89 protein-coding genes, 1 pseudogene and 1 CRISPR repeat array (1 of these 91 running past the window's edge) are annotated in these 115343 nt (G+C 37.6%); of the genes and pseudogenes, 43 read left to right on the forward strand and 47 right to left on the reverse strand.

Annotated elements, in window-relative coordinates; all coding sequences use genetic code 11:
* Positions 1-25 precede the first annotated feature (25 nt).
* Positions 26-788: a CRISPR direct-repeat array (repeat unit 36 nt; unit sequence GTTTTAGAGGTTTATAGAATTACACTACTCTCAAAC).
* 64 nt (positions 789-852) lie between these two features.
* The 8 genes from csn2 to AAA071_RS07785 form a co-directional block, all read right to left on the reverse strand.
* The gene (csn2, locus tag AAA071_RS07750) at positions 853-1527 is read right to left on the reverse strand and encodes a type II-A CRISPR-associated protein Csn2 (protein WP_302132279.1); all 675 of its coding nucleotides are present in this window, start codon (positions 1525-1527) and stop codon (positions 853-855) included.
* The gene (gene cas2, locus AAA071_RS07755; protein WP_349234108.1) at positions 1524-1844 is read right to left on the reverse strand and encodes a CRISPR-associated endonuclease Cas2; all 321 of its coding nucleotides are present in this window, start codon (positions 1842-1844) and stop codon (positions 1524-1526) included. Before cas2 ends, csn2 begins: the two co-directional genes overlap by 4 nt.
* A complete protein-coding gene (cas1, locus tag AAA071_RS07760) occupies positions 1834-2709 on the reverse strand; it encodes a type II CRISPR-associated endonuclease Cas1 (RefSeq protein WP_302132283.1) in 876 nt (291 codons plus the stop codon). Before cas1 ends, cas2 begins: the two co-directional genes overlap by 11 nt.
* A gap of 28 nt (positions 2710-2737) precedes the next feature.
* On the reverse strand, positions 2738-6934 hold the full coding sequence (gene cas9, locus AAA071_RS07765) for a type II CRISPR RNA-guided endonuclease Cas9 (protein WP_302132284.1): 4197 nt from the start codon (positions 6932-6934) through the stop codon (positions 2738-2740).
* 419 nt (positions 6935-7353) lie between these two features.
* Entirely contained in the window at positions 7354-7929 is a 576-nt protein-coding gene (locus AAA071_RS07770) for a hypothetical protein (protein ID WP_004694483.1), read from the reverse strand.
* Positions 7930-7964: 35 nt separating this feature from the next.
* Positions 7965-9185 (reverse strand): hypothetical protein, encoded by a 1221-nt coding sequence (locus AAA071_RS07775; protein ID WP_205112610.1) that lies wholly within the window; start codon positions 9183-9185, stop codon positions 7965-7967.
* Positions 9186-10281: 1096 nt separating this feature from the next.
* A complete protein-coding gene (locus AAA071_RS07780; protein WP_004698206.1) occupies positions 10282-10851 on the reverse strand; it encodes a hypothetical protein in 570 nt (189 codons plus the stop codon).
* Positions 10852-10859: 8 nt separating this feature from the next.
* Positions 10860-11432: a hypothetical protein gene (locus AAA071_RS07785; protein ID WP_287506651.1), complete on the reverse strand. Its 573-nt coding sequence runs from the start codon at positions 11430-11432 to the stop codon at positions 10860-10862.
* Between the two features lie 271 nt (positions 11433-11703).
* Here AAA071_RS07785 and AAA071_RS07790 point away from each other — a divergent pair, with 271 nt between their 5' ends.
* Entirely contained in the window at positions 11704-13122 is a 1419-nt protein-coding gene (locus AAA071_RS07790) for a sodium:solute symporter family protein (protein ID WP_349234109.1), read from the forward strand.
* A gap of 343 nt (positions 13123-13465) precedes the next feature.
* On the opposite strand, the gene AAA071_RS07795 is transcribed toward AAA071_RS07790, so the two are convergent.
* Positions 13466-15859, reverse strand: a complete 2394-nt coding sequence (locus AAA071_RS07795) for a hypothetical protein (protein WP_349234110.1) — start codon at positions 15857-15859, stop codon at positions 13466-13468.
* Between the two features lie 436 nt (positions 15860-16295).
* Here AAA071_RS07795 and AAA071_RS07800 point away from each other — a divergent pair, with 436 nt between their 5' ends.
* Both AAA071_RS07800 and AAA071_RS07805 read left to right on the forward strand, forming a co-directional pair.
* On the forward strand, positions 16296-17600 hold the full coding sequence (locus AAA071_RS07800) for a cytosine permease (protein ID WP_349234111.1): 1305 nt from the start codon (positions 16296-16298) through the stop codon (positions 17598-17600).
* Positions 17601-17605: 5 nt separating this feature from the next.
* The gene (locus AAA071_RS07805; protein WP_349234112.1) at positions 17606-17770 is read left to right on the forward strand and encodes a hypothetical protein; all 165 of its coding nucleotides are present in this window, start codon (positions 17606-17608) and stop codon (positions 17768-17770) included.
* 77 nt (positions 17771-17847) lie between these two features.
* Here the strand turns inward: AAA071_RS07805 and dcm are convergent, their stop codons facing one another.
* The 16 genes from dcm to sfsA form a co-directional block, all read right to left on the reverse strand.
* A complete protein-coding gene (gene dcm / locus AAA071_RS07810; protein ID WP_349234113.1) occupies positions 17848-19077 on the reverse strand; it encodes a DNA (cytosine-5-)-methyltransferase in 1230 nt (409 codons plus the stop codon).
* Positions 19078-19104: 27 nt separating this feature from the next.
* Positions 19105-21159, reverse strand: a complete 2055-nt coding sequence (locus AAA071_RS07815) for an AIPR family protein (protein WP_349234114.1) — start codon at positions 21157-21159, stop codon at positions 19105-19107.
* A 12-nt stretch (positions 21160-21171) separates the two neighbouring features.
* Complete coding sequence (locus tag AAA071_RS07820; protein WP_349234115.1) at positions 21172-22083, reverse strand: PD-(D/E)XK motif protein; 912 nt, start codon at positions 22081-22083, stop codon at positions 21172-21174.
* Entirely contained in the window at positions 22073-24835 is a 2763-nt protein-coding gene (locus AAA071_RS07825) for a Z1 domain-containing protein (protein WP_349234116.1), read from the reverse strand. Before AAA071_RS07825 ends, AAA071_RS07820 begins: the two co-directional genes overlap by 11 nt.
* 27 nt (positions 24836-24862) lie before the next feature.
* Complete coding sequence (locus tag AAA071_RS07830) at positions 24863-26293, reverse strand: ATP-binding protein (protein ID WP_349234117.1); 1431 nt, start codon at positions 26291-26293, stop codon at positions 24863-24865.
* Between the two features lie 386 nt (positions 26294-26679).
* Positions 26680-27288: a hypothetical protein gene (locus tag AAA071_RS07835; protein WP_287507899.1), complete on the reverse strand. Its 609-nt coding sequence runs from the start codon at positions 27286-27288 to the stop codon at positions 26680-26682.
* Between the two features lie 319 nt (positions 27289-27607).
* Complete coding sequence (locus AAA071_RS07840) at positions 27608-28474, reverse strand: sigma-70 family RNA polymerase sigma factor (RefSeq protein WP_349234118.1); 867 nt, start codon at positions 28472-28474, stop codon at positions 27608-27610.
* Positions 28475-28767: 293 nt separating this feature from the next.
* Positions 28768-29832, reverse strand: coding sequence for an ATP-binding protein (locus tag AAA071_RS07845; protein WP_008601927.1), 1065 nt, complete (start codon positions 29830-29832; stop codon positions 28768-28770).
* A 443-nt stretch (positions 29833-30275) separates the two neighbouring features.
* Complete coding sequence (locus tag AAA071_RS07850; RefSeq protein WP_349234119.1) at positions 30276-31424, reverse strand: glycoside hydrolase family 3 N-terminal domain-containing protein; 1149 nt, start codon at positions 31422-31424, stop codon at positions 30276-30278.
* Positions 31425-31816: 392 nt separating this feature from the next.
* On the reverse strand, positions 31817-33247 hold the full coding sequence (locus tag AAA071_RS07855; RefSeq protein WP_038125620.1) for a [FeFe] hydrogenase, group A: 1431 nt from the start codon (positions 33245-33247) through the stop codon (positions 31817-31819).
* 437 nt (positions 33248-33684) lie between these two features.
* Positions 33685-34059, reverse strand: a complete 375-nt coding sequence (locus tag AAA071_RS07860) for a surface-adhesin E family protein (RefSeq protein WP_004694437.1) — start codon at positions 34057-34059, stop codon at positions 33685-33687.
* A gap of 168 nt (positions 34060-34227) precedes the next feature.
* Positions 34228-35271: a Fic family protein gene (locus AAA071_RS07865; protein ID WP_302132333.1), complete on the reverse strand. Its 1044-nt coding sequence runs from the start codon at positions 35269-35271 to the stop codon at positions 34228-34230.
* A 402-nt stretch (positions 35272-35673) separates the two neighbouring features.
* On the reverse strand, positions 35674-36045 hold the full coding sequence (locus AAA071_RS07870) for a hypothetical protein (protein ID WP_004698032.1): 372 nt from the start codon (positions 36043-36045) through the stop codon (positions 35674-35676).
* Between the two features lie 78 nt (positions 36046-36123).
* The gene (gene gyrA / locus AAA071_RS07875) at positions 36124-38592 is read right to left on the reverse strand and encodes a DNA gyrase subunit A (protein WP_288581464.1); all 2469 of its coding nucleotides are present in this window, start codon (positions 38590-38592) and stop codon (positions 36124-36126) included.
* A 153-nt stretch (positions 38593-38745) separates the two neighbouring features.
* Positions 38746-39552, reverse strand: a complete 807-nt coding sequence (locus tag AAA071_RS07880) for a hypothetical protein (protein WP_302132338.1) — start codon at positions 39550-39552, stop codon at positions 38746-38748.
* A 222-nt stretch (positions 39553-39774) separates the two neighbouring features.
* Positions 39775-41037 carry a DNA/RNA nuclease SfsA gene (sfsA, locus tag AAA071_RS07885; protein ID WP_302132340.1) on the reverse strand — a complete coding sequence of 421 codons (1263 nt, stop codon included), beginning with the start codon at positions 41035-41037 and terminating at the stop codon, positions 39775-39777.
* 392 nt (positions 41038-41429) lie between these two features.
* Here sfsA and AAA071_RS07890 point away from each other — a divergent pair, with 392 nt between their 5' ends.
* The 3 genes from AAA071_RS07890 to AAA071_RS07900 all read left to right on the forward strand — a co-directional run bounded on the left by AAA071_RS07890 (position 41430) and on the right by AAA071_RS07900 (position 43686).
* Positions 41430-42386, forward strand: coding sequence for a DUF1858 domain-containing protein (locus AAA071_RS07890; protein ID WP_302132341.1), 957 nt, complete (start codon positions 41430-41432; stop codon positions 42384-42386).
* Between the two features lies 1 nt (position 42387).
* Positions 42388-43053: a hypothetical protein gene (locus AAA071_RS07895; RefSeq protein WP_008714572.1), complete on the forward strand. Its 666-nt coding sequence runs from the start codon at positions 42388-42390 to the stop codon at positions 43051-43053.
* A 345-nt stretch (positions 43054-43398) separates the two neighbouring features.
* Complete coding sequence (locus AAA071_RS07900; RefSeq protein ID WP_004694414.1) at positions 43399-43686, forward strand: cupin domain-containing protein; 288 nt, start codon at positions 43399-43401, stop codon at positions 43684-43686.
* A 163-nt stretch (positions 43687-43849) separates the two neighbouring features.
* On the opposite strand, the gene AAA071_RS07905 is transcribed toward AAA071_RS07900, so the two are convergent.
* From AAA071_RS07905 to AAA071_RS07950, 10 genes are all read right to left on the reverse strand, one after another.
* Entirely contained in the window at positions 43850-44371 is a 522-nt protein-coding gene (locus AAA071_RS07905; protein ID WP_278618361.1) for a nitroreductase family protein, read from the reverse strand.
* A 108-nt stretch (positions 44372-44479) separates the two neighbouring features.
* Positions 44480-44938, reverse strand: coding sequence for an OmpH family outer membrane protein (locus AAA071_RS07910; protein ID WP_004698051.1), 459 nt, complete (start codon positions 44936-44938; stop codon positions 44480-44482).
* A gap of 280 nt (positions 44939-45218) precedes the next feature.
* Positions 45219-45596 (reverse strand): GerW family sporulation protein, encoded by a 378-nt coding sequence (locus AAA071_RS07915; protein WP_004698027.1) that lies wholly within the window; start codon positions 45594-45596, stop codon positions 45219-45221.
* 77 nt (positions 45597-45673) lie between these two features.
* Complete coding sequence (locus AAA071_RS07920; RefSeq protein WP_278618412.1) at positions 45674-46816, reverse strand: hypothetical protein; 1143 nt, start codon at positions 46814-46816, stop codon at positions 45674-45676.
* 29 nt (positions 46817-46845) lie between these two features.
* The gene (locus tag AAA071_RS07925) at positions 46846-47424 is read right to left on the reverse strand and encodes a cob(I)yrinic acid a,c-diamide adenosyltransferase (RefSeq protein WP_004694402.1); all 579 of its coding nucleotides are present in this window, start codon (positions 47422-47424) and stop codon (positions 46846-46848) included.
* 172 nt (positions 47425-47596) lie between these two features.
* Entirely contained in the window at positions 47597-48553 is a 957-nt protein-coding gene (locus tag AAA071_RS07930; RefSeq protein ID WP_278618363.1) for a M23 family metallopeptidase, read from the reverse strand.
* Positions 48554-48562: 9 nt separating this feature from the next.
* The gene (locus tag AAA071_RS07935) at positions 48563-49084 is read right to left on the reverse strand and encodes a DUF4446 family protein (RefSeq protein ID WP_278606764.1); all 522 of its coding nucleotides are present in this window, start codon (positions 49082-49084) and stop codon (positions 48563-48565) included.
* A 216-nt stretch (positions 49085-49300) separates the two neighbouring features.
* On the reverse strand, positions 49301-50566 hold the full coding sequence (gene hydF, locus AAA071_RS07940; RefSeq protein WP_195213403.1) for a [FeFe] hydrogenase H-cluster maturation GTPase HydF: 1266 nt from the start codon (positions 50564-50566) through the stop codon (positions 49301-49303).
* Positions 50567-50903: 337 nt separating this feature from the next.
* Complete coding sequence (locus tag AAA071_RS07945; protein WP_278618364.1) at positions 50904-51833, reverse strand: ParB/RepB/Spo0J family partition protein; 930 nt, start codon at positions 51831-51833, stop codon at positions 50904-50906.
* 179 nt (positions 51834-52012) lie between these two features.
* The gene (locus tag AAA071_RS07950) at positions 52013-52783 is read right to left on the reverse strand and encodes a ParA family protein (protein WP_004698040.1); all 771 of its coding nucleotides are present in this window, start codon (positions 52781-52783) and stop codon (positions 52013-52015) included.
* A gap of 921 nt (positions 52784-53704) precedes the next feature.
* Between AAA071_RS07950 and AAA071_RS07955 the strand changes: the two genes are divergently transcribed.
* Genes AAA071_RS07955 through AAA071_RS07965 form a run of 3 tightly spaced genes read left to right on the forward strand, consistent with a single transcriptional unit; the run spans position 53705 to position 57834 of the window.
* Positions 53705-54472, forward strand: a complete 768-nt coding sequence (locus tag AAA071_RS07955; protein ID WP_349234120.1) for a methionine synthase — start codon at positions 53705-53707, stop codon at positions 54470-54472.
* Positions 54473-54519: 47 nt separating this feature from the next.
* A complete protein-coding gene (locus AAA071_RS07960; RefSeq protein ID WP_278473099.1) occupies positions 54520-56955 on the forward strand; it encodes a homocysteine S-methyltransferase family protein in 2436 nt (811 codons plus the stop codon).
* A 21-nt stretch (positions 56956-56976) separates the two neighbouring features.
* Positions 56977-57834: a methylenetetrahydrofolate reductase gene (locus AAA071_RS07965; protein ID WP_105087301.1), complete on the forward strand. Its 858-nt coding sequence runs from the start codon at positions 56977-56979 to the stop codon at positions 57832-57834.
* A 297-nt stretch (positions 57835-58131) separates the two neighbouring features.
* Here AAA071_RS07965 and rsmG read toward each other — a convergent pair whose 3' ends face one another.
* The 8 genes from rsmG to rpmH all read right to left on the reverse strand — a co-directional run bounded on the left by rsmG (position 58132) and on the right by rpmH (position 64989).
* Complete coding sequence (rsmG, locus tag AAA071_RS07970) at positions 58132-58884, reverse strand: 16S rRNA (guanine(527)-N(7))-methyltransferase RsmG (RefSeq protein WP_349234121.1); 753 nt, start codon at positions 58882-58884, stop codon at positions 58132-58134.
* Between the two features lie 123 nt (positions 58885-59007).
* The gene (gene mnmG / locus AAA071_RS07975; protein ID WP_349234122.1) at positions 59008-60879 is read right to left on the reverse strand and encodes a tRNA uridine-5-carboxymethylaminomethyl(34) synthesis enzyme MnmG; all 1872 of its coding nucleotides are present in this window, start codon (positions 60877-60879) and stop codon (positions 59008-59010) included.
* Between the two features lie 50 nt (positions 60880-60929).
* Positions 60930-62315, reverse strand: a complete 1386-nt coding sequence (gene mnmE / locus AAA071_RS07980) for a tRNA uridine-5-carboxymethylaminomethyl(34) synthesis GTPase MnmE (protein ID WP_316581371.1) — start codon at positions 62313-62315, stop codon at positions 60930-60932.
* A gap of 189 nt (positions 62316-62504) precedes the next feature.
* Positions 62505-63302 carry an RNA-binding cell elongation regulator Jag/EloR gene (gene jag, locus AAA071_RS07985; protein ID WP_155085729.1) on the reverse strand — a complete coding sequence of 266 codons (798 nt, stop codon included), beginning with the start codon at positions 63300-63302 and terminating at the stop codon, positions 62505-62507.
* Positions 63303-63311: 9 nt separating this feature from the next.
* Complete coding sequence (locus AAA071_RS07990) at positions 63312-63977, reverse strand: YidC/Oxa1 family membrane protein insertase (protein WP_004692948.1); 666 nt, start codon at positions 63975-63977, stop codon at positions 63312-63314.
* A gap of 168 nt (positions 63978-64145) precedes the next feature.
* Complete coding sequence (yidD, locus tag AAA071_RS07995; RefSeq protein WP_012865047.1) at positions 64146-64367, reverse strand: membrane protein insertion efficiency factor YidD; 222 nt, start codon at positions 64365-64367, stop codon at positions 64146-64148.
* A 48-nt stretch (positions 64368-64415) separates the two neighbouring features.
* Complete coding sequence (rnpA, locus tag AAA071_RS08000) at positions 64416-64775, reverse strand: ribonuclease P protein component (RefSeq protein WP_316581405.1); 360 nt, start codon at positions 64773-64775, stop codon at positions 64416-64418.
* 79 nt (positions 64776-64854) lie between these two features.
* A complete protein-coding gene (gene rpmH, locus AAA071_RS08005) occupies positions 64855-64989 on the reverse strand; it encodes a 50S ribosomal protein L34 (protein ID WP_004692946.1) in 135 nt (44 codons plus the stop codon).
* A 1201-nt stretch (positions 64990-66190) separates the two neighbouring features.
* On the opposite strand from rpmH, the gene dnaA reads away from it, so the two are divergent.
* From dnaA to AAA071_RS08050, 9 genes are all read left to right on the forward strand, one after another.
* Positions 66191-67765, forward strand: coding sequence for a chromosomal replication initiator protein DnaA (gene dnaA, locus AAA071_RS08010; RefSeq protein WP_120055215.1), 1575 nt, complete (start codon positions 66191-66193; stop codon positions 67763-67765).
* 326 nt (positions 67766-68091) lie between these two features.
* Positions 68092-69204 carry a DNA polymerase III subunit beta gene (dnaN, locus tag AAA071_RS08015; RefSeq protein WP_120055217.1) on the forward strand — a complete coding sequence of 371 codons (1113 nt, stop codon included), beginning with the start codon at positions 68092-68094 and terminating at the stop codon, positions 69202-69204.
* Between the two features lie 24 nt (positions 69205-69228).
* On the forward strand, positions 69229-69462 hold the full coding sequence (locus AAA071_RS08020; protein ID WP_004692943.1) for an RNA-binding S4 domain-containing protein: 234 nt from the start codon (positions 69229-69231) through the stop codon (positions 69460-69462).
* A 3-nt stretch (positions 69463-69465) separates the two neighbouring features.
* On the forward strand, positions 69466-70566 hold the full coding sequence (gene recF / locus AAA071_RS08025) for a DNA replication/repair protein RecF (RefSeq protein WP_302132361.1): 1101 nt from the start codon (positions 69466-69468) through the stop codon (positions 70564-70566).
* On the forward strand, positions 70553-71455 hold the full coding sequence (locus tag AAA071_RS08030; protein WP_302132363.1) for a DciA family protein: 903 nt from the start codon (positions 70553-70555) through the stop codon (positions 71453-71455). Before recF ends, AAA071_RS08030 begins: the two co-directional genes overlap by 14 nt.
* Positions 71456-71467: 12 nt before the next feature.
* On the forward strand, positions 71468-71716 hold the full coding sequence (locus tag AAA071_RS08035) for a hypothetical protein (RefSeq protein ID WP_058948347.1): 249 nt from the start codon (positions 71468-71470) through the stop codon (positions 71714-71716).
* 77 nt (positions 71717-71793) lie between these two features.
* The gene (gyrB, locus tag AAA071_RS08040) at positions 71794-73695 is read left to right on the forward strand and encodes a DNA topoisomerase (ATP-hydrolyzing) subunit B (RefSeq protein WP_287507929.1); all 1902 of its coding nucleotides are present in this window, start codon (positions 71794-71796) and stop codon (positions 73693-73695) included.
* Between the two features lie 10 nt (positions 73696-73705).
* Positions 73706-75187, forward strand: a complete 1482-nt coding sequence (locus AAA071_RS08045) for an amino acid permease (RefSeq protein ID WP_004692938.1) — start codon at positions 73706-73708, stop codon at positions 75185-75187.
* Positions 75188-75418: 231 nt separating this feature from the next.
* Positions 75419-75736, forward strand: coding sequence for a YbjQ family protein (locus AAA071_RS08050; protein ID WP_004692937.1), 318 nt, complete (start codon positions 75419-75421; stop codon positions 75734-75736).
* A 237-nt stretch (positions 75737-75973) separates the two neighbouring features.
* Here AAA071_RS08050 and AAA071_RS08055 read toward each other — a convergent pair whose 3' ends face one another.
* The 3 genes from AAA071_RS08055 to AAA071_RS08065 form a co-directional block, all read right to left on the reverse strand.
* Positions 75974-79036: an efflux RND transporter permease subunit gene (locus AAA071_RS08055; protein WP_302132367.1), complete on the reverse strand. Its 3063-nt coding sequence runs from the start codon at positions 79034-79036 to the stop codon at positions 75974-75976.
* Complete coding sequence (locus AAA071_RS08060) at positions 79033-80097, reverse strand: efflux RND transporter periplasmic adaptor subunit (RefSeq protein WP_021148810.1); 1065 nt, start codon at positions 80095-80097, stop codon at positions 79033-79035. Before AAA071_RS08060 ends, AAA071_RS08055 begins: the two co-directional genes overlap by 4 nt.
* Before the next feature lie 437 nt (positions 80098-80534).
* Entirely contained in the window at positions 80535-81890 is a 1356-nt protein-coding gene (locus AAA071_RS08065) for a hemolysin family protein (RefSeq protein ID WP_302132369.1), read from the reverse strand.
* A 254-nt stretch (positions 81891-82144) separates the two neighbouring features.
* Here AAA071_RS08065 and AAA071_RS08070 point away from each other — a divergent pair, with 254 nt between their 5' ends.
* The 23 genes from AAA071_RS08070 to AAA071_RS08180 all read left to right on the forward strand — a co-directional run bounded on the left by AAA071_RS08070 (position 82145) and on the right by AAA071_RS08180 (position 109962).
* The gene (locus AAA071_RS08070; protein WP_302132371.1) at positions 82145-82744 is read left to right on the forward strand and encodes a class I SAM-dependent methyltransferase; all 600 of its coding nucleotides are present in this window, start codon (positions 82145-82147) and stop codon (positions 82742-82744) included.
* 348 nt (positions 82745-83092) lie between these two features.
* Positions 83093-84271 carry a transcriptional regulator gene (locus AAA071_RS08075; RefSeq protein WP_302132373.1) on the forward strand — a complete coding sequence of 393 codons (1179 nt, stop codon included), beginning with the start codon at positions 83093-83095 and terminating at the stop codon, positions 84269-84271.
* 361 nt (positions 84272-84632) lie between these two features.
* Positions 84633-86666, forward strand: coding sequence for an LTA synthase family protein (locus tag AAA071_RS08080; protein ID WP_302132375.1), 2034 nt, complete (start codon positions 84633-84635; stop codon positions 86664-86666).
* A 99-nt stretch (positions 86667-86765) separates the two neighbouring features.
* Positions 86766-87734 (forward strand): glycosyltransferase family 2 protein, encoded by a 969-nt coding sequence (locus AAA071_RS08085; protein WP_278457895.1) that lies wholly within the window; start codon positions 86766-86768, stop codon positions 87732-87734.
* 15 nt (positions 87735-87749) lie between these two features.
* On the forward strand, positions 87750-88508 hold the full coding sequence (locus tag AAA071_RS08090) for a glycosyltransferase family 2 protein (RefSeq protein WP_302132378.1): 759 nt from the start codon (positions 87750-87752) through the stop codon (positions 88506-88508).
* A gap of 13 nt (positions 88509-88521) precedes the next feature.
* The gene (locus AAA071_RS08095; protein WP_302132379.1) at positions 88522-89460 is read left to right on the forward strand and encodes a VirK/YbjX family protein; all 939 of its coding nucleotides are present in this window, start codon (positions 88522-88524) and stop codon (positions 89458-89460) included.
* Positions 89461-89469: 9 nt separating this feature from the next.
* The gene (locus AAA071_RS08100) at positions 89470-90690 is read left to right on the forward strand and encodes a glycosyltransferase (protein WP_302132381.1); all 1221 of its coding nucleotides are present in this window, start codon (positions 89470-89472) and stop codon (positions 90688-90690) included.
* 46 nt (positions 90691-90736) lie between these two features.
* Positions 90737-91915, forward strand: coding sequence for an O-antigen ligase family protein (locus AAA071_RS08105; RefSeq protein ID WP_302132383.1), 1179 nt, complete (start codon positions 90737-90739; stop codon positions 91913-91915).
* A gap of 250 nt (positions 91916-92165) precedes the next feature.
* Positions 92166-93605 carry an undecaprenyl-phosphate galactose phosphotransferase WbaP gene (gene wbaP, locus AAA071_RS08110; protein ID WP_316057879.1) on the forward strand — a complete coding sequence of 480 codons (1440 nt, stop codon included), beginning with the start codon at positions 92166-92168 and terminating at the stop codon, positions 93603-93605.
* Positions 93606-93637: 32 nt separating this feature from the next.
* Positions 93638-94585: an acyltransferase family protein gene (locus tag AAA071_RS08115; protein ID WP_287510038.1), complete on the forward strand. Its 948-nt coding sequence runs from the start codon at positions 93638-93640 to the stop codon at positions 94583-94585.
* A gap of 10 nt (positions 94586-94595) precedes the next feature.
* Positions 94596-95702 (forward strand): UDP-galactopyranose mutase, encoded by a 1107-nt coding sequence (gene glf, locus AAA071_RS08120; protein WP_302132388.1) that lies wholly within the window; start codon positions 94596-94598, stop codon positions 95700-95702.
* Between the two features lie 237 nt (positions 95703-95939).
* On the forward strand, positions 95940-97550 hold the full coding sequence (locus tag AAA071_RS08125) for an O-antigen ligase family protein (RefSeq protein ID WP_302132390.1): 1611 nt from the start codon (positions 95940-95942) through the stop codon (positions 97548-97550).
* The gene (locus AAA071_RS08130; protein WP_349234123.1) at positions 97531-98301 is read left to right on the forward strand and encodes a DUF4422 domain-containing protein; all 771 of its coding nucleotides are present in this window, start codon (positions 97531-97533) and stop codon (positions 98299-98301) included. The genes AAA071_RS08125 and AAA071_RS08130 overlap by 20 nt, the downstream gene beginning before the upstream one ends.
* Before the next feature lie 10 nt (positions 98302-98311).
* Positions 98312-99403, forward strand: coding sequence for a glycosyltransferase (locus AAA071_RS08135; protein ID WP_302132393.1), 1092 nt, complete (start codon positions 98312-98314; stop codon positions 99401-99403).
* Positions 99400-100401: a polysaccharide deacetylase family protein gene (locus AAA071_RS08140; protein ID WP_302132395.1), complete on the forward strand. Its 1002-nt coding sequence runs from the start codon at positions 99400-99402 to the stop codon at positions 100399-100401. Before AAA071_RS08135 ends, AAA071_RS08140 begins: the two co-directional genes overlap by 4 nt.
* Positions 100402-100413: 12 nt before the next feature.
* Complete coding sequence (locus AAA071_RS08145) at positions 100414-101208, forward strand: LicD family protein (RefSeq protein ID WP_012863640.1); 795 nt, start codon at positions 100414-100416, stop codon at positions 101206-101208.
* Positions 101209-101224: 16 nt separating this feature from the next.
* Positions 101225-101944: an IspD/TarI family cytidylyltransferase gene (locus AAA071_RS08150; protein WP_302132397.1), complete on the forward strand. Its 720-nt coding sequence runs from the start codon at positions 101225-101227 to the stop codon at positions 101942-101944.
* A 69-nt stretch (positions 101945-102013) separates the two neighbouring features.
* Positions 102014-103462, forward strand: coding sequence for a lipopolysaccharide biosynthesis protein (locus AAA071_RS08155; RefSeq protein WP_349234124.1), 1449 nt, complete (start codon positions 102014-102016; stop codon positions 103460-103462).
* Between the two features lie 13 nt (positions 103463-103475).
* Positions 103476-104396 (forward strand): NAD-dependent epimerase/dehydratase family protein, encoded by a 921-nt coding sequence (locus AAA071_RS08160; RefSeq protein ID WP_349234125.1) that lies wholly within the window; start codon positions 103476-103478, stop codon positions 104394-104396.
* Between the two features lie 5 nt (positions 104397-104401).
* On the forward strand, positions 104402-105457 hold the full coding sequence (locus AAA071_RS08165; RefSeq protein ID WP_302132403.1) for an NAD-dependent epimerase/dehydratase family protein: 1056 nt from the start codon (positions 104402-104404) through the stop codon (positions 105455-105457).
* A gap of 234 nt (positions 105458-105691) precedes the next feature.
* Positions 105692-106768 carry an acyltransferase gene (locus tag AAA071_RS08170; RefSeq protein WP_349234126.1) on the forward strand — a complete coding sequence of 359 codons (1077 nt, stop codon included), beginning with the start codon at positions 105692-105694 and terminating at the stop codon, positions 106766-106768.
* 66 nt (positions 106769-106834) lie between these two features.
* Positions 106835-107161: a hypothetical protein gene (locus AAA071_RS08175; protein ID WP_004698031.1), complete on the forward strand. Its 327-nt coding sequence runs from the start codon at positions 106835-106837 to the stop codon at positions 107159-107161.
* 431 nt (positions 107162-107592) lie between these two features.
* A complete protein-coding gene (locus AAA071_RS08180) occupies positions 107593-109962 on the forward strand; it encodes an autotransporter domain-containing protein (RefSeq protein ID WP_349234127.1) in 2370 nt (789 codons plus the stop codon).
* Between the two features lie 628 nt (positions 109963-110590).
* On the opposite strand, the gene AAA071_RS08185 is transcribed toward AAA071_RS08180, so the two are convergent.
* Positions 110591-112000, reverse strand: a complete 1410-nt coding sequence (locus tag AAA071_RS08185) for a YadA-like family protein (RefSeq protein ID WP_349234128.1) — start codon at positions 111998-112000, stop codon at positions 110591-110593.
* A gap of 421 nt (positions 112001-112421) precedes the next feature.
* Between AAA071_RS08185 and AAA071_RS08190 the strand changes: the two genes are divergently transcribed.
* Both AAA071_RS08190 and AAA071_RS08195 read left to right on the forward strand, forming a co-directional pair.
* A complete protein-coding gene (locus tag AAA071_RS08190; protein ID WP_349234129.1) occupies positions 112422-113465 on the forward strand; it encodes an inverse autotransporter beta domain-containing protein in 1044 nt (347 codons plus the stop codon).
* A 264-nt stretch (positions 113466-113729) separates the two neighbouring features.
* A pseudogene (locus AAA071_RS08195) lies at positions 113730-115343 on the forward strand (S-layer homology domain-containing protein); it runs 812 nt beyond the window's last position.

Genomic DNA, 115343 nt, shown 5'->3' on the forward strand with positions numbered 1-115343 from the left:
TTATTTCCTGCAGGAAGTTTTGAAGGTTTTAGAGGTTTATAGAATTACACTACTCTCAAACAACCTAAAGAAGGTAGCAAATTACCATCTTGTTTTAGAGGTTTATAGAATTACACTACTCTCAAACTGGTATGCCGTTTCCATCTTTATCTATCCAGTTTTAGAGGTTTATAGAATTACACTACTCTCAAACTGGATAATCGAACTGAAGATACAATGCTATGTTTTAGAGGTTTATAGAATTACACTACTCTCAAACATGTATCGTGCATCTGAAAGCATATCGTGAGTTTTAGAGGTTTATAGAATTACACTACTCTCAAACGAAGCATTACAGTCAGCTGCAGTCGTATGTGTTTTAGAGGTTTATAGAATTACACTACTCTCAAACACAGAAGCTACGGCAGCCTTACCGGTGTATGTTTTAGAGGTTTATAGAATTACACTACTCTCAAACCGTATAGACATCTGCAGTGATATTATCCTTGGTTTTAGAGGTTTATAGAATTACACTACTCTCAAACCATTCCACGCTAGTCCCTCAACAATTCCAGGTTTTAGAGGTTTATAGAATTACACTACTCTCAAACAGGAACGTAGCAAAGTTCAAGAAGAGTTATGTTTTAGAGGTTTATAGAATTACACTACTCTCAAACATATGTCAAGGTTTACCACAGTTACAAAAAGTTTTAGAGGTTTATAGAATTACACTACTCTCAAACAACCCCATTAATTAAATCCCAGTCAAACTTGTTTTAGAGGTTTATAGAATTACACTACTCTCAAACCCCAAATTAAATTTGAGGCTCAAGAGTAACTCGGGCTACCACCAGGTGTAATTCTGTATAATCCTTAAATAACACAAAAATCATTATCTAAAATATACCCATTAATAAGGCTTTTATCAAGATTTTCTTTATCAAAAGATCCTGTCGTTAAACAAACTAATCGCAATTGTCTACTCAACATGTTGAGATAAAATGCATTAATCTCATCATCATTTAAAACTAAATCTAGATTTACCATAATATATACCATGGGAGATAATAATGTATCAACCACTTCTATGTAGGACATGAAATCCATAATATCCCCTGTACGATTAAACTTAAAGTTAAAGCTACCTAGCTTAATAAGTTCAGCAGTACTAATTTCAAGTTTATGTTGGATTGATAAAGGATATCCAAATTCTAAAGAATAATAAAAAGCATGAAGACGATTTACAATATCTGCCACCTCTTCTGTCATCAACAAGGCTTCTTTAGATAATTGATTTTGTAATTTGGTTAATAAGGCTTTACTATTTATATCTACATATAATGGATTAAGTATTATATGTCCATATTTATCTAAATTGAACGCCTTATTATTATCATTTAAAATCCAGGGGCCTTCCCCTCCATCGCATTGTATATCAAGCTCTGTGACCATACGTCGAAATACTTTACAATTCTCAAATGATATAACCGTTACCTTATCACTAGATACTTCAAAGTCTAACGTAGAATCTTGATACATCAATTTCATATCATAAGCACCCTCTCCGTTGAGTCTATAACCTCACTTTGCTTATCTCCTACTACAATCTCCATTCTTGAAAACTGTTTTTCTGTAACAGTTAACATAAACAAGCTACCACTAGGTGGCTTATTTTTACGTACATGGTCCATTATAATGTTGGCACTAGTTGTATTAAGAACTAATTTTGAGTACACAGATTCTTGTAACATGAGGAATCCTGATACAATTAAATACTTTCTAAAATTCCTATATTCTTTTCTATCTTCCGAAGTCAACGTCGGTAGATCAAACATCACTAATATTCTCATAAATCTATAGCTCATATTCTATAAACCTAATCTCTGAAGCATCTTGATTTCGCAATGCATCAAATACACTTTTACAGTAAATGCGAATAGCAGCACTAAATGTCTGAATAGTATCATTAATTTTTACATCTTCAGATAGTAATTCTATAAGTGACAATTTAACATCTCGATTGAATTCTGTAGGTATCGACTTGATAACAACCGCATCAACAAGGCCTCTCAACGGTTCCATCAAATCAGAACCTAAATTATACGGATTAAATTGATTACAGTGATTAAGACCTAGCTGAGTAATATAACCTAACGATAAAATCTCTCGATTTACCGCAGAAAGCAATATCGCATATCCATAATTCAGTGCTGCATTAATAGCATTATCCTGTTCGCGAGAAAATGATTTTCCAAACAAAGCATTAAAATATACTTTTGCAGCATGCCCCTCACGTTGAGTTTCATCATTTAGAGTCAACTCATCAAGATATTGGTATAGTAAATCTGCTTCAACTAACTCCTGATGCTGTAATAGCTCTGCTTGATTCATAATCTTACGTCGTACAATTTCTGTCCATATAGAAGCTTGCAACTCTTTAGACCATTCAGCCTGTTCACGACATCGTTTACTACTATTGTGACTACCATGTAACGGAAGAACCTCACTGGCTGGATTCCGTTTCTCATCACAAAACACAATAGCCACTTTTTTCTTAATCAACTCGTTTAGTAGTACGGCGGTGAGACTCACCGCCGTAGATTCAACAATCAGCATATATATTTCATCAATATATACCTTAGTCGTCTCAAAGTCTTTGCGAATAATCATGTAATTCATTTTAAAATCTAACTTAGAACGACTACTTATGACTACCGTACGCCAACTCATAATAACCCCTAATACTAACACATTCGTTTTAAACTATAGTTACTTCATTAGAATATAATCCTGTAATGGATTCATTGATAACTTTAAATTCATCTTGATTACTTATTTTACTCCCCACAGTTGATCTAGATGCTGTTATTCCTAAAGGCTTAACTTCAAAAGTAGTTTTTTGATTTGTTAATAAGTTTAAAAGCTCTATCAAATGAATACTCTGTTCTTCTAAAGACATTTTTTTAAATAAACCATATCCCTTTTCTGATAATTCAGCTGCTTTATTCCCTTTCATCTTTTGATATATAGGCATTTTAAGTTTACTTACCAAGTAATCAAAGAACTCTATATTTTTCTCTTCTACGATTCTAACCTCTATCGTATGCTTATTATCAAGCACTCTTGTTGATACAACATTTGCCTTCAAATCCTTATTATCTTTTCTCATATTATTAAACTTCTCAAGCACTTTGAGGTATGGAATCCATTCATCTGAAACAATGACTTGAATCGCATTATCAATACAGAAGTTACTATTAGTTTTCCCACCCAAATAATAATAGAATCCATTAACCTTAACTAATTGATTAATGCACAGTTTTCCATAAATGATAGAAATGTCTTTTGCTTGTGGAGTAATAGATGCTACATAGTTAATTAAATCTTGATCAGTTGTATTTCGATTTGTTAAATAGATTGGCAATGGCACGATTTCCTTAATCACTTCGCCTTTTTTACCTGTATATTGAACAATAATAGAATAGGCATTCTTAATTTTTGTCATGCCACCATACTTAGAAACATCTGCAAACACACTAGACTTGGTTTTCATCCCTATATAAGCACCATCTTTAGCTTTCCCTGCAACAATAGCTTTATATATAGTTACATCAGCTAATGCACCAGTTTGTTCTAATAAACGTTTCGTCACTCGAACATCGTTGCTGTCCATCATTTTCTTAACAGTATCCATGCTTGTTTTTACAGCCCAAGCTTTTCCATCTTTAGCATTTGTGCAATTTACATCATAATTGAACATCTTCGCTAAATTATATGTACGATTAGCTCCATTCTTTTTAAAGAATGCACGGAAGTTACGAGTAAATCTTTCATGATATACATTACCAACAACAATATTTAAATAAGCATCTTTAGCATGATGGTGATGATTCAATGAGCGAACTTTGATAAAGTTATTATCATGACGGAAGTCTGTTACATTTTCAGCCTTTACAAAGACTACATCAACACCTGGGTAAAGACGACGCAGTAATGTTGTGGCAGCCTTAACAGATTGATTAGTTTCTACTAGTTGACGAGCAATAAAGCCACTTAAATCATCAGCTGTAAGTGGTGTAATGCGAGTAAGGCGCTCATATTTCCGTTCACTAATAAGACCTTGTTGCTTTAAGAATATCCAGAATGCCTTTTGTGCCTTTTGAATTTCTTTACTAATTGGATATGTATCTGATTTCTGAGCATTTGCAGTTCGTTTACATAACACTAAGTTATCAAAACTATCATCCTTGGTAAGGCTACGAGGATAAATATGATCAATATCATAGTTATCTGTATTTAACTGACTTAAATCTATAACTTCACCGGTATAAGCACAACGCCCCATTTGAGTATAATATAGATACAACTTTTTACTTCTTAACGCCGCATCATCATATTTAGCTAGTCCTGATTTTAGCCCTCCAAACTCTTCGTTCGTAAGTCCACTTAATAATGCATCATCTTTTTTTATCGCTGCATATAAATCTGATAATCGTTTTTGGCGAGAATCTTTTTTCTTTTTCTCCGCTTTATTTGACCGTGTTACTTCTACAAAGATACGAGCCGGTAAAGTTTTTTTAATATGTACAATTTCATCAACGATGCGCAATGCTTGCCATACCGCACGTTTAACAGCAGGTGAAAGCGCTAAATCATCGATAATATCATGAGGGTTCACGATTTGACCTTCTGTTAATTTATCATTTATCTCTTGAATACGTTCCATAAATGAAAATCTATCGCCTAATAGTTCCATCAAGTTATAGCTAAAATCACGCATTGCTTCAATAATGGTTACAGAAGTACCGTCTCCAGCCTTATCACAGCCATCGATACCATTTAGTAATTTCTTAGAAAGACGTCCCCAATCTCGATATCTTAATTTTGACAATTTTTTGATAGCTTCATCATCAAGGCACGAAGCGAATTTTTTACGCAACGTTTCACGTAACATTTTTTTACTTTCACCAAAGATAGTAATATCCGTAATAATCTCTTCGGCCATAGACAAATCAAAATTATTACCAAGAATACGAACCATATCACGATAAGAGGCTAAATCATTTTTAATTTCTCCATCAAGACCTGTAATCTCAGGTTTATGCTTCTCAGGGATATAATTATTATCCTTTAAGAATTGCTCTATACGATTTTTAGTCATCTTCTTATGGTCTTGCTTAAATACAGCCTCAATAAGATGTTCTTTTACTGCTTTCTCTAATGGCTTACCATCAATACGTACATTATTTAGTTCGTTAAGCAACATAAACTCACTATACAAAAGTGATGATTTGGGCAGCACATCCTCGCCCAAAAGGTAAGTGCATTTATTAGTAAGGTTTTTGATAAAAGCTGCTGCTGATTTTTCCCGATCAATTTTATCATCAAAATTCCACGGAGTTACTCGTCCAGATGCTTTCCGAACCGCCCAAGCAAAACCACCGTTATCTACATTATGATGAGTATTTAAAGGCCCTACGTAATACGGAATGCGAAACTCTAGCATTTTAATGAGTTTATCTGCTACAGAATAACCATCTGCCACTACATTTAAGAATGGGAATTTAGATTTACATGTATCAAGAATAGTTTTAAGCTCTTCCAAATGTAATTGATATGGAATAACACCATTATCTTTAATCCGCTGTAATGGCAATAACGTTTGTAATTCAATTTCACTAAGAATATATTCTTTATCCTTAGAGTCTGGTAGTCCCTCTACGACCTTCTTAGTGTACTTATAAAACTCTTCGCGATTACAACTTGTTTCCTCTTTACGACCTTGTTTAATATAGTGTACATAATTGTGTAAACCTTTTTCATCAGCCTTAAACATCTCATTATAAATGCTTCTATCAGCCTTTAATAAAGATTTCAATATAGCTAAATCATCTTTATGCTTGTTGAAAGCTTTTACCTTAGATTCAGAAATAGTAAGACCGGGTTCTTTAATGGACAGGAGTATAATAGCATCATATACAGATTTACAATCATCAATAATATAAATCTCATCACTCCAAGCTTTAGCTAGCTCATCTCGTTTATCGTCATATGTGTCTCCTGTTATTTGAAGCTTTTTAAGGTCTTCTTCTAACTCTTCTACAGAGCCGAACAAGTCTATAAGACTAGCATTTAAACCTAATACTAAATTTGCAAATGCTTTAAGTCTTTTTTTATCTTCTTTGACTTGATCTTTTTGAGTTTTACTAGAAGTATCTACTGTATCAGTAGCTATATATGTATCAACCAAATGTTCTATGGCTTTGGCTTTATCAGATTTTGTTTTTCCAGCCTCCATAAGGATTTGCCCTATAGAGCTAATAGCAGAATTACAATCAAAGCAATTAAATGTAATATTTTCTAAAGCTTGTTTAATAACATCATCAAGCGTTGAAGCATTAGAGTCAAATGTAGCCCCTTCATAAAGGAAGTTACCACGATATTTTAAAATATGATGTACAGCTAAAAATAGTTTGCGAATATCATCAGTACCAGATTTCATCAATTCTGAACGCAAATGATAAACAGTAGGATACTCTTTAAAATAATCTTGATCATTATAGTTTTTATCGATAAACAAAATATGTTTTGAACTATGACCGGTCGTTTTATCCTCATAGTGGTACTTACTTTCACGAAGGCGCATAAAGAATGTAGGATCCACCTGTGCCATAGCATCAGCAAACAATTCTTCTAATAGTTTTAAGCGTAATTTACGACGTTCCAAGCGACGACGCATGGACCGGAATCCACGACGTGCTACAGCGGATTCTCCCTCATCAAACAAACGACTTCCCCACATTTTATGAGATCGAAATTTCAGCAACTCATAGGCCTTATTGGTTACTGCCCAGCCCACTGAGCTTGTACCAATATCTAACCCCACAAAATAATCTTTAATTGGATATCCTTTCAAATGACTTGAAATAAGTTGGTTCGATGCTTGCGTTTCCATAAGTCCTCTCCTTTGGAAATTAATAATTGACATTCATCAAATGCTTAACTATACTATAATTAATCCAACTAGTTTTGGAGGTTTACAGAATTACATTACGAGTTCAAATACAAATTAATTTACAATGCCTTCGGGCTGCCCGACGTAGGGCACCTACTCTCAATTCTTCGGAATTGAGTTTTTTATTGCCAAAATTTACTATTTAAACGTGATATATAATCTATAAGTCGCCAAACACCGTATAATTAACTTCATTTTAGCATAAAACAATAAATTAATTCATATGTTTTTCATAAATCTTATAATTATACTCATAATCGAGTACATAAAAGTTAATAAATAGTTATGTTTATAAGTAAAGCCGAGCTACTCAAAATTTAACGTAGCTCGGCTTTTTCGTCTCTTTTATTCTAATATAATTATCTATAAATCATAATTTTACTTACTTTATCGCCTTTTTGTTCAAATTGTATGCCATGCATCATATCCGTACGATAGCGATATTTCCCATAAAACCATCGATTATTAGAGTCTACTAAATCAGGTCTACCGTATACATTAAGCACTTTTCGCATGGAGTCGCCTACGGCAATGCCTCTATGTGTTGTGGCATCACGATTCTCGATCATCATATAGGTAACAACTGACTCTACACCATCCATTTTAAAACTCCCAAAGGTAACACCACCATAGGTGAGTCCTCTACTAGTTTCTTTAGTAGGCTGCCCCAAACTTGCTTTCACACTATCAAAGGTATTACCTAATGAAACACCAAGAACCATCATATCCTCGTCTGGTAAGTTAGCACCTACAAGTTGTCCTCCCGCATAATGAGTATACTGCTCAGCTTTCGGCCAATCGTAAGACTGTTTCGCTGCATTTGTTTCAAGGCGATCCCACGTTTTGCTCAACCAACTTGCATCTGTCACATAACTATAACCACTTACCAATTGCAGGCCGATAACAAGCCCCGTAATCATGTATTTTCTTTTCATGTTCTCTCTCCTGAACGATTTTATAAACAACTGAATTACATTTTATCTTTACTTTGCATACGAATTACTTTATTCCGCAGTGTCTCAACATTTGCAAAATCAGAATATTCTACCGTATTACGCAGCTGAATATGAGAATATGGCGTAGCCCCATCAATATAAACTAAACTCATTATATATACATTCTTGTCATCACGTAAGAATCGATGCATTAAAGACGTTTTTCCTGGTTGATAGTTATCTACTAAAAGACTAGGAACGCCATTATTCCAAACAGATGCTGATTGAATAGGTACATCACCTATGATTTGACTTTCTGGCTTTATTTCCGAAATCTCGTCAATAAATGAATAGATATATTTATCATCTACTTTTACAGGTTTCTTAGCTACAATAAGTCGGATACCTGATCCACGATAGTCTCTCATTTCGGCAGAGTCCTTTAACGATTTCTGTGCTATTAGTTTGAGCCCTTTAGGAATACGATATGTGAAATTATCCCATTGAATACTTTCACTATAATGATCCATGTCATCTAACGATCGAATCGACGGAATTACATAATTACTCATAACGTGCTCGAGCTTGCCGGTAACAGGCTGATTTTTGTAGCTAAGACCTACCATATATTCTTGATTCGGTTGATTAAATAAACCAACTACAGCAACCATAGCAGGCGTATTCTCACCGAAAGACTCAGTTTCAATAGCCCATTTACCATGTGTGATACCCGGATATGTAAACTCCCCTTTTCGCTCTGATTTTAATTTGCCTAATGCATCATCATAATTCTGTTTTGTACCAATCGCAAAAAATATGGAATTCTCTCTTACAATAGATAAACGTTCACCATCACTGCGTTTTGGGTAATACTTACTTGCTAATAGTAGTCCAGGAACAGATGCCCGAATGTTATTACGCTCATCATGCAACAACACAACTGCAGACTCATTAACAAGTAAGTCCATCAACTTCTCCGAATCGCTTGCTATCTGATTGACTTCATCTCGTGTTAGTCCCCAGTCAGTTACATACATGTCCATGCGTTTTTTAGATTCAGAATGTAATTTTATAACATCACTAGCTCCTACATTGCTCAAGCTACCGGCCCGATAGTTTTCATAGGCATTGGCAGGGATATTCGCATCTGCCCCTGGTATAGGTGGCTGTCCTGCTGGCACTTCTATCTGTACAGCGCTTACATTCATGGTGAAAGCAGCTAGTACAGCCATGATAATCAAACTTTTACGTAACATAAAACCCTCTCTTTTTTCTCTCACATTACAACATAAATAAGCACAACCTTATTAGCATAAGTATACTATGTAAACAAGGCTGTGCCTATTATTAATAATTTTATAATTTAGTATATGTATGATATATCTATAATTGGTATATATAAGGTTTATCTCCATTTGACGATATATCCCTTTATCCCTATAATATAAGTAGATAGTCAGACGAGTAGTGACGTCAGGCTCATCTCACAAACAAATAACATGTAGAAATGGCCTTTTCGTTTTATCTAATTTCCGAAGAAACGAAGGGCTATTTTGCTATTTCTAGACAAATAAGCACCACAAGTGCTCCAAAGGATATCATGACTGATAAAATCCCAAGGATAATCATAATGATTTTATAACCACTCATAAGCAACCCTCCCTTCAAAAACGAAGAGAGGCCCAACCTCGCCTAACTATCCTAAGTCTATTATAGAACGAACTAATATGCGATACAATAAGCATTATATTATATAAATATACGAATAAACTAATAAAAGCCAAGTTATTCCTAACTATGAATAGCTTGGCTTTTACATTATGTAAATAAGTTAAAAATATATCAGAAATCTAATATGCGTATTTAGGAGCTTTCAAAAGCTAATGAAATATCAGTCCAATAATAATCAGAATCGGAGCCAGGTAAGAAACACAAAAATAACAATAGCTAAAACAATAATAGTGCCATACATTAATATCCCTAGCTTTATAACAAAATCTATACTATAAAAGATAAATGTCCCCACTAAAGATTGGTCTTTCAAAGAAAAGTACCAAGCTTTCACTCTATAATAAATTTTTGGTTTATCAAACGCTGGATATAGTTTCTCATGCCACAAAATAAGCCACGGTAAAACCCAAATATTCCCAAAGGTAAATATCAATACTGGCAAATAATCCCTTAATGGATATGCTTCTAATACATATCGATCATAGAGCAATGTATAGAAAGCCCAAATAGAGATTCCCCAAATAAGTAAAAGTACAAGCTTTATTAGGAGTCCAAAAACAAGTTTTATCTTTAATCTATGTTTATTCACTGTTTTAACCACTCTAGTGCCATACATAAATATTACAACTCATCATCATAAGATAGTCCAAAGATCTTTTTATAGATCAAATTAGGCAATTTATATTTTTCATCACCAAATTCAGCAGGTAGAATCATAGCTTTTAGATTTTCTGCATATATACGTTGTTGGCGAATTTGTCCATTATTGTAATAGGTACCGCCATCATTAACGGTCCCTGTAATTCCTGAACTTCCTTGCTTTGCACGCCAAATAGAGATATATGGGGTCTTATCACCTTGTTTTAAACTTCTATCATGATCATTAATCAAATGGCGCAAAGAACGATCCATTTGGTAATCGTATTGTACTGAAAGTCCTTGAATCATATTCGCAGCAGGCATGGAAACATAAATGACGGCTTCAATACGACGATGGCCATTCGGCGCCGTTACAGACTTAACAGATGAAAGATCCAAATATTTTCCATCTCCTCTTCCAGAGTCAGCACTCGAATCGATGTGTTCAAATCGTTCTGCGTTTAATAAGTCAGCTTGTGATACGGCTTGGATTTGCATTGGCAACACGAGGCAGCTTAGTAACCATAGTGAAAGTAAATATATGCGTTTCATCATCCACCTCATTGGGCCACAATATCATCAAAATGCTGCTGATATACAGATACAAACATAGCATCCGCTATATCATATATAATAGTATTATTACGGTTAAGTGGGACCTTACGCGTATCGTTTACATAATGCATTGGCTTTGTCGCCCCATCAAATGTATATCTCGCTACATCTACCCCTGTCATAGCTAAACCAGACTTACTTTCACTAGCCTCAATCAAAGCCAGCATAGACGGGCTCGGATTCATGATACGAGACGAATGAATAAGTGTCGCTAACGAATAGTTAGTATCATAATCCACGGTGAGCTGTCTCTCATTGATGATAGATTGATAAGACGTATCCATCACAATATAGTAAGTCCCGCGCAAGGAATACTGTGGCGGTGCATAGCGTAGGGCCTCAATCGAATAAGTGTTTAAATAGATATACAAGCCACCACTCTCTATGGGCCCATTCATCGACTGAGAATAAACAAGCTTAAACTGTGGCGACGTTTTCAATTCCTGAAATGTAATTGCCTCTGTAGGCATGGTGAAAGCCAGCAACACAAGAGCTAGCATCAAAATACGTTGAATCATAAAAACCTCTCTCAAAAAATGAATCTTGTCTCTCAATAAAATAAGCACAGTCTTATTAACATAAGTATACTATGCAAACAAGGCTGTGCCTATGATTAATAATTTTATATTTTAGTTCCTAATATATATACATTCTCCATCACTCAAAGAAACTCCTCTTTGTAATTTCCCCAATTTTTAGGGATAATAAAGTTATACTTGATATATGCACCACAAGTAGTAAGGGTGATTTAGTATGTAACTCTAAAGTTTAAAGTTTTGGAGGTGACTTATGGAGGCTTTAACTATTATTTGGGTTATTGTTTGCGCCTATTTATTACTGAATTTATTAGTCGGCGTATATTGTCATATTCGTGTAAAAGATAGTACTGACTATCTACTCGCAGGTCGTCGTATTGGGGTTCTTATGACGGCAGGCACATTAGCAGCTACGGAAATCGGTGGTGGGAGCACTGTAGGTGTAGCAGCAAAAGCATATGGTTCTTGGGGTTTATCTGCAGGTTGGTACGTTGTATCTGCAGGGATTGGCGTTATCCTCGTTGCGTTCATTGCACCGCTCTTACGGCGTGCCATGGCAACAACAGTGCCAGAGATCATCGGCCGTCGTTTCGGCGCGTCTAGCCATCTCATTACGTCTATTCTGTCCATGCTAGCAACGATTACACTAGCAGGCGTACAGATTACAGCAACTGCAACTATTATTAGCGTTCTCACAGGGCTTTCAACAGAGCTCGCCATCCTCATCTGTGGCGCGGTACTCGTAATTTACACCATGTCCGGCGGTATGTGGAGCGTTACGATGACGGACGTTATCCATTTCTTCGTCCTCGTTGGGGGCTTCTCCCTCGCTGTACCATTCGTACTACACAATGTGGGCGGCTGGGAATCGGTAGTGGCGAAATTGCCGCCTGAACAATTAGGATTTACGAAGGTTGGGTGGAAAACCATCATCGGCCTCATCATTATGTACTTCATGACCTTCTCCACCGGCCAAGAATCCGTACAACGGTACTTTGCAGCGAAGGACGAAAGAACGGCCGTTCTCGGTTCTATCATTTGTGGTATTATCATGGCTCTATTCGCCTTTGTCCCTGCAGTTTTAGGCCTCGTAGCATTGGCTGAATTCCCAAACATCGAAGCGAACAATGCGGTGGCAACGGTAGCGCTTAACCTCATGCCTCCTGTAATGGCAGGCTTCGTTATGGCCGCGGTCGTATCGGCGACACTTTCATCAGGCGCAGGCGACCTCTTAGGTGCCGCAACAGTATTTACCAAGGATATTGTGGAACATCATTTTGGTAAAAGCCTCACTGACGCACAGCTCACTAATTACAGCCGTCTGTGCGTGCTATTCCTCGGTATCATCGCCATTATCATCTCCCTCGTAAGCAAAGCCATCATTCCGATGCTCGTATTTGCTTTCACCATGAGATCCGCTGGCCCATTCGCCGCATTCCTACTTGGCCTCACGTGGAAAAATGCAACAGCTGGCGCTGGCATTTGGTCTATCGTGCTCGGCTCCATCGCAGGCGTGTACTGGGAATTCGTTGGCAACCCATATGGCATTATGTCCATCATCTTTGGTTCCATCGTCAGCCTCATCGTCTTTGTGGCTGTGGTGTTTATTGAACGATCCATGGGTAAACCACCGGCTCCTCCGGCTATACCTGATGATGTAAAAGAGATATAAACAGCTTGTTATAATCTGTGACTTAATAATAGGACTAAAAGTGCTATAAAATTACAATTATAAAATTAAAACTCCTATCGGTGAAAGCCAATAGGAGTTTTTCTTATTTTACAACGACATCATCAAACTGTATGCCATACACGTGTTCATCATAATTTGACGATATATCATAACCTTATTATAATATAAGAAGATAGTCAGACGAGTCGTACCATCAGGCTCATCTCTAGTTACACAAAAACATGAAGAAATGGCCTTTTCGTTTTATACTAATCTCCAGATTAGTGGAAATGAAGGGCTATTTATTTTTTGTAAGGCTTTTTTAGTTATCCTATACAACGATTTATCTATATAGATACATCATATGTGCATTAAAGTACTCTTTATATTCATCCATAGTGAAGAATTTTCCTTTATTCTCTTGTATAACAGCCTCAAAATCTGGTTTTATTTCAGCTACCACAAGGCTTATTTCAGTTACTGTAGTTCTAATTTCACTTGTAGTAGATTTCATTACCGTTGTTGTAGGTTTACGTTCAAGTTCTATAGGTTTTGTTACAGTTTCTGCAGATTTCGTTTCAGCTGTTGATAGTTGATTTACATTCCAAAGGCTAGCACATTTGCTTTTATAGTAAGCCCAACAAGCTTGTGTATAGGCGTGTGTAACATAGGCTTTATCATAATTATCCTTAGCCAAGTCAAGGTTACCAAGGGCTTCGTCAATTTGAGCCATCGTGTAGAAAGCAAGTGGAGACCATTGATAGGCGCTTGAGTAATTACGTCTATGTATTGGTTCATCAAAGGTTATCGCTAAATTCTGCTTGATGAGCTCTGCCTGTTCTCTATCCCCCATATGCACAGCGAGCGCAACCATATACTTAGCACATAACCACTCTGCGTAATAATCTTGGAACTGGCGTTTACCATACATAGACCACAACCGCAACAGCTCCCGCCATAGGTTTTGGTCTAATTGTTCTAAATAGAAACGATAGATTGCTTTTAAAAGAAGCAAGAAATATACAATATCATTGCTATCCTCACGAGACTTAAGGTCTACGAGCCCATGTATCTCGCCAAATCTCTCGAAAGGCATCTTGAAATACGGATGATCGATAGACTGAACATGCTGCTCGAAGCTTTCACAGTCACCTTTTTCAATATCATGATGCAACAGTAAATATTGCAAACACTCGAGATTAAACACATTGTCCTGACCGTCCAAATCACGAATATAGTTATTAAAATATGTTTCATGAATTAATGGACATTCTTCCTGAGCTGTGATGAGCTCTTGCAGCAATCGCTCATAGGTATTATTGTCTGTGAAAGCATGTCCTAACATGCGATACCATTTGGATAGGCGAGATACCCGTTGCACATACTCTGCCTGCCAAGAGTCAGGAGATTCGATATCTACCTCACCGATAGCCGTATCCAAAGCATCAACGATAGGCAGTAGAGAACCATACGCCCCATACTTTCGAATAGCAGTAGAGCAAGCTTCAAGCAAACAATATATCTGGTCATAGACAGATAGACCTACTGTTGAATTAGCTAATAACGTAGTACCTTCAGCTTCATATGTAGTAGCACTTTCATCCTTGTGCTCAGTCATACTATTAGAACTGCCCATTGTAATCTCTATGGCGTCAAGCATCTCCTGTGCCTTACTCGTATAATGGATCAGGAAGTTCAAATACTCTAGAGTCTTATCCAATGTAGGGTATAGATCAACATGTAGCTTCTCCTGAGACAGTTGATTAATCAGATCATTTGCCAAAGGTAGAAGAATACGCCCTCTCACATAGGCGAGTACGCCTTCATCACCCTCTTCCCAGAACTCTAAATCATAAGCAAATCTATAATATCTGTCATATATATAATGGTCTAACAAGCAATCTGACCAATGATTGCTGTCATCATATACTGAAAGAACCGCATCACCGGTTAGACTCATATAGAACCGATGAACAGGTTCACAAATCTTACGGAAAAATGGATCTTGAGACAAGCTATCGAGCCGCTCGGACTCCGTATGACCGTCCATGGCCTGCACCATATAAGCACCCAAAGCATCGGCAAGTAATAGGAACTCCGATTGATTCGATGCATCCATAGAATATGTATTATCTAAGCTATTAACGGTAATCAATTCAGACAAATACGCTCTATCCACATCATCTAAGGCTTGATGAAGACCATATAGTGACAATGGCGTGGCAATATGCTGTACCCCTGCATCCGATCCAAAGGCACCAATATTACTAAACAAAGTTATGACAAAATAGCGTAACATATGGTCACAAATATACTTCGTAATCTGGTTGGGTGCATATCCATCTTGAAATAATAAGCGACGCCCCCTATTGCTTTTATACATGGGAAACACTTGATAGTACCCATTTCTACCTGTTGAAAGCAAGGCTTGTCCCTTATAGGTACCATATAATATAAACTCAGGCAAAGCCTCTACGAACTCATCTCGTAATTCGTTATACGGTTTACCATATTCCTCACAAAGAGCCTCCACAAAAGCGCGAATACGCTCGCGCTCTAGTGCGAATTCTGGATTATTACCCGTAATAATATCGCCCTCTTCAAAAGATGACTTAGGATCCACTCTATACACTAAGGCATTCATAAACGTAAGCTCTTCCTTTCCCTCTACAAGAGGGAACAAAGACGGACGAAGCTCATCAAAAATGCCGGTCGTAGTAATTATTACATTATACATACAACATCCTTTTACTATAAAACTATATACACACTAACATGCATACTGCTCTGCATTTATTTAATAACCGCCACTATATTAATACTGCACCTTGATACTACGCCTTGAAACTACATTTTGAATCAGCACAGCAACACTAATAACGATACGTAATCTATACCTATTGTAACATTAAAACTTGCTAGTAATATAGGAACTATAATATAGAAGCTATTATTCTCAACATTGCTTATTATGCATAGTATACATATTGAATATTCATTCCCCGTATGTTTTAATGAAGACAAATACGATTCGTTTATGACAAATTAAATATCTATCCTTTATTAGAGAAATTCACTATATTTACACTACATAATAGGTCTTTACTACCATGCTTATATAAATCTTAAACACATCATGGTAGCTTTTTTATTACGTAAAGGAGTATAGATGTATGAGCAAGGAGAAATTAGAGTTTGTAGAACCAGTTGATACAAACACAGATAATGAGTACTCTAGAGAGCCTGTCCCGTTAGAGGCAAGGAAATCCTGCTTTTCTCTCACCATTGTTTGGACTGGATTCGTTTTTCTTGTTACTAGTATGATGGCTGGTGGCGGGTTAGCTGCGGGGCTGACTTTTAACGAATTACTATTAGCAATGATCCTAGGAAATATTTTCTTATGTATCATCGCAGGGCTAGTGAGTGTAATTGCCTATAAAACAGGCCTTACCTTTGCTCTTTTGACTCGATACAGTTTCGGTCAGGAAGGATCTAGAATTGCCTCTCTCTTCGTACCTATCGTCAACCTAGGTTGGTACACTATTCAAGCGGCTTTATATGGACATTTTATTGCTCAAGTATTCAACCTTTCCTACACAGGCGAAGTCATTGCTATGATGCTCAGCGCCGTTATTATGGGTATCTTTGCAGTTCTCGGTATTAAATCACTTGCCGTATTCGGCTATATTGCCATTCCGTCCATCGTATTCCTCTCCCTAGGAACGGCGGCTCGCTCGGTTAAAACAATCGGTGGCTGGCAAGAATTATTTAACTATGTGCCATTACAACCTATCGATTTACTGTCAGGCATTACCATCGTTATCGGCACATGGATTCTATCCACTGCTACATGTATCGCTGATATTATGCGTTATGGTAAAAGCAAGAAAGATGTTATTACAGCGAGCACCATTGGTCTATTAGGGGGCAATACGTTGATGATTAGCTGCGGTGCTATCGCAGGCGTTGCTATGAATGATGGTGACTTAATCAACGTACTTTTAAGCTTTGGCCTCGTGTTCCCAAGCTTACTATTGTTGACTACAAATATCTTTACCACAAATGGTGCGAACCTCTATTCCACATCATTAAACCTAGCAAATTCTTTTAAACTAAACAGAAATATTATGCTAGCCGTGCTCATTGCTATCTCTGCATTAGCAACAATGACACAACCATATAAAATCGACTCCCTCTTTGTATTCTTAAGTACACTAGGCATCATCGTTCCGCCACTATGCGGTATTATCTTAGCGGACTTTTACCTGGTTCATCGCGGAAAATATATCGATTACACCAAAGCGACTTTCAAAAAATGGAATCTAGTTCCATGGATCACATGGGCTATCGCATTGGTCTGTGTTAAATTCATACCATTCGGACTGGCTTCGCTGAACGGGATTGTAATCGGTGCCCTACTGTACGCAGTCATTACGTATATTGTTAAACCTAATGTTGTTAGTGAAAGCAAAGGGTGATTATCATGGCAATTCATAAACTATCTGCTATACTAGGCACAATCATTATGGGCCTCGGATCCTTTATTACCTGTCTAGCCACAAGTGAAAGCGCCATTACCCTTGGTAACGGCATGCTCGTGGTGAGCATTATTATGATGGGATTTGGATACTCGAAATGGCAGCCTTAAATTAATAAATGTATAAAACATTAAAGGGGCTGTAACAGAATGTGTTAAAACCACATTCTGTTACAGCCCCTTTAATATTAACGATAAATTAAAAATTTTAACTCATTAATTTGTTCAAAGATTTTAATTAATACATCAACAACTATACTATTACCTGCAAGACGTTCTAATCGTTCACGAGAATAAAGCTTCTTATTTTTTTGTAGTTGAGGGTTGTATTTCAGTATTCTATTATAATCAGACTCATCAAATCCCATTAATAGGAAGCATTCTCTAGGAGTTAGATTTCGATAAGGGCTACCTCCTGTACGATGTTCAGGAAATTCAAGAATACCAGCGTTGGGATGTCGATCTTGTTTAGTCGTTAAAGTACCAAGATATTCATTAAAACCTGTGGGCTTATTAAGAATATCATTACCCTCATATATTTTACGACGAGATGGTGTATCGTTAGGATTAGAAATATTTGCCTCTTCTTTATAGATTGGATTTGAGTAATCCATTCGTAAAAAATGTTCAAGCTTTTTCGGCTTTTTCTTAGCAATTTCTTCTAAATCATTATCTTTAAAATATTGCTCTACGAAAGTCTGAATATCATTATTCGGTAATAAAACACTAACCATAAAGGTCCTTACACGTCGCTGCGGGCTACCAAAATTAGATGCATCTAATGTATATACTTTATTGTAATAACCTAATCGCTCTAGCTGATTTTTCCAATCATTAAAATTAGATGCATGTCTCTTAGAAAGAATATTACTAACATTTTCCATCAATAAAAACCGAGGCAATTCTTTTCCGTTCATTTGAATTGACTCCAAAATTCTTTCAACTTCCCAAAGTAACCCTGAACGATTATTCGCATCACGATCAATGCCCGAATGATTATTATGCCAAGCACCACCAATAGACAAATCTTGGCAAGGAAAAGAATACGTTAATACATCAACATCACTCGGGAAAGTAAGATGATCTACCTTTTGAATATCACCTAAATTACGAGTTCTATTATATGCAGCCCATATAATTCGCAATGATTCTACTGACCACGCCTTTAAAGCAATTCTAGAGATAGGATTCTTACCATCACTACTAAGATTGAGTGGAACTAATCGCTCTAATAGCTCTAGTTTTGTGAGATTCTTATAAGGAGTTATATCTGGAGCACCATTATGTATAAAATCATAAGCAACAAAAGCTGATATATCCCATTCCAATATATTAACCACTTTATAGTCAATGCCTAATTTTTTTAATGCTTTAGCCTGACTGCCAATGCCACTAAAGGCTTCAACTACGTTTAACATTAATACTACTCCTTACTACTATATAACTTATTCAGGGAACCCTTCTGAACGGGCACGGTCAAGAGTTTCTAAAATTTTAATACATTGTTTAGCACTTGGGTACCATCCTTTAGTATTGATTTTTATAGCACAATCTATAAAATCTATCTCTTTTTGAGTTAACACGTAATGGTTACTATTCCAACTTTTTAAATTGTACCATAAAGATGCTTTTATCTTAAAAACCTCAATCATAGCCAGATCTTCAGTCCACTCCGTCGTATTAGGTCCTTCAGCTATTAGCTCAGAGGTCAAGACTAATTCATCAATGAAATCTCCTTCTAGAGAAAAAGGCATCATTTTAAAGCGGTCCCAACAATTAGTTTTTTTAGCCCATTCTGTAACATTTTGTACATCTCTACTATCATCAATCAAATAGTCATGTGTGAATTTTGTCAAAATTTTTAACTGGTTACGCATCGCTAAACTAATATTTTGATTTTTCCAAATATAGTTAAAATTAATAGACTTACCTTTATAACGTTTTTCTATAATATCAAAAAGCTTACTCAATGTATAGGCTACGATGTTCGCCTTATAACTACCATACCATTCTGAAGACTTTACAACATTATCAGTCTCTCTAAATAAAATTTTATAGCAAATTAGCTCTTTAAAATAACTTGGTCCAAAATCTTTAGGATTACGGTCCCATACCTTAGAGATATCTTCCATAAAATGAACAAAAGCTTTTTGCCCCCCGGCACTAGCTATATGTGGGCGACTTGAAAATATATTAACAAGTTTTGCCAATTCAGTTTTATCAAACTTCTGTTTTTTAGGATATTTTGCTTCAAAATTCTTTTTAGTAGATACCGTAGCTTTATGCGTTTCTTGAGCATATGATCCACGCGCACGCTCATAGTACCAATATGTACCAAACTGTTGACCATGTAGAGCAGGAGCACTAGTTGTTTTCGACAATTGCTCAATTCTAACATGATACGGGTGGTTAGCAGATAAATCGGCTTCATTTACTTTATTCTGACTATTAGCATATCTAGAAATATTGGCAACGAGTTCTGCCGAGTTTTCATCTGTAACTACAGAAATCTTCATCGGTACATAAATATTATTAATATTTTTTTCTAAATGTTCTTTTTTATCTAAAAGAGCTGATGCTAATGAAGCTGTAGTTTGCCCACCATTTACAATTTGAAGATTTTGGCAAGATATTAATACTGGAGTACCATTATCACTGTCAATTTCGATAGAGTCAGCAGTACATGTAATACCATTATTATATGCAAAAAATTTATTAGGCTCTTTTATAATAGTGTTTCTAATACCTTTATTGACTTTCCCTCTAATTTGTAAAAAAGAGCGCACATTACTCTCTAATAGTTTAGCCCCAAACTTATTATATAGTTTTGCTAACACAATGCCTGGAATACAGGCCATATAACCTTGATAAGCTTCACCACTTGTAACCGATAAGCAAGGAATTGATTTATCGCTAAATTCACTAAATTCTATCTCATAATCTTCCTTCAAAGTTAAGTTTTGGGATAGTTCATATAATCTAGCTATATCCCATACATGATATTCTATAGGAATATCTCCGATTTGATCTGCTTCAAGAGTTTTAATACGAGTAGACATCTGATTATTAGTAAAAAGATAAATTTTATATTTTTGAATATCAAAAACATTATTCTTTATATCTAATGCCAATCCATATCCTGGGGAACTCTCCTCCGCATGACTAAGTATATAGTCAATATCTTCAAGAAAATATCTAGCACGTTTTACTATTGTGTCTATCTCTGTAGCTGTAACTACATTATCATCATGACGGTAATCTACAAGTGCTAATGACATACAATTGGATAACTCACCATAAACATATCCATCTAACTGTAATCTATGTTGACGATAGCCTATACCTTCATATTCAACAATTTGAAATTCAGATTCAAGTTCATTATCTCCTAATAATCCAGATGCAGCCTCTAAAAAAGCTGCTTTCGTACTAACACCAGTTCCATATACACTCGTCTTAATCTCTTCATCAAAATCTTGTTTATATTCTACTAACCCCATAATATTTACTCCCTAAGAAATTTTAAACTCGGAAATAGAATCTAAATTTAGATTATAAGAAACCGATGTAATAGCCGTAGATATATCATTACGTTTAATTTTGGGGAACCCATCAGTAACACTAAAGTAATCCTTACTGATAATTCTAAAATAAACTTCATCAGCTTGACTTGAACCATATCCAACTAATAATAAATTCTCTCTAAATTTATTTAATAAAAGATCTTCATTAATATTGGCATCAATTTCATCAATAACCATTGTTAAAGATATAGCTTTGCTATCATGAACATTTGATTCTTGTACAGTTACAACAACGAGCTCTCCTTCACTAATGTCTGAATCTAATTGTTCCAAAGAGGAAATTCTTATATCTCGTTTTCCTAAAATAGTAGACTTAACCTCAAGCCAACTATCTAAAAGAATAAAGTCTTGCTTACCACCTTTAGGACCTTGCCACATTTCTAAAGCTTCTGATACTCCATACTTTGGAATTAAATCTTCTTTTAATACTAATAACTCTGCCATCAGCCCTTGTTGTTTTAATGGCCCAAACGAATCTGGCACCTTAGAAAGCAATTGTTGCCAATGCTCATATCTATGACATAAGGTTTCAAGGGCCTTCTTTTCAGATTGACTAAAATCAATAGCTTTTATAATGTCTCGAAAGATATATTTAAACATATCTTTACTGCTATCACTTGAAGATGTCAAACTAAATAAAATTTGCCATTCATCTCTATTAGGATTATACATTTTATGTACAGATATCAATTTAGTCGATAATAGAGTTTTAGGCTCATATTTACTTATAACACTATATACACGATAGCCATTAACATTATCCCCTTTATAAATTCTCAAAGGCCATTCTGGATTTATCAATCCGACTTCAACTTGTAATTCTTCCCCATTAATCATCATCTTCTCCTAAATCATCAACTTCAGATAACATATCATCGTCTATGTCATAATATTTTTGAAGCCATTTTACGTTAACCTTATATTTATAACTAAGAGCTTTTGGTTCACGAAGTTTAGGTATACCTAGTGCAAGACCTACCAAAGGTTGATCTTGAGTAATATTTTCAGAAGATTTTAAATCTATTAAATAAATAACCAATAATGGTCTCCGCTTAAATCCTAAATCAAAGAACCTACTATCTGGTATGGTTACTTCAGAATAATCAGTTTTTGGATCACTGTCCGCTAACAGTTTAAAAAAGGCTTCATACTCTTTCTCTGTTAACCCACTAGATACAACTCCTGGCGACCCCAAACGTCTGGAATTTAAAGCAATCGTATCTCTACATATATTAGCAGCAGTACGCTCTGTAACAGAAATTTCTTTATCAAATATATCAAATTTACGTTTAGATTTACCTTGAGCAATTGCAATATCCCAACTGTCAAGAAGCTCATCTGTACTTTCTTCAAGTAATTTTGCAATTTGGCGTGCATCAAATTTAATATTCTTAGAATGTGTATCTATATTTTTCAAAAACTCTACAATATAATCCTTCTTAACACGTAAAATTTGTTTAGCAGATTTATTATGCAATGATTCCGCTTCTGGATTAGCTAATTCATATCCTTTGATTTTTAAAAACTCAAGAAATTCTTTTACTTGTATAACATTACCATCTATTGACTGTTGGCTTCTAGAGAAATACGGTGTTTCAATATAATTTCCATTAAGAGAAATATCTACTTCATAATCACCTGCACTACGCATTTTATTTCGTGCTGTCACAATTAAGGCGCCCTCACTTGAACGTACTTTAATACCAACATCTATAGGCTTATATTTTTTATCATTTATACAGCGACGGATTTCATCTCTAAGCTCATCTGTTGCATCTGAAATATGTTGATACCAACTATATGATTCACCAGACATCCAAACTTGACATATGTCTTCGTAATTATGCCTATATCCAAACCAACGCCCCATTTGCATTAATGTATCATACATAACAGAATTTCTATAAAAATAACTTACACAAAGTCCTTCTAAAGTTAATCCTCTTGATAAACTTAATCCACCAACAGCAATTATACGTAATCCCTTTTCATATACTTTATAATCTAATAATCTTGATGCATTTCCACCATTAATAGATTCTACTTTAATATTTTCAATAGACTGAATAAGTTGTTTCTTTATTGTCTCCCAGTTTATTTCACTATTCTCTTTATATTTTCCTGGCAATATAAATTCACTATTATATACATCATATAGAAGCTGAAGTAAAGGATACTGATTATAAGAAGGTAATAATATATAATTTTGAATAACATTTTTCACATTAGAAATAAATATATTAATTCGATCACTAAGTTCGTTTTGAATAGCAATAAACCGACTTACATTCACCAACATTGAGCGATGTGATGTTATATTACCTCTTAAATCTCTTATTGCATTAATAATAAAGAAAGAAAGTATCGCTTTTTTTAATGATAGTGGTAACTCATAAGGAACTTCCACATCTTTTTTATGTTTAAGGGGAAGATATTGTTCAAAGTCATCAATCTCCCTATACATAGATTTATATTTACCATTTGCTGAATAAATCTCCCTAGCACCAATATAGTTACTTGGAGAATCTAAAACATATATATAATCACGAGGAAATAAATCCGCATTATACATATCTGCTCCATTACTAGGTTCTATAAAAACATTAGCATATGGTGTTGCTGTATAGCCAACATAACTAGACCTAGCAAATAATGACAAAATTTTTCTTATATATTGGTTAATTGCAGTAGGACTATTATCACTACTATTAGTGTTGATAGACGCATTATCGGCTTCATCATCAATAAACAATAATGAATGATTAATTTTACTGTCTATTGCATCAGTGGTCTCTCTTTTAAAGTATTTATATACTCTATCTAACACAGTCTTATTCTTTTTTACAACTAAAATTAATGGACTTGATATAGAATCTAATCGAATATTAGAATTAATAAGAGTTGTTTTATTAAAATCTTTAATAGTAGAAGTTAATGCAACTGCAGTACGACTTGGGTCCTTTCGACCCACACCAATTAAACTTCTACGTCCAACATTACGTTCTAAGTCAGATGTATTATCACCAATAAACCCTTCATCAACACGAGCCTGTGTTTGTTTTCTCAGCTTTTCAATTGTACCAGTCAAAAGAACAATTACTTTATAACCTGCATCGGCAGCTTTATTAATTACAGATATGTAATTGGCGGTCTTTCCGGACTGAACATCCCCAATAACAAGCCCCTTCTTAGCAAAACTTATATTTTTTTTAGGATTACCAAGTAAATTAACTATAGAAGATGTCGAACTATCAATTGCATTAACTACACTATCGGAAAAGCCAACATCATCTAACAAATATCGTTTATATCGCCCCCAATAAGAGTCTGTTAGAGGTCCATTGCTATACCAATCTTCATAATCTGCATCTTCAGATATAACCCAACCATCATTCATAATAATAGAATACTGATGATGTAAGTGTCTTCTTATCTCTTCAAATTCTTCAGGACTTAAATTACATTCAAACCGATCAGATATAAATTTAATTTTAGAATCTAAATACTCTTCTGAAAATTTATCAGCATCATTATCATCAAATAAAAGTATATCTATCATACGAAGTATCCTAATTTTTTTTTGTTCATCCATAAAATACTCTCATCCTTTAAATTATAACTACTTATTATTTGCAAAAAAGTCTATTTTCTCTAAAGCCACTATTAACTCTTCTCTACTCATAGTATCGAAACTAGATAAGTCCTGAAAAAGCTTAGGTGCCGCATCCGAGTAATCTTTATCAAATGTTTCTTCATTTTTTGCAAGTAACGTATATGCAGCTTTAAACGGAACTGTAGCTTCTATAAGCTTTATAAGTGCTTTAAATTGTTTTGCTTGATCTGTAGATAAAGATTGTAAAAAGGCTTTGTAAATAAGAAGTTCCTTATTTATTTCAAAGAAAGTTTCTTCCTTTGTTTCCTTTAATTTCCATACATGATCATACTCATCATTAATCAGTTTATTCCCTTGATGAATATATACACGTTCACTAGAGCCTATAGCTCGTTTTACAATATATTTTAAGTTCTGCTTAATAGAGTTAGGTAAACTTGCCGTTGATTTTTTTATATCAATATCCCAAATATGGTCTAACGAATTAGGTATATCTACTCGAATACGAGCTAGCTTATTTAGCTCGTTTTTAGTATCAAGTCTAAACCAAGTTCCCCAAATAATTAAACGATTATTACGATAAACATATATCCCTTGTTTATTACGCAAATCATCAAGTGTGCCTAGTAAGTTAATATCTTCTGGACTTAATTTATTTATATAAGGTAGAATATATGGTTTTACTCTAATATTATGTCCGTCTAAAACAATAGATTCTTCTGATAAAGGCTGTGTTCCTGGATGTTTTGTTAAGAATGGGTCTTTAGCTACTAACGGAAGATAATTAAATCTTATTTCAATAGGACTTTTACTCGTTTTATCTAAAAAATTATGATAAATAAGTTCTAAATGCAAACGAGCAATAGATATTTTTTCATCAAATAAAGTACCCGGTTCACTAGTACCTTCAAGCATCTTATCGAAATCTTCCCAAATAACAATGGTGCCCGTTTCATAAGCATTAAGTTCATCTAATATTCCAGGAATCGCTTTATTATATTGAGTTACCATTTCATCATAATCATAAACCTTTAATGACCAACCCTGTTGCTCAATGATAAAATCTAGATCCCATGATGCTGCGGAAATAACATTATTTTTCTTACTAATAACAGTTAGCTTTCTACATTGTGATAGCGAGGCTGTTTTTAGACCTAAACCAAATCTCCCTAAATCTGATTCAGCACGTTGGTCATTTACATTCTTACTACCATAACGCATAGCTATAATTAATTCATCTGGTGTCATACCACAACCATTATCTAAGATAGCTATGTATCTAGGAGTGATACTAGAAAATCTAACATCTATATGTGTCGCACCATTACCAATACTATTATCAATAATATCCGCCAATGCAGATTCAAATGTATACCCGATAGATCGTGTCGATTCAACTAAAATATCTGCTCTAGGCTCAACAACTTGAACATTCATACCATATACCCCTTATATGAAATTTATAATGCCGGTTATAATTACTCTCATTCTATCATAATTTATGATTAAGTTCACATTATTTTCATGTAATAAATTTGATTTTAACAGAATAATTGCTTATGAATTTGCGCAATCTAAATATTACTTTATATATTATCATATAAGACGCGTATTTTTTTACTCATGTAATTTCAAGCATTATGTGAAGATCTCTTCATTGTTTACACATACAAAAAAACCACCCCTAACCAGGGGTGGTTCTAATTTTAGTATCTAATATTCATATTTACTACTTCTGCAGTTTCTTCTTTTTCTTATACGCCTATCCTCCTTTTCCAGATTTCTCTCCACCCTCCTACTTCTACTTTCACCGTCCAACGATTTTATCTCGTTAGGTCTCTCCAGGCGATAAATAGTTCGGCCACGACTTGAGGGTTTTGGCTGAGTTTGATGCGGGCTAGCATTTTTCGCACATAGTTGCAGTGTTCTAGCATCGCTTCATTCAGTTTGTGTTTGACATGACGCGGAGATTGGTACACCAAGATCGGTGCAAAGTCCGCCACATGAATATAGCTCGTATCCGGTTCCGGACCTTCCGTAACGATATATTCATAGGGTATAGCCACATTAAAAAGACCATACACCACGTCCTTGCCGATAGGGCGGCGACATTTAATATGAGCAAAGGTTAGATGCGGACCATAGGTCTTAGGCGCGGTATAACTGCTGCGTCGACCATCGCTGGTCATGATGTAGTTGGGTCTCAGCCCTTCCTGCATCGCTAGCTCTCGCGTAATCGTTCGCATCGGCAGATGGACCATTTCTTCGCGTCCATCCACAAAATAACACTTCGTACTGTCCCCACCACTAGGTTGATAGGTAGGAATAAAACAAACAATGTGATTCTTTGGATTCGTGTAGATCAAATCCAAATCTTCTCCCTTAGATAGCCGAGCAGCCATCAAATCTGTTGGTTTATCATCTGTTGCCATGGAATTCTCTCCAATCTGATCAGGAACATTCCTTTCAACAATACAATGAACACGTGTTCTGTGAAAGCAGATTAGCATGCTTTAATCTGCTGCTGACCTTATTGTATATCAGCTTGTATAATTTGTAAATATATATACAAAACTATAGAAATTTATGTATATTTAATGACTTTATGATCTTGTAAAAGTTATATATACCTTGATGTGTCATTATTTTCTCATTTAAATTGAGAATTGCATATTTTATGTATATTTGTTAATCGAGATTAAAAGAAATATGCAATATATAAAATATAAATAAGAAATTAAATTATAATAACTAATGCACACGCAAGTCTTCAAAGTCCGTGCTCAAATATCTACGTAGCTTTCGAATAGCTCGTTCGTGGCGCCGTTGGATGGCTTGGCGACTACAGTTCAATTCTTCACTAACCGATACCAAGCTTTGACACTCACCATAGACACGGCGCAGTAGGTCCCGTTGATCAGGAGATAGTCTACCTAAAGCCCACACTAGACGCGCTCGCAACCTATGCTCTTCGTCGGCACTCATCACCATATCCGCCACATTCTCGCCAGATGCGAAAATATCCATACCAAAGGCGACTTCTCCATCATCGGTGGTGCGATCTGGGATGTGAATTTCACGGCGATAACGCAATCGCTCACGCTTCCAGTACCTCATGTAACCGTACATGATGCTAGCTTTCACAAAGCCTGCGAACGGTACAGGCCCATCCAAATCGAAGCTATAAATCGATTCTATGAGGATCGCCCAAAGATAGCTCTCTACGTCATCGCGGAACTCGCGGTTTCCCATGCGATTCGTATAGTGCAAGATGAGCGGTCGATACCTACGACAGAGCTCAATTTGTGCCGCATCATGACGAAGCTCGTCAACGGACCACGGCTGATACCCCACCGTCTGAATCCGCATATTCGGCTTTTGACAGATGGACACGAGACTTTTATCCGACAAGGACGATAAGACCTGATGACCACAGACGAGGGTCTGTAATTTCAATTTCTCAGGAATACTTCGGCTAGACTCATTAGCTTTTGATAGTAAAGAATGAGATGGTAATGTCTGTGTTTCTAATTTTTCTGACTGATAGTTGTCATGTTGTAAGTTTGCAGTTTTAATACATGTTCTTTGTACTAAAGGTTCTTCGTTTGTGTATAACATAAATCCCCTTTCCTGCCATGGCATAGCGCTTATGTACACAATACCGCGGAAAGAGTTTTTTGACAAATCGGCAATTCCTTGGAATTTTCCTATATTCTGTTATATTTGAGCCTTAATTTCTATCCAAAGTACAACTTAAGTATGCGATTCAAAAGGTAATTACTGAAAATATATAATGACTAAAAATGACACCACATATGTAATGTGGTGTCATTTTTTAGAGGAAATATATACTATCATTGGGTAATAGTATTCCATCTTTAGGTAGTAGTATTCAATCTGAAATTGTCTGATTAAATCGCAATACACGCGGCTTGGACAAAGTCATTGAGCTGCGGTTTTACATGATTATAATATACATCAGCGCCATAACCGCGCACGATGTCTCCCCAGTATTTATATACATAGCGGTACCAGAAATGGAACATACTATTCGTGAAATGGTAATCCGCGTACTTCGCGTTCCCACGGTTACTTGCCTGAATGCGGCCCACGAGTCCCATAGACATGAGATCGTTCAAACGAGATGTGAACGTGCCACTTTTAATTTGGCTTTCTTGTAAAAGCTCCACGTAATACGGTCTTTCCAAGCTAGCAAGGCCCGTTAAAATGGCATTGGCTCCGGTTATATTTTTCATATCTCGATGCAAAATATATTGTGTTTCTTCAAAGAGAGCTCCCGTTACTGAGAAGAACAAGTTAATAATATTCGTATCGATGCTTTCACCATTATCAAAGTATTGCACATAGGCAGGTAACCCACCGGTTACGGCAAAGACGGTGCGCAAATCATCCTTTGCATAGTGAAGTCCCAAGGATTTCATATCAACTAAGGAAAATGGTTTCACCTCAAGATATTCGGACACGAAAGGCCCAATGAGGCTGCGATCGCCAATGATGCGGCCATCGAGCTGTTCCAGACCATTAGCCATCAATATGATGTTCAAACGGCTCGTATCTTTATAGGTATCTAATAAATCGCGCAAGTGAATGGGAAACTGAGGAACTGCTTCCACCAAGGATGGATAATCGTCAATCACCACAGTCTGAGGTGTTTTCACACTGCTTTCAAAAAGTCTCACAAAAGCCTGCTGCAAACTCTCTACAGGCTCGAATGTATCTTGAGCATTAGCAGGAACAAAACGTGCCTCAAGAGCTCTATTTATATCAGCCACATGGACTGATTCATTGGCCATGCGCCCCGCCAAATATATCGCCTTATGACGGCGTACAAGTTGCGAAGCCACATAGGATTTACCACTGCGATGAGGACCATATACAACACATAAACTCATTTGGCCCATTGCAATTCGGGACTGGATACGCTCTATAATTTCAGCACGTCCCACAAAATTCATATACTCACCTCCAACTATTTACGGAAATTATTATATCATAATTTTAAATCATTATTAAACTTTTTTTCATATAGTTAACATAGCTTTTTATTATGTTAATTTTTTTACGCATCAAATCAGAGCTTTTATGCGATACGTGTTGCCTTACCATCATAAAAGGCCTTATGATTACTTTATTTTCATATACCTTTGATATCAACATATCCTATAAGGCATGGTTATATAAGTTATACATATTAAACTATAGATTTTAATCTATATAGTTTAATCTATATAGTTTAAAAATGACGTGCTACCCAAAAGGTATAGCACGTCATTTGCATGTTAAGTATATTAAATTGTTACTGAATTTTCTTATACTAAGTTTCTTAATGGTAAATTTCTAACTTGTAAATATCTAATTCGTAAATTTCTGATTACAAAATCTAATATTCTTAAATATCTTATGGATCAATTTGTGTTTGCATTTTCATCAATAAGATGCGCTTAACCGATTCGTTAAGGCGCTCGGTCGTAATCGTTCCATCCGCCACCGCTTGCGTCAGCGCACGATGGACTTCATCGATATGAATCGTATCCGCATCAACAAGAATGAGGTCACTGCCCGCCAAAATGGAGGCCACAGCGTAATCGCCTATCTTTTGATTGGATTGCAAAGCACCCACATCGATACGGTCCGTCATGACGATACCTTTATAACCGAGCTCCTTGCGAAGCCAACCGTCTATAATCGGCTTAGAGGAACTCGCCAAGTGTTCGTTATCGATAGCAGGAATCTGGATATGGCTCATCACAAGCATATAGCTATTCGCCGTCGTCTGCGCGATGAGCCGTTTAAAGACAGCTACATCATTATTGCTGAGATACGCTTTCGCCTCATTAGCTGAGCCAAAGGATGCATCCCCTAAGGTCACCGCCGGAAAGTAGTTATAAGCGGACCACATATGATTAATTTGGTAACGCTCCACCATGGCAAGGTTTATGTGACCTGCCCACGTGGGATCGGATGTATAGGACATATTCGGTACGCCAAGGTTAGCATTAGGCCCAATAACCAAGTTAAAGCCCATATCCCGCATTTCAATAGCAGATCTCGTGGCCAAGTTAATGATACGATCCATAGGCAATTGCCCCCATCGATTGAGCTTCGGCAACCGCAAGAAACTTTCATTCCCATGCAATATGCGATCACGATGCACCGCAATATAAGGTGTCACCATGCTAGAGGTTATCGCCGTTTGCATAATATCGCTGGTGAAAGTTTTCACTTGGTTCTTATTAATAAGATTTTCATTCGTTAGCATAACGCCACTGACACGGTATTTTCGGATCACATCCTTTTGGGATTGTCCTATCGTACTACCATGAAGGCTGATCATCATCAGCTGCCCCACCTTATCCTCTTGGGACATGGCCGCAATCCAAGTGTCCACCTTTTCAGACACGGGTTTGTTGGACTCCAGGACGGCACGGTACGATACGGTTCGTACCGTTTCTTGTTCTGCCTGACTCTCATGTTGGCATCCAGTTGTACCAACGACAGCAACTAGTAAGGCAAGGCCACTCAGGACCCGCCGAAAAAACTGGTTCATCTCTCCTAAAAGCTCCTTAATGCTTACGCAATATTATGAATATTATGGGCTTTCTATGTTGCTCTCCCAATGCAACACCCATAAGTCCCCTCTTGATCCGTACAGTATATTTTTATATTATACACTAAATGATTCATCTTTTCCTCATAATAAAATAATTTTTTTTATACTGAATTATTATAATAAAGTTATACAGTAAAAATATGTGAATTTTGAATAATTATATAAAAAAATCCTACGAATCGTTTAAAAAGTGACCGCACTGTAACAAAAGGCTACGTGAGTATCAAGTCACTCATGACCCGTAGGATTTTCTATTTTATATTGTTGTACCCTAAATAGCTAACGCTACTATATGTTTACTTGCACCATATTTAAGCAATCGGCTATCATTAGCCTTTAAATTTAGGGGATGTTGGACATGTTTCAGGTGTTACGTCTTTACGAGTACCAAGAACCGCGCTGCGGTCTGTGTAGTGTGTGTGTAAAAGTTCGTGTGCCTTATGGCCCAATGGTTCACCTAAGAAATCTTTGTACAATGTTTGGATTTCTTCATTTTCATAGGACGCAACCCATTTGTAGTTTTCGTCAGCTTCGTAAAGACCGCCGATACGAGCTTCTTTAGTTTTCACGGCTTGCGGCAATTTAGTGCGCGGTTGACCACCGCCACCAATGCAACCGCCTGGACACGCCATAACTTCGATGAAGTCGTAGTGTTTACCGCTATCTTTCAATGCATTCAAGAAGTCACGTGTATTTTTACCACCGTGAACAACGGCAACGGATAATGTTACGTCATCACCCAATTGAACAGTTGCCTCTTTTACGCCTTCCATACCGCGAACGTCTTCAAGGTGAGTCAACGCGTATGGAGGTGGCTCTTTATCAGTGATGAGCTTGTAAGCCGTACGCATCGCCGCTTCCATAACACCACCTGTGTTACCGAAGATGATGGATGCGCCAGTTTCCATGCCGATTAAGTCATCAAATTGAGATTCTTCCACTGTGTTGAAGTCGATATGTTCCTCTTGAATCCAACGAATAAACTCACGAGTTGTGATGGAAATATCTGTGTCCATGCCAAGGGATTCGTCATTGTGGTAACGAGCCGCTGCATTTTCTTCTTCCCGTTTCGTTTCTGCTTTTTTAGCCGTACAAGGGTTTACAGATACGGATACAATCTTACGAGGATCGATGCCTTTTTTCTCTGCAAAGTACGTTTTAATCATAGCCGCTTCCATAGCGATACAAGAACGTGTGGAAGACAAGTTAGGAATCAATTCAGGGAAATAGATTTCCGCAAAGCGCACCCACGCTGGGCAACAGCTTGTAAACTGAGGAATTTGACCGCCATTTTTAAGGCGTTCCACAAGCTCGGATGCTTCCTCCATAATGGTTAAGTCCGCACCAAAGTTAGTATCTACTACATAGTCTGCACCAAGTTTACGCAAGGCACCAACCATTTTGCCTTCCAAGAATGTACCTGGTTCATAACCAAAGCCTTCACCGATAGATACACGAACTGCTGGAGCTGTTTGGATAACGACGATTTTCTCAGGATCTGCAAGGGCTGCTTTTACCTTTTCAAGCTCGGATTTAGCATGCATGGAGTCGAATGGACATGCTGCCGCACATTGACCACAATGAATACATACAGGCACATCGCCGTTTGCATCAAGGTCGTAGTAATCAAGTACGCTCATTACATCCGCACAAGCGCGACGGCATAACGTACAGTTTTTACACTTGGAAATGTCGTGATAAATGGATGGATTGTCCAGTGCAATCGGCACGCGTTTATCGATAAATTCGTATTGAGACATGAGGACCTCCTCTAACAAACTATAACTACCAAACCTATTGGGGCGAAATATGCTAAACTACGGAGCACTGCGCCCAAGCCATACTTCTGCATCTTACCTATAGTATACGATATGGTGAAAGTTTATACTATGTAGAATTGTTACACTTTTGCACAATACCTCCAAAAAAGTGTACTATAAATCACATTTTAACATAGAAAGATGAATAATTCATCTATCTTAAGAGCATTAACTAACGTGCCTTAATAAGTGACTTACTTATAGCGCTATAAAAACTAATGGCTTAATTGTTAATACTATAAAAGCTAAAACAAAATTATATTATACATAAAAAACGCACGTTCTTCTAAAGAACGTGCGCCAGTGAAGCTTTCACAAAATCATTCAATCTAGACAATCCTAAACTAATCAACAGTGTACTCGTCTGTAGGATTCAATTATTTACCGCCCCAAATAAGTTGAAATACAGCGTACGCAGGCGTACCTGGCTCAACTTTACGGCTATTTTTATTAACTTGTTCCTCTTTCACAACATAACCTTGTGGGTTATAAAGAGTCACCTTAAGATCCTTAACTTCCCGTTTTTTATGATTGAACTCTTCAGTCACAATGTAATGGTAACCTTCATAGTCCATAGCTTTAATGTCCATTACCGCTTTTTTATCATCTTTTTTAACAGAATCATTGTCGATAGACCAAGTAACACCATTACTATCAGTGCCTACTGTATACCAATTAGCCGCATCAACACTACCAATACCGCCGATTAATAATGCACCTGCTGCCAAAACAGCTGCCAATGTTTTTTTCATATTAATACCTCTCAAAGAAAATACAAAAATATACAAACTAGTATATAAGGAAAAACTAAATATTTTATGAAAGACAAACATACTCAATAATTAGGTATAGAGATTAATTATTAGCGTAACAATTAACGTAATGATTAGGCTATCGTATCTAACTATTGAGCCCATGACTTAAAGTTTCACATAATAGGTCGAACGGCCGCCACCCTTACGCTGGATACTGCCTTTTTTTACAAGTGTACGCACTGCACCTTCAATAGTACTATCACTGATATTTGGACACCATTCTCTAATATCTTGCTTTGTGAAAGCCCCTAAATGCCTATCAATGGCAGCTTGCACCTGATTCATCGCGGAACCGCTATTTACTAGCAAAGCACTGCGGTCCTCAAAGTCATGATAAGCGGCCAATAACATTTGTAACCAATACCGAATGAAAGCCGTAGGGCAGGAGCTTTCACCATACCACGCATCACTAGACTCGCATAAAGCCGCATAATACATGTCCTTATTTGCTGCAATTTTAGCCTCTAAGGACACATATTTACCAACCATAAAGCCACTGCGATACAACAATAACGTCGTCAACAATCGACTCATACGACCGTTCCCATCATTAAAAGGGTGAATACATAAAAAGTCATGAATAAATATGGGAATCGCTAGGAGTGGTTCCACCTCTCCATTACCTACAACCCGATTATATTCCGCGCAAATCTGATCTAAAGCCTCCGCCGTTTCATAAGGTGCTAGCGGAGTAAATAATATCTCTGTTCGACCATCTGGATACGTAGCACTAATATAATTCTGTACGCTCTTTAACTGCCCACTACGAGTATTAAACTGATAATTATACAAAATCTTGTGCAACTGCAAAATATGGTTCCACGACAACGATATGGAATCATAACTCTCATGGATAACATTTAATGCATCACGATATCCCATGATTTCCTGCTCATCCCGATTTCGCGGTATCGTCTTGTCAGCCACTAACTGCCGGAGACGTGTACTCGTCGTCACAATCCCTTCAATCGCATTTGAAGCCTCTGTACTCTGTACCTTTGCCAACTCCACAAGCGAGTCTAATATGGCAGGACTCTGTGAAAGCAAAACCTCCTCCTTGCCATTTACCCGATAAATCCCCCCAATAAGACTCAAAATATCCATATCCCACGACAAAGATTGAATCTGACCATACTCAAAACGACGCATACACACACCTCCATTCCGCTCTAATCCCTTATAAATAAAACTATTCCCTTAAATTATAACATAAAATAAGGGAATAAATAATTCTCTACTTCTCTACCGTGTGTGATCCAACGGATTTGAAAACTGATATTCGCCCTGTAAGAACACTAATAATATAGAAAGCCCCGAACTATTCTGAAAACGACTTAGATCACTTTTCTCTTGAGGGTGGTATGCAGAGCCCTATGGGATAAAAGAATATTAGTAATTAAGGGATGCCAATACTAATGCTAAAGTAATTTAATAAAGAAAAGACCCAACACTGCTATGAAAACGACTTAGCTCGCTTTGGAGGCTTTCATAGCAGTGTTGGGTCTACTATCTAAACACACAGTCTAGAATTGGCATCCCTTCACAGAAGGATTATTTCCCCCATAGGGCCTGCATAACTTCCGCCCCCATGGTATCCGGTTCAATTTTCGTAGGTTTTTGTGCTTGTTTACTAGATAACAATGCTATACCAGCATTGCTATATACTGTTGTATCAAGTTCTGTCCATGTTTTTTCTTTACGATCAATTCGTACTGTGTAGATATATGTAAAGCCTTCAACATTGTTGATTTTAACAAGTACTGTAGCCGCATCATCTGTTTTATATACAGAAGAGTTGTCAATAAACCATGCCGCATCGTCAGCATCAGCATCGATATAGTACCAGTCAGCAGCACTAGCTTGACCAAAGCCACCTACAAAGAAAACTCCTGCTGCAAACATAGCAGCTAACCATTTTTTCATTTTTAAACTCCTCAACACTAGAGGCGACCATCTAAGATGGTCGCCCATGGTTACTTAATAGTTATATAGTGTTTTATATTATTCTACTTCTTCTTCGATTTCAGCGCCTGGAATAACAGCAATACTAGCTACCTTATCACCTTCGTCGAGGTTTTGTGTTTTCACACCAGAGATAGCTTTGCCCTTCTTCACAGCGATATCATTCATATTGAAGCGGATGATTTTGCCTTGCTCAGAGATAAGCATAACTTCGTCATCGTTATGAACAACTTCTACGGCTACTACATCGCCGGTTTTATTTGTAATCTTGAAGTTCTTAGAGCCTTTACCACCGCGTTTTTGCAATGTGTAAGCTTCCGCATCATTGCGTTTACCAAAACCTTCTTCAGAGATAGTAAACACTTGTGCTTCACTTTCATCAGTATTAAGAACACCAGCACCTACAACTACGTCGCCTGCATTTAATTTAATACCGCGCACGCCGTGAGCCGCCCGTTTCATGAGGCGCACATCATGTTCGCTGAAGCGAATAGCAATGCCCAATTTAGTACCAATCAAGATATCTTGGTTGCCAGTCGTTACGTTAACGGAGATCAAACGATCGCCTTCATCGAGGTTAATTGCATTGAGGCCAGAACGACGGATATTGCGGTATTCTTCAATAGCTGTACGTTTTACAACGCCGAACTCAGTGACCATGAATAAATTTACATCTTCATGGACCCGTTCAAGGTCTATCATAGTCGTAACGGATTCGCCTACTGCGAGTGGCAATACGTTAACCATAGCGGTACCGCGAGAGTTACGAGAGCCTGCTTCCGGCACTTCGTATGCCTTGAGGCGATATGCACGGCCTGTAGATGTGAAGAATAACAATGTATTATGGGTCCGCACATGCATAATTTGCGTTACATAATCATCTTCCTTCGTCTTCATGCCGATAACGCCAGCGCCGCCTTTATGTTGGTTGCGATATACGTTCGCGTTCATGCGTTTGATGTAACCTTGTTTAGTCAAGGTAATAACCATTTCTTCGTCAGCAATGAGGTCTTCTACATCAAGATCGGATGTATCGATGGTGATTTCAGAACGACGAGGGTCGCCGTATTTTTTCTTCATATCATCGAGTTCGTCTTTGATGATTTGACGTTGACGCGCTTCGCTAGCCAAGATAGCTTTCAAATCTTCGATCAATGCCAACAATTCCTTGTATTCGTCTTCGATTTTCTCCCGTTCCAAGCCTGTTAAACGGCGTAAACGCATGTCGAGGATGGCTACCGCTTGTTTCTCTGAAAGCCCGAATTTTTGCATTAATGCATTACGTGCAATTTCGTCAGTTTGGGAACTGCGGATGGTAGCGATTACTTCATCGATGTGGTCGAGGGCAATCAACAAGCCTTCCAAGATGTGAGCACGCGCTTCGGCTTTGTTAAGTTCGAATTGAGTGCGGCGTACGATAACATCTAGACGATGATCTAAGTAGTAACCCAATACTTCTTTCAAATTCAATACGCGAGGATGTCCATCTACGAGAGCTAGCATAATCACGCCGAATGTTTCTTGAAGTTGAGTGTGTTTATATAATTTGTTAAGTACGATGTCTGGTTGCACGTCAGCCCGTAATTCGATAACGATGCGCATACCTTGGCGGTCAGATTCATCGCGAAGTGCTGTAATGCCATCGATGACCTTATCACGGCTCAAGTTCGCAATGGTTTCAATGACGCGAGCCTTATTCACTTGGTACGGAATCTCAGTCACTACGATTTTATGCTTGCCCTTGGACATCTCTTCGATGGTCGCACGAGCACGCATTTTAACGCTACCACGACCTGTAGAGTACGCTTTTTTGATGCCTTCTCGACCCAAAATGAGTGCACCAGTCGGGAAGTCTGGACCTTTAATAGCGGTCATCAATTCATCTACAGTCACATCCGGATTGTCAATGAGCATCGCTAGGCCATTACATACCTCATTGAGATTATGTGGTGGAATATTTGTCGCCATCCCTACGGCGATACCGCTAGAACCATTGATGAGAAGATTAGGAATCTTCGCTGGCAATACAGTTGGTTCTTGCAAGCTTTCATCATAGTTCGGCATGAAATCAACAGTTTCCTTGTCGATATCGGCAAGCATTTCCGTTGTAATCTTCGCCATACGTACTTCGGTATAACGCATCGCAGCGGCACTATCGCCGTCGATAGAGCCAAAGTTACCGTGGCCGTCCACCAAGAGGTAGCGCGTATTGAAATCTTGCGCCAAGCGAACCGTCGCATCATAAACGGAACTATCACCATGTGGATGATACTTACCGAGTACGTCACCGACGATACGAGCGGATTTCTTGTACGGTTTATTTGGCGTCATGCCTGTTTCGTGCATTGCATACAAAATACGACGATGTACTGGTTTCAAGCCATCGCGCACATCTGGAAGAGCACGCATAACGATTACGGACATTGCATAATCGATGTACGCATTCTTCATTTCTTTATCAATCTGAACGGGATGAATATTCCCGTGGGACCATTGTTGGTCTGCCACAATCTCACCTCATTTTACTAACACTGATACTAATTCATCATATAATTATAGCATTTTTAAGGTGTTAACGCTATCTTTTATGTCTATTTACATACTAAATATCGGTTATATCGAGCTATCATTTTTCAATGTATATTACTATAGCCCTCAAAGTTAATGCGCCGCATGTTGTATCATATGATCTAAAATGCTAACAAAGTCTCGTTCTACAGCAGAAGTGTCGTTACCAGTACTGCCAATACCTGTTAGCATGGTTTCTTTCCAATCATTTTTTGCCATAAATCGAAAGGCGATCAAATACTTAGCTTTTGTTTTGTCCGCTTCTCCTTTTGGTAGATAATAAAATCCTACGCTTCTATCAGAACGAGGGTGCAATAAGGCTGGGTTGTCTTGCGGTTTATACAGGCTATATATAGATTTCATAAAGGTTAGAATATCTCCACCCTTTACAGATTCGTCTACAAAGATAATCTCATCATATGTGAATAGAGATATCTTATTAGTACCTGCTACACGTGTCGCTTTAGACTTAGCTAACTCCAAGGCTTCCTCGTGCGTCGCCATCCGCATGCCATACTGCTTAGCACGTTCCACTAACGAACCATTCAAATGAACTAAATACGCTTGTGAATACGCAAAATCCGCATCATTTTTTCGCTCGCCACCAGGGGCCGGCAATGTTGGCCACTTGACTACAGAATTTGTAGTAAAGGAAATACCATTGCTTTCATCATAAAACACATACACATTTCGCTGGAATGGCTTCTCCTTCTCCACAACAGATGACTGAAGAACAAGATTCGGATGCACAACCGAGAACTCCTTCTCCACGCTAGACTTGATATCCTCTGGTGTCGCAGGATCACCATTCTCCGTCGTCCAAATGAAAGAACAACCACTCAACACTACACTACAAACACTAACGATACCTAACAACACAAACTTAACAAACAACCTCATACACAAAACCTCCCCTCTCTCTATGTAGAAACTATAGAATGAATATGCTGGGATAACTATGGATAGAACTATATTATTATTGATGGGACACCTCTATAGCTAGTGTTTTAAAAAGTGCTATTACCTATTGATGAGCGACTTAGGTCACTATGGAGCGAAGAGATAGGTAATAGCACTTTTTAATTAATTACGTATATAGTTCTCGGGCCCCATCAATAATAATTACCTATTAACTAGTTCATCTAGCATATTCATCCTGTAATTTTCTATTACGTTCATAAATTTTTTATTATGTATCGGATTTTCGCTCATTCCGAATAGATGGCTGTTGCAGTCACAGTCGCTGCACCCAAAGTTCGGTACATTCCATTCCGCAATAGCTCGCACCGCATCAGCGAGAGCACATTCTACGTCAATTTTGGTTAAATCTACATCTGTGCTTTCACGAGCAGCCGAATCATCAGAGAGTTTACCTTTACGCCGTTCCTGAGCAGAAATTGTCATAGCCTGCGGCCGCCCACTAGTACGAATCGGCAAGCCCGCTATCATTTCACAGTGACCGCGGAAGTAATCTAGATGCCAATGCATTTTCTTACGTTTTCTTTTATGACGTTCAATGCGTTTTGTTAAATTTGTCTTCGCAGAGCCTACGTACATATAGTAACTAGGTTTGAAATGCATCATCCCTTTAGAACCGATTTCGAGATCTAAATCGTGATCGAGGTGCATGACCATCACATACACGCCACTATCATGAGCTTCTGTGTCGAGGATACTACTAGGATAGGAACATTCATGTGTCACCGTAGGCATGGTGAAAGTCTCATCCCAAGCCACAGCAACGGCTTTCCAATCTAAAAAAGGTGCTACCTCTTTAAAAGTACGGGCAAATTTCAAATCCGTATGATAATCTGGCAAGAACCACTGTGCTTGGTCCCATTGCACGAGGAATAGAACGCCTGTGTGGTAGCCTTCATTTTGCAATTCTTTCAGATGCAATAAATGCTTGCGCCCCCGTTCTGTAATAGCATCAGGAAACATGGCACCCGTTTTGGAGAACAAAGTACAGGACTTGACCTCTAGTAAGAACTCATCGCCCTTATCATTGGTGAGGAGCAAGTCAAAGCGAGATGATGTGCCGTGTAGTTTAACCGTATACTCCCGTCTCACTACGCGCCACTCCTCCCAACCAGGGATCAGTTTATTTTCGATTAAATGTTGCGCCACATCGTTGCTGTAGTTTGTATCGAGCATGATAACAACGCCATCACGTTCTATACCTATCACGCGGTATTTCGTCTTTGCATCCGGCTTGTCGTGAGGCACAATGTACATCGTTATCCCCGTAAACAAGAGCTCCCACATACGCCCTGGGTTAGGCAAATGAGCAAGTATGCTTTCACCATTCAAATCTAAAGTCACCACAAAACGATTCGGGCGACCTATATATGTTGCTTTTAAAATAGTATCGTAAAGGACTTTCATCGTTTCTCCTACATCAAAACATTCTATGTGTCTATTATACGATATGTTACCCTTGGGTTTCATCTATAAACAGTATCGTATATAATTATAGTTAGTAACAATCAATAATTAATATTAAAAAGTTCTATTTTTGTAGCTTGGGTTACATTATTGTTTGTTAAAATGGTTTATACTAAGAGCGTCGGGTCAGTATTCTAAATACCCATACTGATCATTACGTCGGGTTTTGTTGAGGCATCGCCTAGTTGATCTCATCCCACTTGTCCGTATATATGTGCGAAGCTTTCACAAAACCCTAGGGCGTAAATAATTAATATATAAAGAGTTTTATAGATTAACTAAGTAGTTTTAGCCACTATTCTCCGCAGAGAGGGCTCGAGAAAGGATTTATCATGGCACAAATTGCAGCAAATTTACAACGCATTAAAAACGGCCAACGCCGTTATGCAATTACACCTCGCATTCCAGGAGGTTTCATTCAACCTGATCAATTACAAAAATATATCGACGTAGCGAATGAGTTCGGCGCCGTTCTTAAATTAACTGGCAGCCAACGCATTATGATTACAAATTTGAAAGCAGAAGACGTAGATAAAGCATGGGAGATGCTTGGCATGGAGCCAGCGTACACTGTATCCAACCGCGTACGCAGCGTAAAAATCTGCCCAGGTACTACCTTCTGTAAACGCGCTAAACAAGACAGCGTACATCTTGGCATGCAAATCGAACGCAAGTACTTGTCCCTTGAAATGCCAAGCAAAATGAAAATCGGCGTGTCCGGTTGTCCAAATTCTTGTACTGAAAGCCGCATGAAAGATGTGGGCGTTATCGGTACTGTAGACGGTTGGAATGTATACGCTGGCGGTAGCGGCGGCGCGCATCCTCGCATCGGCGACCTCATCGCAGAAGTTAAAACAGAAAAAGAAGTTCTTGCATTAGTTGATCGAATCATCGCATACTATAAAGAAAACGCACAAATCGAACGCATGGGCGAATTCATCGACCGCATTGGTTTAGAGGCTTTCAAAGCAGCTGTATTGGGCGACCTTGAAGGGGCTCCAGCTGAAAGCAAGTCCGAAGAACCAGCTGTGTTCTTACCAGGTCAAGGTAACGATCCTGAAGTGGAAGCACCACGCCTCGAAGCAGGTGCCCCTATCACTCCAGATACAATTATTCGCGACATCGTTGAAACCTATCCAAATGTTGTACCTGTATTACAAGGTATTGGTATGGGTTGCCTAGGTTGCCCTTCTGCAACAGCTGAGCCATTATGGCAAGCCGCAGAAATCCACGGTTTTAATGTATACGATTTAGTAGAAAAATTAGAAACAGCACGAAAAGGAGCTTAATATGTCCGCATTCTTAGGTCACATCCATTACTGGTTATATCGCAAAATTCAATTGCTTGTTGAGCGTGAAAATTTAATTTTAGAAAAAACTTCTAAAGTTGTTGATGATTTGGCGGAGGAACTACACTCCATCTCCGTAGATACATACGGCGAGCCAATCAATCCAAGCATTCCCTTGGAAAACATCATCGACCACGGCAATATTCACGGCTGGTTAGCTAACCAAATCAACATTGCTTCCGTTCGTGAAGCAGCTTTCATCAAAGACATGCTCGACACAAATTCTGGCGATGAAGCAGTACACGTAGTAACCGCTATCCTCGATGCCTTTGCAGTACAAGGCCAAGCATGTGGCGTTGTGGCTCAAGACAGCCTTGAGGAACACACTGCACCAGCGATTTACAATGCGTTACAAAACTTCTACGTAAATGGCATGCCTTGCGATGGTGGTGACCAAGTGGTTTCTGAAAGCCCAGAAGAATTTACCTGGGTTGGCGACCACAGATTACAAGCAGGCTACTGGCGTACAGCGGGCGTTGACCCTAAATTCATGGCATTAGCCTACCAAACATGGTTCGAAGCTTTTGTGAAAGCTATCGATCCAGCCTTTGAACTTGTAACGACAGAAGAAAACGGTACACGTTTATATACAATTAAGAAAAAATAAATCCATAACAGTTCGTTTGATTAAGAAAATATAAACGGATGAAAATGGACGAAAAAACGAACGTAACATGTTACGTTCGTTTTTTATATAGTAAATGTATCGTTGTATATTTAATTAATCTTTATATATCCAATCTACCAACATTTACTCCACCCTATTTTACTCAATATAGGTAAAAAAAGCATACAATGTTGAATGTAACATATTTTTTCAAAACTGTAGCTATAGGCACAGCATTGATAAGCAATATCATTTATAATATAATTATAAGGTAATTACACAATGTAAAATTAAATGTTAGCGTAAGCTTTCAGAACATAAAAAGCTAGAATTAGGAGGTCCATTATGGCAGGCACAGTTAATCAAGAATTAGGTTTATTATTCCAAGGCCCTAACTATGTAATCGTAAAAAAAGGCGGCAAAGCTGGTGAAAAGGTGGAAAAACACAACCACCCTGAAGCTAATGTCATTTTTACAGTTGTAAAAGGTAAAGTACAAGTGTTCCTTAACGAAACAGAAGAACATGTACTTGTACCAGGCCAAGTATTGGAATTCAACGGCGATAACTACATCCAAGCAACACTCGTAGAAGACAGCGAGTTCGTTGTAAACCTCATTCACAAACCTGAATAAAATACCAAAGGACAGTTGATACAAGCAACTGTCCTTTTTATATGGTGTATGTATTAAAAAGAAATAATATAGTTATTAGGTTTTATATAGCTATTTAGTGGTTCAGTTATATCCATAGTTATTAAATACCCACAGGATAATACACAATCTAAAGAGTATTCTTTTAAAAGGAGTTATAAGTTGTAAATTCCCCCACATCAAAGCGTTTCGTATGACCTGGTGCAGGAACAGAGTCTGAATGAGGGTAACCAATTGGGAAGATGGCTACAGGAATGATATTATCAGGCAAGTTATATGCCTTGCGTACTTTAGCAGGATCAAAGTGAGCAATCCACGTTGTACCTAAACCGATATCGGCTACGGTAAACATAATGTGAGAGCCTACAATGCTAGCATCTACAACGCCTAAATCTTCATCGTCGTATTCCCGCTTCCAGCTCACCGTATTATCGTAACAAACAATGATTGCCAACGGTGCATTAAAGTGACCATTTGTGCAGCCTTTTAGTTTGTTTAAGCTCTCTTCAGTATTTAATACAAGCAGTCTTTGCGGCTGGTAGTTATGAGCCGTAGGTGCTAATCTAGCTACTTCTAACAAAATATCTACCTTCTCTTGCTCCACTGGTCGAGTATCGAATTTTCTAACCGAATACCGCTCTGTGGCTAATGCTTTAAATTCTTTCATTAAATCTCACTCCTTTATCGGATTTATCAAAATATATTTTAAACAGTAAGTATCCCATACAATAAACTACCCCCTATCTGATTACTCAGTTAGGGGGTTTTGTGCTTATTATTTTTTAAGACGGCTAATTACTTCGTTAGTAATGTTTTCGATTTTGCTGTTTGCGTCAGCAGCACGAATTGTGTATGGATCATCCAATACTACGTCCATTTGTTTTTCAACACGGATAGCTTCAACAGTGTTATGAATTGCTTGCATCATAGGTTGAGCAATTTTATTGATTTCTTCGTTTTCTTTTTGAAGCAATGGAGCTACAGTTTTGTTGAATTCTGCTTCTGCTTGTGCAGAGTCTTTAATCTTTTCAATTTCTTGTACTTTTTTTTCAATTTGTGGACGGTATTGAGCGTCTACTTGTTGCATTTTCATATCTAATGCACCGTAGCCAGGGTAGCTATTTACTACTTGGCTCATATTTACTAAGCCAATGTTAGCAGCACTTGCTACTGCAGCAGTAGCAGACATAGCACCAACGATAGCTAAGGTAGTCAATTTTTTAGATAATTTCATCTGAAATCCTCCTCGATTAAAAGTGTCACTATACAATCCAATAGTGTACTATTTTTACTATAACAAATCTTGCTAACTTTCACAAGACTATGATAAATAGCATAATAAAGACCTATGAACTACTTATGAAAGTTATGAGAACTTAAAATAATACCCACAAGCATACTCTGAGACCCTTAAAGCAATCGATACAGACATATTCAGAACACACATGTGGGCATTTCGGCTTTCACCAATTATTTATAATTTGTCATCAAATAATGGTTTATTATTCACCGAATTATTGTTCATCATTTAAATAGATGTATTTATCGGATTTCAATTTAGATACAAGATCAGGTACCAATCCGATAAGACGATCAAAGCTGCTGCTGTAAGGGTTGCCCTTAATATTGAACAATTCGATGCGGTCACCTTTAATAACAAGGATTGCACTTGGTTCCATCTTGGCACCACCGCCACCGCCGCCAGATTCTTGGCTTTTATTGGCTGTGCAATGGTTTGTACCAGTACCAAAACCAAAGGTTACATCAACAAATGGAACGAGTGTAGTATCGCCGATTTGCACAGCTTCACCAACTACAGTTTCCACTTTAATCATATTTTTAAACTTCTCGAATAGGACTTCCAAATTCTCTTTTACATTACTGTTCTCCATCACAGTACCTCCGCTTTTTGTGAAAGTATCATAGCTATAATAATACAGCTCATATACTCAATTGACATAATATATCCTTACGCTGTTTGGCCTTGTGCGGCTTTTAGCTTTTCTAGTTGCTTTGCTTCCTTCCGTTTAACCCAGAAAACACGAGCACTTTCACCCAATAGGGAACGCATAGGTTTAGATACCAAAAATCTAGTACCATACCACGCCAATACGGCAAGAATCATACGACCTTTGATATAACCACTGCCTTCAGCTACCCAGTTCACATAATCTATCTCAATAGACTCTGCTTGCTCAGGCCAAATGCTATACAACATAGATGCAATAAGCCCCATCCGATACGGATCGCCAATACCAAATCGGCCCTCTATAGCCATATCACGTGGTTTAGAGTGGTTATAGCATCGTTTCGACACAAGGAATATCTGACGCCACAGCTCTGTATTTCTCAAGTGTTTCATAAACCAGAATGTAGGAATTTCAGACTTGAATGATGCTACCGGATCATTAGGATCAGGCTTTCCAAAACGTTGTTTCACAGTCGTTTTAATATCATTTACCTTCGTAAATACCTTTTCCTTGATAGATCCGTCACTATTAAAAGTAACACGACTTACTACTTCATCATCATCTTGAATGTGAGCCGTTGGATCTTGTTGAATCGAGTCATACCGATCAGCACGAGCTTGTGCATCCATATCCTTAGATTCCGCATCAGGTCGTTCAATACGTTCCTTACGTTCCTCTTGATTAGGTGAGCTACCCGCTCCTGGTGATTCATCATCACCAAAGGTTGCACTAGAACCTTGAGAGCTCTTCAAGTCATCAAAGCTTGTGCCGCTGGAGCTTGTAGTTGGACCTTGTCCGCCTCCTTGCATAGCCTTTGTAAAGGCTTCTGCCATGTCGCCATCATCGTCCATTACCTTTTGATATTCTTCATCTACACGATTTTCAAGCCATTGTTCATAATCTTTCACAGGACCGATCTTAAGTACACCTAAAACGTATAATTCCTTAAAAAATGGTTTATTTTGAATGTACGCTAAGTGGAGTGAAAATACGCGCCACAGCCATTTGATGCGCAGCTCACCACGATATGGCGTCCGTCCATCAATTTCGATGCTATATGTGATTGGTGCCAGTAGGATAGTCAAGATGAGTGCTACAATAATGGCCACAATAACGAGGAGCACAATAGCCACTGTACTCAACCACATCACCTCCTTAGGTGTTCCTATGATTAGTTTTCAATACCTTTTCGAGCCATTACACCTTGTAGGTAGTAATGTTTAATCTCTTTCATCTCCGTTACGAGATCTGCCTCATCAATTAATTCTTGAGGGGCCCCACGGCCCGTAAATACGAGTTCCGTTTCTGGATGACGAGCATCGAGTAAAGCTTTAGTTTTATCCCATGTAATGAGTTCAAAGAAGAGAGCCATATTGTACTCATCAAGTACAACGAGATCGTACTCACCACTGCTAATCGCAGCGAGTGCACGTTCATAGCCTTTTTCAATGAGAGCTACATAATCCTTCGGAGGGTTACCAGACTCAAAGACAACGACTTCATCGCCCCATTTAGCAAGTTCATCCTTACTCTTCATCCCTTCTTTGATGATAAAGAATGGCTTGCCCACAGTTTCTAACGTTAAATTTGTTAAGGTAGGTAAAATAGTATGTTCACTATATACTTTAGATTTCATAAATTGTAAGAAGAGGACTTTCTTGCCAGCGCCGATGGCACGAATGGCTAGGCCAATTGCGGCAGTTGTTTTGCCCTTGCCTTCGCCGGTATAAACTTGTACATAGGCCTTCATAGATATACCTCCGTTCATATACTTTTATTTTACAATATATATATACAAAAGGAAAGAAAAAGAACTTGCTATAAGCGCATGTGCACGCATAACAAGTTCTTTTCATATGTATTGTATTTAATTTTGAGTATATAGTATTTGATTTACGTGTATCACAATTGATTTTGCGTATCTAATTGCTAATTGGTAAGAAAATCATAGGATCTACAGGCGTATTGTTGAGGCGTACCTCGTAGTGAACGTGGGCACCCGTACTTTTACCAGTACTACCCATCAAAGCTATGGTTTGACCTTGTTTCACGCTCATCCCTACTGTTACCAATACGGCACTATTATGGCCATAACGGGTAACAAATCCATTGCCATGATCGATTTCAACGAGGTTACCATAACCGCCACTTGTATACCCTGCAAAGGTTACCACCCCTGCCGCAGTAGCTACGATTTGGGAACCATAGTCATCGGCAATATCGATACCTTCATGGAATGCACCAATAGCACCCGTAACAGGATCAACACGGCTACCAAATGGAGATGTAATAACACCCTTACTCGGCCAAATACTAGGTGTCGTACTATTCACAGCACCACCAGAACCAGCGGAGAAGTTGATGGATTGTAATGCCATCAAATCTTGTGCACCACCATCGCGAAGGATATTGCGCATCGTATAGAAACTAACAAGCAACTTTTGTGCTTCCTTATCCATTTTGGATAGTCGAGCCGATAATTGTGCCGCTGTTAACGTCTGTACTTCGCTATTATCAGCGGCTTCCTGCTTTGGGTCGCTACCATCCCCGCCACCTTGAGCTGGTGTACCAGATTCAGCACCCTTTAACATTTGCTTATTCTCTTCACTAATTTGATTTAAGTTTTGAATTTTCTTATCCAGAACCTCTGTTTTTTGTTGTAACAATTTCAACTGTTCCGATTGCAATTGCGTTTGTTGTCGTAATTGCACAACCTCAGCCTGACGCACGATGCCCCAAATACCGAGTACCAATGCCAAGACCAATACTACAGAACCAATAATAGCAACGAGTTTCACTTGTTTGGTAGTTAATGTCAATATGCAGTTGTCACCATTTCTTTCAACTTTGTTTGAAATGAATGCCGGTAATTTCAACATAAAACTTCCTTATTTCGAGACGATAGCGCTCGTCAACGCTTCCTCATTGGTACGCTCACCCAACGCTTCGTTCAAACTTTCTAATTCCTCTTGTGAAAGACTTACTAAACTTTTACCTTTCACAATAGGTTTACTAAAAATACGAGATTCATTACGACCGTAAATACTGGAGATACAGATGCCATTATTGTTGCCATCTAGCAAGGTAAGAGCAAAGGACAAATCATTCCCGATATTTTCAAAGGCATTATACTTAATAAAGCCAATTTTTTGTATCGTATTGCTCTGAATATTGCGGATTGCCACTTGCTCGGATAACAAGGACTCAAGGCCCTTTGCAGCATCGCGAATTTCACTAACCTCTACAGATAATTTACGTTCTAGGCTCGCACCATGCTCCCCTTGCATAAAGAAATCGTATTTCTTTTTCAAGCTACCTAAACGGATGTGTAAGATTACACAATATACGAATGACACTATAACAAGAACGATGGTAACCATGCCTATCCACGGTTGAATCGATTCGAACATGTATTTTCCTTCCTATACAATCATCAAAACTCCAACAGTTAATTATACCATTCCTATTGTGAAAGTTAAATGACTGCATGCAATTTAATTTAATATATTTAATATATCTAATATAGATAAACGATAGCTATATAACAATATATATAACAATATATATAACAAGTATGTAATGTATATCTAAATGTATGTGTTACATACATATTACAATCCTATTTATTAGCCCTCTAGTTCGTCAACAAATGGGCTTATTGCTCGTTCTAGTATACCATGTAGAGCTGCTATGAGTACACCGTAATTTACAATAGGCGTACCTTGTACAACAGCGCATTCTATACGACGTAACACCTCACGGCGTGTTAACATACAAGCACCACAGTGGATGATCAAATCATACTGTGATACATCCTTAGGGAATGCTCCCCCACTAGTGAATTCTAACTGTAAATCTGTATAGCCTTGCTTTTTTAAAAGATTAGGTATTTTTACAGTCCCAATATCATCGCATTGACGACGATGTGTACAACCTTCACTGATAAGTACCTTGGAACCAGCTTTCAAATTCTTAATAGCCTTAACACCAGTTACTAAATCCTGTAATTTTCCCTTGAACCGCGCCATCAAAATAGAAAAGGATGTCAATGGAATCGAATCGGGTGTCAACTCATCAACCCGATCAAATGCTTGGGAATCACAGATTACCATTTTAGGGGGATTCTTAAGCGAGTGAATCATAGCCGGTAATTCTTCTGTTTGGCAGACTAAAGCTAAGCCTTTATGATCGAGAATTTCTCGGATAGTCTGTACCTGTGGCAAGATGAGTCGCCCCTTTGGTGCGGCACTGTCGATAGGACATACAAGAATGATTGTATCCCCCTCTTCAACTAAACCTTGTAAAAGAGTTTGCTCCCCTTCTACATCAAGTGGTGTTAGCCCACCGAGTAGATCAAGCAACTCTAATCGTTTCGCATCAGATGTGAAGTCAGCAGAGCCAATGACAGTAACCAATTCAGATAAACCCGTATGATCTGCTATATAACGCTCTCCCAGTATATCTCTGCCTATACTAGCTTTAGACTCCGTTAAATTGTTTGGCACCGCATTAATCTCATTAATGAAAAGTGCAACAGGTACATTATTTTGTTTCAAAAGACCTAACCAGTGCATATCGTCGGAGGTTGGCTCTTCATCGGTGCGAAGCACATAAACAGCCAAGTTAATCTTTTTCACGACCTCTTCGGTTTTCTCCATGCGCAATGCACCTAATTCAGTTGTATCATCTATACCAGCAGTATCAGTAATCACCACAGGGCCAAGTGGTAAGATTTCCATAGCTTTGCTTACAGGATCTGTTGTAGTCCCTGCCACATCGGATACTAACGATACAGGCTGATCAGTTAACATATTGATCAATGTAGACTTACCAGCATTACAACGGCCAAAAAAGGCAATATGTATGCGGTTTGCCTTAGGTGTTTGTTCCATAACCTATCCTTGTTACTTAACCTTCACATATATTACAAAATATATTATAAAGCTTCTGATAAATTATCTAATAACTTATCATATTATTTATTATAATCTCTTTAGAATACAGTAAAAGCGCAGCCCGTAGACTACACTTTTACTGCAGATTGTTATTATTACTATTACGACTATTGCAATTGCTATAGCTGTTATTATTGTTATTGTTGTTACTATTATCGTTACTATTATTGTTGGTGTTACGGCTATTGCTATTGCTTTTGCTTTTGCTTTTGCTTTTGCTTTTGCTTTTGCTTTTGCTTTTGCTTTTGCTTTTGCTTTTGCTTTTGCTAGCCAATTATACTCTAAACTCTATTGTTTCCGCATCTTCTGTTTGATCTTGCCCATCCATATATGCAATAAGTCTTTCTAATTCAGCTTCAGAGGAGAAAGCAATTTCAATTTTTCCTTGTACTTTTTTGCCTGCACGGAATTTAATATTCACAGGGGACCCTAAGCTTAGTTTTAAACGGTCCATTAGGGCACGAACCTCTGCCGTATTTTGAGGTTTACCAGTCTTTGCTTTAGACGATTTATTTTGCATAGACTTAACAAGGGCCTCTGCTTGTCTAGCACTTAGCTCACCCTCTTTAATACGTTCAGCTACTTCTATTTGTTGAGCTGCACTTCTTAACGCTAATAATGGACGAGCTTGACCAACCGTTAAATCACCTTCGATAAGATCCTTTTGTACAGAATCACATAATTTTAAAAGACGAACCATATTAGCAATATATGAACGGCTACGGCCAAGACGAGCAGAAATCATTTCTTGCGTTTGCTTATAAGTATCCATCAATCCTTGATAAGCCAATGCTTCTTCAATGGGATCTAATCCTTCACGTTGTAGGTTCTCTACAAGAGCAACCTCTGTCATTTCTTCGGTATTATATTTTTTAACAATAACTGGTACTGTTTTCAATCCAGCAATCATAGCAGCACGATAACGGCGCTCACCAGCTACAATTTGATATTTATTCTTTTGTTTACGAACTACAATCGGTTGGAAAATACCAAGATTCTTGATTGATTCAGCCAATGTAGCTAGACTATCTTCATCAAAACTTTTACGCGGTTGATCTACATTTGGAACTAACTCAGAAATTGGCAGTTCATGTATCTCCTTTTCAGGCAATACAGACTCTACAGAGTCAACCTTCATTAAATTCTCAAGGCCCTTCCCCAATCCAGACGCTTTGCTTTTTTTGCTTTTAATTTCTCTTGGCATACAACTAACCTCTCTCGGCCTTACAAATATTTACAAATTTAAAATATGTAAATCACGCAAACCACCAAAAACTAATATTCTTAGCATTAGATACATACATATAACAGATACTTATTACCTTTAGGTACTTACTTCGCTTTTGTGTTTATTGAGCTTTAATACTTATTTATCTCTAGTGCTTATTTAGTTTTAGATGCTTTAATTACCTCTTTAGCTAATTTCGTATATACATCAGCACCTTTGGATTTTGGATCATATACAATGATTGGCTCCCCATAACTAGGTGCCTCACTTAAACGTACATTACGAGGAATAATTGTTTTATATACTTTATTGCCAAAGAATTTTTTTACTTCATCGGCTACTTGAATCGATAAATTTGTGCGGCCATCAAACATAGTCAATAGCACGCCTTCAATTTCAAGATCCTTATTTGATGTTTGTTGTACAATTGTTATCGTTTTAACTAATTGACTAACCCCTTCCAATGCGTAAAATTCACTTTGAATCGGAATCAATACACTATCAGCAGCAGTGAAGGCATTTAATGTTAATAACCCGAGAGATGGTGGACAGTCAATAACGATAAAATCATATGTATCTCTTACTGACGCTAATGCTTTTTTCAACATTGTTTCACGTGAAACAACGGAAACTAGTTCTACTTCAGCACCAGCTAGTTGAATTGTTGCAGGCGCCACAAATAGGTTTTCAAGCATTGTAGGTTGTACAATATCAGCAATTGGTTCTCCATCAATTAGAACATCATGCACACAGAGCTCTAAATCATCCTTTTCAATACCTAACCCAGAACTAGCATTACCTTGTGGATCCAAATCAACCAGTAATACTTTTTTACCTGCATCAGCTAAACAAGCACTCAAATTTACTGATGTTGTAGTTTTACCAACACCGCCTTTTTGATTAGTAATAGCTATAACTTTGCCCACTTAATTCACCTCACATCTTCGTTCAAAATATTTCTTTTCCATTATAACATAAAACAATGCTAATTACGGTATTTATAAATCAAATTCTCATTAATTTTTTATCTACTATATTATTTTATTTATCTACTACATTTTTCCCACTTACATTTATATTACGCACATAAACTTATAGGTAAATAACTTCATTAATATAATTACAACACTTATTTTTTATTGTTTCACGTGAAACATAGCAATTTATTCCTTTACTATATAGTACAACACAAAATAAGAAAAATTACATCAAATGTTTTATAAGTTTTACGATTAAATGTTTCACGTGAAACATTTAAGGATTTAAATCTAACGCAAAAATTAAGTTGTAAAATTAATAAAAAATTTTACAGTAAAAAATTATCATATTAATATAAATCTATACCTATAGACAAATATACACAAAATTATTTTATATCATCTTTTTTATTTATAGAACAACACCATTAGCAAAAGGTATAAAGTAATCAACTTTTGATCGGTAACATTATATATAACAATAATATACGAAATGTAATGAACTAATATTAATATACTTATATACTCATAACAAATTATTAGATTATATTTAATAAATTGTTTCACGTGAAACATTATGGTTAACATTAAACATATAAAACCTTCATCACCAATAACTTTTATGAACAAAAATCATTTTGATATAACTTTAAACTATATCTATATACTACTAAATTATATGAGAATACAGGCCCTATATACTTTGACAGGTATTATTCATATCTATATACTATTAGTTAGATAGTAATTAGATTGATAATCTTAAGAGTCTAGAAAAATCACTTTATAAGATTTATTATACAATTAATAACAGTAAGCACACGCTCTACGGACACGCAGAGCTTTTTATTTTGAAGAGGAGGCGTTTCTATGCCCATCTATAACGGAATGCTTCCTGCCATCGACAAAGCAGAAGTAAAACGATACGCAGGACTTCGTCATGCTGAGGATTTCCCACAAAACTATGTTGACGAAGCATGTAAGGAAATCCAATTATTGGCTACACCTAGGGGTGTATATCAAGAATATGATTACGATGCAGAAACAAAAACAATTTTAAGCAATCCACCGCTTAAAATTGAAGGGTCTATCATTGAAAAACATCTAGAAAAATCTACTAAAGTATACGTATTAGGTGTAACAGTTGGAGAAGATGTAGAAATTCGTAGTGAGCAGTTATTTAAACAAGGTAACTATACGGTAGGCTTATTACTTGATGCAGCAGCCACAACTGCTGTAGAACAGGTAGCTGATCAGGTAAACGAAGTAATCAATACAATTGCTAAAAAACAAGGCTATAAGCCAACTTGGCGTTTTAGCCCTGGTTATGGCAACTGGCCACTAGAAATTCAACCACAATTAGCTAAAATCATCAAAACAGAGATGATTGGCTTACAAGTAACAGAGAACTATTTATTATTCCCACGTAAGTCTGTAACGGCTATCATCGGTTTAATGCCAGCAAACGAAGATATTAAAACTAAACGAGGCTGTACATCTTGTCCACAACAAAATTGTGCATCTCGAAAATTACCAGAGAAGGCAACAGTCACCACCCAAGATGGGGGAGAAGAGGAAGGTAGTAAAACTACTGCCGACATTTCTGGTATTGCCATGAAGGGGCAACCAATACAATAGTGTTTCACGTGAAACATTGTAATTTAGGATGTTAAAGGAAGATGTTTATGTATATATTTGACGGTGCTATGGGCACAATGCTTCAAGCGGCAGGCTTAGAAGAAGGCTATTGTCCAGAGCTATTTAATATTGAAAGACCAGAAGTAGTAAAGGATATTCATGCTCAATACTTACAACATGGCAGTGATGTAATCACTACCAATACATTCGGTGCTTGTGGTCTTAAATTAGAAGATTATGACTTGCAGGATCGCGTAAGAGAAATCAATATTGCAGCTGTGAAGGTAGCAAAAGAAGCCATTGCAGAGAATAAACCAACTGCTCGTGTAGCAGGTTCTATGGGTCCTACAGGCCGTTTTTTGCAACCATTAGGCAATATGAGCTTTGACTCTATCTATGATACATATCGTGAACAAGCCGAAGCATTAATCGAAGGTGGCGTTGATTTTATTATCATTGAAACTATCATCGACGTACAAGAAATGCGTGCCGCTTTATTAGCCTCTTTAGATGCTCGTGAAGCAGCAGGGAAGACAAAAGATGATGTACAAATCATCTGTCAATTTTCTTTTAGTGAAGACGGTCGTACTATTACAGGTACACCACCAGCAGTAGCAACTACTATCGTAGAAGCTATGGGTGCAGATATCATTGGTATCAACTGTTCCCTTGGACCTGAGCAAATCACACCACTTATCGAAGAAATTGCAAGCGTTACAAATTTACCAATAAGCTGTCAGCCAAATGCTGGTATGCCTCAACTGATTAATAAACAAACTGTATTCCCACTCACAGCAGAAGAAATGGGTCCATTAATGCTTGCTATCGTTGATGCAGGGGCTAGTTATGTTGGTGGCTGCTGTGGTACAACACCAGCTCATATTCAATCTATTTCTGATGCTGTGAAAGCTCATACGCCAAAAGAACGCGCCCACATTGCACCTAAAACAATTATTACAAGCCGTACTAAACTTTTAGAATTAGGCCATCATACAAAACCACTTATCATTGGCGAACGTATTAACCCAACTGGTCGTAAAGTCCTTGCTCAAGAATTGCGCGATGGCTCTTTCATCCGTGTTAAACGTGATGCGTTGGATCAAGTAGAAGCTGGCGCAGATATCCTCGATGTAAACATGGGCGTAGCTGGCATGGATCAATCACCCTTAATGGAACGTGCCATTTTCGAGTTATCCATGCTCGTAGAAACACCATTATCCATTGACACATTAGACCCAGTAGCTATGGAAATAGCTCTTAAAAACTATCCAGGTCGTGCCCTCATCAACTCTGTAAATGGGGAGGAGGAGTCTATTACGCACGTAATGCCTTTGGCTAAACGGTATGGTGCAGCATTGCTTTGCTTGCCAATCTGTAGTGGTGACTTACCTGAAAAAGCAGAAGATCGCGTTGCTTTAGCTGAAAGCATCGTAAATCGCGCTTATGGTTATGGTCTTCAACCACATGACTTATTACTCGATCCATTGGTATTAACACTTGCTAGTGGGGAAGATAGTGCACGCCAAACATTGCGTACGTTACAATTATATAAAGAAAAATTTGGCTTCCCAACAGTAATGGGCTTGTCCAATATTTCCTTCGGTATGCCTCAGCGTCCCTATTTGAACGGCCAATTTCTAACAATGGCCCTTGCATGTGGCTTAACAACACCAATTATGAATCCACTCAATTATCCAGCAAAAAAAGCATTTGTATCCAGTACTACCTTACTAGGCTGGGATCCAGGCTCTGCTGAATTTATTAAAGAATACGGCTATGAAGACGAAACTACCGCTCCTGGTAACTCTGCTCCTAAAGGGCCAGATAAAAAGTCCTTCGATAGTAATGATCCTTTAGCCAATATTCGCGCATGTGTAGAACAAGGCGAAAAAGAAGCTATCATTGAGCTTGTAAAAAAAGCCTTAGCAGATGGTATCGATCCATTAGATCTTACGAAGAAAGGCTTATCTGAAGCGATGAACGTAGTGGGGGATAAGTTTGGTTCTGGTAAGTTATTCTTACCACAAGTAATGCTTGCTGCTGAAACAATGCAGGCTGCTTTCAACACCATTAAAGAAATTATTCCTGCTAGTGAAAGCTTAGATAAAGGTACCGTTGTCGTAGCTACAGTTAAAGGCGACATTCACGATTTAGGTAAAAACATCGTAGCAGCATTGCTCGAAAACAATGGTTACAAAATCGTCGACCTTGGTAAGGACGTTGACCCAGAAGTTATCGTACAAGCCATTAAAGATAACAAAGCTGCCCTCGTTGGCATCTGTTCCTTGATGACGACAACCATGCCACAAATCGACAATACTATCGCTGCTATCCGTGCAGCAGGCCTTAAAACTAAGGTCATGGTTGGTGGCGCCGTAGTATCTCAAGACTACGCAGACCAAGCAGGCGCAGATATCTACGCTAAGGACGGCATCGCTGCTGTTAACCATGCTAACGATTTCTTTGAAACACTAGAAAAATAATGTATAGTAACGAGGTACATGATGACATTAAGAGAAAAACATCAACAAGGGCAGTTCACCATTACTGTTGAATTGGATCCTCCTAAAAGCAGTTCTGCAGAAAAGACCTTCGAACAAGCAGCCCGTTTGAAAGGGAAGGTGGATGCTATCAACATCGCTGATAGCCCTATGTCCAAAATGCGCATGAGCCCAATTTCTCTTTCTTATTTATTACAACATAACAAAGAAATTGAAACTATTTTCCACCTTACATGCCGCGACCGTAATATTATCGGATTGCAATCTGAATTACTCGGTGCAGCAGCTTTGGGCGTGCATAATATTTTAACACTCACTGGTGATAAACCAGATAATGGGGACCATCCATTTGCACAATCCGTATTTGAAGTCGACTGTATGGGACTACTCAACATCGCTAAGACATTAAATGCAGGCAAAGACCTTGCAGGTAATGACCTAGACGCACCTACAAACTTCTACATCGGTGCCACTGGTAATCCTGGTGCTCCAGATTTAGAGATTGAACGCCAAAAATTAGCTGCTAAAATTCAAAATGGCGCTCACTTTGTACAAACACAACCAATTTACGATTTAGAACAGGCAAAACGCTACATTGATAAGATGTCTGAATTCGATGTACCTATCATGCTAGGTTTGATTCCACTTAAAAGCTTTAAAATGGCTACATACCTCCATGAAAAAGTGCCTGGAATCAATCTTACTCAAGAAATCTTGGACCGCATGGAAAAAGGTGGTAAAGAAGCGGGTACAGAAATCGCAATCGAAACACTTGAACAAATCAAGAAAATAGCAGCAGGCGTACATATTATGCCTTTAAATGATATCGATACAACATTATATATTATTGACCACGTATAAAGTCATTCTAAGATTAACATATAACACCTTTCCCACGACCTCCATAGTGAACTAAGTCGTTCTTAGGGAAAGGTGTTATATGTATCTTTATCTCCGCCTCATATAGTGAACAAAATATATAATTTTGTTGTAAACGATATCATTTAATAGATATAGGGTAGGGGAGGGAATCCAAACTAATTCGTTACTAAGAAAAAAAAGAGGATGCTGATCTAAGATTTGCATCCTCTTTTTCTTTATGTAGCAATATAGCATAGAGTTTATTTATATTAGTTTCTACGCCTAAATCATTAGCTGCTATACTAACGGTTTGTCTTTGATTTCTTTTGGTTTTCGTGGATATTGTTTCGGTGTTTTACCTGTTTTCTTGATGTACAGAATGGCACGTTTATCGTCTAAGGTTGGCAAAGTAACGGTTCTTACTTCTTCGATAGTAGCTTTTAGTGTGCTAAGGGCTTTATTAGATTCTTTCACTTCTTCTTCGTAGATAGCGCCTTTTAAAGCAACGACGTAGCCACCTTCTTTTACATATGGCACAGTCCATTCTAAAAGAATCGGCAAGCGTGCCACGGCACGGCTCGTAGCAATATCGAAGCTTTCACGGTAATCTTGGTGACTCAAATCCTCCGCACGTCCATGTAAGATAGTACAGTTCGTCAGTTTTAGTTCATCTATAACCGATTCCAAAAAGGTAAGCCGCTTTTTCAAAGAATCAAACAGGGTAACCTTGAGGCTATGGTCATAGATAGCCAATGGAATACCCGGAAAGCCTGCACCGGTACCAACATCGATAATCGTCATGCCAGATTTGATAATTTCAGAATCATAACAGGAGAGGGAGTCAATCATGTGCTTAACCACGACTTCTTTCATATCCGTAATACCCGTTAAATTGAGATATTTATTTGTTTCAATCATATGCGCATAATACATGTAAAAGTCTTTGGCTTGCTCTTCCGTACAAGGCAAGCCAAAATGGCTCATTTGCTCCATCATGTACGAAACAAATTCAGACTGAGGTGCTATAGGCACATCGTATTTTTCTTTCATAAGTACTCCTAATGAATTGTCTAATATGTATAGGACAATAAAATCTGTAGGAAATATCTTTTAAAATCTGTAAGAAATATCTTCTAAAAAGTTCATATAAAATGCATGTTATTACATGCTATTTTATTTACTTCTGTTGTATTGTTCGAGTTGGATTAACAGAACAGATACGTCCGCAGGTGATACGCCAGAGATACGGCTTGCTTGGCCGATGGAGTGAGGGCGAATTTTGTTGAGCTTTTGTTGAGCTTCAAGGGAAATACCCTTGATTTGTGTATAGTCCCATTCTTTTGGAAGAATTTTTTCTTCTAGTTTACGAACCTTATCGACTTGCTCCATTTGCTTTTTGATGTAACCTTCGTAGGTAATGGAAATATCGACAGCTTCCTCTACATCAGGTGTATAGCGTTTCAAACCAAATACATCGGCTACGACGGCATAAGAGAGTTCGTTACGTTTTACTAAATCATAAGCGTGAATACCTGTTCTAATAGGTGCTGTACCTAGACTTTCAAGCAAAGCTTGTGTTTCCTTGGATGGATTGACAGGTGTATTTCGTAACATGTCCATTGCTTCTTCGATAGCAGCTTTTTTAGCTGTAAATTTAGCCCAACGATCATCTTTTACAAGACCGATTTCACGGCCTTTTTCCGTAAGACGCATGTCTGCATTATCTTGACGAAGCAATAATCGGTATTCACTGCGGCTTGTCATCATACGGTACGGTTCATTTGTACCTTTTGTTACAAGATCATCGATGAGAACACCGATGTACGCTTCAGAGCGAGCAAGGATGAACGGTTCTTTACCTTCAAGCCACAATGCTGCGTTGATACCAGCCATGAGGCCTTGAGCAGCCGCTTCTTCATAGCCAGATGTACCATTGGCTTGACCTGCAGAGTAGAGGCCTTCAATATGTTTCACTTGAAGGGCTGGTGTTAATTGCGTTGGATTCAAGCAATCGTATTCGATAGCATAGGCAGGGCGCATAATTTCAACATTCTCAAGTCCTGGGATGGTACGCAAGAACGCATATTGTACATCCATTGGAAGGGATGTACTCATGCCTTGAACGTACATTTCATTTGTGCCTGTACCTTCTGGCTCTACGAATAATTGATGGCGTTCTTTATCGGCAAAGCGCACTACTTTATCTTCGATGGAAGGGCAGTAACGAGGGCCTACGCCTTCGATTTTGCCACTATACATAGGAGCGCGGTGAATATTGCTATGAATGATTTCGTGCGTTTCTTTGTTAGTATAGGTCAACCAACATACATCTTCATTACGGTTAATCCATTCATCCATGAAGGAAAATGCGTGATGATGTGCATCGCCTTCTTGTACTACCATATTTTCGAGGTTTAAAGTACGTTTATCTACACGTGCTGGTGTACCCGTCTTAAAGCGCATCAATTCAATACCATTATCAAGTAAGGATCGAGAGAAATGTTCCGCTACGCGTTGACCATTTGGACCGCCCACATAATCGATATCGCCGATGAGGATTTTACCTTTCAAATAGGTACCTGTACAAAGAATAACAGCTTTAGCACCATAAAATTCACCAAGCTCTGTAACGATACCTGTTACCTTACCATCCTCAACCTTAAGCTCAGTCACCATGATTTGCTTAACATTGAGATTATCTGTATTCTCCAATGTTTGTTTCATCAAATGTTGATATTTAATCTTGTCGGATTGACAGCGCAAAGAATGAACGGCAGGTCCTTTGCCCATATTGAGCATACGCATTTGGATAGCCGTAGCATCCGCATTGATACCCATTTGACCGCCTAATGCGTCAACTTCGTAAACAAGATGGCTTTTACCAGGACCACCCACGGCAGGGTTGCACGGCATAAGCGCAATATTATCTAGACTGATGGTCGCCATCAACGTGCGATGACCCATGCGGGCAGTAGCGAGAGCCGCCTCACAACCAGCATGACCACCACCGATGACGATGACATCATAATTATCTACTGTGTACATATCAATTAAATTCCTTATATTTGTTACTTATCTTATTGTGAAAGTTTAAATCATTTACCAAGGCAAAAACGACTAAACAATTCATCTATCATGGATTCTCGGATGGTATCACCTGTGATGTCGCCTAGTAGTTCCCAAGCGCTACGCAGGTCGGTAGCTACAAAGTCTACAGGCATGCCCATGTCGATGGAGGAGAGGGCTTGTTCGACTTGTGCCTTTGCTTGTTCCATAAGGCTAATGTGGCGCACGTTACTAATCATGGCGCTGTTGTCTTGTTTTACGCGACCGCCATAGACGAGTTCTTGTACCCATTTAGAGAGAACTGCAGAGCCTTCCCCTTCTTTAGCACTAATGCGTTCAATAGCTGTAAAATTCCCATGTTCTTTAATATTTTCATCTGTAACGACTTGTGCCACGTCGGACTTATTGAGGAGTACTATGGTATTTAAACCGCTCACAGAGATCAAAATTTCGATTTCTTCAGAGTTTAACGGAGTAGATCCGTCAATAACGCAGAGCACGATGTCTGCTTTGTTGATATAATCGCGAGCACGCTCCACACCAAGAGCTTCTACCGTATCTTGTGTGTCCCGAATACCTGCCGTATCGATGAGGCGTAGAGAAATGCCTTCTACGGTCATATATTCTTCAATGCTGTCCCTCGTCGTACCAGGAATATCCGTTACGATAGCGCGGTTTTCGCGCAATAGAGCGTTCATAAGGCTCGATTTACCTGCATTGGGACGACCTACGATAACTGTCGTAATACCATCGCGAATGAGGCGGCCTGTATTCGCTGTGGACAAGAGATCATCCATAGCTTTCAAAATAGGCTGTAATTGATCACGAACCTCTTGGCTCGTTACGTCTTCGATATCCTCCTCAGGATAGTCGATGGTTACCTCTAAATGAGCAATCATGGCGATGAGCTGTTCTCGCACATCTTTCACAAAGGACGAAACAGTCCCATCTAGCTGAGATACAGCGAGGGAGAGGGAGTCCTCCGTTTTCGCTTCAATAATATCAATGATCGCCTCCGCTTGGGTGAGGTCGATACGTCCGTTCATAAAGGCGCGCTTCGTAAATTCGCCGGCCTCAGCCATGCGCACATCGTGATTGACGAGCAATTTCAGAATTTGTCGAACAGGCACAATACCGCCGTGACACTGAATTTCCACTACATCCTCTGCCGTGTAGGAATGAGGACCTTTCATCAATAACACAAGAACCTCGTCGATGGTCTTGTTAGTTGCAGGGTCCACAATGGTCCCATATTGTATCGTTCTATTTTGGCGGTCCATCAAAGGAACGGTGCCAGTGCTCTTGAACAGGCTATTTACAATAGGAAAACTATCCTTGCCGCTGACCCGAATAATACCAACCCCACCGATGCCGGGCGGTGTCGCAATGGCCGCTATTGTATCATCTATATACATACATATCTCCGTATTTCGATTATCTAGTATTTGTTTTTGTATATGTTCTTCGCCTGTGAAAGTTAAACTAAACTAATCTTTGCATGCGAAGATTAACTTAGGTTAGCTTTCACCATAACCTAAAGAATAAAGGGAACAGCCCTCAAGTAACGGAAAATCCTAGCTACTTGAAAGCTGCACTACTATATTTTATTTTTTGTACGAAATCACAACGTGACGGAATGGTTCATCCCCTTCACTGTTGGTAACAACGTTTTTATCCCCTTGAAGGGCAGTATGAATGATTTTACGTTCAAAAGCATTCATCGGTTCTAAGGAAACCTTTTGACGGTTGCGTTTCACCTTAGAAGCCAAGCGTTTCGCGAGATTTACCAATGTTTCTTCTCGGCGAGAACGATAGTTTTCCACATCTACAACGATATGGCAGTGGCCAGATACATCCTTGTGAGCCACGAGATTTGTTAAGTATTGAATAGCATCCAATGTTTGACCATGTTTGCCGATCAAAATACCTAAATCTTCGCCGTGTACTTGGAATGTAATCTTGTCTTTGGTCATCATCTTTTCGATAACCACAGTGAGGCCCATTTGTGTAAACATATCATCAAGGAATTGTTTACCTTTTTCAGCAATTTCTTGTTGATCTTCTTTTGAAAGTTCTTTTTTAGAAGGTTTTTCCGTTACAGTACTTTCAGAAGTTTCAACTGCTGTATCTTGTACTTCTGTTTCGCTTGTTGCCACTGGTTCGGAAGCAATAGCTACAGATTGTTCTTCTGCGTTAGCTACTTCTTTTGCAGTAGCAGATTGAGCCAAAGCGGTGAAGAATAAGCGAACAACTGCTGGTTTACGACCAATACCTAAAAATCCACTAGAAGGTTGTTCTAAGACTTTAGTTTCTACCAATTCTTGACCTTCAGCGGCTAATTGAGCTACACCTTTAGCAATGGCATCTTCAATGGTTTTAGCAGATACATCGATAAATTCCATAATTGCCTCCTACTTAGCGTTCAAATTTTTGTAAATGAAATGCTGTTGAATCAATTGGAATACGTTAGAAACTACCCAGTAGATAACGAGACCAGATGGGAAGCTCAAAGAAATGTAACCAATGAATAAAGGCATAAAGATTGTCATAATCTTTTGTTGTTGCGCAGCTGCACCAGTCGCACCATTACTAGTTTGACGAGACATAACCCATGTGGATAATGCACTCAAAATAGGTAAGATATACATTGGATCTGGATCGCCAAGGCTAGGCAACCACAAGAATTGTACAAAGTTTGGATCGTATGGGTAATCTTTCAAAGCCCAATAAATTGCGATCAAGAAGGGCATTTGTACCAACAATGGCAAGCAACCAGCCAATGGGTTAACGCCCATTTCTTTGTACAATGCACCCATTTCCGCTTGCAGTTTTGCAGGATCGTTTTTGTATTTATCTTGCAATTGTTTCATGCGAGGCTGCAATTCTTGCATAGCCTTCATGGATTTGATTTGCTTAACAGTAAGTGGTGCCAAAATCGCTTTAATAACGATTGTTAAAAGGATAATAGCCACACCGTAGCTTGGATAACCTATCATTTGAGTCAATTGGAACGCATAAGTTACCAATGTGCTCATTAAATCAACGATAGGTTGGAAAATACCACTTAAAAAGTCCATTGTTTCTCCTTTTTCATACAGTCCGAAATCGTCCTTTGCGCATCTATATATCGTTATGGTATGGTCTAAATTTCATCCATACAGATGCTCAGGTATTTCCAAAACTGTGCTCGATGGTTTTTATGAAAGTAACTTTCACAGAACGCATCCAGCCTAATCCCACGTGGATTAGGGAACTGGATCGTAGCCACCCTTATGGAAAGGATGACAGCGAAGAATGCGTTTTAAACCCATCCAGCTACCTTTCAAAGGACCATATTTTTCGATGGCCTGCAGAGTATATGTGGAACATGTCGGATAATAACGGCAACATCCAGGTTTTAAGGGAGATATGGCGAGCTGATAAAACCTAATTAAAAGTCGTAAAAGCATGGTTATACAGCGTTTCATGGAAACCTCCATATACACAAAAAGGACCAAAGCCTCTAACTTGTGGTCCTATTTATCATTTTGTATCAATAATTTGCTTTTTCGCAAGAGATACAAAATCTCCTTTTCCGCTTTTTCATAGGTAGCGTTTTTCAGAGGGCCACGTCCAACAATTACGATATGATACCCTTCGCGAATGACGTGCTGATTGAGGCGATATACCTCTTTCATCAGGCGTCTAGCTCGGTTGCGCTCCACTGCACAACCAACCTTTTTGCCTGTTACAAAACCAATGCGCGTAGGTTGCTTTGCCACGGGCATACGATACAGTACACACATACGGCCTACTTCGTATTTTCCGTGCTTATACACAAGGCGATATTCATTATTGTGCGTCAGTCGTCTTGCTTTATCAAGGCAATAATCCATATGCATTGTCCTTAAGTCCTAAGAATAGAAAAACTTGGCAGCAGCGCCAAGTTTTTTCTCCTGCCTAACAGCTATTATATTATGCAGATAAGCGTTTTCTGCCTTTTGCACGTCTTCTTTTCAAAACGAGACGGCCACCAATAGTTTTCATGCGTTCACGGAAACCATGGGTACGTTTTCTCCAAAGAGTATTTGGTTGGTAAGTACGTTTCATTAGTAAAACACCTCCTCGTCATTCTGTATTGTTTTACTTATACCATAACAGGGTAATTATAGAGGTAAAACGTAAATTTGTCAATATAATAAAGGGGTTCTGCTGTGAGTTCTTGTATTTCTGAAAATAATTCTACTACACATTTTATCCTGTAATTGATGTTACGTTTCCAGGGGGAGGAATATAGGGCTCCTTCATCGCTCCATACTCATCGTAAAGTCGCTCAAAAGGACCCTATATTCCCTCCTAAGGCAACCCTAATTTCACCTTCAACACCACTGCACGATGTAAACGTAACATCAATATCAGCATACAAGAACTCACAACCTTAATTTTTTTATATTAGACAAATTTACATTTTAATCTCTAGTTGAAGAGAGGGGAGGAATAGATGTGGTTTTCTCCCTCCATACTCATCGTAAGTCGGTCAAAAATCCATATCTATTCCTGCTCCTAACACACTCTAATGACTACTCATACACCTACCACCAGTATAAAAAGTAGTATCAGTTTTTATAGGAAATCTAAAAGTCTTTCAGAATACGGATCTAAGATTTAACAAATCTTACCTTTTAACCTCTTGATAAGAAAGGGGGGACAATTGATACTATTAATTTCCTCTGACTTCTCTCCCCGATTTTCATTTAAGTTGTGTTGATAACGTTTTATAAACAGATCTAATGTAGATTGATAGAAGGTATATCTATTACTTTTTTGGTTATATGTATAAAAATCATAAAATTATATGGTTGGAGGAGGGGAAGTGAAACTACTTTTTGAGCGACTTGCGTCAGGATGGAGCGATAAAAGTAGTTTCACTTCCTATCCCAAAAGTAATAGATATACCAAGAGAAAATTAAAATATACATTATAAACAGTTTATAAAAGTTATCCACAGATTGAATGACAAATTACTTATTTTTTGGTACAATCATACTTGAAATTAGGAAAAATTATATATTTTTATAGGTTTTTGATGGATAACTTTCGAGGTTATCCACATTTTTTCTCTTTTAGTTTATAAAAACTAAAAAGTCAGTAATTATCTATATAAAATAGACTTTTATTTTTACTTATTCACAGGTTATACACAAGTTATTCACAGGAGTAATAGTTTTTTCCACAGCTTTTACAATAGTTATGCACATTATTCCTAAAGTTATACACATTTATTGCAATAGTTATTCACAAGAGGCACGTCATGCAATCATTTGATTTAAATAATATATGGGAGCATATATTGCAAGAGGCGAAAAAGAATATGCAACATTTACCTGACGCATTGTATTTGCGCGTCACGTCATCGTTGATTCCCATGTCTCTCGAAAGTCATTCGATCCATATTGGGGTCATGCAAACATTTGTAAAAAACTTAATCGACCAGCAGCCACAGATTAGCAAGGCTTTGCAGGATGCTATTACTACGGTCATCGGTTCCCATCGAGATATGGTGTTATTCGATTTCAATCAAGAGAGTGTAGATACTACCTTTGTTGATGAAAGTCTCATCGATACGCCAGTTGTGGCACCGCCATTGCCTTTACCACCTATAGTAGAGGAAAAGACTCATCAAGAGGAGTTTTACACTCCAGTCTATCAAGATCCTGTCTATATCGACCGCGCGCCAGCGCCTGTGGAGATTCCAGACGAACCAATGGTAGCGATACCAAAGAAATCTACAGAAACAATGCCAACATTGCAGTCTGATAATGTACCTGTAGATTTATCACTATCTAATCTCAATCCGGCGTACCGTTTTGATAATTATGTAACGGGCAATGCCAATCGCATTCCTTTTGGAGCCGCTCAAAATGTAGCTGAATTTCCTGGTGGAGACTATAATCCGCTCTTTATATACGGTCCATCTGGCCTCGGCAAAACACACTTGATGCACGCCATCGGCAATGCTATCAAAGAAAATCATCCACATATGAAGGTCATGTCTATTACAAGCGAAAATTTTATGAATATTTTCGTTGAAACATTACAGCGCAATCAAGGTAAATTATTCCGCAACACATTCCGCAATATAGACGTGCTCATGATTGACGATATTCAGTTCCTTGAAAGCCGTGAAAGTACGAAAACTGAGCTGTTTAATACGTTCAATGAATTATTAAATAACAACAAGCAAATCGTACTTACCTCTGATACGATGCCAAACGATATGGAGCAATTCGAAGATCGTCTTCGCTCTCGTTTCCAAGCTGGCTACATTGCCACAATGGAAAATCCAGATTTAGAAACGCGCATTGCCATCTTCAGGTCACTGCTCGAACGAGAATATAAAAAGAATCGCATTATTCGCATCGATAATGATTCAATTAACTACGTAGCATTGCAATTTAGCGAAAACGTCCGCGTATTACAAGGTGCTTTCACCAAACTCATCGGTACAGCATCCATCGATCAACGTCTCGAATCTATCGACCTAGAATACACAAAACACGCCTTGGCGGGCCTCGTTCATACCGAAGAGGTGAATATGGTTAATATTGAAAGCATCCAGAATTTTGTAAGTTCTTATTTCAATATTAAAAAGCAAGACCTACTCGGCAAGAAACGAAAAGCCCAATTCGCATTTCCACGGCAAATCGCCATGTATCTATGCCGCGATATGATCAATGAAAGCTATCCTCAAATCGCAGCAGCTTTTTCTCGTGATCATACGACAATTCTCCATGCGTACGATAAAATAACGAAGGAAATTGAAAAAAACGAAGAAACTAAACGAATGGTTGCAGAAATTAAACAGAAATTAACAACCTGTGGATAACTCTGTGGATATACGGTGAATAACTTTGTGGATATCCTAAAACTCATACTTTGATGTTAATATGTGGATAAGTAAGTACAAACTATCAACATAGTTATACACAACCCATAATTCACACAGTTAGTGGCGCCAAATCACTTTTACACATATAAACAGACCCCTACTATTACTACTACTAAAACTAACAAACAATCAAAAAACCAGTAGAAATAGATCTACCGTAGAATATCTATAGAGCATCTACGATAGTAAACATTGAATATTACAAACAAAGCAAGTAATTATTAGTGCTTTTACAATATATAAAAATTATAAAGGAGTAACATATGCATATTACATTCCCTAAAGCAAATCTCCAAAAAGCAATCAACGTATTGCAAAAGGTATCTCAAAATAAAACAAGTTCCAACTTACCAGGCGCTATTTACATGACTACAAAAAATGGTCAAGTAGAATTGCAAGGTAACGACTTTGAACTCGGCATTCGCTTAACCATCGATGGAGACATTAAAGAACCTGGTACTTTAGTAGTAGGTTCCCGCTATTTCCAAGAATTAATTCGCAAATTACCTGGCGATACTATCGAAATTTACAAACCAGAAGACGGAAATTCTTTAACCATCACATCTGGATCTTCCGAATTTAACCTTGTTACATTACACCCAGATGATTTCTCCTTGGTGGAACAAATTCACGACCAAGATCATGTAAACATTGATAGCTTTGCTATGAAAGAACTCATCGATTTAACAAATTATGCAGCTGCTACTGACGAAGATCGTCCTGTATTTACCGGTGCTCTTCTTGAAATCAAAGAAAACGAAGTGACTATGGTTGCTACCGATACACACCGTATGGCTGTTAAAAAAATTACCATCGATGAACCAGCAACGACTCCAATGCGCGCTATCATTCCAACAAAAACGTTGGCTGAAGTATCTCGTTTATTACCAACAGATAATCCAGCTATGATCAATATCATTTGGAATCGCACACAAATCGTATTCAATTTTGAATCTATTTATATTATTTCTCGCTTAATTGAAGGTACATACCCTGAATATGAAAAGGTAATTCCTTCCCAATTCGATTCTAGCGCTGTAATTGATCGCCGCGAATTTGCTGGTGCTGTTGATCGCGTATCCTTGTTGGCTAAAGACATCAGCTATAATGTAATTCGTTATGATTGGTCTGAAAGCAATGTCACATTGTCTACTCAAAATACTGAAATCGGTATGGCAAAAGAAGACGTAGCTGTTGAATTTAAAGGTACACCTTTCACAATCTCCTTCAATGGTCGCTACATCTCTGACATCTTGCGTCACAGCACAGGCGATAATATTCACTTGTTCTTAAAACAAAATGGTCCTGTTGTCATTCGCCAAGACAATAATCCGAACTATACATACGTAGTAACACCAGTTCGCACAAATGCTTGACCTTTATCACTTTAGGAGAACGTTATGAAAGAGCAACAGCAGGTACCCATTCATACGGAGTACATTCAAATTGATCAGTTGTTGAAGTTAGAAGGCATCATTGAAACAGGTGGTCAAATAAAATCTTTCATCGATGAAGGCATCCTTACCTTGAATGGTCAGGTTGTAACGGAAAAACGCAAGAAATGCCGCGTTGGTGATGTGATTTCTTGTGAAGGTCTCGATGTAGACCTCGTGATTACACAAGAGGAGGCATAATCGGTGAGAATTGACTCACTGCAGTTATTTCAGTTTCGTAATTATAAGGATGTACAGATACAGTTTAATCCTGAGATTATTGTTCTATATGGCACTAATGGGGCTGGTAAGACTAATATCCTCGAATCGATTTATGTTGGTACGATTGGTAAAAGCCATCGTACGAATGATACGTCAGATATGCTCATGTTCAATGCTGAAGAAGCTGGCATTGTGGTAAAGTTCGAGAAAAAGGATACGCCTCAAAAGGTAAATATTAAATTATTCCGTCAAGGTCCTAAGGATATTCGATTAAACGACACAAAAATATCTCAAAAAGAACTGATTGGTACATTAAATACAGTTATCTTCTGTCCTGAAGACTTACAGCTCATCAAGGGAACTCCGTCTGGACGTAGGCGTTTTCTCGATATGGAAATATCTCAGACCAGCGCTATTTACTATCATCAATTGATGCAGTATAATCGGTTGTTACAGCAACGAAATGCAGTTCTAAAAGAATATAGAGGAAAGAATAATATTCCTCTTGAAGAATGGGATTTGCAGCTAGCAGATATGGCGAGCTTTATCGTAAAGAAACGATTAGAAAGCTTAAAAAAAATTAATTTGCTCATTGATTTGATGAATCGTAAATTGACAGGTGGTCTTGAGAATTTAACCATTGGTTATGAACAGCCGTATATGGACAATGGTTCATTGGAATATACAAAGGAAGGCTTTTACGAACGTATAAAAGCAGCGTTGCCGCAGGATCGTCATCGTTTAAGCACTAGTGTGGGTCCTCATCGCGATGATTTACGATTCTTTTCCGATGCGATGGATTTAAAGAAATTTGGATCTCAAGGGCAGCAACGAACCGCTGTATTGTCCTTAAAGTTGAGTGAGCTTGAGTTTATCAAGTCAGAGGTAGGAGAATATCCAGTTCTTCTCTTGGATGATGTATTGAGCGAACTTGATGAGTCGAGACGAGCGAATTTATTGCAGTTTATTCATAAACGAATTCAAACATTTATTACCACTACAGATATTCACGATTTTAAAGATTTAAAATCCGTTCAATTTATTTCTTGTGAAGGGGGACAGGTTCAGTATGGACAGCCTTGATCTTTGTTTACCAAAGGCCTTAGCAGAACTGAATTTACTGGAACAATATAAATTAAATACCCTTGTTCACAAGTGGCGTGATGTAGTAGGTGATGTTATCGCGGATCATACAAAAATTGTGTCCATCAAGCCTCCAAATATGGTTATTAGTACAGATAATTCCATGTGGATGCAGGAATTACAGATGCAAAAACGACGTATTATCGAGGCTATCAATAAGTATTACCGTCAAGATGTAATCACCGATATTCGCTTCATCATGAAACGTCAGAGCTATGTGAAAGTAGAAAATAACACGTCTCTCACGATTCCTGATGAACAAATTATTACAAAACGTATTAACTTTGCAGATATCGTGCTTTCAAAAGAAGACGTAGATGCCATTGATACATCGTTGAAACAAACGGATAACGAAGCATTAAAAGCTGCTTTCCGGAAAGTACAGATTACGGCTCGTAAGAGAGAAATCTATTTAGAGCAGCATGGATACCATCGTTGTAAGCGATGTGGCATGCATATGAAATCTAAAAAGGAAATCTGTCCAACCTGTGAATATGAATTGCATCGAAAACATATTAAGGACATTAAGTCTGTGATTAGAAAATATCCGTACTTTAAATACAGCGACTGTCAGCAATTTATACAGTGTAGTTTTTCAGACTTTGCAGAAGCGATGCGAGAATCCATATACTTTTACCTTGATAAGATTTATAAAGGATCTATCAATCGCCGTCATATGTTTATGGTGGCCATGCTCATTACCCACAAAAAACCTGATGAATTGACGGATCAGCACGTTATTAATTTGTGTAATAAATATCGGTCTAAGTTCCTTGCTGAAGAGGAGCAGCGCAAAATTGATGCCCTTAATGGGACATTAGAAAAGTAGAGGGGGATTCTTATGTACGTTCATATTGGAGATACCATTTCCGTGCCCATAGAATCCATTATTACGATGGTGCATGCCAAGGGCGGAAAGTCCCATAAAAGTCCTATTCATCACTATGAAACGCTAGAATATATCGCTATGGTGCCAGAGGAGCAAATTAAGACATATGTGGTTACTGATGCTTGTGTGTATGGATCTGGTATCAGTATTAAGACTTTAATGAGACGGATTGATGAGTTTTATAGTATAATAAAGAGATAAAGTTTAATCCTGTACATGTTTTGTCACTTTATTTCAATCAAGTGCAGTATGATAGATTGTTAGGAGGAGTTTGTTTCATGCCTGAACAAAATTATGGCGCTCAGAATATTCAGGTTCTTGAGGGTCTAGACGCGGTGCGTAAACGCCCAGGGATGTATATTGGTAGTACGTCTGCTCGTGGTTTGCATCACCTCGTATACGAAGTTGTAGATAACTCTGTAGACGAAGCGCTTGCTGGTTACGCTACACATATCGAAGTATCCATCAATCCAGATAACAGTGTTACCGTTGTCGATGATGGTCGTGGTATTCCAACAGGAATGCATGAATCTGGTATGTCTGCGGTAGAGCTAGTATTAACGAAATTGCATGCTGGTGGTAAATTTGGTGGTGGCGGCTACAAGGTATCTGGTGGTCTTCACGGCGTAGGTATTTCCGTAGTTAATGCATTGAGTGAATGGACTAAGGTTCAAGTATCTCAAAATGGTATTGTTCAAGAAATTTCCTTTGCTCGTGGTCATAAAACTTCCGAGTTGCACGAAATTGGCAAGGCCGAAGGCACTGGTACTACAGTTATTTTCAAGCCAGATGCAGAAATCTTTGAAACTACCGTATTTAGCTTTGATACATTGAAAATGCGTTTACAAGAATTGGCATTCCTTAACAAAGGCCTTCGCATTACATTGAGCGATTTGCGTTTAGAGGAACCTCGTGTTGAAAGCTTCCACTATGAAGGTGGTTTGGTTTCTTTCATTACCTTCTTGAACGAAAATAAAGAAGCAATTAACCCAACTGTTATTAACATTGAAAATACAAAAGACGATGTTGTGGTAGATGTAGCATTGCAATATAACGATAGCTATAGTGAAAACTTGTTGTCCTTCGTAAATAACATCAATACGATTGACGGTGGTACACATCTATCTGGTTTCCGTGCTGCCTTGACTCGTACCCTCAATGATTATGGCCGTAAATCTGGTTTGATCAAGGAAAGTGAGTCTAATCTTTCCGGTGAAGACGTACGTGAAGGTTTGACAGCTGTCGTATCTGTAAAAGTGTTGGAACCTCAATTTGAAGGCCAAACAAAAACTAAACTTGGCAATAGCGAAGTTAAAGGTATTACAGATGTTATCGTTACAGAAGGTCTTAAAACATTCTTTGAAGAACATCCTCAAGATGCGAAGAAAATCATCGAAAAAGCAACGATGGCAAGCCGTGCTCGAGAGGCCGCTCGTAAAGCCCGTGACTTAACACGCCGTAAAAATGCGTTGGAAGTATCTAGCCTTCCTGGTAAATTGGCGGACTGCTCCGAAAAAGATACATCTATGACTGAAATTTATCTTGTGGAAGGTGATTCTGCGGGCGGTTCTGCAAAACAAGGTCGCGATCGTCGTTACCAAGCAATTTTACCATTGCGTGGTAAAATCCTTAACGTAGAAAAAGCACGCCTCGATAAGATTTTGGCTAATAACGAAATTCGCTCCATGATTACCGCTTTTGGTACAGGTATTGGCGATGAATTCGATATTACAAAATCCCGTTATAACAAGATTATCATCATGACAGATGCGGACGTTGACGGCGCTCACATCCGTACATTGTTGTTAACATTCTTCTACCGCTATATGAAACCATTGGTAGAGGAAGGTCATATCTATATTGCTCAACCACCTTTGTATCAAATCAAGAAGGGTAAATCTCATTGGTATGTATACTCTGATGCAGAGTTGACTTCTAAACTTGATGAAGTAGGCCGCGATGGTACTACAATCCAACGTTACAAAGGTTTAGGTGAAATGAATCCTGAACAATTATGGGAAACTACGATGAACCCTGAAAATCGTACGATTCTACAAGTTAGCTTAGAAGATTCTATCGAAGCCGATAAAATCTTTACGGTCCTCATGGGTGATAAGGTAGAGCCTCGTCGTAAATTTATTGAAGATAACGCAAAATACGTGCGTAATCTAGATTTGTAAGAGGTGACCCATGTCTGATAATCATAATAATAACGTAGAGTTTACGTCTAACAAAGATCAACACCTAAAACGTTCCCTAAAGGCGCGTCATATGAATATGATCGCTTTGGGTGGTGCTATCGGTACAGGTTTATTCGTTGCTGGTGGTGAAGTCGTAAGTACAGCTGGCCCTGGTGGTGCTCTTGTAGCTTACGGCCTCATTGGTATCATGGTTTATTTCCTTATGACATCTCTTGGGGAAATGGCCACATATTTACCAATTCCAGGTTCCTTCGGGACTTATGCAAAACGTTATGTAGATCCTGCCTTTGGGTTTGCCTTAGGTTGGAACTACTGGTTTAACTGGGCTATTACCTTGGCTGCTGAAGTATTAGCAGGGGCACTCATCATGAAATATTGGTTCCCTGATGTGCCTGCCATCGTATGGTCTGCTCTGTTTTTGCTCATTTTATTCGGTTTGAACTATTTATCTACTCGTTCCTTTGGTGAAAGTGAATATGTGTTCTCTAGCATCAAAGTTATTACAGTATTCGTATTTCTATTCTGTGGCTTTATGCTCATCTTTGGTATCGGTGGTACATCTCCAGGATTTGCAAACTGGACCGTAGGAGAAGCTCCATTTGTAGGTGGCTGGGAATCTATTCTTGCTATCTTTATGGTGGCAGGATTCTCCTTCCAAGGTACTGAATTGATCGGTGTAGCCGCTGGTGAAGCGGAAGACCCTGAAAAGAATGTGCCAAAAGCGATTAATACAATCTTCTGGCGTATTCTATTATTCTATATCGGTGCTTTCACGGTTATCGGTTTCTTGATTCCGTACACAGATCCAAATTTGTTGAATTCTAGTGTAGAGAACGTATCTATTTCTCCATTTACACTCGTATTTGACCGCTTTGGTTTTGCCTTTGCTGCTAGCTTTATTAATGCCATTATCTTAACGGCTGTATTGAGTGCTGGTAACTCTGGTCTGTACTCTTCTACGCGCATGTTGTACGCACTCGCTAAGGAAGGTCAAGCACCTCAAATTTTTGCTAAGTTAAATAAACGCGGCGTTCCAGTACCTGCGTTAATCTTAACGACAGCAATCGGTTTATTTGCGTTCCTAACAAGCTTTATCGGTGAAGGTACAGCTTATACATGGATTGTTAATATCTCTGGTTTATGCGGTTTCATCGCATGGGTTGGTATTGCAGTATCTCACTATCGTTTCCGCCGTGCTTTCATCGCACAAGGCAGAGATCTTAGTGAATTGCCATACAAAGCGTGGTTATTCCCAGTTGGCCCAATCTTGGCGTTCATTCTTTGCGTTATCATCATCTGTGGTCAAAACTACTCCGCTTTCACAGGTGATACCATCGACTGGTACGGCGTATCCGTTGCCTACATTGGCTTACCAATCTTCTTCGCAGTTTACCTTGGTTACAAATACATCAACAAAACTAAAGTTGTGCCGTTGAAAGAAGTTAACTTAGACCGCGATTTTGATAGATAAAAATATAAAATTAGACCTGTTCATTATGAAAGTAGTGAACAGGTCTTTTTTTGATGTATAATATGTAAATTTTTGATGTATAATATGTAAATTTTTGATATATAGTATGTAATTTTTGGAGATACAATATGTAATTGTTTTATGTGAAAGCTATATTTATATTTGTTTTTCTCTAAAAGTCTTGTTATAATAAATCAAAATATATTGTAGTCAATTAGAAAGGATACAATTATGATTATTACAACAACTATGCATATTGAAAATAAACCTGTACAAGAGTACAAAGGTATTGTATTTGGTGAAGTCGTAGAAGGCCGTAACTTTGTGAAAGATTTCATGTCTGGCATTCGAGACATTGTTGGTGGTCGTAGTGGCAGCTATGAAGATTCTTTGATGAATGCGCGCAAAGCAGCTCTCGACGAAATGTCTCAACGAGCTTCTAAATTGGGTGCTAATGCTATTATTGGTGTATCCTTCCAATACAGCACAGTAGGTGCACAAAATGGCATGCTTATGATTACATGCAATGGTACAGCCGTTGTAGTTTAATAAATAATAGACTAAGTCAGATATAATTATTAATATAATCCTAAGGGAAATAAGTAAGTCGTAATGTATTATTGTGACTAAAAAAACAGCAGGGGAAAGCCCTGCTGTTTTTTTATATGATATTTATTAAAAAACCCCCTATAAAAAGTATTAGAAACTTTTATAGGGGGTTTTTTGTATTGTGGTTTATCTATATATCTTATAGATAATAAAAAAGCAGAAATAGTTACTGCTTTTTTATTTTACCTTATACCAGCTTGCATACATGACTGGTAATACGATGAGTGTTAGAACCGTTGCCACTAGTAAGCCGCCGCTAAAGGCGATGGCCAATGGGCTCCAGAATACAGATCCCATGAGAGGAATCATGCCTAAAATCGCTGCGATAGCGGTAAGCATGATAGGTCGGAAACGAAGTGTAGCGGAGTTGATAATCGCTTCACGAGGTTCTTGTCCTTCTGCCTTGTGGATTTCGATTTGGTCTAACAAGATAATGGAGTTACGGATGATCATACCTGAGAGGGCGATGATCCCTAGAATAGCCATAAAGCCTAACGGCGTTCTCGTAATATTGAGTGCTAATACAACACCGATTAGTCCCAATGGAGCAGTGAGTAGAGCCATTACCATGAGGGCGATACGCTTTAATTGGAACATGAGGATTGTCATGATTACAAAGAGCATAATTGGCATTGGCGTTAATAGCTTTTGAACGGCTGTTTCACTCTTTTCAGCGGCGCCGTCTAGGTCAATAGAATAGCCTGTAGGCAAGGAATCGCGAATGTCTTGTAAGGATTTGTAAACCTCTTTTGTTTTCGCATTACCCAATACACCTGCTTTTACATTCGCATGCACACTAATGGTTGGCATCATATTGCGATGCCAGATAATACCATCCTCTTGTGTCATGGTAATGGTTGCAATTTGGCTAAGTGGTACATAGGAGCCATTTCCTGTTTGAATTGGCAAGGATGAAAGAGCACTTAAGTTATGTTGCTCGTTGTCACCTAAACGGAAGGTAACAGGAATGGTTTGGTTCCCTTCGTAGTATTCACCAGATTTAGTACCAGACAATAGACTTTGCAAGTGCAAGGATACAGCATAGCTATCGATGCCGAGTAAACGTGCCTTGTTTGGATCGATGTGAATATTGGCTACAGGTTCTGTATCTGGCCAGTCAAAGGCGATATTTTGTAAGTCTTTATCGTCTTGCATTTTAGCTTTTACTTGATTTGCAATTTCTTTTACCACCTTTTGATCAGGGCCAGCAACGCGAAGCATGACTGGAAATTTGGATGGTGGACCGATTTGTAAGAATTGCGTGTTTACAAGGGCCGATGGGAATTGCTCGTTTAAATACGGAGTCAATTCAGCATAGAGTTTATCGCGATCCTCTAAGGATTTTGTAACGATTACATATTGTAAGAAGTTGTTCCGTTGCAATTCAGGTTCCAAGGTGAGGACGAAACGTGGAGAACCTTGTCCGATGTAGGAGGTGAAGGTTGCAATGCGTTCGTCGTCTTTTAAATGTTTATCGATGAGTTTTGCTTGGTTAGCAGTATACTCGATAGACGAGCTTTGAGGAAATTGCATGGATACAATGATTTCATTACGCGTTGATGATGGGAAAAATTCCTGTTTGATCAATGGTAGTGAAAGCAAGGATAAAACGAAGGCACCTAGGGTGGCCAGTAGGACTACCTTGTGATGTCCTAGAGCCCAATGTAATAGTTTTTCAAACTTATCATAGAAGGTTACATTGAGCTTGTGCATGATACGGTCTCGTTTAGTCCATTCCGATTCTGGTTTTGGAGCCTTGTTTTCAATGATTTTATAACCCAATACAGGGCTGACGAGAACAGAGGCGAACCAAGATAGAATAAGCGCCATAAATACAACGATGGATAGGGATTTTGTAAACTCTGCTACCATACCTTGTGCCAATGCTAATGGCAAGAAACCTGCACAGGTAATGAGTGTACCAGATAGCATAGGGAATGCTGTCGATTCGTAAGCAAAGGTAGCAGATTTAAAGTGACCCCATCCTTCTTCGAGCTTAACGCTCATCATTTCTACAACGATGATGGCATCGTCTACGAGGAGGCCTAAAGCTAGGATTAAGGCACCTAAGCTAACCTTATGTAGATAGATGCCACTTTCATACATCAAGATGAACGTCGTAGACACAACGACTGGAATGGTGAGGGCTACAACGATACCGGTTCGTAAGCCGAGAGATGCAAAGCTTACGAGCAATACGATGGCGATGGCTTCAAATAAGGATTGAGAGAAATCGCCGATGGATTCTTTAACGATATGCGGTTGATTCGATACTTGATTGAGTTCGAGACCGGCAGGAATCGTTTTCTGTAATTCTCCGAGTTTTTTGTCGATGGCTTCGCCGAATTCGATATTATTAGCTCCTGCATCCATGGAGATAGCGATGCCAATGGCTGGCTTGCCTTTGTAATAGAACTGTGGATCGCTAGGGTCTTGGTAGGTCATGGTTACATCAGCCATGTCACCGAGGCGCAAGGTTTGGTTATTGATGCGGATCGGCATATCTCGCACCGCTTGAGGACTATCGAATAGGCCATTGACGCGGAGATATACATTGTTTGTATCTGTTGTAATCAAACCAGCTGGAACCATCATACTTTGCTGTTTAAGCGCTGTTAACAGCTGTTGTGTACTGACTTTATAGGATGCGAGTTTATCCTTGTTTATGGTTACATTGAGGGTTTGTTGTTGAACCCCAATGAGGCTGATTTTCTTAACATTAGGAACAGATAAAAGCTGACGTTTTAAGTCTTCTGCTTGTTGTCGTTTTTCTTCGTACGAATACTCATCACCACTGATGGCATAGATAATGCCATATACATCGTCGAACCTGTCGTTAATGGTCGGTCCTTGAACGCCTGCAGGCAATGATTTCCATTCGTCGTTGATCATATTCCGCGCTTCTTCCCAAGCGGGACGAATTTTATCGGATGGCAAATCCTCTCTTAAATTGATATAAATAACGGATTTGCTGCCATCTGTAAAAGATTTTGTATAATCTACACCAGGAAGATCGCGTAGTTTTTCTTCGAGTTTGTCCGTTACCTGATCCGACATTTCTTGTGGAGAAGCCCCCGGCCAAGCAACACCGACCACCATGGTGCGCATCGTAAAATCAGGATCTTCCATGCGTCCCATATGGGTGAATGAGAAGATACCGAAGGTGAGGAGCACAGCCATGAAGTAGTAGATAATGGACTTGTGTTTAAGAGCCCATTCGGCTAAGTTAAATTGTTTCATTGACTAACCGCCGTCCCTTCTTGTAATTGTTGGGTACCTGCGGTGATGACAATGTCACCTTTAGCTAAACCAGATGTGACGATGACGGAGTTCTTACCGAACTCACCAGTTTTGATAGGCACGAGATGAGCCTTCTTATCGCGGATGATATAGACAGCATTATTGCCGTTAGAGTCTTTCACAAGAGCCGTTAACGGAATAGAAATATTGGTACTATCTGTGGTAGATAGATTAGCATTGACCGTCATACCTAGTTGTACCTCTTTAGGCGCATTTTGCAAGGTGATTTTTACGGTATACGTTCTCGCTACAGGGTCAGGAACTGGTGAAATTTCACGTACTACGCCTTGTACTGTTACATCTGGTAATGCCCAGAAGGTAATAGTAGCAGGGCTACCTACATGAATTTTACTTAATTCTTGTTCAGGAAGGGCAATGACTGCTTCTGGGTCGTGACCGGCCGCTAAGGTACCAACACTTTGACCGGCTGCTACGACTTGTCCTGCTTCAATATTGAAAGCGGTAATAATACCTGTATCAGGGGCCGTCAAATTAGTATAGCTATTTTGATTACTACTCAAATTAAGGCTTGCTTGTGCTTGTTGTAATTGAGCAGATGTGGCATTCAATTGGTTTTCAGCTTGGTCTAATTGCAATTTACTAATTGCTTGTTGTGCATAGAGCTCGCGGTATCGTTTAGCATTGGTTTCTGCCAATTCGTAGGCCGATTGAGCAGCTTTTACAGCACCTTCAGCATTTTGCACCTGAGCTGATGTGTCTGAACCATTGATTTGAGCAATGACTTGGCCTGCTTGCACTACATCACCAACATTTACAAATTTGTTGATGACACGCCCTCCAATTTGAAAGGCTAAGTTTGTTTCTGTTTTATTATGAATGGTGCCTGCATAGCCAGCATCAGTAGTTCCAGACTCTTCACCTATAGTGATGGTACGCACCTTGAGACTTGTATCTTCAGGTGGTTTTTCTGATCCACAACCACTTATGATGGCGGTCCCTATTAATAGGGCGCCTATAGTTGCTATGATTCGTTGATTCATAGAATCTCTCCTTTGTCTACCGCATATAAGCCCTATGACACAGAACTACACATAGGTAGTAATCATAGGACTCTATATGTATATTAGAAAACTCTAATTTCTAATTATATATTTTATAGAAAAAAATAATTATATATTTTATACAATTTAATAATACTATATTTATATTGAAAGTTCTAGCCTTTATGCAGAAAATAAAAGAATTATATACTTAATTTATATAATTGATGATATATTTTAATGATAATTTTTAAAAGTAATCTATATTTTGCTAGTATTTGCTAGTATATGTATTATTTATATTATGAATACAAAAATGTAGTAAAAAAGTGAGTCCTCTATCGATTGAGCTGTATCCAAAAATATGTCCAATTTTTGGGGTACAGTTCATAGTAAGAGAACTCACTTCTTTAGATTTTGTCTATATTATTTGAGCTTTATTTTTCTTCTTCTTGTTCTACAATAGGTTCTTCATAGGTTACAAGGATTTTATCGATACGAGTATGATCCATATCGATGACTTCAAAGGTATAGCCGTTCCATTTTGCCTTGTCTAATTCTTTTGGAATACGACCGAAGAGGACGTTTAAGAGGCCGCCCATAGTTTTGTACAAGTCGTCTTCTTCGCCTGGCAATTCTTGATCGATGTGAAAGAATTCTTTAAATTCATCTACATTGAGAAGGCCATCTACGAGCCATGCTCCATCGCGTTCGATGATCTTGTTTTCTTCTTCCTTGATTTCTTCCTCACCGGAAGGCATAAGGCCTACGATTTCCTCCATGATGTCATGCAAGGTGACAAGTCCAGTAAAACCACCATATTCGTCGAGGATAATTGCTTCATGAACGCCTTCTGTACGTAGAACGTTCAATAATTTCATGAGTGAAATGGATTCAGGAACGAGAACAGGTTCTTTCAAACAAGCTTTGATGATATCGTGAATGGAACTTTCACTAGGACGTTGCATAATTTGAACTAATACATCGGATACGGTAACGAGACCCTTTAATTCATCTAAGGAATCGGTACCTACAGGAATGCGGTAATGGTTGGCATTCTTGAGGACCTCCATGATCTCGTCTTCCGTGCCATTAAGATCAATCCATTTGAGCTGTGTACGAGGAGTCATGATGTCACCTGCGTTCATATCTGCAAGATGGAAGATATTTTCTACGAGGATAGGTTCTTCCTCTTCGTAAGCACCCATGGCAACGCCTTCGGTAAGCATTTTATTAATTTCAGATTCTGTAATAGGCGCTTCTTCTTTTACAGTAACGCCTAGCATTTTTAAGAGGAATTCTGTGGAAACGCCGAGGAAGCTAACGATTGGTTTTAACGCCACAGATAGCCAGTAAATTGGTTTTGCTACTACAACGGCAATGCTTTCAGGGCTATTTAAGGCCAAGCGTTTAGGCACGAGTTCGCCGATAACGAGGGATAAATAGGTAATGATGGCAACGATAATGAAAGAGCTTATAGAAGCTGCGTATGGTTCGATGCTTGGAATATTTGCTACTAATATATCTTCTAAAGGTCCAGAGAAGGTGGCACCAGAATACAAACCAGTTAAAATACCTACGAGGGTGATGCCGATTTGAATGGTAGAGAACATTTCATTTGGGTTCTCCGATAATTCAAAGGCTGTTTTCGCGCGTTCATTGCCTGATTCTGCTAACTCTTCAAGTTTACGTTTTTTTGCATTTACAATGGCTAACTCCGTCATGGAGAATAAACCATTTGCGATGATTAATACGATGATAATGATAAAATCTAAGGTCAGATCACTGTCCATGTAAGTAGATACTCCTTTTTAATGACATATAATTCTACACATGAGAATAATAGAAATATTACTCCTAGTATACCATATCGACATTAATAAGTGATTCATATAATAAAAGCACCCGATATGGATGCTTTTGTTATATACTATAGGTGTTACTGGACTAGTAAATAGTACCCTAATAAGGGTATAGTATGTATAGAAATTAAGATTAGTATCAGTATTAGGTCATATAATTTGGGCCTCATAATAGGATTATATAGATGGCAACAGAGCAAGAGTGGGAAAGTGTATTACAAATTAAAACCTCTGGTCGGGATGATAGTCGTTCCGATACGGAGCATCATCCGTACGAGCCGACGGATTATTGCGTGCTGGAGCGTTTAGCAAATAGTGGTCATATTCGCAAGAAAAATACGCTCATCGATTATGGCAGTGGCAAGGGCCGAGTGAGTATTTTCATGGCTTACCAAACGGGCTGCTATTCTATAGGCATCGAATACGATGAACGGCTCTATGAAAAGGCTTTAATTAATGGTGAAAGCCCTGCTGCTCGTAATCGTGTAAGCTTTGTACTAGGTGATGCGGCGCTGTATGAATTGCCAAATCAGGTTGATCGATGTTTTTTCTTTAATCCCTTTGCACTCCATACGATTAAGCGGGTATTAGGAAATATTTTTGATTCGCTATATCATAATCCTCGGGAGATTAAGTTATTTTTCTACTATGTTAATGACGAGGTGGAGAACTTTTTAAATAACCATGTTCGCTTGGAACAAGAGGAACCTATTGATTGTAGTGACCTCTTTGAGGCCAGCGATGCAAAGGAACGAATTCTCGTCTATTCAGTTAACTTGTTTTAGTGCAGTTTAGTGCAGTAATTTAAGACTTTTATAATGAAATAATTTAAGGCCTTTAAAGACCTTTATGTAACAATTAGATATGTTTTGATGTAACAGTTAATTAAATAACCTCGATTTGAATAGTGTTTTAGTAGTATGAAATGCATACTATTAGGGACGTATTTAAATTGAGGTTTTATTCTATTTTTAAGGAACTTTTACACATATTATTAAGGAAAAAGCAGATAAATTCTGCTATAATAATATATTAGAGATTATAAAATTAATTCATTTTTATGATTCTATACATTGATTCGTATACGCTAATGTAGCGGGTAGGGCTGAGTGTATTGAATACAGGAGGTGCATATGGAACTCATCGATACAATGTTGATTGAACGCATTCGTAAAGCGTTAATTAAACGATATGACCGAGATCAACAGATTCAACAAATGATTGAAGAAATTGGTGCAGAGGAAGGCCTTAATGAGACCGAATTATCTATCGTTTACCAAGCGTATTTAGAGGTAAAAGAACGGGTGTATTATACATCTTCTCTCGTTGATTTGTGGAATCAAATTGAAGATGTTCAAAAACGTATGGCCTTATTGCATTCTTACGAATCTTTAGAAGAAGATCTATTTGGCGATGTGCTAGGTGGCGATAAGGAAGATATCGTCATTTCTAATACATCTGGACTTGGCAAGGGTGCAAGTCATAATTATGATGCATATGCTATGGAACAGGTACAATTATCTGACGTTCCTGTGCATCATGATTCTACGGTGGGCATGAATCATATTAAATTGAATGAATTAAAATCTATAGGCGGCCTCTTTACTGGTTTTGGTGAAAGCTCCGGTAAGGAAATGGCAGATTTTGAAGATACTGCGATTGAGCACCTTGATGTTAAACCATTAGAAGGCGTTGAAAGCTTAGCAATTCATCATTTAGATGAAGATGAAGCGTTAGATGTAGATGGTTTTGATGAACTTTCAAAAGATAAGAAATCAGAGGCGGCTAAAGTAGATGATGAGGATATGTCCTCTATTGATCCATACACGGCGGTGAATGCTTTATTATTTGGTAAAGCTGGTTTAGAGTCCGATAAAACAAATAAGAAGATGGAGAAGCTTCTTAAAAAGAAATTGAAACGCGTTGATGATGAATGGGCGCGTATCAACAGCTCTGAAGATAAGAAATCTAAGGACGATAAAAAATCCAAGGAAAGTAAAACATCTAAAGAGGATAAGAAATCCAAAGAAGACAAAAAGTCCAAAGGCGAAAAAAAATCTAAGAAAGATAAAACGTCTAAAGAAGATAAAAAAGAGAAAAAACACAAGAAGTCTAAGGAAGAAAAACGTTCTAAAGACGAAGAAAAGTTAAAGAAAAAGAAAGATAAAGCTGAAAAGAAGCTTAAAGTCTTAAATGATAAGTTAAAAACAGTCTTCTTGGCTGATACTTTCAAGAAAAAAGATAAGAAGAAAGATAAGAAAAAGGATAAAAAATCCAAAAAGGATGAATCCGCAAAAAAGCAGAATCGATAGTTTCCGTATGGAATAGTAAGGCCTCTGAAAAGATGGTCAAGGAGAGTACTAGTGCGAAAAAATCAGCAGGTGCTGAGACTATCGACCGTGGATGCGGTAAATGCAAACGATGTAAAGGTCCTAAATGTAAGAAATATCCGAAATAATTGATAGTTATGTAATTAGTAGAATATGATGTAACAAATTACGTAGAATATATATGTAGTATATTATGTAGCATATATATATAGCATATATATGTAGTTTATGAATTTTATTATTTATTTAGGCAGTATAGTTATGTAGTTTTGTTACGTTTGTAACAATATAGTTGGATTAGTGAATTAACAATTTGGTTATACGATTCAACAGTTAGGGGTTAATGATGAACCGATGGCAGCGATTATTTGAAGGCATACGAACAGAGATTAAGGTATTTATCTTTTTCTCTGTTTTGTTGACTGCATTTAGAATCGTGTTTCTTGCAGTATTTCAATCACAACTGGCTTCCGTGACGATGGAGAATATCCTCACGTCCTTATGGCTAGGATTTAGATTGAGTCTCAAGACCGTCGGTTCTTTGTGTTTATTGGGCTTTTTAGGGGGGACGTTGGTACATACCTTTGTGCCAAAATGGCCGTCCTTGCGCATTAAACAGGTCCTCTACTCCATTGCGACTATATTGTTGACTTTCCTATTTTTGGGACGCATTCCGTTTTATAAAATTTTCAATTCCTCCTACAATGCGATGCTCATCAACGGTAAAAACGATGATATCGGCGCCATTGTAAATACCGCTATCAATGAATATAATGCCCTCATGTACATCATAGGGGCCGTTGTATTGAGTGCAGCTCTTTGCTATTTTCTAGTTCGTTTCCTAGCGTGGGGGGCCAAGAAATATAGTGATTACGCTGTTGACCTAAGGAATGGTGATGATGCGGATAATGTAAGAAATAGTGATTCTGCAGATCATCAACGACTTTGTACTACTTGGTATCCTAAGACGAAGAAAACGCAATGGATGACGGGCATTGGATTGACTGTCGCTATTGGCGTATTAGGTCTATTCTTTAGATTTGGCGGTGCTTTCAGCTATACAAATTCTATCAACTGGGAAAGTGCAGCCCGTCTTAGTTCAAATCTGTTAAACGAAAATATCCTCGATGATGTACAAGCGCTCTATCGTGTTAAAAGCATTGCGAAACGGACGGCTGAGCTGGAGGTTATCAACTTAACACCTCAAGAGTTAAACGAAAAAATCACTTCCGTTGGTGGTAAGTTTAACGGTACAAATTTTGACGGTTCTTTCACGAGAACCATTACGACACAACGATTAGCGGATCAACCGCAGTCTATAAACCTCGTTCTTGGAGAATCCTATGGCTTGTGGCCGTTCCTTGCTGAATATAACGAGCCTGGTGCGTACCTCGTTGAGCAAGGTCGTAAATACGCTGCCAGCCCTCAAGCGATGAGCACGCAACTAGCTCTTGCCCAAGGCACAGGCACGATGCCAGCCATCAATGGTTTGTTGACAGGGATGCCTGATACAGGGCTATATCCTAACTATGAAGGTGAAAGTTTCAAAGAACCTTACGGTTTAGGCATTGGTCCTGTTATGAAAAAGCTAGGCTACAAGACTGTATTTTGGTATGGTGGCTTTAGTACTTGGCAAAACGTTAAGAACTTTGCTTTATCTCAAGGCTTCGATGAATTCCACGATGCTTCAGAAATGCCAAGCGAAGACGGCAACGCTTGGGGTGTAGGCGATAAATATTTATTTAAAGCTATTTCTGCCTACATGGATCAACATAGAGGGGAAAAAATTCTCAATGTTATCATGACCACTTCTAATCATCCACCATATAGCATCAATGTGGGTAAGGAAGGCTACGATGTGAATAAGGTAAAAGGGCATTTGCCTGATTCTATCGAAGAAAACGATAAGCAATTGAACGAAATGGGCCATATTTGGTACGCAGACCACGTAATGGGTGATTTTATCGCTCGCGAAGAAATAGCAGATCCGTCGGCCCTCTTCGTCATTACAGGTGACCATAGCGAACGCTTTAACTTTGCTCGTGAAGTAGGTCCTAATGTGGCGTCTACGATTCCTATTATTTTCTATGGTCGCGGCATTCATAAAGACTGGCTTGCGCCTAATGCGTTCGGCATGAGCATTCAAATCATTCCAACCTTGGCGGAATTAATAGGCCGACCTGGTCAAACCTATGAAGCGATGGTACCAAGTTTGTTTACACAAGAGAAATTTGTATTTAATCATAGACTATATCTTGATAAAAGTGGCAAAGTGTTAGAACAAAGTGCGAGCATGCCTCAATCCTATGGAGATATGATTAAAAACATGCGCGAACTCGCAGCATGGCGCATTAAACATGGAAATAACATTAAGTGAGGAACATTTTAGCTAATGATATTTAGCTAGAACGAACTATATAAGTTTGAGAGTTTGTAAAACTAGTTTGGCTAGTACATGTTGTAAGAGGAGCATGGAATGGAGTTAATTTCGGTCATTGTACCCGTTTATAATGTGGAATCTTATGTTGCAGAATGTATTGAATCCATTCAAAACCAAACGTATATGAATTTGGAAATCATTTTAGTAAATGATGGTTCTACAGATGCTAGTGGTGATATTTGCGATCAGTATGCAGCCTATGATGAGCGCATCAAGGTCATTCATCAAGAAAATGGCGGTCTTAGTGCTGCTCGCAATACGGGAATAAAAGCGGCTAATGGTGACTATATTGCTTTTGTAGACTCCGATGATTACGTTGGGCTTACCCTCTATGAAGATATGTTAAAGCTTTTAAAAGAGCATGATCTTGATATTATCGAATTTACTGCTTTCAGAGATAAAAATGGTGATATTATCGAAGGTTGCAATGATGGTCAATTAGAAATTTATGAGAAAGAGGATGCCTTGCGATTAGCCATGCATGATTGTTTTGTGGCAGCTTGGAGTAAGTTATATAAACGCAGTGCTATCGGTGATGTGCGTTTTCCTGTAGGTCGAAAGTTCGAGGATACTGCTACATCCTATCTATATGTAGCTAATGCTAATCGGGTGGGTCATATCAATCGTTGTTACTATTACTATCGACTCAATCCAAATTCCATAACTCAAACTTCTTTTGATGCTAAATCTCGATGGGATTTTGTGTTGGGCTATGAAGAACGCTTGCAATATGCTATAGATCATCAATTACCATATGTTGATGATTGTAATAGTTTATTGATGAAAGCCGTATTATCCTGTTTAACGGCTTACTATGCAAAGCCAACGGGTAATCAAGTGTATTACGATAAGTGTAAAAAAATGATTGAAACTTATCGCAATGACGCATCCTATAAGCTATTAAATTCTAAATATAAGCTCTTTTTATGGTCCTTTGGCCGTGCCGATTGGATTCATAAAATAGGGGCTCGTTTATCGTACTTAGCAAAACAAGTACGTTCGTAAGTGAAAGGTAAAACTATGGCAACTGTATCTGTAATAATCTTAGCGAGAAATGAAGAACACAATATTCATGACTGCATTGAGTCTGTGCAGTTTGCCGATGAAGTTTTGGTTGTTGATGATTTTAGCACCGATGATACTGCAAAAATTGCTGAAGAAATGGGTGCTCGTGTTGTGCAACACGCCATGAATGGCGATTGGGGTGCGCAACAAACCTTTGGTATTGAACAAGCGAAATCTGATTGGATCTTATTCCTTGATGCGGATGAGCGCATTTCTGAGCCTCTAGCGAAAGAAATTCAAGCTATCGTTGTAAACGAACCTAATAAAGCGTATTGGATTCAACGGCGCAATAAATTCCATCATAACCACGCTACACATGGTGTATTACGTCCAGACTATGTGCTTCGCCTCATGCCTAAAGAGGGTAGCTATGTAGAAGGCTACGTGCATCCGGCCATAATTACGCCGTATCCAACAGAAAAATTACAACATCCGATGTACCATTACACCTACGATAATTGGCATCAATATTTCAATAAATTCAACAACTATACCACATTATCTGCGGAAAAATATCGTGATAATGGTAAAAGCTGTTCTTTTATCAAGGATATAATTTTGCGCCCTACTTGGGCTTTCATCAAGGTGTACTTCTTACAAGGTGGCATTCTCGATGGGAAGATGGGCTTTATTTTGTCTGTTAATCACTACTTTTACACAATGACTAAATACGTGAAGTTTTACTATTTACTAAAATCCAAGGGAAAATTGTAATAGAGGGAGCATTATGTTAGGCAATTTTGGAAAACATTGGCACATAGGCCGTACTATATATGGCAAACGCACATGGCGTGAAACGAGACGCACCTTCTTACATACAATGCGCTCTTGTCGTCATGACTCAACGGTTACGGAATTTGAAAACTTCTTTAAGTCCTATACGGCAGATCCAAAGCTGTTGGAAAAACATCCAAGTCTCTATGAATTGATGAGCCGTATGTTTTTAATAAAAAACTCTACACCACAGTGGCGCTTGGAAGCACTTCGCCAGCATTTCACCATATTACAAGAGGTGTTTACGGATGAAGCGATTCAGCTCATGTATGTAGACGAAGCGGAGTTTGATTATTTCGATAAAAAACGGGGTATTACCCTTTGGAGTTCCGATGAGCTCGATATGTCTGCTCATCTATATTACGAGCCGGGACAACGTAAGGAAGGTTTCTTGACGGTTATGCTCTTGCTCGAAGATAAGGGCGTATACCATGCAAATATTCGCTTTGCTAAAGGCCATAACGGAGAGAGAACTCTTGTTATCGGTACTATTCAAGGTTATAAAGATGGTCTTGAGAGAGCTAAGAAGATTACGAAAAAGATGTATGGTTACCGTCCTAAGAACTTCATTACCTTCTTGATTCGTGAAATCGGTCGTGCTGCGCAAGTAGAATCCATACTTGCCGTATCTGATGAAGGCTTCTATGCAAATTCACATATGGTGCGCGGTAATAAATCAAAGGTTGCTATATTAGATACCTTGTGGGAGGATATCGGCGGTACCGTATTGGAATCTAATCCAAATTATTTCACTATTCCACTTGAAGAAGAACGCAAACCTATGGAAGAGATTAAATCACAAAAACGTAGCCAATATCGCAATCGCTATGCTCTTTTAGATGAGTATGAAGCTATGATTCAAGAAAACATAAAACCGTACGTAAGGGCCTAGAGGTGTGCTATGCGCGTAGCAATTTTAGAAAGTATTGTCATGCCTGCTGGTCATGAGGTGGAGTTTGATCGGATCCTCATCAACGAATTAAAGCGTCAAGGTCATGAGCCAGTACTATTCGTACCGGAGAACTTTGCTTTCAAAGTAGACTATGGAGTAGATATAGTGTACTTAGAAGGGGGAGAGGTAGTGACCTATGCGGGGGCGTTTAAATGGAAGAAGCCATTTTTATCCATTTTGCGAGAACGCCGTCGCCGCAGTTGGTTCACATCAGCAGCAGAAAAAATTAAAGAACATAATATAGATGCTTTAATCATTCCCACAGGGACATACCGTTATATTAAAGCTTTGTTAGACACGCCATTAAAGGACAGTAAGGCAGCAGTACACGTTATCTTCCATGGCATTGGCAAGGGCGAAATGGATCGCTTTATTAAGCAAGCTCATCGAGCTAATGCATATAAAAACGTATACCTCGATGTTATTTCTTTGCGCGATGATATGTTGCGCCCTAATCTACCAAGAGTCCGTAAAATTTTGCCTCCTGTGTTCTTGCCATCGAGTGAATTGAATGGAGAACAAAAGAATAGAGATACGCAAGGCAATGTTAATATACAAGACCAAAAAAATCCGAATTCTGCAACTTGTATAGGTGCTAATTTGGAAACCTCTATAGCAGCAAATAAACCGATAAAATTAGGTTTCTTTGGTCAGTTTAGAAAAGAGAAAAACATTGAGCGCTTTATAGATGCCTTTGTATCGCTTAATTATGATGATTCTGTACAACTCGTCGTTCAAGGGGCAACGGTAAAGCCTGAAGATGGGATTTTATTTGAGTCTATCATCAAGAAATATAGCCAGTATAGTAATATTAAATTCATCCATGCCAGTCTGATAGGGAAAGACTGGGATACAGCCTTATTGAGTGTAGATGCTCTATTATTGCCGTATGGGGCTGAGCGATATCGGTATCACTGGGCAGCTATGCTGTTTACTGCTATTGGCTTTCACAAGCCTGTTCTTATATCTCCAGAAATTAATCCCGAGGTATTAGAACAGTATTCCATTGGGGAATTTTTAAATTTAGATGATGTAAACTCTATCAGACGGGGGATTCAAACATTTGTAGAGAATTTACAGTATCATAAAGAGCAATATAATCAAGGATTAATGAATGCAAATGAGGACTACAGTCATCGTGCATTAATTCAATCCATCATACATGTATAAGGGGTACCATGTAATGTTTGTAGTTTATATGTAAGGGAGAATGAACATGTGGGTATTATCCAGTGTAAGATTAGAGTCGTGGATTGCCATTATGATTACGTTGATGGCATGCTTTACAAGGCTATCCATGGCAGCTGGTCAAGTATTTTATGTTATTGCTATTTTGTTAAGTATTTTCTATATTTGGAAACATAGGCATGGCCTATATGTTCCGTCCTATGTTAAAAAATATAGTAAAACGTTTGCTCTAATGTTGTTATTGTTATTGCCTTCTGCAGTATTAACGAACAATATAGCTGTAGGATTACCTGAATTTATCAATGTTTGGCTGTGGCGGATTCCTGTATTTTTCGTTATCGCCCTGTGTATTCGTGATAAGAAAACATTATTTACGATGCTTGCTGTATTTTTTGTGGATTTTGGTATTGATAATTTAGTAGCCTTTTATCAACATGTTTCAGGAATGACCGATAGAGGATGGGGATTTGGTAGTAGTGTGTTAACCATATCGGGCCTCATGGTTATGTTAGTGCCTATTTTCTGCGTCATTTTATTAGATTCGGCCTTTCCTAGCTATGTGAAAGCATCCGCTTTATGGGCACTGGGCTGTGTTGGTTTTGGCATGTATGGCAATCAAAGTAGAGGATCTTGGCTTTTTAGTATGATTATGGTGCCTATCGTATCCTTACCATATATACTAAAACGATTCATTTATGTAGTCGTTGTTCTTGCTGCATTAGGTGGAGTTGTATGGGGATTTAGTACACAACCACAATATGTAGCTAGGTTTGAGTCCATTACGAATACGACTACAGATGGTTCCAACCTAGGCCGCTTTGATGTGTGGACATCGTCTATTAATATGTTTAAAGACCATCCTGTGACAGGTGTAGGTATAGGTCAATGGCGTACTATATATGAAGTATCCTATCGATTACCAACGGAAAATCAACATTTATATCATGCACACAATAATTTTATTCAACTTCTTGGTGAAGTAGGCCTTTTAGGTTTATTAGGGGTTCTCATCTTTTATGGATCTATTATTGTTGATAATTTTGTGGTTTGGTTTAAGAACCGAGATCCTTATAGCCTCTGTGCTATGATTGCTGTTATTTGTTATGTATTTGTATTTGGCCAAGTGGAGTATACTTTAGATAATTCATCAGGAATGCGCATTATGTATTTTATGTTAGCTACGATGCTTCAATTGCGGGATAATTGAGAATCGTATAGCTGTATTGGAAAGTATTTAACTACCATTTAATAGACAATTAAGTAGGATTCAAATAGACTTAAAGAATAAATAACTACATAAAAGATAGGTGAAATCTATGTTTTTTATAGTTTTACATATTTAAATATGATACAATATATGTAAATATTAGTACATTGTATTCGTATGATAGAGAGGTTGTTTTCTTAATATTTTGAGATTGAGAAAACAACCTTTTCTTATAATTTGGGGTATTAGTATGAATAGTTCTATCTGTAATAACAATAATAAAAAGTTATTTATTAGTAAGCTCATAGTGCTTATAGCAGATTATATAGCTATTGTTTTGGGGACATTAGCAGCTTATTATTTGCGTTTAAACTTATCAATTTTACCGGTAAGTTCAAATTTTAAGGTAGAAGAAATTTACGTATATGGTGTTGTACCTATCGTATTTTTAACTATATTGTTGCTTAATAATGCCTATTCTGTGGTAACACCTTATTGGGATACGATGAAAAATTTATTCCGTAGCATTACGATCGGTGTTGTTGTATCTATTGTCCTCATGTACACAGGACATGTCATTAATGATGTGTCTCGTTTATTTGTTGCCTTTGCTTATATATGTATGCTCGTATTTATCTTTAGCGAGCGTTTTATCGTAGGAAAAATACTTTCAAAAACAGGATATTTAACAATTCCGATTCTTCTTGTTGGAGCGGGGAAGACTGCAGAACTTGTAAAGAGGTCTTTAGATCGCATGCCGATTACTACCTATAAGATTATTGGTTATGTAGATGATAATCCTAAATCATCATCCATCGCTAAAGAATACCCATGCCTTGGCGCCTTTAAAGATGTAGAAAGCGTTATTAAAGATACAGGAGTTCAAACTGTACTTATTTGCGCTCCCGGACTTGAGTCTAAAAGATTAGTATCCTTGATTAATCAATTACAATTATTGGTAAAACGAGTAGCATTTGTACCTGAATTATTTGGTTTACCTACTAGTAATATCAGTGCTCGTGGCATGATGGAAGAACAAGCCGTCATATTGCGTGTACAAAATAACCTAGCACGCAAGTCTAACCGTATTTTCAAACGTATTTTTGATATAGTAGCTACTGTATGTGGCGGTATTTTGATCTTACCAATTCTCGCTATCATTGCTATATTGATTTACTTGGATTCTCCAGGGCCTATCGTATTTGGTCATAAACGTGTTGGTCAAGGAGGGAAATCATTTTCTTGTTACAAATTTCGATCCATGGTGCCCAATGCACAAGAGGCTTTGGAGGAATATCTAAAAAATAATCCTGCTGCCCGTGAAGAATGGGAACGAGATTTTAAATTGAAAGATGATCCTCGCGTTACAAGAATCGGTAAATTCCTTCGAAAAACAAGTCTTGATGAATTGCCACAGTTATGGAATGTTCTCATTGGAGACATGAGCCTCGTAGGGCCAAGACCTATTGTTCGAGATGAAATTGTAAAATATGGCGATTATATAAATGACTTTTACCTTGTACCACCAGGGATTACTGGTGTTTGGCAGGTAAGTGGTCGCAGTGATACCACCTATGAAGAACGAGTGTTAATGGACTCTTGGTATGTTCACAACTGGTCTGTGTGGATTGATATTGTATATCTGTTGAAAACTGTATTGGCTGTTGCTAAATCGAAAGGGGCCTATTAATCGTTATTATGAGGGATACTAGTTTTGATATTATGAAGGGAATTGCAATTTTACTTGTTGTTTTGGGCCATTCTGTACCGGATCAAGCAAGTGCTAGTGGAATTGCTAGTTATCCTTTATATTTGATGCGAACGATAATTTACAGTTTCCATATGCCAGTTTTTTTCTTTGTGGCTGGTTATTTTATGCATATACCTTTGAAAGAAGGCTTTCAGAATTTTATAAAAGATAAAAGCATACGTTTGATGGTTCCATATTTTACAATTGGAATACTATATTTTCCTTTCAAATTAGCTTTATCAAAATTTGCAAATCAACAAATAAATGCGCAGGATATATGGAAAATATTTATTGGTATTAATCCGGATGGAGAACTTTGGTTTTTATATTGTCTGTTCTTTATTTCAATCCTCATTGCCTTCTTTGTTAAGCGTGTAAATTTTGGTTTATTATTAATATCTTTTATAGTTGGAATCTTTTCTGATGTATTAAATATCTTTTCTGTATCTATGATATCAAAGATATTGTATTATCAGTTTTTCTATATCCTAGGCTTATATATAAAGAAATATATGCTATTGGATCATATGAAATCTACAGTAATAGCACTTATATCTATGGTGATTTTTATTGTAGGTAACTATGCATTACTTCATGATATGAATGCTTTTAAAATAGTTACTCTTATAACAGCAGTTTCGGGGATTAATATTACACATTATATTGCTAATAAAATTCAATCTAAAGTTGGTCTATATAAAACACTTTTAGTCTTTTTAGGTACCGTTTCAATGGATATATATATCTTTAGTGATATTGTTAAAATTCCATTTAGAATTGTACTTTGGTCTAAGCTAGGAATGTATTATGAAGCCTTTATTGTTTGCTTCTTAGCATCTACAACTTTATCTATTTTGATAGGTTATATCTTAAGAAAAAATCATTATTCACGATTACTATGTCTTGGAATGAAAAAATAAGGATATATATATGAATAAAAAATTTGACTATTTAGTAATTGGGGCGGGCCCATTTGGTGCTGTATTTGCCCATGAAGCGCACAAGCGTGATAAATCAGTACTCGTCATTGATCGTCGTAATCATATAGCAGGTAATCTATATTGTGAAAGCAAAGATGATATCAATATTCACGTCTATGGCGCTCATATTTTCCACACATCCTTGAAACATGTGTGGGATTATGTCAATCAATTTGCAGAATTTAATCACTATGTAAATAGTCCTGTGGCAAATTATAAAGGTGAGATGTACAATTTGCCCTTCAATATGAACACATTCTCTAAAATGTGGAATATTCGAACTCCAAAAGAGGCACAAGATATCATTACCAAGCAACGTGCTGCGATTGCAGGGGAACCTAAGAACTTGGAGGAGCAAGCTATCAGCCTCGTAGGTACTGATATTTACGAAAAGCTCATCAAAGGGTATACGGAAAAACAATGGGGTCGTAAATGTACAGAGCTACCAGCTTTTATCATTAAACGCTTACCAGTGCGTTACACATACGATAACAATTACTTTAATGACCGTTTCCAAGGAATCCCTATTGGCGGTTATACTAAGATGATTGAACGCATGTTAGAAGGCATTGAAGTCCGTTTAGGTGTAGACTTCCTCAAACATCGAAATGAATATGAAACTTTGGCATATAAGATTATCTACACAGGCCCTATAGATGAATACTTTGGTTATTCTGAAGGGGTATTAGAATATCGCGGCCTTCGCTTTGAAACTGACCGCCTCGAAGAGGAAAACCATCAAGGCGTTGCGGTGGTGAACTATACGGAAGGTGAAATTCCGTATACTCGTATCATTGAACATAAGCATTTTGAATTTGGTACACAGCCCGTTACATATGTAACAAAAGAATATCCAAAGGACTGGAAAACCGGTGAAGAAGCGTATTATCCGGTAAATGACGTAAAGAATTTGGATCTTTATGCTAAATATGTTGAAAAGGCCGAAGCGATTTCCAATGTAATATTTGGTGGTCGTTTAGGTGAATATAAATATTACGATATGGATAAGGTTATTGCTAGTGCTTTAGCATTATGTAATAAGGAGTTTCAGGAATGAGGATTGAGTGGATAGATTCACTAAAGGAGGCTACTATATTTTTAGATGTTGTTGGTCATGTTAATCGCAATTGTATTTTAGTTATCTAAATATTATGCAACATTGTATGAGATTATCTAAATGAGTAATCATTTTAATTTAGTTGATTTAATACATATTTTTATAGCCCCTCTTTCTTTGGTAATTCCAAGTTAATATAATTGAAATCATAAGATGAGAGTAGTAGGATGAGAGTATATGTCTAGTAATAAATATATTGATAGTTTAATAGGATTAAGTTTTATATTTGTAATATTCCCTGTAATCCCCATGTCTTTACGAATAGGTTTTTTAGGTGGCGAGTTTTCAGCAAAAGCATCATTTTATACATTATTTATTTGTTTAGTGTATAGTGTATGGCTAAAAAGACATAGTCTACGTCACTATCATTTATATCGGAAAGAAATATTATATATAGCTCTTTTAGGTTTCAGTATTACTGGATCTTTAATTTATGGTTTGATTAATTTCCCTTACTATGATTTAGTTCCTGGCACTAATTATATAAATCATAAATTGGAAGCCATAATTCAATTGATATTTAATGAAACTGCGAGTGAATATACTTTATCAGTCATTCATTTTAGCTTTAGAGTTCTAAAGAATTCCTTGACTCAACTTATTTTTACATTTGGATTTTCTTATTTGATTTTCTATTGGTATAAAAATCGCTCTGAAACAATTACAAAAATAGTAAGTAAGAGTTCATTAATTTCTGCTAGTCTAGTTGTTATTTTTGGTGTTATTGAACTATTTTATTTTGGTAAACAACAATGGGCACTTTCATTATTAACATACATAAGACCTATTGTTCATGCTATTGAGATTAATAATACATGGTGGCCACCATTATTTTGGTCTGAATTTCAAATTCGCTCTCTTTTTCCAGAGCCATCCTTTCTAGGTATTTATACTGTTATTACAATTCCTTTTATATGGAATGTTATTTTTTCATCTAAGAATAAGAAATTGCTAATCTTTTCCTCCATTCTTTTATTACTTTTAGAAATGATTACTTTATTGGCAAATAGTAGAACGGCAACTGTTTTATTGATAATAGATCATATATTGCTTGTAGTGGCACTTTGTATTCAGTTTAGAAACAAAAAATTTGTAGTACATACAGTTCTTGTAACTTTAATAGGTCTTTTAGCTTTTATAGGAAATATAGTATATACATCTAATGTTCTTTATGTACAAGATACTTCTAATAAAAGTACAACTAGTACAATAGTTAAAAATATATCAACTCAGCAGGTTGCAAATGAAATTAAATCTTATGGGGAAAATAATATTTCTTCACTATCTAAAAAAGACAGGAGAAGTAATAATCAAAGATATGGTGTTATGAAAGCTGACTTAGATATTTTCAAAGAAAATCCATTATTAGGAATTGGGCAAGGGTTACGTACCCCATATGTTTTGAATCATTTAGATGAAGATACGTTAAATGGTGCGGAAGTAAAAATGTGGATTGAAAATATTAAAAATAAGGGCCTTATTAATATTTCTATTCCAATGTTAGGAGAATATACCTCTCGTTTATCGGAAACAGGATTCATAAGTTTTGTATTGTTTATGGGACCTATTGTATTCTTACTAGTTAGATTGCTTATTTATGTATTTAAAAATCCAAAAGATATATGTATTATATTTTTTACAATTGCTTATATAGAGTCTTTGTTGACAGGAATAGGAACGACTTTAAATGAGCTGTATTATTTTTGGATATTATTAGGGTTTGGTTATGCATTAGTATATACGAGAAATACATATCGCAATAAGGTGGATGAAATTAGTGAATATTAAGATTTTAGTAGCAACACATAAACAATATTGGATGCCTGAAGATTCTGTTTATATGCCGATTCATGTAGGGCGAGAAGGTAAGGTTGATATTGGTTATACAGGGGATCATACAGGAGATAATATATCTTCAAAGAATGTTAATTACTGTGAATTGACGGGCCTTTATTGGGCGTGGAAAAATCTTGATGCAGATTATATTGGTCTCGTTCACTACAGACGTTATTTTACGCGCAAAGAGGTGCGCTCCGTAGAAGATAAAAAGAATCAAATCTTGACGGGTGCAGAATGGGAGAAACTACTTTCACAATATCCTGTAGTAGTAGCAGATAAGCGTAAATATTATATTGAGTCTAATCGTTCTCACTATAATAATGCCCACCATAGCTCAGGATTAGATGCAGCAGAGCAAATCATCGCTGAACAATATCCCGAATATAGCGCTGCTTTCACAAAGGTATGCAATCGTACTTGGGCTCATATGTTCAACATGTTCGTTATGCGTAGAGATTTATTTGATCAATACTGTGAATGGATGTTTTCCATCTTAGAAGAAATTGAAAAACGTGTTGATATTTCTGATTATGATACGTATGAAGCGCGTATCTATGGCTTTGTTAGTGAAATCTTGCTTGATGTATGGATTGAAGCTAATAATATTAGCTATAAAGAACAAAATGTATCTTTTATGGAACCTCAAAATTGGATTAAAAAAGGTGGATTATTTTTAAAACGTAAATTATTTGGGAGATAATATACTGACTATGATAAAGGTAATAGAACTTCCTATAGATAAAGATATGGGAGGTTTAACATCTTATGTTCTTCAATTGTATAGAATGATTGATGAAAAAGAATTTGAATTAACATTACTGAGTTATGATGATCCTCAAAATTTTGATGTAAATTATAAGGTAGAGAAGGTTAGTAGACCGTATCATATTATTCAGTTTTATAAAAAAATGAAGTGCCTACTTTCTGAAGGAAAAGATATCATTCATTTTCATCAATCTTATGTCAATATTATTCCTATTTTGATTGCTAAATTAGCTGGATTTAAAACTATTATTTTACATGCGCATAGCTCTAGTATAGATGATAATCGAAAAATCGTACGCTTTCTAAAGACAGAATTACATAAGGTTGGAAGATTTTTATTACCTTATTTGGTTGATATCTATATAGGTTGCTCTACTAAAGCATCAGAATGGATGTTTCCTAGAAAGTGTATAGATAGTGATTCATATTACTTATTACATAATGCGATTGATTTAGATTTATATGATAGAAATATAAATCTAGGGTTAGAGGTTAGACAAAAATTCAATATTCCTAAGGATGCATTGATAGTAGGACATATTGGTCGTTTTACACCTGTTAAAAATCATCCTTTTATTATCGATATATTTAAAGAGGTATTAAAACAAAATCCTAATAGTTATTTATTTCTTTTGGGGGATGGTGTAGAACGTCATAAGATTGAAAGTCTTGTAAAATCAGCAGCTATATCTGACAAGGTTATTTTTATGGGGTATGTAAATAATACTGTTGAGGTTATGCAAGCTATAGATATTATGATATTACCATCATTATTTGAAGGGCTACCCCTAATTGCTATTGAGTCACAAGCATTAGGCATACCAATATTAGTATCTGATACGATTACACAAGAGATTGTGTTAACTGATTTATGTATGGCTTTACCAATTGATAATCCTGAACAATGGGCTTATGAGATTATGTCTAAATTTGGTAAGAATAAATATATTGATTATAGATCTAGAATTAAAGAACTAGGTTATGATTCCTGTGTTGCTATAAAGAAGATTGAAAATATATACAAGGGAAAACAATGAGTTTTAAAGATTATATAAAAGAAAATCTACCGTGGATTCGATCTATCTATAGAAAAAGGTTGGCTCCAATCAATTTAATCCATAATATTTTTAATAAGCCAGTAGTTGTTTTACTTTATCATAGAGTTAATTATTTGAATCGTGATTTATTTAATATTAATGTAACTCCTGATAATTTTGAAAGACATATTCACGTCTTAAAAAATCACTACAATGTAATAACTTTTAATGATTTAAAACGCAATGATATAAAGGAACCATCTGTTATTATTACCTTTGACGATGGATATTATGATAATTACAAATATGCCTTTCCAATTTTAAAAAAATATCAAGTTCCAGCGACGATTTTTATAACATCTGGCGGTGTAGATACGGGTAAAGAGTTTTGGTGGGATCGATTAGAAACTGTTTTATTTGAAAATAAAAATCTAAGAGAATCCATTGAATTAGATATATTAAATCAAAGACATGTATTTGATGTATCTGATGATAAAAAGAGATTACATAGTTTTTATATGTTACACCATATGCTTTTTTCTCTACATCCTAATGAAAGAGATATAATATTAGACAGATGGTATGAATCTTATGGATTGAAGGTTAATCCTAACAATAGGACTATGACTTCATCGGAGTTAATAGAGTTATATCAAAGTCAGTTAATTACATTAGGAGCGCATACTATACACCATCCAGCGTTGAAACAAATTAGTAGAGAAGAACAAATACATGAAATACAATCTTCTAAGCTTTTTTTAGAAAATTTGTTACACACGGATATAGATATTTTTGCGTATCCTTTTGGTCATAAAGAAAGTTTTGATCAAGTGACAGAACAAATTGTTCAAGATCTAGGATTCACATATTCAGTTAGTACTAAAAGAGCACAGCTTCATTCTAATACTAATCCATTTTCTATACCTAGATTCGGCATTGAAGACTGGTCAGAAGATGAATTTATACGACAAATGAAGTTAGTATGGTTTGAAAATTAGGGGATTTTTATAATGTTGACTATATCTGAAATTCAAGATCATTTATATATAATGCTTAAAGAGTTTGATTCCTTTTGTAAAGAGAATGATATTAAATATTCGTTATCAGGAGGATCATTATTAGGAGCCATTAGGCATAAAGGTTTTATTCCTTGGGATGATGATATAGACATTTGTTTAAGTCGGCCAGATTATGAAAAATTAATTACTATATTTCCAATGGTTTTAAATAGCGATTACCTGCTTAGATCCATTGAGCGTAATAACTCAAAATACCCTTTTGCACGATTAGAAAAGCTTGATATCAGGATTGAAGATGAGTACAGTAATGCTAATCAGTTTTTATTTATGGATATTATGCCTGTTGATGGATTGCCAAATGATAAAAATGAAGTTATTAGTATCTATAAAAAACGTAAAATTTATAGTAAGATGCTTGAACTGTGTGATGCTAAATTAGGACATGGTAAATCATTTACTAGAGCATTTATCAAGTCTATATTAATTATTTTTGCTAAATGTGTGGGATATAAATATTGGGCTCATAAATTAGATCAATTAGCAAAACAGTATGATTATAATACTTCTGATCATGTAGGCGCTATTACTGGTGGCGTTTATGGTGAAGCTGAATGTATGGTAAAGGATGCTTTTGAAAAACGTGTTCCTATAGAGTTTAGAGATTTAAAATTAGAGGTTTTTTCATGTTACGATACATATTTAAGTAATTTATATGGTCGTAACTATATGGAAATACCACCAGAAGGTAAACGTAAAATATCAAGTATTAGAGCATATGAGATTTAATGTATAGGGGTATAGCATGAATATAGGTATTATTTTTGCTGGAGGAACTGGACAACGCATGAGTTCTACTGGTACACCGAAACAATTGCTAGAAGTTAATGGGAAACCAATATTAGTGTATACGCTAGAACACTTTCAAAATAATAATAATATTGATGGAATTGTTTTAGTAGTATTAGAGTCTATTATTGAAGAGGTTAGTAAATTAGTACAAAAGTATAGTTTGGATAAAGTCAAATCGATTATTCCAGGTGGAAAAACAGGACAAGAGTCGATTTATCTTGGAATTCAAGAGTCTTCAAGACTATATGATGAAGATAGTATAGTTTTATTACATGATGGGGTTAGACCTATTATTTCTGATGAGCTAATTAATACGTGTATATCGTCCACAAAAACATATGGTAATGCCATTACTGTTTCACAAGCTATAGAAACTATTGTTTTAAAAGATAATGAGCTTTCTCATGTAGGGAAAATACTTTCTCGAGATGAATGTTTACTTGCTAAAGCGCCACAATGCTTCTATTTAAAAGATATTTATAAGGCACATGAAAAAGCAAGATCTGAAAACTTGGAGTTCATAGATTCGGCATCTATGATGCAGTTTTATGGGGCTGAACTGTTTACAGTAATAGGACCAGCTGAGAATATTAAAATTACAACACCTATTGATTTTTATACATTTAAGGCTTATTTAGAAGTAAAAAATAGCCTCAATATCATGGGATTATAGGCTGATATTATGCGGACAGTTAGTGCAATTAAGAACATAAATTCCACGTTAATTGTATATGGATTTAATATGGTATTACAGTTCATTATCCGTTTTGTATTACTATATTATTTATCTATTGAATATTTAGGCTTAAATGGTTTATTTGATAATATTTTAACTGTATTATCTCTTACTGAATTGGGCATTGGCCCGGCTATTATATTTAGTTTATATGCTCCTTTAGCTAATCATGATTTAGAAACAGCAAAATCAATCATGAGAATATTTAAAAAAGCATATATTTATATTGGTACACTTATTCTATTTTTAGGATTATGTATATCGCCTTTTGTTCAATATCTTATAAAGGTACCTCCTAATATTGCATATTTAAATATTTTCTTTTTACTCTTTGTTGTTGATACGGGTATTAGTTATTTTTACTCTTATAAAAAATGCTTGCTTATAGCTGACCAAAAACAATATATAGCTAACTATTACAGAGGGATTACTCAACTGATAGGGAGTTTATTCCAAATTGCCTTAGTCATTTTAACTCATAGTTTTTGGGTATATATTATTCTACGTATATGCATGACCTTTTCTGAGAATTTTTTAATAGCTAGAAAAGCCGATCACTTATATTCGTTTTTAAATGAAAAGAATATTCGGCCTTTAAATAAAGATATATACCAAAGTATTATTAGAAATATAAAGGCCTTAATACTTCATAAAATTGGTGGTGTTACCGTTTTTGGAACATCAAATATTATTTTATCAAAATTTGTAGGTTTAAGTGCTGTTGCGTTATATACGAATTATTATTTGATTATTAATGGCATCGATAAGTTGTCTGATCAAGTATTTAATGCACTAAAGGCATCTGTAGGAAATTTGAATGAGTCTCATGATGATGCTCATAAATTAGTTATTTTCAAGAGATTAGAATTTATGACCGCCTATTTGGCTTGTTTTATCTGTAGTAACTTGTACCTTTTATTAAATCCGTTTATTACCATCTGGCTAGGAAATAGCTATCGTTTTGATGAAAGTATAGTGCTTTGGATGGTCATCAACTTCTATCTAATGTTTATGCGTAAAGGCGTCTTAGTATTTAAAGATGCTATGGGGCTTTTTTGGCAAAATCGATATATGTCCTTAATAGAGGCCTTAATAAATTTAGGGTCTTCCATTGTTTTGGTTCAATATTTTGATGTTTGGGGCGTTTTATTGGCTATGTTTATTAGTACGATTTGTATGCCTTTTATAGTTGAACCGTATGTTTTGTTTAATTACGGATTACGTTGGTCTTTGGTTAGTTATTTTAAACTTTATTTCCGTTATACTCTAGTTACATTTGTATTAGTATATTTCAGTAAATTCTTATCACATTTTATTGCTTTGGATAGTGGTTGGTTTGGACTTTTGCTGGGGGTTGTATGTAATAGTATCTTTATAATTGTGGCATGGGGAATATTATTTATTAGAAGTAAAGAATTAAGGTTTTATCTTGATTTAATAAAAAGTAGACTATAAGAAGGGGATAATAATGAGAATAACTGTAACTGGTGGGGCCGGGTTTATTGGCTCTCATTTAGTTGATCGTTTAATAGAGGATGGTCATATTGTACAGGTTATTGATAACTTATATACAGGAAATAAAGAATTTGTTCATTCTAAAGCACAATTCGTAGAATTGGATATTAGAGATCCAAAGTTATACTCTGTCTTAGAAGAATTTCGTCCAGACTATATATTTCATGAGGCTGCACAAACTGAAGTCTCCACATCTATGAGTGATCCAATGTTAGATTGTGATATTAATTTGATGGGGTTAATCAATTTACTTAACGCAGCAGTAAAACTAGATGTTAAAAAGTTTTTGATGCCATCTTCTGCAGCGGTTTATGGTAATTTAGATACATTACCATTAAATGAGGAAATGATTGGAAATCCATCTTCATTTTATGGGTTAACAAAGCTAACTACAGAACATTATCTTCGTATTTATCATGAAGCTTTTGGATTACCATATATATGTTATCGATATTCTAATGTGTTTGGTCCACGACAAGGTAATGGTGGAGAGGGGGGCGTTATTAGTATTTTTGCTAAAGCGATTGTACAAGGCTCTCCTATTATTATTTATGGTGATGGAAAACAAACAAGGGACTTTATATATGTGGATGATGTAGTTGAAGCTAATATTTTAGGTATACAACACCAGGTTACAGGTATTTATAATGTAAGTACTGGCATCTCAAGTTCCGTCAATTTATTAGTTGATGAGTTTAGAAATATTAGCGGTAAAGATATAGAGGTAGTTTATGATAAGCCTAGATTAGGCGATATTAGAGATTCTGTTTTGGCAACTGATAAATTAGAAAAAGAGCTTTTGTTTACAGCAAAATATAATTTACACGATGGGTTAATAAAAACATATGAGTATTTTAAAACCGTAGAGGGTTAATATTTATGAATGATGTTTTATCTTATGAGTTGGAACGTACTGTTAGAGATATTCATATTTTCTTATCTAAACTTTCAGGGAAAACTATTTTGATAACGGGGGCAACCGGATTCATAGGATCTATGCTCACCCGATTGTTTTTAGTTAGTAATATGAAATATGGAACAGATATTAATATTATTTGTTCCGTGAGAAATATAGAAAAGGCAGAGGCTTTGTTCTCTAACCTTAAGAATTCAGAACAGTTAGTCTATATTACTAATGGCCTTGTTGCATGTAATGATTCTGTTGATTATATATTTCACACTGCAGCACCTACTACATCTAAGTTTTTTGTTACACAGCCAGTTGAAACGTTAAATGGTAGCATTAGTACAACATTAGACGTCTTGCAATATGCAACAAAGAATAGAGTTAAAAAAATCGTATATTTATCCTCTATGGAACAATATGGTATTCAGCAAGTAGATTATCAAAATATGACTGAAGATGATTTAGGTTATATTAATCATTTAGATGTTAGAAGTTCGTATTCTGAAGGTAAACGTATTTGTGAATGTTACTGTAGTGCTTATTTTCATGAATATAATGTACCAATTTGTATTGCTCGCGTTGCACAATGTTTTGGTCCAGGTCTTTCACTTTTAGATAATCGTGTATCTATGCAATTTGCTAAAAGTGTTATGCATAATGAAAATATTATTTTACATACCAAAGGACAATCTGTATCAAACTTTTGTTATATAACTGATGTACTTTCCGCTTTGGTACTATTACTGTTTAAAGGAGAATGTGGAGAAGCATATAATATATGTAATAGTAATGAAACAAGAAGCATTAAAGATATTGCAAATTTAGTAGCGAAAGAAGTCGCTAAGGGTAAAATAGACGTGGTATTTGATATACCAGATAATGCCAATCAATATGGATATGCACATGATGTAAAATTTATTCTAAATAGTGAAAAAATCCAGTCGTTAGGGTGGAAACCCAAGATTAACATGGTAACAGGATATAGAAATTTAATTGATTATATAAAATATGAGAAGAACATCTCATAAGGGTAAAAAATAGTCGTACCGAATCGTATATGTTAAAAACAAGTATATTAGATAACTTGATAATATATAATTTATAAGGACAGTTGATTATATCAGCTGTCTTTTTTATGTGTAAAATTTGTCACAACATTCTCATATATTTCATGTATTTTATGATGTATACAAGTCATCTAGGTAGTTACTAGTTGGCGTAGTATTCATATAGTTTGAGAGGAAGAATATGAGGTATAGAGAATGAGAGCGAGCAATATTGAATTGTTGCGTATCATTTCGATGATACTAATTATTATGCACCATTTTAGCGTGCACGGTTGTTTCCCTTTTACGCCAGATTTAACGTTTAATAAGGTGTTTCTCCAAGTGTTTGGACTTGGAGGCAAGGCTGGTGTAGTTGCCTTTGTTATGATAACGGGTTATTTCATGGTTTCTAGTAGTTTTAAGCTGCACAAGTTTGCTAAGTTAGTAGGGCAAATATGGTTTTACAGCATTGCCATGTTGGGCGTGGCTATGGGTTTAGGACTCGATACGGTGACGTCAAGGAATATGATGCTTGCGCTATTGCCCATTGGTGCCATGAGTTGGTTTGGTCAGAACTTTTTAGTGCTCTATTTATTAACGCCTATTATTAATCGAGTACTTCATTGGCTACAGCATAAATACTACGTTATGCTCCTAGTGGGGTTCACGGTAATTTGGTTCTTAATGCCGACGGTGCTGAATTTGTGGCCTAATGTACCGCATACCACCTTTGGATTTAAACATATCTTTTCATTTGTCGTATTCTATTCGCTAGGGGCGTACATCAAACTGTACGGCTCACATATAACAAAGAAAATAGGTATTATTTTTACCGCCATAGGCTTTGTAGGGGCCTTTCTAGGGGATATCCTCGTCGATGTACTAGCTATGACGAATCCAGTGTATATGAAACAGATTTTCTACTTTACGCAAAATGATTATGGCTTCTTTCAATTGCTATTAGGCATTGGCGTATTTATTATTTTTTTGAAAGCAAAGATCACTTATCACCCTTGGATTAATGCGGTAGCATCTACTACCTTTGGTATATACCTATTGCATGATAATAAGCTATCCCTTCATTACATGTGGGACAATGTATTAGCAACGTATCAGTACTATGATTCAATACTATTACCTCTGTATGCAGTTCTTGTAGTGGTGCTTATTTTTGTCATCGGTATGATTGTAGACTATGTGCGGTTAGATTTCATAGAAAAACCTGTGATGAAAGCAATCACGCCGAGCCTCGAGCGAATTCAGTCAAGGGTTGAGAAAGTACTGCCATTATAATGCGATTATCAGTGTTTTTTGGTATAATATATAAGTATTCTTACCATAAAACGGGAGGTAATTATAATGCGTAAATTCTTGTATATGTTAGCGGTATTGCTTGTATTAATTGGCATTAGCACAAACGATGTAGAAGCTCGTCAAGATGTGTATGCTACGACATATCTCGGTAATAACTGGTATGTAGATCAAGACTCTGTAAAGCGAGTGGGGGATATACTCAACTTTACGGTGTACACAACAGCAGGTCTTAGCTATAAAGTGACATCTAGCGATGATAACTATTACAATGCAGACGTATTTTACGATAATAATAAACTCGTATCGGATAATGGCCAATCTGTATGGAAGTCGCCAGGCATGATGGCAGCCATGCGCGTGGCCCGTAGATAAACAAAAAAGGCAGGAATTATTGATATGTCCTCCATTACTGAACATCTAGTAATGGAGGACATGTTACATAATCTCTGCCTTTTCTTTTGCTTTGGAAAAAGAAAATAGCCCTTCGTTACCAGTGACTGGAGAACTGAAAGGCCATTCCATCATATTCTTTATTCTTTTGGGATGAGCCCGACAGAACTACTCGTCTGGCTATCTACCTATATTAAAGGGATAAAGATATATATCGTCAAATTCGAATAAATGATAATATAGCTTTCAATAGATTTTTTTATAATTATGAGCAGCACTTAGGTGCCGCCTTTTTTTGTTATTTATTATTTTTTGATGATGAAACAGTTTTCTTATGTTTACAATAATAGCCTTATAAATTATAATTAAAAATGTTTAATTATAATTTATAGTGTGAATAAGAGAGGGTTATTATGAAACGCATGTGTAAAGCGAATTTATCCTTAGCGATTGCCCTGACGATTGCTAGCTCTGTAGTGCCGTATGTAATGGCAGAATATCCTGTTGTTAGTGCTGTTAAAGGTGAAACTTTAAACTTGGGAAAGGTACAAGGGACACTGTTTGGAATTGATGCAGATAATAAGAGTACTATTAATGCAGATTATGTATCTGGTAGACTAATGGATGGACGAAAGACTATCATTACTAGTCAAAATGGAAGTACTGTGAATATTAAAAATGGCGATCTTCAAGTTGGTCGTGACAGTAATCCACTTGTTATTACTAAAGGCGGTACTGTAAATCTCGGCGTAGATGGTAATAAGGGTAATTTTACTGGCCATGATATGTCCATTGAAGGCGATGTACGTATCGATGGTAGCAATACACATCCATCTGAAATTAATATCGGTGTAGATAGTGATGAAGTACTATGGACTGGCTTTGCTCTCAACTTAGCAGATAAGAATGCAAAACAGCCAAACCATATCAATGTATTTCTTGGTGATCGTGGTTATTGGGACCATATGTATCAAGGCGGTTTGAATGGTACTAGTTATAGCGCAATGACAACTCCAAGCCGTGTACATCGTTTGGTCGGTTCAAAAAATCGTAATTTTGAATCCATAGTAACTCAAAGTGAGCATAATGAAATTCACATTGATAAATTAGAAGGCCATGTAAATTTTGTGTATGATTCAAATGGTGAGTATGATGATAAAGAGGATCCAAGTTATAAAGAGCGTGAAAATATTGTAAATGGATTGACTCCAGAATCATTCTGGGGTGGTGATGTTCATATTACAAGTGCGGCACCTAATTCCGGTGCTCATATGTACACGAGTCGTAAGGGCTTAGACTTGTCTACTGAGGACAATGTAAATAAAGTTTTGGATAATTTGGCGCATAAGGTGTACTACCATAATTATGTAAATGGTGAAAGAAATCTTCAAGGCACGGTTGCTATTGCTTCTGAAGGTGCTGAATCTGCGCGTTTTAAAGTATTAACCGAAGGTTATGCTAAGGAAGGTGCTGTTACGTGGCAGGCCGATAAAAATGGTCAGGGTAAATATGAGTATGGTAAGGTGCAACCGACTCCGAAGCCTGAGGTGAAACCGGCTCCGGTACCAACGCCTAAGCCTGAGGTAAAGCCAGCACCGCAACCGACTCCGAAGCCTGAGGTAAAACCGGCTCCAGTTCCAACGCCTAAGCCGGAAGTGAAACCAACACCGCAACCAACTCCGAAGCCTGAGGTAAAACCGGCTCCGGTTCCAACACCTAAGCCGGAAGTGAAACCAGCACCGCAACCGACTCCGAAGCCTGAGGTAAAACCGGCTCCGGTTCCAACACCTAAGCCGGAAGTGAAACCAACACCGCAACCGACTCCAAAAACTGAGGAAAAACAAGTACCAGCTCTTGAGCAGAATCCTCAGATGAATGTCAATATGGGTGCCTTTGATACGCCACATATGCGTGGTACTCGTTCCGCCATCATGAGTAATATTAATGGTTGGAGAACGTTGACAGATAATATGTATCGTTCACGCGTATTACAACAAGGTGAACCAACAGGTATTTGGGCTCGCGTTGGTGGAGGTAAATACAACTTTAATGGAAGCGGAATCGATACAGATACAACATACACGCGTATCCAAGGTGGTTACGATGCTAAAACTGGTAGCGGTTGGACCGTAGGTGGTCAAGTTTCTTATCTTCGTGGTAACGATGATTACGTTTTCAACGGCTCTGGTAAGGAAAAAGCCTTTGCTGTTGGTGCGTATGGTTTGAAAAATCTTGGTAACAACCAATATATCCATATTGAGTCCCAAGTAGGTCGTGCATCTAACGATTTCACTGTTCGTAATGAGATTGGTGAAAAATTTTCTGGTGAGACTAAAGCTAATGCGTATACAATTGGTGCACGCTATGGTAAAACCGTGAAACTTTCTAATGGTACATATATCGAGCCACAAGCACAATTGAGCTATACTCACTTTGGTGGTGATAGCTTCAATGCTGGCAGTATGAAAGTAGATCAGTCTGGTGTGAGCAGTACAGTAGGCGGTCTTGGCCTTGAAATCGGTAAACATTTCGGCGCAGGTAATCTATATACTCGTCTTGGTGTTAACCATGCATTCTCTGGTACAGTAAAAACTACATATACTAGTGGTGCTACTACTAAATACACTTCCGAGGACATTAAAGGCACTTGGACAGATTTAGCCTTTGGAGGTCGCTACGGTTTTAATGCAAATAACAGCATCTTTGCTGATATTAGTACAGGTCTATCTGGTGATTATAAGGCCGGTTGGTCTGTAAATGCAGGATTTACACATAAATTTTAAGCGAATTATTAATAGATAGGAGCGATTTTAGTACATCGATAATTGCATGACAGGTAAAGTCGTCTATTGATTCATTCATATATTTCTTTAAAACGTTTCTTATTGTATCGAGCATTAGTTCGACTTATAATAGGATTAGGATAGCCAACGAGGTTGGGCCTCTCTTCGTTAATGAAGGGAGGGGTGTCTATGAGTGATTATGAGTTAATCATGCTAATTCTAGAGGTAATAACTGTAGTTATTGCCTTTGGAGCACTTGTGGCTCTTATTTGTCTTGGAAAAGACAAATAGCCCTTCGTTACCAGTAACTGGATAACTGAAAGGCCATTTCATCAATTATTTATAGTTCTGAGATGAGCCTAACGGAACCACTCGCTTGGCTATCTACCTATATTATAGGGATAAAAATATATATCGTCAAATTGAGATGAAATACATTATTATAATAACTACATATAAATAATCATAAAAGCTGTATATACATAGATTAGATTGAACGGATTTGATGTCAAAACCAATGTAACATCAAAGGTAGTTCAAAAATCGACTATGTGTGTACAGCTTTTTGTGTTTTGGTTTTAGTGTGTTTTTGTGAAAGTAGTCATAGGACTACCATAAAGGGATCTTATTATTTTTCAAGTTTGTCTACTAAGCGTTTTACTGTTTCTTGTAGATCTTTATTTTGAGCTTCTAATGCTTGTACGCGTTGTTCTAGTGCGTTATAAGAGGCAGGGGACATAGCAGTAGATAAAGATTTTCCTGGTCTATAGGTGATGCCTACATTGGCCATAACGTGATTGTTCATCGTAAACCCTGTGGTGAGTAAAAGATTATCTTTGTGATAATAGCCTACACCTAGAGCTACTGCATTTGCATTTTTATAATGACCGTAGCCCGCCATGTATTGAACGCGATTATCCGGATCATATGGTAATGGATGTAATGCAGCTAATGCAGCGGCACGAGCATCACCTTTATTGGATTCCGATTCAACACGTTGTACCTCTTGAGATACATGTTGTACAGATTTTTCAATAGTGCTAATAGAATTATTAAGCTGTTGACTTGTACTTTTACCAAGGGTATCAATCATTTGATGAACGCCGTAGAGTTGGGATCCGTTGACCGCATCTGTAGAGGTAGCACTCACGCGACCTGCTGCGAGATTGGTAATCGTCCGTTCCTTGCCCTTAGCCCCTACGGATACTGTTGATACAGGGGCGGTGCCGGCATAGTTGACGGTAGTACCATTTTCAAAGGTATGACTTGCTGTACCGACTACATCGCCGTCAGCGGAATCATTGCCAAGGACAACGCCATTTTTTAGAGAGGTAGTCACATTATTGCCGAGAACAAAGGTGTTCTCTCCAGAAATGTGGTTGTAATTACCTATACTGTAAGAATTGGCTGCATCAATAGCTGTTTTACCGTATTCGCCCTGGCCGAATACACCGGATGCGGTCGCTTTCTCTGATAGTGTATTATAAGAGCCTACAGCCAAACCTTTTGCGGCTTTTACATTCACATAATGCCCTACGGCAAGGTCGAACTGACCGTTTACTGTTGAATTCGAGCCGATGGCTACAGAATTGCTGGCCTTACTGTTAGCACCTTGAAAATTACCAATCCACACGTTTTTATCACCTGCGGAGTTTTCCCCTGATTGAGTCCCCATGACAATGGAGTTCGTCAACTGGCTTGCATTACCTGCGGCGAAACCGACGGTTACGTTAAAATCGCCAGTACTGCCTCGGAAGGACTTCGCCCCAAGGTTGATATTGCCGCCGCCTGATGAGCCGGCCCCAGCAGCTGCACCTAAGGCTATGTTATTACCTTGCGCATTAACATTCTTACCCTTGCCGTTCGCCGCACCGGCATTCTCACCGAGGGTGATGTTGCCGCCTGTTCCTGCGGTGAAAGTTTGACCTTCCTTGCCGATGTTACCGTTGTTATCAACGATATTGACCGGCGCCGCATAAACTGAGGCGGACAAAGCTACCATTACAACACTTGCTAATACAAAACGTTTCTTACTCATCGTATACACTCCTTTGTGTACAAACAAACTTTCACAAAACTTTCATAAAAAGACTTACATGGCTACTATAATACCAAAAAGGTATATTGTAAATAGAATATTCACATAATTCCAATAAATATACAATATATTCTATAGGTATTTATAGTTAATAAGAAACCTTTGACACATATTTATAAAATTTAAATATTTATTTATTCTATAAATTGTATTCTAGCATTTTATATGTATACATTGCATTCTATATGCATTGACAAGCCTCTATATATTTATATAAAATAGAAATAATTTCATGTTTTGTTCATGATAAAATCATGAGTCATCGGGGCGAGTGTAATCGTGTGTAATGACGTATTAAGTACATAATTAAATAAATAATTATGTGCGTAATGAAAAGTGTGTTTGTACGTAAGAGTGTGTAATGAAATATATAGTTGTGTTAGTAGTGGCCCTGTGTATGTCCGTTATGCCCGTGTTGGGAAAACAGGTGGACAGAACAGCGCAGCCTATACAGGGGACTACGGTAAAACAAGTTCATAGTGAAAGTAAGACCGTATTATCTGACGATTTAGATACATTCCATGTTAATTCGTCTCATACTCCAGATCATGTTATCGGTCAGGGCGGATTGGAGATGCCGGACTCCACAGATAAAAAGACGACTCGTTATTCCGATACGGATGCAGTCAACTCTGCGTTGCAGGCGGTGGTCATGACGGGTCTTCATTCTGCAATGCACGGATCAAAGGCGAAACCGTGGATGCAGAGAACCGTCGTATCATTGCGCTTTCAGAAAAATTGGAAGCCCTTGTATGGCGTGGAAACCTTGCAACCACTAGGTCATTATGATGAGACATCTCGCCATGTGTGGTTTACACAGGAGCGTTTGGCGAATGCAGCGGATACAGGAACGACGGCGAATATAGGTATCGGCTATCGCCGAATCGCAGCAAACGATGAACACTATTACGGTGGCAATCTGTTTTATGACCATCGGTTCAGAGGCAATCACGGTCGCATGAGTGTCGGGTTGGAGTACGTGTCGGGGATCGGTGCGTTTCGCATGAACTGGTATCGCGGTGTGTCTAGCGAGCGTTCCTTTGATGGTGCGTCACGCTTGGAAAATGTGTCTAACGGATATACTGCGGAATATGGGACTAGCTTTAAGAATGCTCGTTGGGCGCGCGTGTACATGGAAGCCTATCGTTGGCAGTTGCGGCATAGTGAGGATAAGCATGGCTTGCGCATCGGTACGGAGTTGCAGCTCACGCCGAGGATTTCCGTGGACATGGGCTATAACAAGCCGGAGCATAAGCACGGCAGTCCGTACGGAAAAATTATGTTCCGTCTAGTCGGTGTCGATACGGCATGGTTTGGTGGTAACCATCGATCGGATGCGAAAGTATCGGTTCGTGCGAATATGCTGGAAAATGTGCGTCGCCAACATACGGTGCACGTTGATTGATAGATTTATATATATATATATTTATTATTTTGATAAAAGTAGCATAAGAATCTATATTTATTTTTTAGATAAAAGCAACATAGGGAACTGTTTTATCGTATCAGATGATTATCATTTGATATGAAAAGACAGTTCCTTTTTTTATACACTAATTCATAAAAATTTATTTTGTTTACAAAATAGAAAAAGAGTGGCACAATATTCATGAATATATAATGAAGAATAAGTTAAACGTGGAATTCATTAGGGATTGGAGAGGATAAAATGAGCAAGCGTAAACTTATATTATCTGTGTTGATTAATGGTGTGTTGTTATCGAGCCTATATGTGGCTGGAGCGGTGGATGTGGCACCGGGCAGCGGTAACGGTGTAGCTATTGGCACGGGCAGTAGTGCACCGAAGGCGGAAAACGTAGCCGTTGGCAAAGGTGCCGGCATTTCTTACTCGAACGGTGCTAGTGAGGCTACAGGTGATGTAGCTATCGGCAATGGAGCAGGTATTAATAACTATGCTAGCCAGGGCGGTAGTATAGCTATCGGTAAAAATGCAAAGGTCGAAAATATGGCCGGTGGTGGAGAGGCTAGTTTTGCGTTGGGGCAAACGACCTATAGCGGGGGGTTGCTTTCTCCTGCCAGAATCCCTAAGGATCCTACAAAAGTGGTAGGTAGTGTCGCTATCGGTGATAATACATTTGCTCGTACTGGCAGTACTATGATTGGATCTCATAATTATAAAGGGGAACTTGGTGATACTACGGTAGATAGTGCGTCCACAAGAAAAGATGCATTAAATGTATATGCTACAACAATTGGTGCTAATAGCTTTAGCAATGGGGCTTTCACTACAAGTACAGGCGTATATAATATTATCTCCAGTGATTATAATGGTGGACGATTTGCAAATTATACAAAGAATTTTGGTGCCACCATTAATGGTACATTGAATAGTATTGAATCGAAAACGGGTAGCTATTATTCGGGTGTTGCTAATAGTATCGTAGGTACTGCCAATCGAACCTTTAACTCCAATGGGTCTCTCGTATTTGGTGCTGGGAATGAAATAACGAATTCTGTAACCAGTATTTCAGCGCCAAGTTCGGGCGGTAATTCCGCTAAGGAATTATCTGAGAAATTACGTTCCGCTGTCAAAAATTCTAATGGTGGCGGTTCTACTATGGCATTTGGTAGCGGTAATAAGGCGGATTATACACTTCGCTCTGCACTTATGGGTGTAAATAACACATTGACTGGCTCTCAAGGCAAAGAAAGTACGAATACCATGTTGACGGGCTTTCACAATACAGCGGATAAGGTGTCCAATACGACCGTAATAGGGTCTGAAAATACGGTGACTAATTCTAAGAACAGTCTTGTAATGGGGGATAATCGTGAGGTGAAAGATGCGAATCATGCGGTTCTCATCGGTTCCACGGATAGCAAGACTACGACATCTGTTAATAATGCGGTTGCTGTCGGACATAATACGAATGTAACCGTAGAGGGTGGCGTTGCATTGGGTAGTGAATCGAAGTCTACTGTAGCGGCTGGGTCCGTTGGGTATGATCCGAGCACAAAAGCACAGTCTACGAATACAGATTCTACGTGGAAGGCGACTAAATCGGCCGTATCTGTCGGTGATGTAAATAACAATATTACGCGTCAGATTACATCATTACGCGTCAGATTACATCCGTAGCAGCCGGCACAAAGGATACGGATGCGGTGAATGTGGCACAGCTCAAAAAGTTGCAAAATCAAGTGAATGCAACCGGTTCTACTACCGTCAGTGCAGGTAAGCATATTAATGTGACAACTACGACGAACGGAACGACCAAAGATTATAAGGTAAGCCTATCTGACGATATAACAAACCAGATTA

The sequence above is a fragment of the Veillonella parvula genome, from assembly GCF_040097785.1.
GTDB classification, from domain to species: Bacteria; Bacillota; Negativicutes; order Veillonellales; family Veillonellaceae; genus Veillonella; species Veillonella parvula_D.

Coding starts and splice junctions, on each gene's coding strand:
- AAA071_RS08155 (WP_349234124.1), top strand. CDS start 102,014: ATGGTATTACAGTTCATTATCCGTTTTGTATTACTATATTATTTATCT.
- AAA071_RS08035 (WP_058948347.1), top strand. CDS start 71,468: ATGTACGTTCATATTGGAGATACCATTTCCGTGCCCATAGAATCCATT.
- dcm (WP_349234113.1), bottom strand. CDS start 19,077: ATGTTAAACGTAGTTGAAGCCTTTAGTGGCATTGGCAGTCAGGCTAAA.
- AAA071_RS08125 (WP_302132390.1), top strand. CDS start 95,940: ATGTCTAGTAATAAATATATTGATAGTTTAATAGGATTAAGTTTTATA.
- mnmE (WP_316581371.1), bottom strand. CDS start 62,315: ATGTATATAGATGATACAATAGCGGCCATTGCGACACCGCCCGGCATC.
- AAA071_RS07820 (WP_349234115.1), bottom strand. CDS start 22,083: ATGATGATTAATGGGGAAGAATTACAAGTTGAAGTCGGATTGATAAAT.
- AAA071_RS08180 (WP_349234127.1), top strand. CDS start 107,593: ATGAAACGCATGTGTAAAGCGAATTTATCCTTAGCGATTGCCCTGACG.
- cas2 (WP_349234108.1), bottom strand. CDS start 1,844: ATGAGCTATAGATTTATGAGAATATTAGTGATGTTTGATCTACCGACG.
- cas9 (WP_302132284.1), bottom strand. CDS start 6,934: ATGGAAACGCAAGCATCGAACCAACTTATTTCAAGTCATTTGAAAGGA.
- AAA071_RS07830 (WP_349234117.1), bottom strand. CDS start 26,293: ATGAATGTTCAAGTTGTTGAGCCTAGAGCAGATATTTTAGTTGAATCG.
- AAA071_RS07785 (WP_287506651.1), bottom strand. CDS start 11,432: ATGATTCAACGTATTTTGATGCTAGCTCTTGTGTTGCTGGCTTTCACC.
- rsmG (WP_349234121.1), bottom strand. CDS start 58,884: ATGAAAGAAAAATACGATGTGCCTATAGCACCTCAGTCTGAATTTGTT.
- rnpA (WP_316581405.1), bottom strand. CDS start 64,775: ATGGATTATTGCCTTGATAAAGCAAGACGACTGACGCACAATAATGAA.
- AAA071_RS08075 (WP_302132373.1), top strand. CDS start 83,093: ATGGAACTCATCGATACAATGTTGATTGAACGCATTCGTAAAGCGTTA.
- rpmH (WP_004692946.1), bottom strand. CDS start 64,989: ATGAAACGTACTTACCAACCAAATACTCTTTGGAGAAAACGTACCCAT.
- AAA071_RS07895 (WP_008714572.1), top strand. CDS start 42,388: ATGTCCGCATTCTTAGGTCACATCCATTACTGGTTATATCGCAAAATT.
- AAA071_RS07855 (WP_038125620.1), bottom strand. CDS start 33,247: ATGTCTCAATACGAATTTATCGATAAACGCGTGCCGATTGCACTGGAC.
- AAA071_RS08105 (WP_302132383.1), top strand. CDS start 90,737: ATGTGGGTATTATCCAGTGTAAGATTAGAGTCGTGGATTGCCATTATG.
- AAA071_RS08140 (WP_302132395.1), top strand. CDS start 99,400: ATGAGTTTTAAAGATTATATAAAAGAAAATCTACCGTGGATTCGATCT.
- AAA071_RS08100 (WP_302132381.1), top strand. CDS start 89,470: ATGCGCGTAGCAATTTTAGAAAGTATTGTCATGCCTGCTGGTCATGAG.
- AAA071_RS08055 (WP_302132367.1), bottom strand. CDS start 79,036: ATGAAACAATTTAACTTAGCCGAATGGGCTCTTAAACACAAGTCCATT.
- AAA071_RS07870 (WP_004698032.1), bottom strand. CDS start 36,045: ATGAAAAAATGGTTAGCTGCTATGTTTGCAGCAGGAGTTTTCTTTGTA.
- AAA071_RS07780 (WP_004698206.1), bottom strand. CDS start 10,851: ATGAAACGCATATATTTACTTTCACTATGGTTACTAAGCTGCCTCGTG.
- AAA071_RS07880 (WP_302132338.1), bottom strand. CDS start 39,552: ATGAGGTTGTTTGTTAAGTTTGTGTTGTTAGGTATCGTTAGTGTTTGT.
- wbaP (WP_316057879.1), top strand. CDS start 92,166: ATGAATAGTTCTATCTGTAATAACAATAATAAAAAGTTATTTATTAGT.
- AAA071_RS07845 (WP_008601927.1), bottom strand. CDS start 29,832: ATGAATTTTGTGGGACGTGCTGAAATTATAGAGCGTATCCAGTCCCGA.
- AAA071_RS07930 (WP_278618363.1), bottom strand. CDS start 48,553: ATGTTGAAATTACCGGCATTCATTTCAAACAAAGTTGAAAGAAATGGT.
- AAA071_RS07850 (WP_349234119.1), bottom strand. CDS start 31,424: ATGAACCAGTTTTTTCGGCGGGTCCTGAGTGGCCTTGCCTTACTAGTT.
- AAA071_RS07770 (WP_004694483.1), bottom strand. CDS start 7,929: ATGAAAAGAAAATACATGATTACGGGGCTTGTTATCGGCCTGCAATTG.
- csn2 (WP_302132279.1), bottom strand. CDS start 1,527: ATGAAATTGATGTATCAAGATTCTACGTTAGACTTTGAAGTATCTAGT.
- sfsA (WP_302132340.1), bottom strand. CDS start 41,037: ATGAAAGTCCTTTACGATACTATTTTAAAAGCAACATATATAGGTCGC.
- AAA071_RS07925 (WP_004694402.1), bottom strand. CDS start 47,424: ATGAAGGCCTATGTACAAGTTTATACCGGCGAAGGCAAGGGCAAAACA.
- AAA071_RS08115 (WP_287510038.1), top strand. CDS start 93,638: ATGAAGGGAATTGCAATTTTACTTGTTGTTTTGGGCCATTCTGTACCG.
- AAA071_RS07955 (WP_349234120.1), top strand. CDS start 53,705: ATGCCCATCTATAACGGAATGCTTCCTGCCATCGACAAAGCAGAAGTA.
- AAA071_RS07945 (WP_278618364.1), bottom strand. CDS start 51,833: ATGCCAAGAGAAATTAAAAGCAAAAAAAGCAAAGCGTCTGGATTGGGG.
- AAA071_RS08065 (WP_302132369.1), bottom strand. CDS start 81,890: ATGGACAGTGATCTGACCTTAGATTTTATCATTATCATCGTATTAATC.
- AAA071_RS08160 (WP_349234125.1), top strand. CDS start 103,476: ATGAGAATAACTGTAACTGGTGGGGCCGGGTTTATTGGCTCTCATTTA.
- AAA071_RS07775 (WP_205112610.1), bottom strand. CDS start 9,185: ATGTTACGTAAAAGTTTGATTATCATGGCTGTACTAGCTGCTTTCACC.
- AAA071_RS07890 (WP_302132341.1), top strand. CDS start 41,430: ATGGCACAAATTGCAGCAAATTTACAACGCATTAAAAACGGCCAACGC.
- AAA071_RS07815 (WP_349234114.1), bottom strand. CDS start 21,159: ATGGGGTTAGTAGAATATAAACAAGATTTTGATGAAGAGATTAAGACG.
- AAA071_RS08175 (WP_004698031.1), top strand. CDS start 106,835: ATGCGTAAATTCTTGTATATGTTAGCGGTATTGCTTGTATTAATTGGC.
- AAA071_RS07935 (WP_278606764.1), bottom strand. CDS start 49,084: ATGTTCGAATCGATTCAACCGTGGATAGGCATGGTTACCATCGTTCTT.
- AAA071_RS07990 (WP_004692948.1), bottom strand. CDS start 63,977: ATGGACTTTTTAAGTGGTATTTTCCAACCTATCGTTGATTTAATGAGC.
- AAA071_RS07910 (WP_004698051.1), bottom strand. CDS start 44,938: ATGAAATTATCTAAAAAATTGACTACCTTAGCTATCGTTGGTGCTATG.
- AAA071_RS07795 (WP_349234110.1), bottom strand. CDS start 15,859: ATGTATAATGTAATAATTACTACGACCGGCATTTTTGATGAGCTTCGT.
- glf (WP_302132388.1), top strand. CDS start 94,596: ATGAATAAAAAATTTGACTATTTAGTAATTGGGGCGGGCCCATTTGGT.
- AAA071_RS07915 (WP_004698027.1), bottom strand. CDS start 45,596: ATGGAGAACAGTAATGTAAAAGAGAATTTGGAAGTCCTATTCGAGAAG.
- AAA071_RS08150 (WP_302132397.1), top strand. CDS start 101,225: ATGAATATAGGTATTATTTTTGCTGGAGGAACTGGACAACGCATGAGT.
- AAA071_RS08060 (WP_021148810.1), bottom strand. CDS start 80,097: ATGAATCAACGAATCATAGCAACTATAGGCGCCCTATTAATAGGGACC.
- AAA071_RS08080 (WP_302132375.1), top strand. CDS start 84,633: ATGATGAACCGATGGCAGCGATTATTTGAAGGCATACGAACAGAGATT.
- AAA071_RS08170 (WP_349234126.1), top strand. CDS start 105,692: ATGAGAGCGAGCAATATTGAATTGTTGCGTATCATTTCGATGATACTA.
- AAA071_RS07835 (WP_287507899.1), bottom strand. CDS start 27,288: ATGGCAACAGATGATAAACCAACAGATTTGATGGCTGCTCGGCTATCT.
- AAA071_RS08135 (WP_302132393.1), top strand. CDS start 98,312: ATGATAAAGGTAATAGAACTTCCTATAGATAAAGATATGGGAGGTTTA.
- AAA071_RS07905 (WP_278618361.1), bottom strand. CDS start 44,371: ATGAAAGAATTTAAAGCATTAGCCACAGAGCGGTATTCGGTTAGAAAA.
- gyrB (WP_287507929.1), top strand. CDS start 71,794: ATGCCTGAACAAAATTATGGCGCTCAGAATATTCAGGTTCTTGAGGGT.
- AAA071_RS08050 (WP_004692937.1), top strand. CDS start 75,419: ATGATTATTACAACAACTATGCATATTGAAAATAAACCTGTACAAGAG.
- AAA071_RS07805 (WP_349234112.1), top strand. CDS start 17,606: ATGGCAATTCATAAACTATCTGCTATACTAGGCACAATCATTATGGGC.
- AAA071_RS07960 (WP_278473099.1), top strand. CDS start 54,520: ATGTATATATTTGACGGTGCTATGGGCACAATGCTTCAAGCGGCAGGC.
- AAA071_RS08190 (WP_349234129.1), top strand. CDS start 112,422: ATGAAATATATAGTTGTGTTAGTAGTGGCCCTGTGTATGTCCGTTATG.
- AAA071_RS07900 (WP_004694414.1), top strand. CDS start 43,399: ATGGCAGGCACAGTTAATCAAGAATTAGGTTTATTATTCCAAGGCCCT.
- AAA071_RS07965 (WP_105087301.1), top strand. CDS start 56,977: ATGACATTAAGAGAAAAACATCAACAAGGGCAGTTCACCATTACTGTT.
- AAA071_RS08090 (WP_302132378.1), top strand. CDS start 87,750: ATGGCAACTGTATCTGTAATAATCTTAGCGAGAAATGAAGAACACAAT.
- AAA071_RS08030 (WP_302132363.1), top strand. CDS start 70,553: ATGGACAGCCTTGATCTTTGTTTACCAAAGGCCTTAGCAGAACTGAAT.
- AAA071_RS08085 (WP_278457895.1), top strand. CDS start 86,766: ATGGAGTTAATTTCGGTCATTGTACCCGTTTATAATGTGGAATCTTAT.
- AAA071_RS07840 (WP_349234118.1), bottom strand. CDS start 28,474: ATGTTATACACAAACGAAGAACCTTTAGTACAAAGAACATGTATTAAA.
- AAA071_RS07800 (WP_349234111.1), top strand. CDS start 16,296: ATGAGCAAGGAGAAATTAGAGTTTGTAGAACCAGTTGATACAAACACA.
- AAA071_RS08130 (WP_349234123.1), top strand. CDS start 97,531: ATGAAATTAGTGAATATTAAGATTTTAGTAGCAACACATAAACAATAT.
- AAA071_RS07865 (WP_302132333.1), bottom strand. CDS start 35,271: ATGCGTCGTTTTGAGTATGGTCAGATTCAATCTTTGTCGTGGGATATG.
- hydF (WP_195213403.1), bottom strand. CDS start 50,566: ATGGAACAAACACCTAAGGCAAACCGCATACATATTGCCTTTTTTGGC.
- mnmG (WP_349234122.1), bottom strand. CDS start 60,879: ATGTACACAGTAGATAATTATGATGTCATCGTCATCGGTGGTGGTCAT.
- dnaN (WP_120055217.1), top strand. CDS start 68,092: ATGCATATTACATTCCCTAAAGCAAATCTCCAAAAAGCAATCAACGTA.
- AAA071_RS08045 (WP_004692938.1), top strand. CDS start 73,706: ATGTCTGATAATCATAATAATAACGTAGAGTTTACGTCTAACAAAGAT.
- yidD (WP_012865047.1), bottom strand. CDS start 64,367: ATGAAACGCTGTATAACCATGCTTTTACGACTTTTAATTAGGTTTTAT.
- AAA071_RS08165 (WP_302132403.1), top strand. CDS start 104,402: ATGAATGATGTTTTATCTTATGAGTTGGAACGTACTGTTAGAGATATT.
- dnaA (WP_120055215.1), top strand. CDS start 66,191: ATGCAATCATTTGATTTAAATAATATATGGGAGCATATATTGCAAGAG.
- cas1 (WP_302132283.1), bottom strand. CDS start 2,709: ATGAGTTGGCGTACGGTAGTCATAAGTAGTCGTTCTAAGTTAGATTTT.
- AAA071_RS07860 (WP_004694437.1), bottom strand. CDS start 34,059: ATGAAAAAAACATTGGCAGCTGTTTTGGCAGCAGGTGCATTATTAATC.
- AAA071_RS08095 (WP_302132379.1), top strand. CDS start 88,522: ATGTTAGGCAATTTTGGAAAACATTGGCACATAGGCCGTACTATATAT.
- AAA071_RS08145 (WP_012863640.1), top strand. CDS start 100,414: ATGTTGACTATATCTGAAATTCAAGATCATTTATATATAATGCTTAAA.
- AAA071_RS08070 (WP_302132371.1), top strand. CDS start 82,145: ATGGCAACAGAGCAAGAGTGGGAAAGTGTATTACAAATTAAAACCTCT.
- jag (WP_155085729.1), bottom strand. CDS start 63,302: ATGGAATTTATCGATGTATCTGCTAAAACCATTGAAGATGCCATTGCT.
- AAA071_RS08020 (WP_004692943.1), top strand. CDS start 69,229: ATGAAAGAGCAACAGCAGGTACCCATTCATACGGAGTACATTCAAATT.
- AAA071_RS07790 (WP_349234109.1), top strand. CDS start 11,704: ATGGAGGCTTTAACTATTATTTGGGTTATTGTTTGCGCCTATTTATTA.
- AAA071_RS07825 (WP_349234116.1), bottom strand. CDS start 24,835: ATGGATGAACAAAAAAAAATTAGGATACTTCGTATGATAGATATACTT.
- AAA071_RS08185 (WP_349234128.1), bottom strand. CDS start 112,000: ATGAGTAAGAAACGTTTTGTATTAGCAAGTGTTGTAATGGTAGCTTTG.